This window comes from Streptomyces sp. NPDC021749, assembly GCF_040640655.1.
Taxonomy (GTDB): Bacteria; Actinomycetota; Actinomycetes; order Streptomycetales; family Streptomycetaceae; genus Streptomyces.
Window position 1 is genome coordinate 1 of sequence record NZ_JBFACE010000024.1, and the last position, 113,687, is coordinate 113,687.

General features: G+C 72.3%; 99 protein-coding genes, 1 tRNA gene and 2 pseudogenes (1 of these 102 running past the window's edge). 40 read left to right on the forward strand and 62 right to left on the reverse strand.

Annotated elements, in window-relative coordinates; genetic code table 11:
• Positions 1-586: IS982 family transposase (locus AB0G35_RS22800; RefSeq protein ID WP_360952357.1), on the forward strand; the 586-nt coding region annotated here is incomplete at its 5' end.
• Positions 587-731: 145 nt separating this feature from the next.
• Here the strand turns inward: AB0G35_RS22800 and AB0G35_RS22805 are convergent.
• The 4 genes from AB0G35_RS22805 to AB0G35_RS22820 all read right to left on the reverse strand — a co-directional run bounded on the left by AB0G35_RS22805 (position 732) and on the right by AB0G35_RS22820 (position 4,930).
• A complete protein-coding gene (locus AB0G35_RS22805; protein ID WP_360952360.1) occupies positions 732-1,502 on the reverse strand; it encodes an MIP family channel protein in 771 nt (256 codons plus the stop codon).
• Between the two features lie 117 nt (positions 1,503-1,619).
• Positions 1,620-2,351, reverse strand: coding sequence for an SseB family protein (locus tag AB0G35_RS22810; protein WP_360952363.1), 732 nt, complete (start codon positions 2,349-2,351; stop codon positions 1,620-1,622).
• 144 nt (positions 2,352-2,495) lie between these two features.
• Positions 2,496-3,656 (reverse strand): type VII secretion-associated serine protease mycosin, encoded by a 1,161-nt coding sequence (gene mycP / locus AB0G35_RS22815; RefSeq protein WP_360952366.1) that lies wholly within the window; start codon positions 3,654-3,656, stop codon positions 2,496-2,498.
• The gene (locus tag AB0G35_RS22820) at positions 3,653-4,930 is read right to left on the reverse strand and encodes a hypothetical protein (RefSeq protein ID WP_360952369.1); all 1,278 of its coding nucleotides are present in this window, start codon (positions 4,928-4,930) and stop codon (positions 3,653-3,655) included. The genes mycP and AB0G35_RS22820 overlap by 4 nt, the downstream gene beginning before the upstream one ends.
• 247 nt (positions 4,931-5,177) lie before the next feature.
• On the opposite strand from AB0G35_RS22820, the gene AB0G35_RS22825 reads away from it, so the two are divergent.
• Entirely contained in the window at positions 5,178-6,398 is a 1,221-nt protein-coding gene (locus AB0G35_RS22825; protein WP_360952372.1) for an amino acid deaminase/aldolase, read from the forward strand.
• Positions 6,399-6,427: 29 nt separating this feature from the next.
• On the opposite strand, the gene AB0G35_RS22830 is transcribed toward AB0G35_RS22825, so the two are convergent.
• From AB0G35_RS22830 to AB0G35_RS22845, 4 genes are all read right to left on the reverse strand, one after another.
• A complete protein-coding gene (locus AB0G35_RS22830) occupies positions 6,428-7,696 on the reverse strand; it encodes a haloacid dehalogenase-like hydrolase (RefSeq protein WP_360952375.1) in 1,269 nt (422 codons plus the stop codon).
• Between the two features lie 112 nt (positions 7,697-7,808).
• Positions 7,809-8,609: a 3-oxoacyl-ACP reductase gene (locus tag AB0G35_RS22835; RefSeq protein WP_360952378.1), complete on the reverse strand. Its 801-nt coding sequence runs from the start codon at positions 8,607-8,609 to the stop codon at positions 7,809-7,811.
• Positions 8,606-9,985, reverse strand: coding sequence for an aldehyde dehydrogenase family protein (locus tag AB0G35_RS22840; RefSeq protein ID WP_360952381.1), 1,380 nt, complete (start codon positions 9,983-9,985; stop codon positions 8,606-8,608). Before AB0G35_RS22840 ends, AB0G35_RS22835 begins: the two co-directional genes overlap by 4 nt.
• 11 nt (positions 9,986-9,996) lie before the next feature.
• Positions 9,997-11,364 carry a glutamine synthetase family protein gene (locus tag AB0G35_RS22845; RefSeq protein WP_360952384.1) on the reverse strand — a complete coding sequence of 456 codons (1,368 nt, stop codon included), beginning with the start codon at positions 11,362-11,364 and terminating at the stop codon, positions 9,997-9,999.
• Between the two features lie 73 nt (positions 11,365-11,437).
• Here AB0G35_RS22845 and AB0G35_RS22850 point away from each other — a divergent pair, with 73 nt between their 5' ends.
• From AB0G35_RS22850 to AB0G35_RS22860, 3 genes are all read left to right on the forward strand, one after another.
• Positions 11,438-12,169: an FCD domain-containing protein gene (locus tag AB0G35_RS22850; RefSeq protein ID WP_360952387.1), complete on the forward strand. Its 732-nt coding sequence runs from the start codon at positions 11,438-11,440 to the stop codon at positions 12,167-12,169.
• Positions 12,170-12,457: 288 nt separating this feature from the next.
• On the forward strand, positions 12,458-13,897 hold the full coding sequence (locus AB0G35_RS22855) for an amino acid permease (protein WP_360952656.1): 1,440 nt from the start codon (positions 12,458-12,460) through the stop codon (positions 13,895-13,897).
• Between the two features lie 40 nt (positions 13,898-13,937).
• Positions 13,938-14,636 (forward strand): gamma-glutamyl-gamma-aminobutyrate hydrolase family protein, encoded by a 699-nt coding sequence (locus tag AB0G35_RS22860; protein ID WP_360952390.1) that lies wholly within the window; start codon positions 13,938-13,940, stop codon positions 14,634-14,636.
• A 9-nt stretch (positions 14,637-14,645) separates the two neighbouring features.
• Here the strand turns inward: AB0G35_RS22860 and AB0G35_RS22865 are convergent, their stop codons facing one another.
• Both AB0G35_RS22865 and AB0G35_RS22870 read right to left on the reverse strand, forming a co-directional pair.
• Complete coding sequence (locus AB0G35_RS22865) at positions 14,646-14,999, reverse strand: SH3 domain-containing protein (RefSeq protein WP_360952393.1); 354 nt, start codon at positions 14,997-14,999, stop codon at positions 14,646-14,648.
• Positions 15,000-15,164: 165 nt separating this feature from the next.
• A complete protein-coding gene (locus AB0G35_RS22870) occupies positions 15,165-16,124 on the reverse strand; it encodes a LysR family transcriptional regulator (RefSeq protein WP_360952396.1) in 960 nt (319 codons plus the stop codon).
• 86 nt (positions 16,125-16,210) lie between these two features.
• On the opposite strand from AB0G35_RS22870, the gene AB0G35_RS22875 reads away from it, so the two are divergent.
• Entirely contained in the window at positions 16,211-17,332 is a 1,122-nt protein-coding gene (locus AB0G35_RS22875) for a TDT family transporter (protein ID WP_360952399.1), read from the forward strand.
• 18 nt (positions 17,333-17,350) lie between these two features.
• On the opposite strand, the gene AB0G35_RS22880 is transcribed toward AB0G35_RS22875, so the two are convergent.
• From AB0G35_RS22880 to AB0G35_RS22895, 4 genes are all read right to left on the reverse strand, one after another.
• On the reverse strand, positions 17,351-18,073 hold the full coding sequence (locus tag AB0G35_RS22880) for a helical backbone metal receptor (RefSeq protein WP_360952402.1): 723 nt from the start codon (positions 18,071-18,073) through the stop codon (positions 17,351-17,353).
• 48 nt (positions 18,074-18,121) lie between these two features.
• Positions 18,122-18,550 carry a hypothetical protein gene (locus tag AB0G35_RS22885; RefSeq protein ID WP_360952405.1) on the reverse strand — a complete coding sequence of 143 codons (429 nt, stop codon included), beginning with the start codon at positions 18,548-18,550 and terminating at the stop codon, positions 18,122-18,124.
• Between the two features lie 136 nt (positions 18,551-18,686).
• Positions 18,687-21,284 (reverse strand): ABC transporter permease/substrate binding protein, encoded by a 2,598-nt coding sequence (locus tag AB0G35_RS22890; protein WP_360952408.1) that lies wholly within the window; start codon positions 21,282-21,284, stop codon positions 18,687-18,689.
• The gene (locus tag AB0G35_RS22895; RefSeq protein ID WP_360952411.1) at positions 21,277-22,512 is read right to left on the reverse strand and encodes a glycine betaine/L-proline ABC transporter ATP-binding protein; all 1,236 of its coding nucleotides are present in this window, start codon (positions 22,510-22,512) and stop codon (positions 21,277-21,279) included. Before AB0G35_RS22895 ends, AB0G35_RS22890 begins: the two co-directional genes overlap by 8 nt.
• Before the next feature lie 228 nt (positions 22,513-22,740).
• On the opposite strand from AB0G35_RS22895, the gene AB0G35_RS22900 reads away from it, so the two are divergent.
• Both AB0G35_RS22900 and AB0G35_RS22905 read left to right on the forward strand, forming a co-directional pair.
• Positions 22,741-23,655: a 5'-3' exonuclease gene (locus AB0G35_RS22900; RefSeq protein ID WP_360952659.1), complete on the forward strand. Its 915-nt coding sequence runs from the start codon at positions 22,741-22,743 to the stop codon at positions 23,653-23,655.
• 82 nt (positions 23,656-23,737) lie between these two features.
• Positions 23,738-24,598, forward strand: coding sequence for a siderophore-interacting protein (locus tag AB0G35_RS22905; RefSeq protein WP_360952414.1), 861 nt, complete (start codon positions 23,738-23,740; stop codon positions 24,596-24,598).
• 146 nt (positions 24,599-24,744) lie between these two features.
• Here AB0G35_RS22905 and AB0G35_RS22910 read toward each other — a convergent pair whose 3' ends face one another.
• On the reverse strand, positions 24,745-25,380 hold the full coding sequence (locus AB0G35_RS22910) for a MerR family transcriptional regulator (RefSeq protein WP_360952417.1): 636 nt from the start codon (positions 25,378-25,380) through the stop codon (positions 24,745-24,747).
• Between the two features lie 296 nt (positions 25,381-25,676).
• Here AB0G35_RS22910 and AB0G35_RS22915 point away from each other — a divergent pair, with 296 nt between their 5' ends.
• The 3 genes and pseudogenes from AB0G35_RS22915 to AB0G35_RS22925 form a co-directional block, all read left to right on the forward strand.
• Positions 25,677-26,648, forward strand: coding sequence for a hypothetical protein (locus AB0G35_RS22915; RefSeq protein ID WP_360952420.1), 972 nt, complete (start codon positions 25,677-25,679; stop codon positions 26,646-26,648).
• Entirely contained in the window at positions 26,645-27,112 is a 468-nt protein-coding gene (locus AB0G35_RS22920; RefSeq protein WP_360952423.1) for an ABA4-like family protein, read from the forward strand. Before AB0G35_RS22915 ends, AB0G35_RS22920 begins: the two co-directional genes overlap by 4 nt.
• Positions 27,113-27,157: 45 nt before the next feature.
• A pseudogene (locus AB0G35_RS22925) lies at positions 27,158-27,664 on the forward strand (ADP-ribosylglycohydrolase family protein); the annotation flags it as partial.
• Positions 27,665-27,722: 58 nt separating this feature from the next.
• On the opposite strand, the gene AB0G35_RS22930 reads toward AB0G35_RS22925, so the two are convergent.
• The 11 genes from AB0G35_RS22930 to AB0G35_RS22980 all read right to left on the reverse strand — a co-directional run bounded on the left by AB0G35_RS22930 (position 27,723) and on the right by AB0G35_RS22980 (position 39,203).
• Positions 27,723-30,539: a DEAD/DEAH box helicase gene (locus tag AB0G35_RS22930; RefSeq protein WP_360952426.1), complete on the reverse strand. Its 2,817-nt coding sequence runs from the start codon at positions 30,537-30,539 to the stop codon at positions 27,723-27,725.
• A gap of 155 nt (positions 30,540-30,694) precedes the next feature.
• Positions 30,695-31,657 carry a twin-arginine translocase subunit TatC gene (tatC, locus tag AB0G35_RS22935; RefSeq protein WP_360952429.1) on the reverse strand — a complete coding sequence of 321 codons (963 nt, stop codon included), beginning with the start codon at positions 31,655-31,657 and terminating at the stop codon, positions 30,695-30,697.
• 78 nt (positions 31,658-31,735) lie between these two features.
• Positions 31,736-32,032: a Sec-independent protein translocase subunit TatA gene (tatA, locus tag AB0G35_RS22940; protein ID WP_261952447.1), complete on the reverse strand. Its 297-nt coding sequence runs from the start codon at positions 32,030-32,032 to the stop codon at positions 31,736-31,738.
• 243 nt (positions 32,033-32,275) lie between these two features.
• The gene (locus AB0G35_RS22945; RefSeq protein ID WP_261952446.1) at positions 32,276-32,491 is read right to left on the reverse strand and encodes a hypothetical protein; all 216 of its coding nucleotides are present in this window, start codon (positions 32,489-32,491) and stop codon (positions 32,276-32,278) included.
• A gap of 16 nt (positions 32,492-32,507) precedes the next feature.
• Entirely contained in the window at positions 32,508-32,780 is a 273-nt protein-coding gene (locus tag AB0G35_RS22950; RefSeq protein ID WP_360952434.1) for a hypothetical protein, read from the reverse strand.
• A gap of 70 nt (positions 32,781-32,850) precedes the next feature.
• Positions 32,851-33,801 (reverse strand): WYL domain-containing protein, encoded by a 951-nt coding sequence (locus AB0G35_RS22955; protein ID WP_360952437.1) that lies wholly within the window; start codon positions 33,799-33,801, stop codon positions 32,851-32,853.
• A gap of 21 nt (positions 33,802-33,822) precedes the next feature.
• Positions 33,823-34,815 (reverse strand): WYL domain-containing protein, encoded by a 993-nt coding sequence (locus AB0G35_RS22960; RefSeq protein ID WP_360952440.1) that lies wholly within the window; start codon positions 34,813-34,815, stop codon positions 33,823-33,825.
• Between the two features lie 152 nt (positions 34,816-34,967).
• A complete protein-coding gene (locus tag AB0G35_RS22965) occupies positions 34,968-35,342 on the reverse strand; it encodes an FKBP-type peptidyl-prolyl cis-trans isomerase (protein ID WP_261952443.1) in 375 nt (124 codons plus the stop codon).
• A 69-nt stretch (positions 35,343-35,411) separates the two neighbouring features.
• Positions 35,412-36,437 carry an FKBP-type peptidyl-prolyl cis-trans isomerase gene (locus tag AB0G35_RS22970; protein ID WP_360952443.1) on the reverse strand — a complete coding sequence of 342 codons (1,026 nt, stop codon included), beginning with the start codon at positions 36,435-36,437 and terminating at the stop codon, positions 35,412-35,414.
• Positions 36,438-36,572: 135 nt separating this feature from the next.
• Positions 36,573-37,934 (reverse strand): Pup--protein ligase, encoded by a 1,362-nt coding sequence (pafA, locus tag AB0G35_RS22975; RefSeq protein ID WP_360952446.1) that lies wholly within the window; start codon positions 37,932-37,934, stop codon positions 36,573-36,575.
• A 9-nt stretch (positions 37,935-37,943) separates the two neighbouring features.
• The gene (locus AB0G35_RS22980; protein WP_360952449.1) at positions 37,944-39,203 is read right to left on the reverse strand and encodes an MFS transporter; all 1,260 of its coding nucleotides are present in this window, start codon (positions 39,201-39,203) and stop codon (positions 37,944-37,946) included.
• 124 nt (positions 39,204-39,327) lie between these two features.
• Here AB0G35_RS22980 and AB0G35_RS22985 point away from each other — a divergent pair, with 124 nt between their 5' ends.
• Positions 39,328-40,404 carry a LacI family DNA-binding transcriptional regulator gene (locus AB0G35_RS22985; RefSeq protein ID WP_360952452.1) on the forward strand — a complete coding sequence of 359 codons (1,077 nt, stop codon included), beginning with the start codon at positions 39,328-39,330 and terminating at the stop codon, positions 40,402-40,404.
• Positions 40,405-40,449: 45 nt separating this feature from the next.
• Here the strand turns inward: AB0G35_RS22985 and prcA are convergent, their stop codons facing one another.
• The 5 genes from prcA to arc all read right to left on the reverse strand — a co-directional run bounded on the left by prcA (position 40,450) and on the right by arc (position 46,471).
• Positions 40,450-41,334: a proteasome subunit alpha gene (gene prcA / locus AB0G35_RS22990; protein WP_360952455.1), complete on the reverse strand. Its 885-nt coding sequence runs from the start codon at positions 41,332-41,334 to the stop codon at positions 40,450-40,452.
• Positions 41,335-41,397: 63 nt separating this feature from the next.
• Positions 41,398-42,243: a proteasome subunit beta gene (gene prcB, locus AB0G35_RS22995; RefSeq protein WP_360952457.1), complete on the reverse strand. Its 846-nt coding sequence runs from the start codon at positions 42,241-42,243 to the stop codon at positions 41,398-41,400.
• Positions 42,244-42,510: 267 nt separating this feature from the next.
• Complete coding sequence (locus tag AB0G35_RS23000; protein ID WP_030414306.1) at positions 42,511-42,729, reverse strand: ubiquitin-like protein Pup; 219 nt, start codon at positions 42,727-42,729, stop codon at positions 42,511-42,513.
• 189 nt (positions 42,730-42,918) lie between these two features.
• Entirely contained in the window at positions 42,919-44,430 is a 1,512-nt protein-coding gene (gene dop / locus AB0G35_RS23005) for a depupylase/deamidase Dop (protein WP_360952461.1), read from the reverse strand.
• Positions 44,431-44,704: 274 nt separating this feature from the next.
• Positions 44,705-46,471 (reverse strand): proteasome ATPase, encoded by a 1,767-nt coding sequence (gene arc / locus AB0G35_RS23010; protein WP_360952464.1) that lies wholly within the window; start codon positions 46,469-46,471, stop codon positions 44,705-44,707.
• Positions 46,472-46,720: 249 nt separating this feature from the next.
• Here arc and AB0G35_RS23015 point away from each other — a divergent pair, with 249 nt between their 5' ends.
• Positions 46,721-47,014 (forward strand): ferredoxin, encoded by a 294-nt coding sequence (locus AB0G35_RS23015; RefSeq protein ID WP_360952467.1) that lies wholly within the window; start codon positions 46,721-46,723, stop codon positions 47,012-47,014.
• A gap of 59 nt (positions 47,015-47,073) precedes the next feature.
• Here the strand turns inward: AB0G35_RS23015 and AB0G35_RS23020 are convergent, their stop codons facing one another.
• The 3 genes from AB0G35_RS23020 to AB0G35_RS23030 form a co-directional block, all read right to left on the reverse strand.
• Entirely contained in the window at positions 47,074-47,649 is a 576-nt protein-coding gene (locus tag AB0G35_RS23020; protein WP_360952662.1) for a hypothetical protein, read from the reverse strand.
• A gap of 475 nt (positions 47,650-48,124) precedes the next feature.
• Entirely contained in the window at positions 48,125-49,054 is a 930-nt protein-coding gene (locus AB0G35_RS23025; protein ID WP_360952470.1) for a tRNA (adenine-N1)-methyltransferase, read from the reverse strand.
• Between the two features lie 211 nt (positions 49,055-49,265).
• The gene (locus tag AB0G35_RS23030; RefSeq protein ID WP_360952473.1) at positions 49,266-50,525 is read right to left on the reverse strand and encodes a site-2 protease family protein; all 1,260 of its coding nucleotides are present in this window, start codon (positions 50,523-50,525) and stop codon (positions 49,266-49,268) included.
• Between the two features lie 328 nt (positions 50,526-50,853).
• Here AB0G35_RS23030 and AB0G35_RS23035 point away from each other — a divergent pair, with 328 nt between their 5' ends.
• Both AB0G35_RS23035 and AB0G35_RS23040 read left to right on the forward strand, forming a co-directional pair.
• Positions 50,854-51,630 carry a PD-(D/E)XK nuclease family protein gene (locus tag AB0G35_RS23035; protein WP_360952665.1) on the forward strand — a complete coding sequence of 259 codons (777 nt, stop codon included), beginning with the start codon at positions 50,854-50,856 and terminating at the stop codon, positions 51,628-51,630.
• Positions 51,631-51,806: 176 nt separating this feature from the next.
• Positions 51,807-52,478 (forward strand): response regulator transcription factor, encoded by a 672-nt coding sequence (locus AB0G35_RS23040; RefSeq protein ID WP_018087782.1) that lies wholly within the window; start codon positions 51,807-51,809, stop codon positions 52,476-52,478.
• 239 nt (positions 52,479-52,717) lie between these two features.
• Here the strand turns inward: AB0G35_RS23040 and AB0G35_RS23045 are convergent, their stop codons facing one another.
• The 4 genes from AB0G35_RS23045 to metH form a co-directional block, all read right to left on the reverse strand.
• Positions 52,718-54,316, reverse strand: a complete 1,599-nt coding sequence (locus tag AB0G35_RS23045; RefSeq protein WP_360952476.1) for an ABC transporter substrate-binding protein — start codon at positions 54,314-54,316, stop codon at positions 52,718-52,720.
• Positions 54,317-54,401: 85 nt separating this feature from the next.
• Entirely contained in the window at positions 54,402-56,009 is a 1,608-nt protein-coding gene (locus AB0G35_RS23050) for an ABC transporter substrate-binding protein (protein WP_360952479.1), read from the reverse strand.
• A gap of 373 nt (positions 56,010-56,382) precedes the next feature.
• A complete protein-coding gene (locus tag AB0G35_RS23055) occupies positions 56,383-57,096 on the reverse strand; it encodes an HAD family phosphatase (protein ID WP_360952482.1) in 714 nt (237 codons plus the stop codon).
• A gap of 250 nt (positions 57,097-57,346) precedes the next feature.
• Positions 57,347-60,856, reverse strand: coding sequence for a methionine synthase (metH, locus tag AB0G35_RS23060; protein ID WP_360952485.1), 3,510 nt, complete (start codon positions 60,854-60,856; stop codon positions 57,347-57,349).
• Positions 60,857-61,116: 260 nt separating this feature from the next.
• On the opposite strand from metH, the gene AB0G35_RS23065 reads away from it, so the two are divergent.
• The 5 genes from AB0G35_RS23065 (at position 61,117) to AB0G35_RS23085 (ending at position 66,920) form a co-directional block, all read left to right on the forward strand.
• On the forward strand, positions 61,117-61,881 hold the full coding sequence (locus tag AB0G35_RS23065) for an IclR family transcriptional regulator (protein ID WP_360952488.1): 765 nt from the start codon (positions 61,117-61,119) through the stop codon (positions 61,879-61,881).
• A gap of 225 nt (positions 61,882-62,106) precedes the next feature.
• Positions 62,107-62,895 carry an MIP/aquaporin family protein gene (locus AB0G35_RS23070; RefSeq protein ID WP_360952491.1) on the forward strand — a complete coding sequence of 263 codons (789 nt, stop codon included), beginning with the start codon at positions 62,107-62,109 and terminating at the stop codon, positions 62,893-62,895.
• Positions 62,896-62,941: 46 nt separating this feature from the next.
• A complete protein-coding gene (gene glpK, locus AB0G35_RS23075; protein WP_360952494.1) occupies positions 62,942-64,483 on the forward strand; it encodes a glycerol kinase GlpK in 1,542 nt (513 codons plus the stop codon).
• Between the two features lie 13 nt (positions 64,484-64,496).
• On the forward strand, positions 64,497-66,101 hold the full coding sequence (locus AB0G35_RS23080; protein ID WP_360952497.1) for a glycerol-3-phosphate dehydrogenase/oxidase: 1,605 nt from the start codon (positions 64,497-64,499) through the stop codon (positions 66,099-66,101).
• Positions 66,102-66,248: 147 nt separating this feature from the next.
• The gene (locus AB0G35_RS23085) at positions 66,249-66,920 is read left to right on the forward strand and encodes a FadR/GntR family transcriptional regulator (protein WP_360952500.1); all 672 of its coding nucleotides are present in this window, start codon (positions 66,249-66,251) and stop codon (positions 66,918-66,920) included.
• 518 nt (positions 66,921-67,438) lie between these two features.
• Here the strand turns inward: AB0G35_RS23085 and AB0G35_RS23090 are convergent.
• Positions 67,439-67,753, reverse strand: coding sequence for an SDR family oxidoreductase (locus tag AB0G35_RS23090; RefSeq protein ID WP_360952668.1), 315 nt, complete (start codon positions 67,751-67,753; stop codon positions 67,439-67,441).
• A 109-nt stretch (positions 67,754-67,862) separates the two neighbouring features.
• Positions 67,863-68,185: pseudogene (locus AB0G35_RS23095) on the reverse strand (amidohydrolase family protein); the annotation flags it as partial.
• A 389-nt stretch (positions 68,186-68,574) separates the two neighbouring features.
• Here AB0G35_RS23095 and AB0G35_RS23100 point away from each other — a divergent pair.
• A complete protein-coding gene (locus AB0G35_RS23100; RefSeq protein WP_360952503.1) occupies positions 68,575-69,633 on the forward strand; it encodes a PAC2 family protein in 1,059 nt (352 codons plus the stop codon).
• 94 nt (positions 69,634-69,727) lie between these two features.
• Here AB0G35_RS23100 and AB0G35_RS23105 read toward each other — a convergent pair whose 3' ends face one another.
• The 5 genes from AB0G35_RS23105 to AB0G35_RS23125 form a co-directional block, all read right to left on the reverse strand.
• Positions 69,728-72,784: an NPCBM/NEW2 domain-containing protein gene (locus AB0G35_RS23105; protein ID WP_360952506.1), complete on the reverse strand. Its 3,057-nt coding sequence runs from the start codon at positions 72,782-72,784 to the stop codon at positions 69,728-69,730.
• A 168-nt stretch (positions 72,785-72,952) separates the two neighbouring features.
• Positions 72,953-74,182, reverse strand: coding sequence for a cysteine--1-D-myo-inosityl 2-amino-2-deoxy-alpha-D-glucopyranoside ligase (mshC, locus tag AB0G35_RS23110; protein WP_360952509.1), 1,230 nt, complete (start codon positions 74,180-74,182; stop codon positions 72,953-72,955).
• 132 nt (positions 74,183-74,314) lie between these two features.
• Positions 74,315-75,241, reverse strand: coding sequence for an SCO1664 family protein (locus tag AB0G35_RS23115; RefSeq protein ID WP_360952512.1), 927 nt, complete (start codon positions 75,239-75,241; stop codon positions 74,315-74,317).
• The gene (locus tag AB0G35_RS23120; protein ID WP_078872005.1) at positions 75,205-75,795 is read right to left on the reverse strand and encodes a DUF3090 domain-containing protein; all 591 of its coding nucleotides are present in this window, start codon (positions 75,793-75,795) and stop codon (positions 75,205-75,207) included. The genes AB0G35_RS23115 and AB0G35_RS23120 overlap by 37 nt, the downstream gene beginning before the upstream one ends.
• Positions 75,796-75,893: 98 nt before the next feature.
• On the reverse strand, positions 75,894-76,592 hold the full coding sequence (locus AB0G35_RS23125) for a histidine phosphatase family protein (RefSeq protein ID WP_360952515.1): 699 nt from the start codon (positions 76,590-76,592) through the stop codon (positions 75,894-75,896).
• 59 nt (positions 76,593-76,651) lie between these two features.
• Here AB0G35_RS23125 and corA point away from each other — a divergent pair, with 59 nt between their 5' ends.
• Positions 76,652-77,647, forward strand: coding sequence for a magnesium/cobalt transporter CorA (gene corA, locus AB0G35_RS23130; RefSeq protein WP_360952518.1), 996 nt, complete (start codon positions 76,652-76,654; stop codon positions 77,645-77,647).
• A 22-nt stretch (positions 77,648-77,669) separates the two neighbouring features.
• On the opposite strand, the gene AB0G35_RS23135 is transcribed toward corA, so the two are convergent.
• Together AB0G35_RS23135 and AB0G35_RS23140 are read right to left on the reverse strand one after the other, a co-directional pair.
• The gene (locus AB0G35_RS23135; protein WP_360952521.1) at positions 77,670-78,458 is read right to left on the reverse strand and encodes a ferritin-like domain-containing protein; all 789 of its coding nucleotides are present in this window, start codon (positions 78,456-78,458) and stop codon (positions 77,670-77,672) included.
• A gap of 316 nt (positions 78,459-78,774) precedes the next feature.
• Positions 78,775-79,830, reverse strand: coding sequence for an LLM class F420-dependent oxidoreductase (locus AB0G35_RS23140; RefSeq protein ID WP_360952524.1), 1,056 nt, complete (start codon positions 79,828-79,830; stop codon positions 78,775-78,777).
• A 127-nt stretch (positions 79,831-79,957) separates the two neighbouring features.
• Here AB0G35_RS23140 and AB0G35_RS23145 point away from each other — a divergent pair, with 127 nt between their 5' ends.
• Entirely contained in the window at positions 79,958-80,941 is a 984-nt protein-coding gene (locus AB0G35_RS23145) for an aldo/keto reductase (RefSeq protein WP_360952527.1), read from the forward strand.
• Complete coding sequence (locus AB0G35_RS23150; RefSeq protein WP_360952530.1) at positions 80,938-83,307, forward strand: helix-hairpin-helix domain-containing protein; 2,370 nt, start codon at positions 80,938-80,940, stop codon at positions 83,305-83,307. Before AB0G35_RS23145 ends, AB0G35_RS23150 begins: the two co-directional genes overlap by 4 nt.
• A gap of 72 nt (positions 83,308-83,379) precedes the next feature.
• On the opposite strand, the gene AB0G35_RS23155 is transcribed toward AB0G35_RS23150, so the two are convergent.
• Positions 83,380-84,054, reverse strand: a complete 675-nt coding sequence (locus AB0G35_RS23155; protein ID WP_360952533.1) for a hypothetical protein — start codon at positions 84,052-84,054, stop codon at positions 83,380-83,382.
• A 47-nt stretch (positions 84,055-84,101) separates the two neighbouring features.
• Here AB0G35_RS23155 and AB0G35_RS23160 point away from each other — a divergent pair, with 47 nt between their 5' ends.
• Positions 84,102-84,290, forward strand: a complete 189-nt coding sequence (locus AB0G35_RS23160) for a DUF5703 family protein (RefSeq protein WP_030416245.1) — start codon at positions 84,102-84,104, stop codon at positions 84,288-84,290.
• A gap of 132 nt (positions 84,291-84,422) precedes the next feature.
• Here AB0G35_RS23160 and AB0G35_RS23165 read toward each other — a convergent pair whose 3' ends face one another.
• The 3 genes from AB0G35_RS23165 to AB0G35_RS23175 all read right to left on the reverse strand — a co-directional run bounded on the left by AB0G35_RS23165 (position 84,423) and on the right by AB0G35_RS23175 (position 87,219).
• Entirely contained in the window at positions 84,423-85,298 is an 876-nt protein-coding gene (locus tag AB0G35_RS23165) for a chaplin (RefSeq protein ID WP_360952536.1), read from the reverse strand.
• A 194-nt stretch (positions 85,299-85,492) separates the two neighbouring features.
• Entirely contained in the window at positions 85,493-85,720 is a 228-nt protein-coding gene (locus tag AB0G35_RS23170; RefSeq protein ID WP_360952539.1) for a chaplin, read from the reverse strand.
• Positions 85,721-85,893: 173 nt separating this feature from the next.
• The gene (locus tag AB0G35_RS23175) at positions 85,894-87,219 is read right to left on the reverse strand and encodes a M20/M25/M40 family metallo-hydrolase (protein ID WP_360952542.1); all 1,326 of its coding nucleotides are present in this window, start codon (positions 87,217-87,219) and stop codon (positions 85,894-85,896) included.
• Between the two features lie 231 nt (positions 87,220-87,450).
• Here AB0G35_RS23175 and AB0G35_RS23180 point away from each other — a divergent pair.
• From AB0G35_RS23180 to AB0G35_RS23195, 4 genes are all read left to right on the forward strand, one after another.
• Positions 87,451-87,535, forward strand: a tRNA-Leu gene (locus tag AB0G35_RS23180).
• Positions 87,536-87,690: 155 nt separating this feature from the next.
• Positions 87,691-88,659: a pseudouridine synthase gene (locus AB0G35_RS23185; RefSeq protein WP_360952545.1), complete on the forward strand. Its 969-nt coding sequence runs from the start codon at positions 87,691-87,693 to the stop codon at positions 88,657-88,659.
• An 89-nt stretch (positions 88,660-88,748) separates the two neighbouring features.
• Positions 88,749-89,423 (forward strand): HAD family hydrolase, encoded by a 675-nt coding sequence (locus tag AB0G35_RS23190; protein WP_360952548.1) that lies wholly within the window; start codon positions 88,749-88,751, stop codon positions 89,421-89,423.
• Positions 89,424-89,460: 37 nt separating this feature from the next.
• Positions 89,461-89,916: an NUDIX domain-containing protein gene (locus AB0G35_RS23195; RefSeq protein WP_360952551.1), complete on the forward strand. Its 456-nt coding sequence runs from the start codon at positions 89,461-89,463 to the stop codon at positions 89,914-89,916.
• A 174-nt stretch (positions 89,917-90,090) separates the two neighbouring features.
• On the opposite strand, the gene AB0G35_RS23200 is transcribed toward AB0G35_RS23195, so the two are convergent.
• Together AB0G35_RS23200 and AB0G35_RS23205 are read right to left on the reverse strand one after the other, a co-directional pair.
• Positions 90,091-91,722, reverse strand: a complete 1,632-nt coding sequence (locus tag AB0G35_RS23200) for an ABC-F family ATP-binding cassette domain-containing protein (RefSeq protein WP_360952554.1) — start codon at positions 91,720-91,722, stop codon at positions 90,091-90,093.
• A 309-nt stretch (positions 91,723-92,031) separates the two neighbouring features.
• Positions 92,032-93,486, reverse strand: coding sequence for a cytochrome P450 (locus tag AB0G35_RS23205; protein ID WP_360952557.1), 1,455 nt, complete (start codon positions 93,484-93,486; stop codon positions 92,032-92,034).
• 119 nt (positions 93,487-93,605) lie between these two features.
• Here AB0G35_RS23205 and AB0G35_RS23210 point away from each other — a divergent pair, with 119 nt between their 5' ends.
• From AB0G35_RS23210 to AB0G35_RS23220, 3 genes are all read left to right on the forward strand, one after another.
• Positions 93,606-94,013 (forward strand): (2Fe-2S) ferredoxin domain-containing protein, encoded by a 408-nt coding sequence (locus AB0G35_RS23210; protein ID WP_360952560.1) that lies wholly within the window; start codon positions 93,606-93,608, stop codon positions 94,011-94,013.
• Between the two features lie 223 nt (positions 94,014-94,236).
• Positions 94,237-95,031 (forward strand): response regulator transcription factor, encoded by a 795-nt coding sequence (locus AB0G35_RS23215; RefSeq protein ID WP_360952563.1) that lies wholly within the window; start codon positions 94,237-94,239, stop codon positions 95,029-95,031.
• The gene (locus AB0G35_RS23220) at positions 95,028-96,152 is read left to right on the forward strand and encodes a HAMP domain-containing sensor histidine kinase (protein WP_360952566.1); all 1,125 of its coding nucleotides are present in this window, start codon (positions 95,028-95,030) and stop codon (positions 96,150-96,152) included. The genes AB0G35_RS23215 and AB0G35_RS23220 overlap by 4 nt, the downstream gene beginning before the upstream one ends.
• Positions 96,153-96,178: 26 nt before the next feature.
• On the opposite strand, the gene AB0G35_RS23225 is transcribed toward AB0G35_RS23220, so the two are convergent.
• The 6 genes from AB0G35_RS23225 to AB0G35_RS23250 form a co-directional block, all read right to left on the reverse strand.
• On the reverse strand, positions 96,179-97,486 hold the full coding sequence (locus AB0G35_RS23225; protein WP_360952569.1) for an MFS transporter: 1,308 nt from the start codon (positions 97,484-97,486) through the stop codon (positions 96,179-96,181).
• Positions 97,483-98,136, reverse strand: a complete 654-nt coding sequence (locus tag AB0G35_RS23230) for a helix-turn-helix domain-containing protein (RefSeq protein ID WP_360952572.1) — start codon at positions 98,134-98,136, stop codon at positions 97,483-97,485. The genes AB0G35_RS23225 and AB0G35_RS23230 overlap by 4 nt, the downstream gene beginning before the upstream one ends.
• Before the next feature lie 191 nt (positions 98,137-98,327).
• Positions 98,328-98,978: a cytochrome b/b6 domain-containing protein gene (locus AB0G35_RS23235; protein WP_360952575.1), complete on the reverse strand. Its 651-nt coding sequence runs from the start codon at positions 98,976-98,978 to the stop codon at positions 98,328-98,330.
• Positions 98,962-99,627 (reverse strand): molybdopterin-dependent oxidoreductase, encoded by a 666-nt coding sequence (locus AB0G35_RS23240; protein WP_360952671.1) that lies wholly within the window; start codon positions 99,625-99,627, stop codon positions 98,962-98,964. Before AB0G35_RS23240 ends, AB0G35_RS23235 begins: the two co-directional genes overlap by 17 nt.
• A gap of 150 nt (positions 99,628-99,777) precedes the next feature.
• A complete protein-coding gene (locus tag AB0G35_RS23245) occupies positions 99,778-100,782 on the reverse strand; it encodes a hypothetical protein (RefSeq protein WP_360952578.1) in 1,005 nt (334 codons plus the stop codon).
• Positions 100,783-101,087: 305 nt separating this feature from the next.
• Complete coding sequence (locus tag AB0G35_RS23250; RefSeq protein WP_360952581.1) at positions 101,088-102,743, reverse strand: FAD-binding dehydrogenase; 1,656 nt, start codon at positions 102,741-102,743, stop codon at positions 101,088-101,090.
• A 216-nt stretch (positions 102,744-102,959) separates the two neighbouring features.
• Between AB0G35_RS23250 and AB0G35_RS23255 the strand changes: the two genes are divergently transcribed.
• The 7 genes from AB0G35_RS23255 to AB0G35_RS23285 all read left to right on the forward strand — a co-directional run bounded on the left by AB0G35_RS23255 (position 102,960) and on the right by AB0G35_RS23285 (position 108,957).
• Positions 102,960-103,853, forward strand: coding sequence for a DMT family transporter (locus tag AB0G35_RS23255; RefSeq protein ID WP_360952584.1), 894 nt, complete (start codon positions 102,960-102,962; stop codon positions 103,851-103,853).
• A 175-nt stretch (positions 103,854-104,028) separates the two neighbouring features.
• A complete protein-coding gene (locus tag AB0G35_RS23260) occupies positions 104,029-104,544 on the forward strand; it encodes an NUDIX domain-containing protein (protein WP_360952587.1) in 516 nt (171 codons plus the stop codon).
• A gap of 43 nt (positions 104,545-104,587) precedes the next feature.
• Entirely contained in the window at positions 104,588-104,998 is a 411-nt protein-coding gene (locus tag AB0G35_RS23265) for a DUF202 domain-containing protein (protein WP_360952590.1), read from the forward strand.
• Between the two features lie 3 nt (positions 104,999-105,001).
• Positions 105,002-105,367, forward strand: coding sequence for a DUF202 domain-containing protein (locus AB0G35_RS23270; protein WP_360952593.1), 366 nt, complete (start codon positions 105,002-105,004; stop codon positions 105,365-105,367).
• A gap of 190 nt (positions 105,368-105,557) precedes the next feature.
• Positions 105,558-106,508: an MBL fold metallo-hydrolase gene (locus tag AB0G35_RS23275; protein WP_360952596.1), complete on the forward strand. Its 951-nt coding sequence runs from the start codon at positions 105,558-105,560 to the stop codon at positions 106,506-106,508.
• 177 nt (positions 106,509-106,685) lie between these two features.
• Positions 106,686-107,738: a phosphotransferase family protein gene (locus AB0G35_RS23280; protein WP_360952599.1), complete on the forward strand. Its 1,053-nt coding sequence runs from the start codon at positions 106,686-106,688 to the stop codon at positions 107,736-107,738.
• Between the two features lie 4 nt (positions 107,739-107,742).
• Entirely contained in the window at positions 107,743-108,957 is a 1,215-nt protein-coding gene (locus AB0G35_RS23285) for an acyl-CoA dehydrogenase family protein (RefSeq protein ID WP_360952602.1), read from the forward strand.
• Between the two features lie 328 nt (positions 108,958-109,285).
• On the opposite strand, the gene AB0G35_RS23290 is transcribed toward AB0G35_RS23285, so the two are convergent.
• From AB0G35_RS23290 to AB0G35_RS23300, 3 genes are read right to left on the reverse strand one after another with little or no spacing between them, the layout of a single operon-like run.
• Positions 109,286-109,897, reverse strand: a complete 612-nt coding sequence (locus AB0G35_RS23290) for a TetR/AcrR family transcriptional regulator (protein WP_360952605.1) — start codon at positions 109,895-109,897, stop codon at positions 109,286-109,288.
• Positions 109,898-109,923: 26 nt separating this feature from the next.
• Positions 109,924-111,585: an AMP-binding protein gene (locus tag AB0G35_RS23295; RefSeq protein WP_360952608.1), complete on the reverse strand. Its 1,662-nt coding sequence runs from the start codon at positions 111,583-111,585 to the stop codon at positions 109,924-109,926.
• Positions 111,582-112,355: an SDR family oxidoreductase gene (locus AB0G35_RS23300; protein ID WP_360952611.1), complete on the reverse strand. Its 774-nt coding sequence runs from the start codon at positions 112,353-112,355 to the stop codon at positions 111,582-111,584. Before AB0G35_RS23300 ends, AB0G35_RS23295 begins: the two co-directional genes overlap by 4 nt.
• A 201-nt stretch (positions 112,356-112,556) precedes the next feature.
• On the opposite strand from AB0G35_RS23300, the gene AB0G35_RS23305 reads away from it, so the two are divergent.
• A protein-coding gene (locus tag AB0G35_RS23305; RefSeq protein ID WP_360952614.1) for a DUF1343 domain-containing protein crosses the window boundary here: on the forward strand, positions 112,557-113,687 show its 5' portion. Its footprint extends 141 nt past the window's final position; 1,131 of the gene's 1,272 nt are visible here — the first part of the coding sequence; it begins with the start codon at positions 112,557-112,559; the stop codon falls past the right edge of the window.

Sequence of the window (113,687 nt, forward strand, 5' to 3'; positions counted from 1 at the left end):
CGACGTGTGGCTGGTCGACTCCACCCCGGTCGGCTGCGGCTGCTCGCGGGAGACGACCAAGCGCTCGGACCTGGCAGGCTGGGCCCAGTACGGCTACTGCGCGTCACACTCACGATATTTCTGGGGGCTGCGACTGCACCTGGTGTGCACGCTCGGCGGACTCCCGATCCTGTTCGCACTCACCGGTGCGAAGGCCGACGAGCGCGAGACGCTGCGCGACATGCTCGACACCGCACCCGAGGTCGTAGCCGCCCACCCCGGCCAGACGATCATCGGGGACAAGAACTACTACGGCCGCGAGTTCGAGCGAGATCTTGCGGAGCGTCACCTGGAGTTGCTGCGGCCGGCTCGCAAGGGAGAGGCCGAGCGGGCCGGGGCGCACCTGTTCAAGCCACTGCGGCAGGTCATCGAGTCGATCAACCAGACCTTCAAGGGACAGCTCGACCTGGAACGACATGGCGGCAAGAGCCCGGCAGGGGTGGCGACCCGGGTCTTGTGCCGGATCCTCGCGCTCACGGCTGCGATCTGGCACAACGACAAGACAGGGCAGCCAGTCAAGCGATCACTGACCGCCTATGATCACTGACCGCAACGGCACCCCTTGGACTCATTCATCTAGTCCCCGCGGCCGCGTCCGGCGGCCCCTCTGCACGACCTCGCACGACGACGAGCCCCGGCCGGTGCGGCCGGGGCTCGTCGTGGTGCGGGACGGATGCGCCGCGTCCGCCGGGTCAGACGCGTTCGCCGGGGCCCGCGGTCGGCTCGGGGGGCGAGACCTGATCGGCGACGAGCACCGGCTCCTGCGGCGGGTGGGTGACCTGGTGGACCACCGCGGCGATCGCACCGCCGATCAGGGGAGCGACGATGAAGAGCCACAGCTGGGTGATGGCGGCCCCGCCCGCGAACAGCGCGGGGCCGATGGAACGGGCCGGGTTCACGGAGGTGCCGTCCAGCGGGATGCCGATGAGGTGGACGGTGGCCAGCGCCAGGCCGATCGGCAGGCCGTCGAAGCCGATCACGGCGACCCGGTGGGTGACCGCCAGGAAGACGAAGACGAACAGGAAGGTCATCACCATCTCGAGGACGAAGGCGCCGCCGAGGTTGAGGTGCACCGCCGAACGGTCGCCCCAGCCGTTCGTGCCGAAGGCCGCGTGGGTCTGCAGACCGGGGACCTGTTTGGCGACCAGGAAGAGCAGTGCGGCGCCCACGATGGCGCCGAGGATCTGGGCGACCCAGTACTCGACGGCGGTACGGAGGGTGATGCGGCGGGACAGCAGCATGCCCAGGGTCACCGCGGGGTTGAGGTGGCAGCCCGAGATGGGGCCCAGCGCGTAGGCCAGGGCCAGCATGGTGAAGCCGAAGGCCAGGGCGATGCCGAAGGTGCCGATGTACTCGCCGGCCAGGACCGCCGAGCCGACGGCGAAGAACACCAGGAGCAGGGTGCCGAGGAATTCGGACTCGACCGTGCGGGTCACGACCGAAGAGGTCTCCGTCTTCTCCATCTGGGCCCTCCTCGCGTGGATCTTGAGCTCTCCTCGCATTGTGCGGCCCGGGAGACGAACCCGCCCGTCGGCGATCTCCCGGGCGGCCGTGGCACGGCCGCCCGGGAGAGGCGCCCGTCAGCGCTGGTAGAGCGGTTCGCCGGTGCCCGCCGCACCGGGCGGCAGGAGCGCCAGGTCCAGGCCCCGTACGAGCCGGGCGCGCAAGACCTCGTCGGAGGCCAGCGCCCGGGCCAGCCGCTGGGCGACCTCGGCGGTGGGGGCGTCGGCGGCCAGGCCCAGGGCGAGCGTCCCGTCGGTCTCCCGGGACGGCGCCAGACGGGCGGCGAGGACGGCCGGCTCGGCGGCGAGGAGGGAGCGCAGGGCCTCGGTGACGGCCGGGTCGGCGAGCGGGTCGGCGGTCGTCCGGCCCTCGGCGAGGGCCCGCAGCGCGGGCCCGGTGAGCTGGTAGGTGACCGGGCCCGCCAGGTCGATCACGACGGTGTCGGCCTTCTCGTGGGAGGCGGCCAGCAGCGCCTGCCGGAGCGGCACGGCCACCGGCCGGGCGTCCGGGCGCCAGCGGTGCAGGCTCTCCGTGCCGGTGAACGCGGGGAGGGCACGGCGGCCGTCCGGCGCCTGGAGGGTGGGGACGGCCATATCGCTGGTCTTCTCGCGGCGCAGCCCGTCGGGTCCCGTCTCGACCTCACCGAGGAGGGCGACGACCGGCACGAGGAGGCGGGCGCCGGCCAGGGCGGCCAGCACCCGGGGCTCGGCCGACCGGTCGGCGTCGTAGGCCGCCAGGGCCGCGGCAAGAGCGGGATCGGCGGACCCGTCGTCGTCGGAGAAGGGCGAGTCGGGAATGTTCTTCTGCACGAACCCGAGCCTATCGGGGCGTTCGCCGTACGTTCTCGGCCGGCCCGCCGTGGGGGTTTCCCGCCGTGGCGCCTGCGGCGGGCCGGGATCGTCGGGTGCGGTGACGGGCCTCCGGGGGCGCCGGGGGCCGGGGTGGGACGGGTTTCAACGGCGGGTTCGCCAGAGGAGGGCTCCGCCTACGAGGAGGGCCACACCCGCGGCGCCGGCCGCCCAGGGGAGCCAGTTGGTGGGGGTGTTTTCGGGGGCGTCCTCCGTGGGGCCGGGGCCGAAGTAGCGCCGGCCGTAGGCGGCGGGGGACGGTTTCTGGGGGGCGGGCCGCAGGCCGTCTGCGGCCTTGAGGGCGGCGGCGGGGTCGATCAGGCCGGCGCCGTAGTCGTCGTCGCGGCCGCCCTGTGGGGCGTCCTGGGCGGTCGAGGTGAGCAGGCGGCGGATCTGGTCGGGGCTCAGATGGGGGTGGGCCGAGCGGATCAGGGCGATGGCGCCGGAGGTGAAGGCCGCGGCGGGGCTGGTGCCCCAGCCGGAGAGGTAGCCGTCGTCGTTGCCGGCCATGAGGATGTCCTCGCCGGGGGCGCTGACCGTGGCGTACCAGTGGCGGGTGGAGAAGTGGGCCCGGTCGCCCTGGTGGGTGACGGCGGTGGTGGCGATCACGCCCGGGTAGGCGGCGGGGTAGGAGACGTGGTTGCCCTTCTCGCCGCCGTTGCCCGCGGAGGCGACGACGGGGATGCCCTTGCCGAGGGCGTACTGGATGGCGGCGTCCTCGCGCGGTTCGGGGTGGGCGGACTCGCTGTCGTCGCCCAGGGACATGCTGATGACGTCGGCACCGTGGTCGGCGGCCCAGCGGATGCCGTCGGCGAGCGCGCCGGCCTTCTCCGTGCGGGCGCGCTCGCGCTGCGGGTCGTTGTCCTCCAGGATCACCCGGACGGGGAGGATCTTGGCGGCGGGGGCGATGCCGAGTACGCCGTCCTGGCGGCCGGCGCCGTGGCCGTGCCCGGCGATGACGCTGGCCATGCCGGTGCCGTGCCGGGCCCAGGCCGCGTCGCCCGGGCCGGCGCCGAAGCCGACCAGGTCCTTCTCGGGGAGGACCTGGTCCCGGAGGTCGGGGTGGTTGGCGTCGACGCCGGTGTCCAGGACGGCGACCGTGACGCCCTCGCCCTTGGTGGTGCGCCAGGCCTGCTGGGCGTGGACGGCCTGCAGGCCCCATTCCTGGGCGCGGATGGCGTCGGCCCGGGCGGGTACGACCGGCAGGACGGTGAGCGCGGCGGAGGCCAGGGCGAGGGCGGCCGCGCGCAGCGGGGTCTGCGTCATGGCGTGTCCTCCCGGGGCTGGACGGAGGCGCCGGCGGCCTTGCGGAAGTCGTTCTCGATGCGGTCCGCGAGGTCCTTGGCGTCGTGGCCGAGGCCGGATTCGGCGGGGGCGGTGGTCGCGCCGGGGCGGACCGCGGCCTCGACGGGCTGCGGTTCGGTGACGGCGCGGCCGTCGGCGAAGCCGGAGACGGCGTAGACGATCACCGGGACGTCGGTGAGCACCCGGACGGTCCAACTGGCCCGCTGGGCGCGCCCGAAGCCCTCGGCGGGGGTGCCCTCGGGGGCGTACGGCACCGGCATCAGATCGCTGCGGTCGGCCAGGCTCCGGGTGCTGAAGCGGGTGTTGAGGTCGAGCATGCCGGCCCGGTCGGTCCGGGTGGTCTGGGCGCCGACGGTGATGACGCTGGAGCGGGTGGCGTCGAGGTAGGTGGCGCGGAGCAGGCGGACGCAGCCGGCCCGGGCGAGCGCCTGGGCGAGCTCGGGGTCGTAGGCGCCGGTGCAGTCGCCGTCGGGGGCGACCGCGATCCGGGTCCAGGTCCGGTCGGCGCCGCCGGGGCCGACGCCGAGGCCCTCGACGGAGCGGGGGAAGAGGGTGTCGACCGGGGTGTTGCGCCAGGCGTCGCGGCCCCTGGCGAAGGTGGCCTCGGCGGTGGGCGGGGCGTCCGCGGGGTCGTCGGTGAGCCAGCTGCCGGCCGCGGCGCCGCCCAGCAGGCCGATGCCCAGGACGAGGCAGGCCGCGGCGGCGAGCGCCCGGCCGGCGGGGCGGCGGCCCGCCGGGAACCGGCGGGTGGGCGCCGGGCCGGGCACAACCCCCTGCGGTGCGCCGGGAGTCGGGGGCCAGGGCTGCTGCGGGGGCGCGGTCCGGTCGCCCGGCGGGGTGGCCGTCGGGCGGGCGGTGGCGGGTTCCGGGGTGCCGTTCCACAGGTTCTGGCTGTTGGCCAGGTGGAAGGCTGCGGTGTCGCGGAACGCGGCCGGACGCCCGGCCGGGCGCGGCGGCGTGCCGGCGGGCGGCGCCTGGGGGTGGGGTGGCCGGGGGGCGCCGGCGGCCGGTGGCCGGGCAGGGGGCGGCGGGGTGGCGGGGCGCGGCGGGGCGCCGGGGGCCACCGGGGGCGCCTGCGGAGGGACGGACGGCTCGGCCGGGGACCGGCGGCGCAGGACGGCCGTGTGCGGGTCGTCGTCCGGCCCCGGTGTCGCGGCCGCCGCGGGCTGCCGGGGCGGCCGCGGGGGTATGGGCGGGACGTGCCGGGGATCGACGAATTCTGCGTCGGTGCTCACCCGCGCTCCCCCTTGCGCCGTGGCCCCCGGCCCCCGATCCGCAATCGGGGCAGGGGGGTTGGTATCCGGACAACACGCCGCTGACCTGCTGGTGGCGGTGTCGGGCCACTCTAAGGGCTGGCGCCGCCGGTGCTCCAACCCTCCCCCAAGCCCTCTAGGAGCAGGAGGTGCCCCCGGCCGCCGTCATGTCCGCTCTGTCGGGATCTCACCCCTACCCAGCGGTAAGAGGCTCTGGCAGGCTCGGGCCATGTCCCAGCTGAGAGCCGATGCATATGGCGACAAAGCCTCTTATGACCGGGCCACCGCCCTTCTCGACGCGCCGCTGGCCGTCGTCGACCTGCGGGCGTTCGACGCCAACGCGGCCGATCTGGTGCGCCGCGCGAAGGGCAAGCCGGTCCGGGTGGCGAGCAAGTCGGTGCGCTGCCGTGCCCTGCTGGAGCGGGTGCTGGCGCGGGAGGGCTTCGCCGGGGTCATGAGCTTCACGCTGGCCGAGTCCCTGTGGCTGGCGCGCTCGGGTTTCGCGGACGTCCTGCTCGCGTATCCGTCGGCGGACCGGGCGGGGTTCGCCGAGCTGACCGCCGATCCGAAGCTGGCGGCCGCGGTGACGGTGATGGTCGACGATCCGGCGCAGCTGGAGCTGATCGACGCGGCCCGGCCGGCGGGGCGCGGCGGCGAGGAGGTCCGGGTGTGCCTGGAGCTGGACACCTCGTACCGGCTGCCGGGCGGGAAGGTGCGCTTCGGTGCGCGGCGGTCCCCGCTGCGGGAGCCGTCCCAACTGGCCGCGCTGGCACGGACGGTGGCGCGCCGCCCCGGTTTCCGGCTGGTGGGGGTGATGGCGTACGAGGGGCATGTGGCGGGGGTGGGCGACGACGTCGACGGCAAGCCGGTGTTCTCGCGCACGGTCCGGATGATGCAGGCGGCGGCGCGCAAGGAGCTGGCGCAGCGGCGCTGGGAGGCCGTCCGGGCGGTGCGGGCGGTGGTGCCGCGGCTGGAGTTCGTCAACGGCGGCGGGACCGGCAGCGTGCAGCACACGGCCGCGGAGGCGGCGGTCACGGAGGTCGCGGCGGGTTCGGGGCTGTACGTGCCGCGGCTGTTCGACAACTTCCGTTCGTTCAGCGGGCGTCCGGCGGCGCTGTTCGCCCTGCCCGTGGTGCGCCGGCCGGGGCCCGGTGTGGTGACGGTGCTGGGCGGCGGCTATCCGGCGTCGGGGGTGGCGGGCGCGGACCGGCTGCCGGTGCCGTATCTGCCGGCGGGGCTGCGCTACGACCCCCAGGAGGGGCCGGGTGAGGTGCAGACGCCGCTGCTGGGGGCGGCCGCGGACGGGCTGGCGATCGGCGACAAGGTGTGGTTCCGGCACGCCAAGGCCGGGGAGCTGTGCGAGCGGTTCGACGCGCTGCAACTGATCGACGGGGACCGGGTGGTGGACACGGTGCCGACGTACCGCGGGGAGGGCCGCACCTTCCTGTGACCGGTGCGGCCCTCCCGTACGGCGGTGGCTCAGTACACCGTGTCCTGCTGGTCCGGGATCACCGAGCCGTCGGCACGGTGGATCGGCGCGAGCGTGCCGTCCGGCCGGACGTAGCCGGCGGTCGAGCACGGGTACCCGTCGGCCTTGCGCTTCTTCGGCTCGATGAACATCGGGTTGATCAGCCAGCGGTGGTCGCTGTTGTCGTACGCCCGGCACATCAGCTCGGTCTTGTTGCGGTTGATGGCCAGGTGGCCGGCGGTGGCGTCGTCGACGAACGTCACGTCCGTCTCGGCGTCACCGGCGGCGAACGCGGGGCGGTGCGCGCGGTCCTGCCGCTCCCAGGCCTTGGCGCCCTTGACGTGGAAGATCTCCTGGTTGATCCAGCAGCGCTTGCCGTCCATGTACGTCAGGACCTCGCCGTTGGTGTCCTTGACGTCACCGCAGCCCTGGACGCCGGTGGTGAGCTTGCCGTTGCTGACGATGTTGCGGATGCCGATGATGTGGTCGCGGTCGATGCCGACGCCGGGTGCCCAGGCGCGGACCAGCGGTTCGGCGGAGGCGGAGACGATGTAGACGTCGAAGCCGGCCTTCTTGAGGGTGCCGATGAGGTCACGCTGCTGCTCGTAGTAGCGCACGTATCCGGCCCACTTGTGCGTGCCGACCGTCTGCTCCGTACCGATCGGCGCGGCCAGGTTCTCCTTGCGCGCCTCGGCGGCGTACGAGGTCAGGGCCTGCGGAGTGTGCCCGGCGAACAGCTGGGTGATCCAGACGTACGAGGGGACCGTGCGCCGGTGGTTCCACTCCCCCGCGAACGCCTCCTTGCCGCCGGAGGTCTTCTCGTCGCTGTAGACGTCGAGGATCTCGTCGGTGCAGGCGGTGTTCTCGGAGGTGGGCAGCGGACGGCCGGCGGGCACGGACGTGCCGCAGGCCTTGGTGAGCGCAGCGGCCGCGTCCTCGGTCATCCACTTGTTGGTGGCCTTCCAACTGGCGGGGCGCAGCACCTTGTCGTGCTTGAGCATCCAGGCCAGCGTGGCGTCGGAGATGTCGTTCTTGACGACGGTGTTGTCCCAGTCGAAGGTCGCGACCGGCCGCGCCCCGTCGGAGCCGGCACAACTGCCCTGCTCGTCAATCATTTTCTGCAGCTTGGCACGGTTGTCGCCGTACCAGCCCTTGGAGACGTGCAGGGTGGGGCAGTGGCGGGTGGCGGCACCCGCCGTGGCCGTCTGGGCGACCGCCATGCCGCCTCCCACGACCGCGAGGGCCGCACCGGCTGCCAGCCAGCGACGCTTGTTGACCATGGAACGCACTCCTGTCGAACGAGGGATCGAAGGCGGACGTTAACGCATGGCGGCCGGGTGGTGGGAGACACCAGGCCACCATGACGTTGACGCAGAGGTGAACAACAAGCGTTTACACCGGGGTGACGTACGCACCCGCGATCCCGCCGTCGACCAGGAACTCGGCGGCGTTGACGAACGAGGAGTCGTCGCTGGCGAGGAAGGCGACCGCGGACGCGATCTCCTCGGGCTCGGCGAACCGGCCGACCGGGACGTGCACCAGGCGGCGCGCGGCGCGCTCGGGGTCCTTGGCGAACAGCTCCTTGAGCAGCGGGGTGTTGACCGGCCCGGGGCACAGGGCGTTGACCCGGATGCCCTCGCGGGCGAACTGCACGCCCAGTTCGCGGGACATCGCCAGCACGCCGCCCTTGGAGGCGGTGTAGCTGATCTGGGAGGTGGCCGCGCCCATGACGGCCACGAAGGAGGCGGTGTTGATGATGGAGCCGCCGCGCCCGGTCTCGGCGAACTGGCGCTGCATGTAGGGCAGGGCGTGCTTGCAGCAGAGGTAGACCGAGGTGAGGTTGACCTCCTGGACCCGCTTCCAGGCGTCCAGGCCGGTGGTGAGGATGGAGTCGTCGTCGGGCGGCGAGATGCCGGCGTTGTTGAAGGTGATGTCGACCGAGCCGTAGGTGTCGAAGGCGGTCTTGTAGAGCGCCTCGACCTCGTCGGAGTCGGTCACATCGACCTTGACGAAGAGGCCGCCGACCTCGTCGGCCGCCTTCTTGCCGGCGGTCTCGTCGATGTCGGCGCAGACGACGTTGGCGCCTTCGGAGGCCAGTCGGCGGGCGGTGGCCAGGCCGATGCCGCTGCCGGCACCGGTGATCACGGCGGTACGGCCGACGAGGCGGCGGCACACTGCGGTCTGGTCGGTCACTTGCTCTCCTCGGTGCTGATGAAGATGTTCTTGGTCTCGGTGAAGGCGGTGAGTGCGTCCGGGCCGAGCTCGCGCCCGAGGCCGGACTGCTTGAACCCGCCGAAGGGGGTCCAATAGCGCACGCTGCTGTGGGAGTTGACGGACAGGTTGCCGGCCGCGACGGCCCGCGAGACGCGCAGCGCCCGGCCGACGTCGCGGGTCCACAGGGAGCCGGAGAGGCCGTAGTCGGTGGCGTTGGCGATCCGGACCGCGTCGGCCTCGTCCTCGAAGGGGATGACGACCGCGACCGGGCCGAAGATCTCCTCGACGGCGGTCCGGTCCTCGGGGCGGCCCTCCAGGACGGTGGCGGGGTACCAGAAGCCCTTGCCCGCGGGGGCCTCGCCGCGGATGGCGGCCGGGGCGTCCTCGGGGACGTAGGACCGTACGCGCTCGCGCTGGGCGGCGGAGATCAGCGGGCCCATCTGCGTGGCCGGGTCGGCCGGGTCGCCGACGGTGAACGCCTTGACCGCGGGCTCCAGCAGCGTGAGGAAGCGGTCGTAGACGCCGCGTTGGACGAGGATGCGGCTGCGGGCGCAGCAGTCCTGGCCGGTGTTGTCGAGGAAGGAGCCGGGGGCGGCGGCCGCGGCGGCCTCGATGTCGGCGTCGGCGAAGACGATGTTGGGGCTCTTGCCGCCGAGTTCGAGGGTGAGCCGCTTGGTCTGCGCGGCGCAGCGGGCGGCGATCTGCCGTCCGGTGGCGGTGGAGCCGGTGAAGACGACCTTGGCGACGCCGGGGTGGTCGACGAGTGCGGTGCCGGTGACCGGGCCCTCGCCGGGCAGGACCTGGAAGAGGTCCTCGGGCAGGCCGGCCTCCAGGGCGAGTTCGGCGAGCCGGAGCGCGGTGAGCGGGGTGGTCTCGGCGGGCTTCAGCAGGACCGCGTTGCCGGCCGCGAGGGCGGGGGCGGTGCCCCAGGCGGCGATCGGCATCGGGAAGTTCCAGGGGGCGATCACGGCGACCACGCCGAGCGGTTCCTGGACGGTGATGTTGAGGCCGCCGGCGACCGGGATCTGGGTGCCGGTCAGCCGTTCCACTCCCCCGGCGGCGTAGTGCAGCAGATCGCGGACGTTGCCCGCCTCCCACTGCGCGTTGCCCAGGGGGTGGCCGGCCTCCTTCAGCTCCAGCCCGGCGAGCTCGGGGATGTGGGCGTCGACGACGTCGGCGAAGCGGCGCAGGAGGCGGGCGCGGTCGCCGGGGGCCACCGCGGACCAGGCTTCCTGGGCGGCCGCGGCCCGGCGGACCGCGGCGTCGACCTCTTCGGGTGAGGTGGTGGGGACGGTGGCCACCACTTCCTCGGTGGCTGGGTTGAGGATCTTCAGCTCGTGCGAACCATGGGACACGGCGTGGTTCCTTACATGCGCTCGAAGGAGCGGAAGCGCTCCCAGTCGGTGACGGCGGCGTCGTAGGCGTCCTGCTCGACGCGGGCCATGTGGCGGTAGTGGTCGACGACCTCGTCACCGAACGCCTCCCGGGCGATCGGGCTGCGTTCCCACAGCTCGGCGGCCTCGCGCAGGGTGGTGGGGACGTGCGCGGCGTCGCCGGCGTAGGCGTTGCCGGTGGTGGCGTCGGGGAGTTCCAGCTCGTGTTCGATGCCGTACAGGCCGGCCGCGATCATGGCGGCGACGGCGAGGTAGGGGTTGACGTCGCCGCCGGGGAGGCGGTTCTCCAGGCGGTGGGCGCGGCCGTGGCCGACGACCCGCAGGGCGCAGGTGCGGTTGTCGGGGCCCCAGGCGACGGCGGTGGGCGCGAAGGAGCCGGGGCGGAAGCGTTTGTAGGAGTTGATGTTGGGGGCGTAGAAGAGCGTGAAGTCACGCATCGCGGCGAGCTGCCCGGCGAGGAAGTGCCGCATGGTCTGCGACATGCCGTACGGGCCGCTGTCGTCGGCGAGGACCGGGTGGCCCTGTTCGTCCTGCAGCGACAGGTGGATGTGGCAGGAGTTGCCTTCGCGCTCGTCGTACTTGGCCATGAAGGTGAGCGCCATGCCCTCCTGGGCGGCGATCTCCTTGGCGCCGGTCTTGTAGATCGAGTGCTGGTCGCAGGTGGTGAGCGCCTCGTCGTAGACGAACACGATCTCGTGCTGGCCGAGGTTGCACTCGCCCTTGGCGGACTCCACGGTCATCCCGGCGGCGCCCATCTCGTTGCGGATGCGCCGCAGCACGGGCTCGACCCGGCCGGTGCCGAGGACGGAGTAGTCGCCGTTCCACTGGTTGGCGGGGGTCATCGCGCGGTAGCCGCGGGACCAGGCGTCCTCGTAGGAGTCCTTGAAGAGCATGAACTCCAGCTCGGTGCCGGCGAAGGCGCGCCAGCCCCGTTCGGCGAGCCGGTCGAGCTGGCGGCGCAGGATCTGCCGGGGCGAGGCGGCGACCGGGGAGCCGTCGTGCCAGGCCAGGTCGGCGGTGATCAGGGCGGTGCCGGGGTTCCAGGGGGTGCGGCGCAGGGTGCCGGTGTCGCCGTGCATGGCGAAGTCGCCGTAGCCGCGTTCCCAGGAGGACATCGCGTAGCCGTCGACGGTGTTGAGGTCGACGTCGACGGCGAGGAGGTAGTTGCAGCCCTCCGTGCCGTGTTCGAGGACGGTGTCGAGGAAGTATCGGGCCGCGAACCGCTTGCCCTGGAGCCTGCCTTGCATATCGGTGAAGGCGAGGACGACAGTGTCGATCTCCCCGGCATCGACGAGGGCTCTGAGCTCCTCGACGGAGAGCGGGGGCGTGCGGTCTGCCACGGTATTGCCTCCTGTCACTGCATCCGGAGGTCATAAGGTAGGCACACGAACCATTGATTGGGAAGGGGTGTCGATGGACGGGACGGACGACCGGCTGGCGCCGGTGCTGCGGCCGGTGCGCGCGGGCAACGGCTTCGAGGAGGCGCTGGAACAGATACTCCAGATCGTCCGGCTCGGCCTGGTCCCGCAGGGCGAACGGCTGCCCGCGGAACGGGAGTTGGCCGAGCGGCTGCAGATCAGCCGGGTCACCCTGCGCGAGGTGCTCAAGGTGCTCCAGGACGAGGGCCTGGTGGAGAGCCGGCGCGGCCGCTACGGCGGCACCTTCGTCCGGGTGCGCGCCGAGAACCACGGCGAGGCCGAGCTGCGCCGCCGGATCGAGAAGATCGACGTCGAGGACACCCTGCGGTTCCGTGAGGTGCTGGAGGTGGGCGCGGCCGGGCTGTGCGCGGCGCACGGGCTGACCGACGAGCAGGCCGGGCGGATGCGCGAGGCGCTGGCCGCGACGCAGGACGCCCCGCTCGCCGACTACCGCCGGCGCGACACCCTGTTCCACCTCACCCTCGCCGAGCTGTCCGGCTCGCCGTCGCTGGCCGCGCAGTACGCCGCCGTCCGGGCGACCGTCAACGACCTGCTGGACTGCATCCCGCTGCTGGTGCGCAACCTGGAGCATTCGCAGGCCCAGCACACGGCGCTGGTGGAGGCCGTACTGGAGGGCGACGCGGACGGGGCGCGCGAGGTGATGCGGGAGCACTGCTGCGGGACCGCGGCCCTGCTGCGCGGCTTCCTGACCGCCCCGGCGCCGTGACGGCCGGCGCCCGGGCGGGCACGACGGGCGGCCGTTAACCATTCTTTTACGCAGAGGTCTTGCGCTCAGCCGACCGGAAGACAAAGGTATCGCCCCATACCTTTATTGCGGGGCTGGTAGCGGTTCGCCGAATCGGCCGCACCCGCCGCGGATCATCGAGGCCTCGGAGGCGTGGTGTCCATCAACGAGCACGCAGCGAACCCAGATCAGGACCAACAACCCCCTCAGCTGTCCAGCGACGAACAGCGCCTCCACGAGCTCGGGTACGCCCAGGAACTGGCCCGCTCGATGTCGGCGTTCTCGAACTTCGCCGTTTCGTTCACGATCATCTCGGTCCTCTCCGGCTGCCTGACGCTGTACGGCTTCGGCATGAACACGGGCGGCCCCGCCCTGATCACCTGGGGCTGGCCGCTGGTCGGCCTCATGACGCTGTTCGTGGGGCTGGCGATGGCCGAGGTCTGTTCCAGCTACCCGACGGCGGGCGGCCTGTACTACTGGGCGGCGAAGCTGGCCCCCTCGCACGGCCCGGCGTGGTCCTGGTTCACCGGCTGGTTCAACTTCCTCGGCCAGGTCGCGGTGACCGCGGGGGTCGACTTCGGCGCCGCCTCCTTCACGAACGCGCTGCTGGACCTGCAGTTCGGCTTCGCCGCCACCCCGGCGCACACGATCATGCTGTTCGGCATCGTGCTGCTGGTCCACGGCCTGCTGAACACCTTCGGCGTGAAGCTGGCCTCTTTCCTGAGCAACGTCAGCGTGTGGTGGCACATCCTCGGCGTGCTGGTCATCGTGGGCGCCCTGGTCGTGGTGCCCTCGAAGCACCAGTCCGCCTCCTTCGTCTTCACCCACTTCACCAACAACACCGGCTGGCACTCCGGCCTCTACGTCGGACTGCTGGGACTGCTGCTCGCGCAGTACACCTTCACCGGCTACGACGCCTCGGCGCACATGACCGAGGAGACCCACGACGCGGCCAAGGCCGGCCCCCGCGGCATCGTGATGTCGATCCTGGTCTCCCTGGTCGCCGGCTGGGTGCTGCTGGTCGGCATCACCTTCGCCATCCAGGACTACGACGGCGCGCTGGCCAGCAAGACCGGTGTGCCCCCGGCGCAGATCTTCCTCGACGCGCTGGGCGCCACCGGCGGCAAGCTGCTCCTCGTGGTCGCCATCGGCGCACAGTTCTTCTGCGGCATGTCGTCGGTCACCGCCAACTCGCGCATGATCTACGCCTTCTCGCGGGACGGCGCGCTGCCGGGCTCGCGGCTGTGGCACCGCATCAACAAGCGGACGAAGACCCCGACCAACGCGGTGTGGCTGGCCGCCGGCGGCGCCTTCCTGCTGGGCCTGCCGTACCTGTGGAACGCCACGGCGTACGCGGCCGTCACCTCGATCGCCGTGATCGGCCTGTACATCGCCTACGTCCTGCCGGTCATCCTCCGCCTGCTGCAGGGCGACCGCTTCCAGCGCGGGCCCTGGCACCTCGGCCGCTGGAGCAAGCCCGTCGGCGTCATCGCCGTCGGCTGGACGCTGGTCATCTCCGTCCTCTTCATGCTCCCGACGACCAGCCCGGTCACGGTGGAGACCTTCAACTACACCCCGCTCGCCGTCCTCCTGGTCCTCGGCTTCGCCGGCACCTGGTGGCTGGTGTCGGCCCGCAAGTGGTTCACCGGCCCGAAGGTCCAGGGCACGGCGGAGGAGCTGGCCGCCATCGAGCACGAACTGGAATTCTGACGGCCGAGCCGGAACCCACCCACACCCCAACGGAGGAGTCGTGTCCCAGCCGCTCATCGGCATCAGCACCTACCAGCAGGAGGCCAGCTGGGGGGTGTGGACGCTGCCGGCCGCGCTGGTGCCCGCCGGGTACCCACGGCTGGTGCAGCGGTCGGGCGGGCTGGCCGCACTGCTGCCGCCGGGCGATCCGGCGACCGCGGCGGCGGCGGTGGCCCGGCTGGACGGGCTGGTGATCGCCGGCGGTGCGGACGTGCAGCCGGCGCGCTACGGCGCGGAGCCCGACCCGCGCACCGGGCCGCCCTCGCTCGACCGGGACGCCTGGGAACTGGCCCTGATCGAGGCGGCGTTGGCGGCCGGGGTGCCGCTGCTGGGGATCTGCCGCGGGATGCAGCTGCTGAACGTGGCGCTGGGCGGCACGCTCGTCCAGCACCTCGACGGGCACGCCGGGCCGCCCGGGGTCTTCGACAAGCACGAGATCACGCCGGTGCCCGGCACGCTGCTGGCCCGGGCGCTGCCCGAACCGGTCTCCGTGCCGACCTACCACCACCAGGCCGTGGACCGGCTCGGGCGCGGGCTGCTGGTCTCGGCGCACGCGGCGGACGGCACCGTGGAGGCACTGGAGCTGCCGGACGGGCCGGGCTTCGCGCTGGCGGTGCAGTGGCACCCGGAAGCGGGGGACGACACGCGTGTCATGGACGCCTTGGTGGCGGCGGCACGCGGGACGTCCCCCGAGGAGTGACCGGCCGGGTCAGAGCTCCCGCATCCCGCAGGAGGCGGGGATCCAGCCGGTGTTGCCCCGGAACGTGATCTTGAACCAGTCGTTGCCCGGACGCTTGCAGAGGTTGTAGCTCTGCCCCGTGGCCTTGCCGAGGATGCAGGTGGTCGCACCCTTGGTGAAGAGCCCCACGGCGGTGCTGTTCAGCTTCCGCTCCTTGCGGATCCGCACGTTCTCCTGCGCCTGCGCGTTGACGCACGCGGCCCGCGCGGTGGCGGTGACGGCGGATGCCGTCGCGGGCGTGGCGGCCGTGGCGATCCCGCTGGTCAGTGCGGTGCCGAGGGCAGCCATGGCGATGACGGCAGGGGCCGTCAGCTTCAGCTTCATATGTCCCCCTCAAGATCGATGAAGCGTTCGCACAGATTATCGACGCGGGAAGTCGCCCGCCACCCCGGCCAGGACGCCCCGGGTGGCCGGGCTCAGGGCGCGCGCCGGCGGTGGGTGAAACCTTGCGCTGTTCACCAGGTGCGGGCCGGACCGGCGGCGGCCGGCTCAGGACGCGCCGCGGGTCAGCCCCAGCAGTTGACGGGCCGGGCCGGCGAGCCGCTGCCCGGTGGGCCACACCGCCCGCAGATCACGGCCGAGCCGCAGACCGCGCACCGGGACCTCCACCAGCCGGCGCGCGGTCAGCTCCTCGCCGACCGCCAGTTCGCTGAGCACCGACGGTGCCGCCTCGCTGACCACGGCGGCCTTCAGGGCGGTGGTCGAGGCGAGTTCGAGCAGCGGCTCCGCCAGCCCGCCGTGCCCGGCGAGCGCCGCGTCCAGCACCTGCCGGGTGCCCGAGCCGCGCTCCCGGAGGATCAGCGGGGTCGCGGCCAGCTCGGCGGCGGTCAGTCCGGAGCGCCGCCGGGCCCACGGATGGGACGGGGCGGCGACGACCACCAGCCGGTCGTGCCCGATGACCGCACCGTCCAGCCCCGCCGGGACGTCCAGCCCCTCGACGAACCCCAGATCCGCCTCGCCCGCCAGCAGCCGCTCGGCCACCACCCGGGAGTTCCCGGTCAGCAGGGACACCGCGGTGCCGGGCAGCGCGGCGCGCAGCGCGATCAGCCAGCCGGGCAGCAGGTATTCGGCGATCGTCATGCTCGCCGCGACCCGCAGCCGGGAGTCACGCCGGGCGCGCAGCGCCTGTGCCCCGGCGTCGAAGGCCTCGGCCGCCTCGACGATCCGGCGCGCCCAGTCCGTCACCAGCGCCCCGGCCTCGGTCAGCCGGGAACCGCGCGGCGAGCGCTCGACCAGCGCCACGCCCAACTGCCGCTCCATCGACCGGATCCGGCTGCTGGCCGCGGGCTGGCTGATGCCGCAGGCGCGGGCGGCCCGCCCCAGGCTCCCCAGCCGGGCGACCGCGAGCAGCAGCTCCAGCGCGCCGAGGTCCGGCACCCGGTGCGCCAGCGGGACGGGCGGCACCTCACCCGTCCCGGCCCCGGCACCGACCGCCTTGGCGTCACTCATCAGTCCCCCTGCTCATAACCCCAGCTTATGCCCTCATAGACACGACGTCCCTGGTGGCGGCGGCAGCGACCCCCGACGCTTCTTCCATGGCAACCCTTGCGCACGCACCTTCCCGCCCCGCCGCCCCGCCCCGCCCCTCGGGCCCGCTCCGCCATCTCGGCCCGAACTGGTACGCCGCCGTGATGGGCACCGCGATCGTCGCCACCGCCGGCGCCGCCCTGCCGCTCGCCGCCCCGGGGCTGCGCACCGCCTACCAGCTCGTCTGGGCGTTGTCGGGCCTGCTGCTGGTCACCCTGCTGGCCGCCCGCACCGTCCACTGGCTCCGCCACGCCGACCAGGCCCGCCGGCAGCTGCTGGACCCGGCCGTGGCGCCGTTCTACGGATGCCTGTCGATGGCCCTGCTGGCGGTGGGCGGCGGCACGCTGGCGGTCGGCCGGGACGTCATCGGTGAACCGGCCGCGTTCGCCGCCGACGCCGTGCTGTGGACCCTGGGCACCCTCGTCGGGCTGGTGGGTGCCGCCGCGATCCCGTACCTGATGGTGACCCGCCACCGCATCGAGCCGGGCAGTGCCACCCCGGTCTGGCTGCTGCCGCTGGTCGCGCCGATGGTCTCGGCGGCGCTCGGCCCGGGCCTGCTCCCCCATCTGCCGCCCGGCCAGTGGCAGCAGGCGCTGCTGGTGGCCTGCTACGCGCTGTTCGGGATGTCGCTGCTGGCGACGCTGCTGGTGCTGCCGCTGGTGGTGTCCCGGCTGATCCACCACGGGCCGCTGCCGCTCGCCCTGACCCCCACGCTGTTCCTGGTCCTCGGCCCGCTCGGCCAGTCCACCACCGCGACCGGCAACCTGGCGGACGTGGCGCCGGGTGTCGTCGACGCATCGACCGCCCACGCGATGGGCGCCTTCGCGGTCCTGTACGGGGTCCCGGTGACCGGGTTCGCCCTGCTGTGGCTGGCGCTCGCGACGGCGCTGGTGGTCCGTGCCGTCCGCAACGGCATGCCGTTCGCGATGACCTGGTGGGGCTTCACCTTCCCGCTCGGCACGTGCGTCACCGGGGCGGCGGGCCTGGCCCGGCACACCGGGCTGACCGCCCTCACCTGGCTGGCCGTGGCGCTGTACGTCCTCCTGGTGGCCGCGGTCGCGGTGACCGCCGCCCGCACCGCGAGCGGTCTGGCCCGCGGCCGGCTGCTCGTGCCCCCGCCGGCCCGGTGAGCCGCACCGCCGGACGGCTCAGCGCGCCCCGGCCAGTGCCCCGGCCAGGGCGGCCGGGGCGGTCACCAACGACGGTCCGTACCAGGTGAGATCGCGCCCGCTGACCAGCGCGGCGGGCAGCCCGGGGAACGCCTCGGGTCCGTCGTCGGCGGTGAAGCGGTAGGGCTCGTCGGGCAGGACGACGAGGTCGGCGCCGGCGGCGTGGAGCGCGTCGAGGGCGATCCGCGGATAGCGGTCGGGGTGGCCGGCGTAGACGTTCCGCACGCCGAGGCGGCCCAGGAGGTCGCCGGCGAAGGTGTCCCGGCCCAGCACCATCCACGGCCGTCGCCAGATGGGCACCACCGCGGTCCGCTCCCCCACCGGGCGGGCCAGGTCCCGCCAGGCGGCCTCGGCGGCGTCCAGCCACTCGGGCCGGGCCAGCCCGCAGCCGGCGACCAGCACCCGGTGCAGCTCCCGGAACCCCTGCGGCAGCGTCCGTACCTCGGTGACCAGGACGTCCAGCCCGGCGGCGCGCAGGGCGGCCAGGTCGGCCGGGCGGTTCTCCTCCTCGTTGGCGAGCACCAGGTCGGGCGCCAGTGCGGCGATCCGGGCGGTGTCGGGGTTCTTCGTGCCGCCGATCCGCACCACGTCGAGGTCCGCCGGACGGCTGCACCAGTCGGTCGCCCCGACCAGCAGCCCGGGCGCGCTGACGGCCACGGCTTCGGTGAGGGAGGGCACGAGGGACACCACACGACGGGTCATGCGCCCAGGCTAGGCGGCGACCGGATGGGCGCGCCCCGGGTTCCCCGGCTAACGGCGGACGCTGCGCCGCAGCAGGTACGCCGCGCCGCCCGCGAGCACCAGCAGGGCCAGACCGCCCGCCGCCTGGGTCGCCGTCAGCCCCTCCACCCGCCCGGCCCGTACGGTCACCAGCTCGGTGAACCGTTCGCCGCCCGGCGTGCATTCGATGGTCACCCGGTAGCGTCCCGGGGCCGCGCCGTCGGCGACCCTCGCGTGACCGGTCAGGCCGTCCGCGCCCGGTCGCAGCCGCACCGGCCCGAAGAGCTTCGAGGCGGCCCGGGCGCCGTGCACCGCGCCGCACTCCTGCTCGTCACTGATCCGCACCCGCTGCCCGGCCACCAGCGGGTTCGGGTCGACCTCGGCCGCGGCGGCCGGCGCGACGGCGCCCAGACCGGCGGCGCCGATCAGTGCGGCGGCGGCGATGTGCGCAGGGTTCACGTCCCCAGCGAACCATCCGGCACCGGGGTACGCGACGCATCCGCCGCCGGTCAGGTGAACCGGACACGTCGCGGGCCCCGCCGCCCGGCGACTGCCGGGGAACGGGGCCCGCTGCGGCCTTGCGGAAAAGACCCGCCTACTTCACCGGCGCCATCTTGTCCACAATTCCGGGGTGGTCGCCGATCCACTTCTCGACGCCCTTGTTCTCATTTCCCTTGCCGGCGTCCTGGATGTCCTTCTCCAGGCTGCCGAGTTCCTCGGGGCTCATCTTCCAGTTCTTCAGCCAGCCGTAGAACTCCGGGAATTTCTTCGGGAAGCTCTTGTTGCCCAGCGTCTTGATCTGGTTGTTCGCTCCCCAGGTGCCCTTCGGGTCGGCGAGCTTGGTCAGGTGGTACTTGCTGTACGCCCAGTGCGGCGACCACAGCACGACCGCGATCGGCTCGTGCTGGTGGTAGGCGCGGTCCAGCTCGGCGAGCATGGCGCTGGTACCGGCCGAGGTGACCTCGAAGTCGTCGAGCCCGTACGCCGGTGCCACGGTGTCCTTGAGCCGCTTCATCTCACCCGTGCCGGGCTCGATCCCGATGATCTTGCCCTTGAATTCGTCCTTGTGCTCGCGCAGGTCGTCGAGGGTTTTCGCGCCCTTGACGTACGACGGCACGGCGATTTCCAGGGACGTCTTGTCGTACCAGGGTCCGACGTCGACGAGATCCTTCTTGTACTTGTCCCAGTACTGCTTCTGCGCCACCGGCAGCCAGCCGTCCGTCTCCACGTCGATCTGGCCGGTGGACAGCCCGGTCCACATCGGTCCGATGTCGAGGTTGCGGATGTCCGGCCGGTAGCCGCGCTTCTCCAGGACGTTCTTCCAGAGGTACGTGGTGGCGATGCCCTCGTCCCACGCCGGGTAGCCGATGTGGGGCGCCTTGCCCGCGTCCTTGCCCTTGGCGTAGGTGGCGTGGGCGGACGGCGCGATCTTCTCGACCAGGCCCGGGTTCTTCTTCAGCCAGCTGCGCACGCCGTCCTGCTCGTGGCCCTCGCCGGCGTTCTTGACGTCGTTCTCCAGGCTGGTGAGCTGCTTCTCGTCCAGGTGGAAGTTCTTCATCCACTTGGCGGCCTCGGGCTCGTCCTTGGCGAAGCCCTTGCGGCCCAGCAGGTGCAGGCTGTCACCGGAGCCGAACGATCCCTTGGGGTCCTTCAGCTTGGTGAGCGGGTACTTGTCGTACGCCCAGTGCGGCGACCAGAGCGTGACCGCGATCGGCTTCTTCCGGTGGACCGAGCGGTCCAGCTCGCTGAGCATCGACGCGGTGCTGGACTCCTGCACCTTGTACTCACCGCTGAGGCCGTAGTCCTTGAGGACCTTGTCCTTGAGGATCTTCATCTCGCCGGCGCCGGGCTCGATGCCGGTGATTTTTCCGCCGAACTCGCCGGCCTTGCCCTTGAGGTCGTCCAGGGTCTTGACGCCCTTGACGTACGAGGGCACCGCGATCTCCAGCGACGTCTTGTCGTACCAGGCGCCGAGGTCCTCCAGCTGGCCCTTGTACTTCTTCCAGTACGAGGCGTGGGTGGTCGGCAGCCAGGCGTTGGTCTGCACGTCGATGTCCCCGCGGGCCTGCCCGGCGAACAGCGGACCGGCCTCCAGGGCCTGGACCTTGGGCTTGTAGCCGCGCTCCTCCAGGATCTCCTTCCAGAGGTACGTGGTGGCCTTGCCCTCGTCCCAGTTGACGTAACCGAGGCTGATCGGGCGGCCGTTGCCGCCGCCCTGGCCGGCGTTCTTGCCGAACATGCCCATCCCGCCGGCGATCAGCGCGAGCACGACCACGCCGACCACGGCCACGGGCGTGGCGGGCCGCCACTGCAGAAACCGCAGGCCGCCCAGCGACGCCTGGGCCTTGGCCAGCGCGCGCCGGCCGAGCGGGGAGACCCGCTGGTTCAGGGCGCCGGTCATCCGGTCCAGGTACATGGCGAGGATGACCACCGCGAGGCCGGCCTCGGCGCCCAGCGCCACGTTGACCGAGCTGATCGCGTTGTAGACCGACGCGCCGAGACCGCCGCCGCCGACCATGCCCGCGATGACCACCATGGACAGCGCGAGCATGATGACCTGGTTGATGCCGGCCATGATCGTGGGCAGTGCGAGCGGCAGCTGGACCCGGAAGAGGGTGCGCCGCGGGTGGGTGCCGAACGCCTCGGCGGCCTCGACCAGTTCCTCGTCGACCTGCCGGATGCCCAGCTCCGTCATACGGACCGCGGGCGGCATGGAGAAGACGATGGTGGCGACGATGCCGGGGACGACACCGAGGCCGAAGAAGAGGATGCCGGGGATCAGGTAGACCATCGCCGGCATGGTCTGCATCAGGTCCAGGACCGGGCGGAGCGTGCCGCCGACGGCCCGGCTGCGGGCCGCCCAGATGCCCAGCGGCACCGCGACCACGACGGTGATCAGGCAGGCCACCAGGACCAGCGAGAGCGATTCGACGGTCGGGCCCCACTGTTCGACCGAGTCGATCAGGGCGAACCCGAGGAAGGTCAGCAGGGCGGCCGGCAGTCCGCGCAGCCACCAGGCGAGCACCGCGAAGATGCCGGCCAGCAGCAGCGGTTCGGGCCCGGCGAGGACCGTGTGGATCGCGTCGTAGAGGCCGTTCAGCACCTTCGTGATGAGGGTGAAGAGCCAGTCGAGGTTGTCGCGCAGCCAGTTGACGGCGTCGTTGGCCCAGCTGCCTATCTGGATCCTAGGCACCGGCGGTCACCTTGCCCTCGGCGTCGCCGTCCCCGGGCTCGTCGTCGCCCGTCTCCGCGACGGTCTTCGTCGTCGTCACCGCGGTCCCCGCCGCCGTGGCGGTCTTCACCACCGGCTGGGCGGGGACACCGGGGGCCACCGCCGCCCGCTCCGCGTCCTGTTCGGCGGGCTCGCCGAGCACGGCGAGCAGCCGCTCGGCCGGTACGGCACCGATCACGGCGCCCTTGTCGTCGGTCACCGCGACCGGCACGCTGCTGGCCGAGCAGGGGGTGAACAGCTCCACCAGCGGGGTGTCGACGTCCACGGTGGCGGGCGCCGCGGCGCGGAACTCCGCGGCCGTACCGAGCGTGCCGCCCTCCGGTGTGCTGCCGCCGAGCACCGTGCCGACCTCGGCCATGACCGCACCGGCGGTCAGCACCCGGCTGCGGTCCACGTCCTGGATGAAGGACGCGACGTAGTCGTTGGCGGGGCGCACGAGGATGTCCTCGGCGCTGCCGGTCTGCACGATCCGGCCGTCCCGCATCACCGCGATCTTGTCGCCGAGGCGCATCGCCTCGTTGAGGTCGTGGGTGATGAAGACGATGGTCTTCTTGAGGGTCTTCTGCAGTTCCAGCAGCTGGTCCTGCATGTCACGCCGGATCAGCGGGTCCAGCGCGCTGAACGACTCGTCCATCAGCAGCAGATCGGCGTCGGTGGCCAGCGCCCGGGCCAGGCCCACGCGCTGCTGCATACCGCCGGACAGCTCGTCGGGCCAGGACTTCTCCCAGCCCTTGAGGCCGGTGAGTTCCAGTGCCTCGGTGGCCCGCCGCGCACGCTCGGCGCGCGGCACGCCCTGGACCTCCAGCCCGTAGGCGGCGTTCTCCAGGACGCTGCGGTGCGGGAAGAGCGCGAAGTGCTGGAAGACCATGGAGATCTTCCGGGAGCGGACCGCGCGCAGTTCCCTGTCACTGAGCGAGGTGAGGTCCTGGCCGTCGATCCGCACGGTTCCGGCGGTCGGCTCCAGCAGGCCGTTGAGCATGCGCAGCAGCGTGGACTTGCCGGACCCGGACAGACCCATGACGACGAAGATCTGGCCCTCGTCCACCTCGATCGACGCGTCGATCACGGCGGCGGTGATGCCTTGGTCCCGCAACTCGTCCCGGCTCGCGCCGGCTTCGAGTCGGCGTACCGCGTCCTCGGGTCGTCTGCCGAACACCTTGTACAGGTGCTCGGCTTGCAGCCTGGACACATATACCTCTCTTGTCGCACGAGAAACGACCTGCCACCCCCGCCGGCAGGTCGTGGTGCGGGACGGGATCCGCCCGTTGTTGACCGCTGAAAATGTTGAATCTCCACCGGGTCCGCTCCGGCTGCGCGTCTGCCCGCCTTTATCCGGCGCAAACACATCGGTGTTCCAGATCACATCGCGGCGACGATTGGGGCATACGGCATCATGCGGGGTGTGACTCGACGCCTGATGCTCCTCGACACCGCCTCGTTGTACTTCCGTGCCTATTTCGGGGTACCGGAATCGGTCAGGGCCCCGGACGGCACGCCGGTGAACGCGGTGCGCGGTCTGCTCGACTTCATCGCCCGGCTGGTCCAGGACCACCACCCCGACGACCTGGCCGCCTGCATGGACTTCGACTGGCGGCCCCAGTGGCGGGTCGATCTGATCCCCTCCTACAAGGCGCACCGGGTCGCCGAGGAGGCCCCGGCCGGTTCCGCCGAGCCCGACGAGGAGCAGGTCCCCGACACCCTCTCCCCCCAGGTCCCGGTCATCGAGGAGGTGCTGGACGCGCTCGGCATCGCCCGGATCGGCGCGGCCGGTTACGAGGCCGACGACATCATCGGCACGCTCGCGGCGCGGGCGTCGGGACCGGTGGACATCGTCACCGGCGACCGGGACCTCTACCAGCTCGTCGACGACCGGCGCGGCATCCGCGTCCTGTACCCCGTCAAGGGCGTCGGCACCCTCCAGATCACCGACGAGGCGTGGCTGCGCGAGAAGTACGGCGTGGACGGCCCGGGTTACGCCGATCTGGCGCTGCTGCGCGGCGACCCCAGCGACGGCCTGCCCGGCGTCCCGGGCATCGGCGAGAAGACCGCGGCGAAGTTGCTGGCCACCTACGGCGACCTGGCGGGGATCATGGCCGCCGCGGAGGACCCCGCCTCGAAGGTGACTCCGGCGCAGCGCGCCCGTCTGCTGGAGGCCCGCCCGTACGTCGCGGTCGCCCCGAAGGTGATCAAGGTGGCCACCGACGTTCCCGTCCCGGACGCGGACCTCGCTCTGCCGGCGGAGCCGGCCGACCCCGAGCGCCTGGAGGCGCTGGCCACCCGGTGGGGGCTCGGCGGCGCCCTGCAGCGACTGCTCGTCACGCTCCGCCGGTGAACTACTGTTAGGTTAGGTATACCTAACAAGGCGGGTCCGCTTCCCCGGACCCGCCCCCACCATCGCGTCAGGGGAGATTGCCGTGGCAGAGACACGTCCGTCCCGCAAGAAGCCCGCACTGCACCGCGCCCGGGTGCGGCGCACCGAGCGGCTCACCCCGCACATGGTCCGGGTGGTGCTGGACGGCGAGGGGCTGGCGGAGTTCGCCGCGGGCGAGTACTCCGACCACTACGTCAAGCTGGTCTTCCCGCTCCCCGGCGTGCGCTATCCGGAGCCCTTCGACATGGCGCAGATCCGGGCCGAGTTCCCGCGCGACCGCTGGCCGCGGACCCGTACGTACACCGTCCGCGCCTGGGACCCGGAGAGCCGCGAGCTGACCGTGGACTTCGTGGTGCACGGCGACGAGGGCCTGGCCGGGCCCTGGGCGGCGGCCGCGCGACCGGGCGACGAGATCTTCCTGCTCGGCCCCGGCGGTGCCTACGCCCCGGACCCCGCCGCCGACTGGCACCTCCTGGCCGGCGACGAGAGCGCACTGCCGGCCATCGCGGCGTCCCTGGCACGGATCCCGGCGGGCGCCACGGTGCATGCGTTCATCGAGATCCCCGGGGCCGAGGACCGCCAGGAGCTGACCGCTCCGGCCGGTGCGCAGATCACCTGGCTGCACCGCGGCGAGGCCCCGGTCGGCCGCCAACTGGTCGCCGCGGTACGGGACTTGACATTCCCGTCCGGCCGGGTCCAGGCGTTCGTGCACGGCGAGGCGGGCTTCGTGAAGGAACTGCGCCGGCTGCTCCGCGTCGAGCGCCAGATCCCGCGCGAGGACCTGTCCATCTCCGGCTACTGGCGCTCCGGTCACGACGAGGACGGCTGGCAGGCCTCCAAGCGCGACTGGAACCAGCAGGTCGAGGCGGAGCAGGAGACCACCACCCCCGCACCCGCCTCCTGACCCTACGTCAGCACCCCTCAACCCCTCTCCACCGGCGGGCCCCGCCACCGGCCACCTCCGACTCCCGGACCCGCCGGCCCCCGGGCCCGCTGGCTCCCAGCCCCCCGGTCACCCCTCGGATCCACCCGGCCCCCCGGGTCCACCCCTCAGACCGCCTCCCCGCCCTGGTACCTGCGGGCCGAGGCATCCACATGCGCCAGCCGGCGCAGCGCGCTCAGCACCGCGTCCCCGACCACGGTCCCCACCACCACGCTCTCCACCAGGCGGTCGACCTCCGCGTTCCGCCCCACCCAGGCCAGATCGGCGGCGGCCACCCGCTCACAGGCGTCGGCGTAACCGTCGAGGAGTTCCTCGAAATCGCCGTGGCCGAGGCCCTGGAGGGTGGCCAGCGCGATCGCCAGCGCCTCGACGGACGGGTTCTCCGGGGCGACCCGCCAGCCGCGCCGGCGGATCAGCCCGTCGACCGTGCGCCGCGCCTCCTCGATGCCGTCCGGCGCGGCGGCCTGCGGCGGGGCGATCGCCGCCTGCGCCGCGCCGAGGACCTTGTGCACCGGCTCCTCCGGTGAGTCGACGGCGGCCAGCACGTCCCGCACGGCCGCGACGGAGAGCCCGCCGACGTCCATCAGCCCCCGGATCAGCCGGAGCCGGCGGACGTGACCGTCGTCGTAACGGGCCTGATTGGGGCTGGTCAGCCGGCCCGCGGGCAGCAGCCCCTCGCGGACGTAGTACTTGATGGTCGGCACCGCGACCCCGGTCGCCCGACTCAGTTCCCCGATGCGCATCCGCACCCGCCGCCCTTTCCCGCGCCGGAGCTGCGCCCCGCCGCCCTGTTCCCGGACCCCGCCCGTCCGGCCTTGCCAATTCCGCCCCCATCATAGATAGTCCAGCTATCAGATAGCGGCAAGCGCCACTATCCATTGAGCTGCCGCACAGCACACCTACCTGCACAGCTGCCGGTGTGCACCTGCCTGGTGCACCTGCCTGCCGGTGTGCACCTGTCTGCCTGTATGCACCTGCGCCATATCCCTGGGGGCCCGTATGTCCAGATACCGTTCACTGCTCGCCTTCTCCTTGGGCGATGGCCGCGCTCGTGGTCGTCACCGCGGTCGGCCTGATCGTCGATGACCGGGTCGTGCTCGGGGCCCCGGTCTGGTTCAAGCCGTTCAAGTTCGCGGTGTCGTTCGCCGCCTACGGGCTGACGCTGGCCTGGATGCTCTCCCGGCACCCCTCGCCCGGCCGGCTGGGCGATCGCGCGGCCCATGTGGTCGTGGTCTCCGGGCTGATCGAAATGGCCGTCATCACCGGCCAGGCCCTGCGCGGCCGGCGCAGCCACTTCAACGTCGAAACCCCGCTGGACCGGGGCCTGTTCATCGCCATGGGGCTCACCATCGCGGCCCTGTGGACGGGCACCCTCGTCATCGCGGTGCTGCTCTTCCGGGCCCGGCTCGGCGATCCGGCCACCACCTGGGCGATCCGCCTCGGCGCGCTGATCGCACTGGCCGGACTGCTGCTCGGCGGACTGATGCTGATGCCCACCCCGGAGCAGCAGGCCGACGGGCTGCGCACCGCCGTCGGCGCGCACAGCGTCGGCGTCCCCGACGGCGGTCCGGCCATGCCGGTGACCGGCTGGAACACCACCGGCGGCGATCTGCGCATCCCGCACTTCGTCGGCATGCACGCCCTCCAGGCGCTGCCGCTGTTCCTCTACGGGGTCGAGGCGCTGGCCGGACGCGTCGCCCGGCTGCGGGACGCGCGGATGCGGCTGCAGCTGGTCCTGGTCGCGGCCGCGTTCCTCACCGGGCTGCTGGCCCTGGTGACCTGGCAGGCACTACGCGGCCAGGCCCCGGTCCACCCGGACACGGCAACCCTCACCGCACTCGCCGCCCTCGCAACGGCCACCGCCCTTGCCACGTACGCATCCCTCCGCCGCCCCATACCCCCGGCCCACGACCTTGCCGCAGCCCCGGCCCGCGACGTTGCCGCAGCCCCGGCCCGCGACGTTGCCGCCCCCTCGCCCTCCCCCACGCTCACCACGGAGTCCCCCGCATGACCGACCACAGCACCCTCTTCGACCTGGCCTTCCTCCTCGCCGCGCCCTTCTGGGCGCTGCTGATCCTGGCCCCCGGCCGGCGCTGGACCGACCGCATCGCCGCCTCGCCGCTCCCCATGGTCCCGGTCCTGGTGGTGTACCTCGCCCTGGCCGTGCCGGTGTTCCCGCAGCTCTGGGCGGCCGTCAGCCACCCCGACCTGGCCGGCTTCCAGGACCTGCTCCGCCTCGGCGGCGGGGCCGGCGCGATCTGGGCCCAGGTGATCGCCTGGGACCTCTTCCTCGGCCAGTGGATGTACCGCGAGGCCCGCACCCTGCACCTCCACCCCCTCCTGATGGGCCCCCTGCTCCTCCTGACCGTGCTCCTCTCCCCGATCGGCGTGCTGATCTTCCTCGCGATACGGGCGACGGTACGGCGGAAGAAGGGGGACAGGGTGGAAAGCCGGGCCCCCGCACCGCACTGCTGACGACCCGGGACCGGCGGGCGCGGCATCCCACGGAAGAATGCCGCCATGGACCGGACCGACCGCGCGACAGCGACCGTCCTCGGGTCAGCCGTGGGAGACGCCCTGAGCGCCCCCTTCGAGTTCGGGGAGCCGGGCGCGTACACCGCCCGGTTTCCCGACGGGCGCGGCGAGATGCACGCGGGCGGCGGCTGGGAGTGCGGTGAGGCCACCGACGACACGCAGATGGCGGTGCTCACCGCGCAGTCGCTCCTGGAGTGCGGCGGCCTCGACCTCCCGGACGTCTTCCGCCGCTTCCGGCGCTGGGCGGCCGCCGACCCCAAGGACATCGGGTTGCAGACCGAGGACGTACTCGGCAGCGGCCTGCCCTGGGACCGGGCGTCCGCCGCCCACTTCGCGCACAACTCCCGCGCCGCGGGGAACGGTTCGCTCCTGCGCGCCGCTCCCTCCGCCGTCCACTTCGCCCGTTACGGCCGTACCGCGACGGTGGACGCCGCCCGGCGGCTGGCCGCGCTGACGCACGGGGACCCGGCGACCTGGGAGGGGACCGCTGTCGTCATGCGGTTGACCGTCATGCGGTTGGCCGTCGCGCGGTGGGCCGCCCTACGGTCCGTCAGCCGACCGAGGAGTACGCGACCACCCCGCGCAGCACACCGTCCATGGCCCGGCGGGCGTTCTTCGCCACCGAGCTGCCGGCCGGGGCCGCGGCCGCGATCTGGCCGAGGATGTCGACCAGTTGCTTGCACCAGCGGACGAAGTCGCCGGCGGGCATGTCCGCCTCGCGGAGCACCTCGTCCAGGCCGAAGCCGGCCGCCCAGCGATAGGCGGCCCAGGCGAAGCCGAGGTCCGGTTCACGCTGGCCGACGCCCTCCGTCTGGTTGATCCGGTGGTCCTCCTCCAGGGCGTCCAGCCGGCCCCAGATGTGGACCATCTCGCCCAGCGCGTCGCGTGCCTTGCCGGCCGGCAGCTTGGGGGCCACCGCGTCGTCCGCCTGCCGGGCCTCGTACACCAACGCCGAGGCGCAGGCGGCGAGTTCGGCCGGGCCGAGGTCCTCCCAGACGCCGTCCCGCAGGCACTCGCTGGCCAGCAGGTCCAGCTCGCCGTACAGCCGGGCGAGCCGGCGGCCCTCGTCGGTGACCTCGTCGCCTTCGAGGTAGCCCAGCTCGGTCAGCAGCGCGCAGATCCGGTCGAAGGTACGGGCGATGGTGTTCGTCCGGCCCTCGATGCGGCGCTCCAGCTGGCGGGTGTCCCGCTTGAGGCGGTGGTAGCGCTCCGCCCAGCGCGCGTGGTCCTCGCGCTCGGCGCAGCCGTGGCAGGGATGCGCGCGGATCTCGGTGCGCAGCCGGGAGATCTCGCGGTCGTCGGCCGCCGCGGCACGGGGCTTGCGGTGGCGCGACGGGACGAGGTGCCCGGCCTTCGTCCGCAGTGCGGACGCCAGATCGCGGCGGGACTGCGGGCTGCGGGCGTTGAACGACTTGGGGATCCGCATCCGGTCCAGCGCCGTCACCGGCACCGGGAAGTCGATCGAGCCGAGCCGCTTGACCTGCCGTTCGGCGGTCAGCACCAGCGGCCGCGGGCCGTCCTGCGACTCGAAGCCGCGGTGCCCGTTGGTCCGGCCCGACGGCATCCCGGGGTCGAGGACCAGCGCCAGCCCGGCGTACTTGCCGGTCGGCACATGGATCACATCGCCCGGCTTCAGCTTCTCCAGGGCCGCCGCGGCGGCCACCCGGCGCTGTGCGGCGCCCTGCTTGGCCAGCTCGGTCTCCCGGTCCTTCAGCTCCCGCCGCAGCCGCGAGTACTCCTCGAAGTCGCCGAGGTGGCAGGTCATCGAGGCGCGGTAGCCCTCCAGACCCTCCTCGTTGCGCTGCACCTGCCGGGAGATGCCGACCACCGACTTGTCGGCCTGGAACTGCGCGAACGACATCTCCAGCAGCTCGCGCGAACGGTGCCGGCCGAACTGCGAGACGAGATTGACCGCCATGTTGTACGACGGCTTGAACGACGACCGCAGCGGGTACGTCCGGGTGCCGGCGAGTCCGGCCAGCGCGGCCGGGTTCATCCCGCGCTGCCACAGCACCACCGCATGGCCCTCGATGTCGATGCCCCGGCGCCCGGCCCGGCCGGTCAACTGGGTGTACTCGCCGGGGGTGATGTCGGCGTGCTGCTCGCCGTTCCACTTCACCAGCTTTTCCAACACCACCGAACGGGCGGGCATGTTGATGCCCAGCGCGAGGGTCTCGGTGGCGAAGACGGCCTTCACCAGGCCCTTGACGAACAGTTCCTCGACGACCTCCTTGAAGGTCGGCAGCATGCCGGCGTGGTGCGCCGCGATGCCCCGCTCCAGGCCCTCCAGCCACTCGTAGTAGCCCAGCACATGGAGGTCGTCGTCCAGGATCCCGGCCGTCCGGGCCTCCACTATGCGGCGGACCTGCTCGCGGCCCTCCGCGTCGTTGAGCCGCAGCCCCGAATACAGGCACTGCTGGACGGCGGCCTCACAGCCGGCCCGGCTGAAGATGAACGTGATCGCGGGCAGCAGGCCCTCGTTGTCGAGGCGGTCGATGACCTCGGGCCGGCTCGGCGTCCAGATCCGCGCCCGCTGCCGCCGCTCGCGCTCGCGGTCCGCCTCCCGCATCGTGCGGGCCCGGCGCTTGTCCCGGCCGAAGGTCGGCCGGCTGTTCTCCATCCGCGCGAGTCGTTCGAGGTCGGGATTGACCTCCCGGCGGCCGCCGTTGCCGCCGTCCCGCTCCTCGAAGAGGTCGTATATCCGGCGGCCGGCGAGGACGTGCTGCCACAGCGGGACGGGGCGGTGCTCGGAGACGATCACGGCGGTGTCGCCACGCACGGTGTCCAACCAGTCACCGAACTCCTCGGCGTTGGAGACCGTCGCGGACAGCGAGACCAGCGTCACCGATTCGGGGAGGTGGATGATCACCTCTTCCCAGACGGCGCCGCGGAAGCGGTCGGAGAGGTAGTGCACCTCGTCCATGACCACGTACGCCAGGCCGATCAGCGACTGGGAGCCGGCGTAGAGCATGTTCCGCAGGACCTCGGTGGTCATCACGATCACCGGTGCCTCGGAGTTGACGCTGTTGTCGCCGGTCAGCAGACCGACCTTCGCCGCGCCGTACCGCTTGACCAGGTCCTGGTACTTCTGGTTGGACAGTGCCTTGATCGGCGTGGTGTAGAAGCATTTTCGGCCCTGCTCCAGGGCCAGGTGGACGGCGAATTCGCCGACGATCGTCTTGCCGGATCCGGTGGGGGCGGCGACCAGCACGCCCTGACCGGCCTCCAGAGCCCGGCAGGCATCGACCTGGAACGGGTCCAGCTCGAAGTCGTAGAGCTCCCGGAAACCGGCGAGCGCGGTGGCCTGCTCGGCCGCCCGGAGCTTGGCGGCGGCATAGCGTTCAGCAGGGGACATGTCCTCGGTCATCGTGCTTACGAGCCTACCGGCCACCTCTGACAACGACCCGATCTTTATGGGCGGCCTTTACCGAGCGGGGGCCCGGCGGGGAACGTTCCCGGCATACGAAACGGCCCCGGCTCGCACGAGTCCGGGGCCGTCACGGCATGTGAGGGGTCGTCACCTCACGTCACGTCGTCGTAGCCGCCGCGTCGTGGCCCGGCGCCGTCGCCCGGTTCGCCGCTCGCCTGCTCCGGCAGCATCCGCCCCGAGGACACCGACTCGATCTCCCCGACGTCCGACGGCGTCAGATCCAGCCGGGACGCCTCGTCGTCGCTCAGCCCCGCGTCCGGGTTGCCCAGCCGGCGGCGGCGGTCGTTGAAGAGGCAGATGCCGGCAGCGCCGAAGTACAGCACCACGATCGGGGCGGCCAGCAGGCTCATGGTCAGCGGGTCACCGGTCGGGGTGGCGATGGCCGCGAAGATCGTGATGCCGAGGACCATAAACCGCCACCAGCTCATGATCCGTCGCCCGGTGACCACCCCGCCGAAGTTGAGCAGCACCAGCAGCAGCGGAAGCTCGAAGGCGAGACCGAAGACCACGATCATGCGCGTGACGATGTCGAAGAACTCGTCGGCCGGGAAGAGGTTGGCCCAGTCGTCCGGAGTCAGCCCGACCAGGGCGCCTGCCGTGGTCGGCAGCACCGCGTAGGCGAGGTAGGCACCGGCCAGGAAGAGCGGTACGCCGGCGCCGACGAAGCTCAGCGCGTACTTCTTCTCGTGCTTGTGCAGGCCCGGTGCGAGGAAGGCCCAGAGCTGGTAGAGCCAGATCGGGCTGGCGCCGACGACGCCCACCGTGAGGGACAGCTTGAGCAGGATGGTGAACGGTGCCAGCAGACCGTTGGCGGTGACCTCGGCACACGGATGCGTCCGCGGAGCGGTCACGCTGCCGCGCCCGCAGCCGACCGCGTCGATGACCGGACCCGTGATGAAGTGGGCGATGGCGTCGTACTGCCACATCGCGACGACGGTGACCACACCGATCGCCAGCACCGACTTCAGCAGTCGGTTGCGCAGCTCACGCAGATGCGCCGCGAGGGGCATCCGTCCCTCGGGGTCCTTCTCCTGCTTGCGGGCAGACTTGAGCAACCCACTTCCTCGTCTCGTGCATCAGCCGTTGCCGACCGGTTCGGTACGGCTGGATCGTCCGTCGGGGGGCGGTGCGGGTCAGCCCTGCTTGGTCGTGTGGTTCGGCTCGGCGACCGGGCGCGAGCTGCTCACGTCGCCCGGGGCGGCCTGGATCGTACGGGGCGCCTGCTGCGCGGCGTCGGTGGACGCCTCGGACGAGGTGGCCGCGGCACCGTCCGCCTCGCCGTCCTTCTTCATCGCCTTGGCCTCGCTCTTGAGGATCCGCGCGGACTTGCCGAGCGAGCGCGCCATGTCCGGGAGCTTCTTCGCGCCGAACAGCAGCACGATAACGACGAGGATCAGGATGATCTCGGGGGCCCTCAGGTTGCTGAGCATGTGCGACTACCTTCTCGCCGGGGCGGCGTCTGCTGTGGTGCCTGCCGATGGGGTCGGACTGGCGTCCTGGTGCTCGATCGATCGTAACGTTCGGTGGTGAACGTCCGGCAATCCCCGTGCAACCTCCGGATTGCCACGACCGCCGCGCTCTTCGAACCGCGGGGGAAGCCTACCTCTCCGCCCTGCCGTGCAGCAGGGTGCCGCCGTCCCGGGCGACGTCCGGGCGCCGGCCCCGGCCCCGGGTCAGTCCCGGACCCGGTCCCGGCCGGTCTCGTACATCCGGGAGGCCAGCGGCACCGCCGCCCGTTCCAGGTCCTGGGCGGCCCGCTGGATCCGCTCCGACGCCGTGCCGACCTGGCGGGCCAGCCGGCGCACCTCGATGAAGACACGGACGGCGAGCACGCCCAGTACGGCGATCCCGAGGAAGCCGAGGGCGATGGCGATCATGGGCCAGAGCATGGGGCGAGCCTATCGGTCAGCCCGAGTGCAGCCGCAGCGTGCGCACCCCGCCGCCGGTCAGCAGCTCGACGATCCGCTCGCCGGCCGGCCGGCGCACCGCGCGCCGGCAGTCCGGGCAGGTGAAGGAGTAGAAGGTGGTGCGGCGGCTGCCGCCGATGGCCAGCCGGAAGGCGTCCGAGGCCAGCTCGAAGCGGCCCCGGCAGTCCGGGCAGGCCGCCTTGAACAGCACCGGAGCGCTCGCGTCCGCCGGGACGGCGGATGCCGTCCCGGTCGCCATGGTGGTCGTCATCCCTCGCTGCCTCCTCCTACTGGCCACGGCCCCGTCCCCACGGCGTCCCGCGCGGTGGCCGGGCGGCCGCTCACTCGCCGTACGCCGCGAGCGCCTGCTCCGCGGCGCGCCGGGCACTGTCCGCCAGCGCCTGCGGCGCCACGATCCGGCCGTCCCGGCCCAGCCGCAGCGCCAGCCTCCGCAGCGAGGCGGGGTCGGGGGTGCGCAGGGTGATGCGCAGCCCGCCGTCGGGCAGTTCCTCGGCGCTGTCGTGCGGGTAGTACTCGGCGACCCAGCGGCCGCCCGGCCCGACCTCGACGGACACCTCGGGGTCCTCGGCGGCCGGCTGCACCAGGCCCTCGGACAGGTCGCGCAGCTCGACCGGCGGCGGGTCGGCGGGCGCGTCCAGCAGCTTGATCTCGGCGACCCGGTCGAGCCGGAAGGTGCGCCGGGCCTCCGAGAGCCGGCACCAGGCCTCCATATAGGTGTGCCCGACGGCGAACAGCCGGATCGGGTCCACCTCGCGCTCGGTCAGCTCGTCGCGGGCCGGGGAGTAGTAGCGCAGCCACAGCCGGCGCCGTTCGGCGATCGCCCGGTCGACGTCGGCGAACACCCCGCCCTCGGACTCGAAGGTCACCGAGAGCCGGGAGCTGGCGCCGGCCGCCTCACCGGCCGCCGCCTCCAGCTTGGCGGTGGCCCGCAGCAGCGCCTGCCGGTCACCCTCGCGCAGACCGGGGAGGGTGGCGACCGCGCGGGCCGCGACCAGCAGGGCGGTGGCCTCGTCGGCGGCCAGCCGCAGCGGTTCGGCGACGTCGTCGGGGTTGTGCCACCAGATGCGGTCCCCGTCGGTGTCGATGTCCAGCAGGTCGCCGCCGCGGAAGCTCGTACCGCACATGGGCAGCACGTCGAGGTCGGCGATCAGCTCGTCCTCGGTGATGCCGAAGGCGCGCGCGACGTCGCCGACGCGGGCGCCGGGGCGCTCACGCAGATACGTCACCAGCGACAGCATCCGGCGGGTCTGGTCGATCGCGTTCGTGGCCATGAGTGAAGCTTCCCGTCCCTCTCAGCCCTTGGCCACGGCGCGCAGCCGGTCGATGACGTCGGCGCGCAGTTCCGCGGGTTCCAGTACGACCACGTCGGGTCCGAACTCCACCAGCCAGGCGTCGAGTCCGTGGCCGTTGGGGATCTCCAGCTCGTCCCAGCCGTCGCCCAGGTCCCGGACGGTCAGCGCGCGGGCCCGCAGCGGATAGCCGTGCTCGGCGCGGAGCTTGATCCGGGCGGTGCCGGTGGCGGTCTCCCCGGCCCAGCTCTCGACGGTCTCGCGGACGGTGACGTGGTCGGGCACCGGCGCGGTGAACTTCCCTTGCCGGGAACGGACCTTGCCGGTGATCCGGGAGAGCCGGAAGACGCGTTCGGCCCGGCGCTCGCGGTCCCAGCCGGCGACGTACCAGTGGCCGCGCCAGCACTCCAGGATCCACGGCTCGACCTGGCGCTGCTCGGGGCGGGCGGCGTTGGACTTGCGGTAGTCGAAGACGACCGGGCGGCGGTCGCGGCAGGCCAGCATCAGCGGTTCGAAGGCGGCCTCGTGGGCGGGGATGCGGGGTTCGAGCGCACTGTGCGGCTGCCCGGCGTCGTAGTCCTCGCCGTCCCCGGCCAGCGGCATCCCGGCCGCCCGCAGCTTCTGCAGCGCACCGCTGGCGGCACCGGCCAGCCGGGCCTGCTGCCAGACCTTGGCGGCCAGCCCGAGGGCGGCGGCCTCCTCGGCGTCCAGGGTGATCGGGGGCAGCCGGTTGCTGTCGCGGCGGGCGAGGTAGCCGACCTCGCCGTCGATGCCCTCGACGGTCTCGATGACCAGGCCGAGCTCGCGCAGGTCGTCCTTGTCCCGCTCGAACATCCGGTTGAAGGCCTCGTCGCCGCTCGCGGTGCCGTTCCCGGCCCCGAAGGCCTCGCGGTAGGCCTCGATGGACGAGCGGAGCTCGCGCTTGGTCAGCGGGCGTCGCGTCCCCAACAGGCACAGCGCCAGATTCATCAGCCGCTCGGCCTTGGCAATCGCCATCGACGCCCTTTCTCGTTGTACTCCCGATCGTTGACCGTACCGCTCGGGGTGGTCAAGGCAAAAGCCGAGGCCCACGGCCGAGGGCCCGTGCCACGGGTGGCGCGGGCCCTCGGGTGCGTCGGCGGCCGTCCCGGTCGGGAGCGGCGGCGGGGTCAGACGGAGACCAGGTCGCAGACGAAGATCAGGGTCTCGTTGGGGGCGATCCGGCCGCCCCCGGCGCCGTGCGCGCCGTACGCCAGGTGCGGCGGGATGGTCAGCCGGCGGCGGCCGCCGACCTTCATGCCCTGGACGCCCTGGTCCCAACCGGCGATGACCTGGCCGGCGCCGAGCTGGAACTGCAGCGGCTTGCCGCGGTTCCAGCTGGCGTCGAACTCCTCGCCGGTGCTGAAGGACACGCCGACGTAGTGGACGGAGACGGTGTCCCCGGCCTTGGCGACCGGCCCGTCGCCCTCCGTCAGGTCCACGATCTCGAGCTCGGTGGGAGCCGGGCCCTCAGGAAAGTCGATCTCGGGCTTGTCGATGCTCACTGATGTGCTCCTACTTGCGAATCTTTACGATTACCGAGCCAGTCTGGCAGATCTTGACGTCGCCGCTGGTCAGACGGTGCCGACGATGTCCACCGAGAAGACCAGGGTGTTCTTGGCCAGCTCGTGCTGCGGGCTCGCGCCGTAGCCCAGCTTCGGCGGAATGACGATCTCCACCCGGTCACCGACGTGCTTGCCGACCAGCGCCTTGTCCCAGCCCTGGACGACCTGCCCGGTGCCGATCTGGAACGCCGTCGCGCCCCCGTGGTCCCAGGAGGAGTCGAACTTCTTGCCGTCCTCCCACTTCACACCGGTGTACTGCGCGATCAGCCCGTCTCCGGCCTTCACCTCCGGGCCCTTGCCCTTGATCAGGACCTGCTGCTCCAGGCCCTTGGGCGCCTTCTCCCCCTTCGGGATGGTGATCTTCGCGGCCTTCTCGTCCGCCGCGGTCACCTCCGGCATCCCGCTCTCGGCGTCCGCCTGCTTGCCCTCGGCCTTCGCCTTCTTGTCGACCTTCTTCGCGCCGACCACGTCGACGACCCACACCAGGCCGTCCCCCGGCTTGATCCCGGACTGCGGGTTCAGGCCCGCGCCGATCAGCGCCTTGGCGGTGCCCTCGACCTCGAACCGGCTGCCGACCTTCTGCCCGGCGACCGCCGACATCACCTTCGGCGGCAGCATCTGCTGCGTCATCTGGTCGGTGACCTCGCTGACGACCTGGGTGCGCGGCGCGCCCTTCTTGGCGCCGGGCTGCGGCGCCCAGCTGCTGCCGAGGTTCTGGCCCTTCATCGTCTGCGCGGCGAAGTCGAGGCGGACCAGGTCACCCTTCTTGACGGTCGCGCCCTTCCCCTGGACGAGGGTCTTGGTGACGGCCGTGTCGGACGGCTTGGCGCCCTTGGGCACCGTGATCTTGGGCTGCGCCCCCGGCTTGCCCGTGACCTTCACGACGGCTTCGCCCGACGAGCCCTTGCCGTCGTCGGACCCGCAGGCGGCGGTGATCAGCAGGAGGGGCACGGTCAGCGCAGCGGCGGCGGCGCGGCGGGCGTGCTGGGGAAAGGAGCGGGGGTGCGGGGTCCGTGCCCCGGAGAGATTCAGCATCAGTCCAACTCGGGCTCGTGGGGTGGTGGGCAATGCCCGCCACTCTACGACCTGTTCCCGTGGCCCCTTCCCGGCACAACACGGCAATGTGCCGGGAGCCCTCGGCTCCCGGCACATCTCCGCATTCCCCGCGGGTCACATCCCGGCGATCAGCTTCTCCACCCGGTCGTCCACCGAACGGAACGGGTCCTTGCACAGGACCGTGCGCTGCGCCTGGTCATTGAGCTTGAGGTGCACCCAGTCGACGGTGAAATCCCGGCGCTGTTCCTGCGCGCGGCGGATGAAGTCACCGCGCAGCCGGGCCCGAGTCGTCTGCGGCGGCACCGACTTGCCCTCGAAGATCTTCAAGTCGTTGCAGATCCGCGCCGCTTGCCCCTTCCGCTCCAGGAGGTAGTAAAGCCCTCGGCGGCGGTGAATGTCGTGATACGCGAGGTCTATCTGCGCCACTCGTGGGTGGGACATCGTGATGTTGTTCTTCGTGCGGTACCGCTCGATCAGCTGATGCTTCATCACCCAGTCGATCTCGGTCGCGATACGGTCCAGCTCCTGGTCCCGGATCGCCTCCAGGGCGCGTCCCCACAGTTCCAGAACGCGTTCCACGAGGCCGGTGCGGATTCCGCGGCGGTCGCAGAAATCCACCGCCTTTTCGTAGTACTCCTGCTGGACCTCCAGCGCCGAGGCCTCCCGGCCGCTGGCCAGCCGGACCTTGCGCTGACCGGTGGTGTCGTGGCTGACCTCGCGGATCGCCCGGATCGGGTTCTCCAGCGTCAGATCGCGCATGACCGTGCCCGCCTCGATCATCCGCAGCACGAGGTCCGTGGCGCCCACCTTGAGCATCATCGTGGTCTCGGACATGTTCGAGTCGCCGACGATGACGTGCAGCCGGCGGTAGCGCTCGGCGTCGGCATGCGGTTCGTCACGGGTGTTGATGATCGGGCGGGAGCGGGTGGTCGCCGAGGAGACGCCCTCCCAGATGTGCTCCGCGCGCTGGCTGACGCAGTAGACGGCGCCCCGCGGCGTCTGCAGGACCTTGCCCGCGCCGCACAGCAGCTGGCGGGTGACCAGGAACGGAATGAGGATGTCCGCGAGCCGGGAGAACTCGCCGTGGCGGGCGACGAGGTAATTCTCGTGGCACCCGTAGGAGTTTCCCGCCGAATCGGTGTTGTTCTTGAACAGATAGACGTCGCCCGCGATTCCCTCCTCATGCAGGCGGCGCTCGGCGTCGACGAGCAGGCCTTCGAGAATGCGCTCACCGGCCTTGTCGTGGGTGACCAGCTCGGTCACGTTGTCGCACTCGGGAGTTGCGTATTCCGGGTGCGAGCCCACGTCCAAGTACAGGCGGGCGCCGTTCCGCAGGAAGACATTGCTGCTGCGGCCCCATGACACGACACGGCGGAAGAGGTACCGCGCCACTTCGTCAGGCGACAGTCGGCGCTGTCCCCTGAACGTGCACGTGACGCCGTACTCGTTCTCCAGCCCGAAAATGCGGCGGTCCATGACTGAACATTACGCCTGACGGCCTGCTCTGAAACCGGGTTCGACGGCCCCGTTTCGATCATTTTCCGCCGGGGCCGCACCCGCCGTACGCCGCCCGGGCTCCCCGAGAAATCGCTTCGTCGACAAAAGGACGAGCAGTGCGGCGAGCCCGCCCGCCCCCGCCACCGCGAAGCCGGCCTGCGCACCGCCGCCCTCCACGGCCGGGCCCGCCACCGACATGCCCACCGCCGACCCCACCCCGAAGGTCGTCACCAGCCACGAAAACGCCTCGGTGACCGTGCCCTTGGGCGCATGCCGGTCCACCACCACGAACGCACAGGCCAGCGCCGGCGCCAGGAACACCCCGGCGACGCCGGTCAGTGCCGTCATCCCGGCCACGCCGGGGACCAGCACCAGCGGCAGATACCCCAGCGCGAGCAGGCCGATCAGCAGCCGAAGCCGGTTCTCCGGGCGCCCCGGCCACTCCCGCGCACCGTAGACCAGCCCGCCGGCCAGCGCCCCGGCACCCAGCGCGGAGAGCAGCCAGCTGGAGACCGCCCCGCCGCCGTGCTCGTCCGCGTACGCCACCGCCGCGACCGCGATCGACCCCAGTGCCAGGCCCACGAAGAAGAACGCCCCGATCAGCACCAGCATCCCGGCCGACCGCAGGGCTCCCAGCCAGTGCGCCTCACGGGGCGCGCTGCGCCACTGCCGGGACGGCGGCGAGACGACGACCGAGAGCGCCCCGAGCACCCCCACCGCGTTGATCACCAGCAGCGCGGCCCCCGCCGACCACGCCGACACGCACAGCGTCACCAGCAACGGACCCACCGCGAACATGACTTCCTGCGCCACCGCGTCCAGCGCGTAGGCGGCGTGCACCCGGTCCGGGCGCTTGAGCACTCCCGGCCACAGCGCCCGCAGGCCGCCCTCCAGGGGCGGGGTGAAGAAACCGGCGATCACCATGGCCGCGCAGGCGAGCCAGGGCACGTCCAGGCCGACGGCCGCCAGCAGCGCCATGCCGAGGGCGGAGAGCACCGAGGCGGGCAGCATCACCCGCGGCTGCCCGTAGAGGTCCACGGCCCGGCCGAGCAGCGGCTGGCCGATCGCGTTGCAGACGCCGTAGACCGCCGAGAGCGCGCCGGCCAGGGCGTAGCTGCCGCCCTCGGACCGCACGAAGAGCACCACCGCCAGCGCGGCGGTGGCGTTCGGCAGCCGGCCGACCAGCGTCCCGGCCAGCAGCCGGGCCGCATGCCGGGTCCTGAGCAGTTCCGCATAGCCCGCGGCCATCCCCGCCCCTTCCTGTCCGGTCCGGCCGGACGGCCGTGTTACGTATAACGTCCACCGTTATACGTACCATGGCGGCAACCCGCGGTCCACCCCGCAGCGGCCCGAGCGAGGAGCGAAACACCCCGTGACCAGCCACGAGGCCACGACACCCGGGCGGCGCCCGGGCGCCGCCCGCACCACCAGCCGCGATGTGGCCCGGGCCGCCGGCGTCTCCCAGGCCGCCGTCTCGCTCGTCCTCGGTGACAAATGGCGCGGCCGGGTCTCCCCCGGGAAGGCCGAGGCGGTCCGCGCGGCCGCCCGGGAGCTGGGCTACCGCCCCAACCTCGCCGCCCGCAGCCTGCGCATGGGCCGCACCCGTACCGTCCTCCTCGTCGTCCCCGCCCTCACCACCGAGTTCTTCGCCCGGGTCTACACCGGAGCCGCCCGGATCGCCGCCGACCACGGCTTCGGCGTCGTCCTCTACCCCTCCCCCGAGGGCATCGGCCCGGCCCGCGACCCCTTCGACTCGGCCGCGGCCACGCTGGACGGAGTGATCGCCTCCTCCATGGCCGCCGAGGCGCTCACTGCCCTGCGCGCCGCCGACCTGCCCCTGGTCATGCTCGACAGCGACCCCGACGACGACCGCGCGACCGCCACCGTCAATCTCGACATCGCCTCCGGCGCACGGCAGTTGACGGGCCATCTGACCGCGCTCGGGCACCGCCGTATCACGCACCTCGCCGCCGACGTCCGCTCCTGGACCTTCGAGGTACGCGCCCGCGCCGTCAGCGAGGCCCTCGCCGCCGTCCCCGGGACGCTGCTGCGCCGGCAGCCCGCCGCCCTCGGCGTCGACGCCGGTCTGCGGGCCGCACACGCCGCGCTGACCGGCCCCGGCCCCCGCCCCACCGCCCTGCTCTGCGACGACGACATCATCGCCGCCGGCGCCTGCAAGGCCGTCCGCCGCCTCGGCCTGCGCGTCCCCGAGGACGTCTCGGTGACCGGCTTCGACGACCTCGCCCTCGCGGTCGCCGTGGAGCCCGAGCTGACCACCGTACGGCTGCCCGCGGAGGAGTTCGGCGAGGCCGGGATGCGCGCCCTGATGGCCGTGCTCGACGGCCGCCCCGCGCAGGAGCCCACCCTGCCGGTCGACCTGGTCACCCGCGGCTCCACCGCCCCGCCGCCGGCCGGCCCCGGCAACGCGGCGCGCCCCGGCGGGCAGTGACCCACCGGGGCGCGCACACCGGGCAGCGGGGCCCGGGAACCGTCCTTACAGCAGCGGTTCGCCGTCCGGACCGTCCTTGCCCTTGACGTCCTTGACGTCCTTGTTCTTGACGTCCTTGTCCTTGGCGTCGCCGCCCTTGGCGCCCTTGCCGCCGGCGCCCTCCGATGCGGCCCCGGACTCCCCGGCACCGGCATCCGCGTCCGCCGCCGGCTCCTCGGCGCCCGCCGGACCGCTCTCCTCCAGGAGGCGGGCCAACTGGCGGCCCAGGATCCGCTTGAACTTGCGCTGCTGCGGTCGCGTACGGTCCAGCGTCGCCACTTCGAGCTGCTCCGCGGTCAGCCGGCGCTCGCCGCCGTTGTTGTCCCGCGACAGGGACTCCACGGCCAGCTTCAGCGCCTCGGACAGCGTCATGCCGTCACGGTGCCGCTGGTCCAGATAGCTGCTGATCTGGTCCGCATTGCCACCGACCGCCACCGAGCCGTGCTCGTCGACGATCGAGCCGTCGTGCGGCAGCCGGTAGATCTGGTCGTCCTCGGGGGCGCTGCCCACCTCGGCGACGATCAGTTCCACCTCGTACGGCTTCTCGGCGGCGCTGGAGAAAATCGTGCCGAGGGTCTGGGCGTAGACATTGGCCAGGCCGCGTGCGGTCACGTCCTCGCGGTCGTAGGTGTAACCCCGCAGATCGGCATAGCGCACACCGCCGATCCGCAGATTCTCGAACTCGTTGTATTTCCCGACCGCCGCAAAGGCGATCCGGTCATAGATCTCGCTGACCTTGTGCAGGGCGCGGGAGGGATTCTCGGCGACGAAAACCACGCCGTCGGTGTACTGCAGCACCACGACGCTGCGGCCGCGCGCGATGCCCTTGCGGGCGTATTCGGCGCGGTCGGCCATGGCCTGCTGGGGTGAGACATAGAACGGCGTCGACACCGGCTATCCGTCCCTTCCTGTCAAAAGCTCTCTCAGTGGCGGCATTGCGGAACGTCCGTCCCGTCAGAGCAGCGCGGCCCGCGGGCCGTCGGGCTGTTCGAGGCGGTGCTCGTGAATGGCGCGGACGATCTCCGCGACCTCCTCGCCGGACAGCCTCCGGAAGCCCTCCTCGGTGATCACCGTGACGATCGGGTAGATCCGCCGCGCCATGTCGGGCCCGCCGGTCGCCGAGTCGTCGTCCGCCGCGTCGTACAGCGCCTGGACGACCGCGGTGGCGGCCTGACTCTCCGTGAAGTCCTCCTGGAAGAGCTTCTTCAGCGCGCTGCGGGCGAAGACCGAGCCGGAGCCGGTCGCGGCGAAGCCCTGCTCCTCCGAGCGGCCGCCGGTGACGTCGTACGAGAAGATCCGGCCCTTCTCGCGGTCGAGGTCGTAACCGGCGAAGAGCGGCACCACGGCCAGCCCCTGCATCGCCATGCCGAGATTGCTGCGGATCATGGTCGACAGGCGGTTCGCCTTGCCCTCCAGGGAGAGTTGGGCGCCTTCGACCTTCTCGAAGTGCTCCAGCTCCAGCTGGAAGAGCTTGACCATTTCGACGGCGAGACCGGCGGTGCCGGCAATACCGACCGCGCTGTACTCGTCGGCCGGGAAGACCTTCTCGATGTCACGCTGCGCAATGACATTGCCCATCGTCGCCCGCCGGTCGCCGGCCAGCACCACGCCCCCGGGGAACGTCGCGGCCACGATCGTCGTGCCGTGCGGCGCCTCGATGGCCCCCTGCACCGGCGGCAAGGGGCGGTTGCCCGGCAGCAGACCGGGTGCGTGCGCACCGAGGAAGTCCATGAACGACGAGGATCCAGGCGTCAGGAAGGCAGCTGGTAGACGCCCGGTGCTTTGAATGTTGGCTTCCACACGTTTCCTTCCGGATATGCGATGGCCCTGCGGAGTACGCCCGGGTCATCCTCAACTTGCCGAGTGCCGAGTTGCAGTTGAAGCACGGTACGCCCCGGACCTTACCCGGCCCGTGGGCGTGATCCACATGCTGATCGGCCTGCGCGGACCGGGACCGGGGCGAAGCCTGCGCGCGGTCCGGCCCGGCCGCACCGCGCGCAGCGCTTCACACTGTGTTCGTCCGTCGCTCGCCCACCCTGCCACCTTTCATTCGAAGGCTAAGGTGGTCTACTCTCCGCCCTTTTGCACGAAGGACCGCACGAAGTCCTCGGCATTCTCTTCCAGAACGTCGTCGATCTCGTCCAGGACGGAGTCCACGTCGTCGCTCAGCTTCTCCTGCCGTTCCTTGAGGTCCTCGGAGACCTGCGCGTCCTGCGCCTGCTCCTCGACCTCCTCGGTGGAACGGGTGGCCTTGGCCTGTCCGCCGCCGCTGTCCTTGGTCGCCATATCCCTCACCCCGCTCGGTTTGCCCCGCTCGATGTGACCTTCAAGATCCGACCCTACAAGCAGGGTCCGACATCGGCCCTGCTGTTGCTGCAACGCCCGGGAGTCACCTCGATGATTCCCGTACCGCGACGATTTCAGCCGTGAATCGGCGAGCGATCGCCGCGGATTCTGTCGTGCACCTGTCGCACCTCAGCGGCCGGACAGCGTCCTCACCAGCTCCTCCGCGGTCCGGCAGCGGTCGAGCAGCTCCTTGACGTGCTTACGGGTACCGCGCAGCGGCTCCAGGGTGGGGACCCGCTGCAGGGAGTCGCGGCCGGGCAGGTCGAAGATGACCGAGTCCCACGAGGCGGCCGCGACGTCGTCGGCGTACTGGTCCAGGCAGCGGCCCCGGAAATAGGCCCTGGTGTCCTCCGGAGGCTTCTGCTGGGCCCTCTGCACCTCGGGGTCGTCCAGCAGCCGCTTCATCTTGCCGCGGGCCGCCAGACGGTTGTACAGGCCCTTCTCGGGCCGTACGTCGGCGTACTGCAGGTCGATGAGGTGCAGCCGGGCGGCGTCCCAGTCCAGGCCGTCGCGGCGGCGGTAGCCCTCCATGAGCTCCCGCTTGGCCACCCAGTCCAGCTCGCCCGAGAGGCTCATCGGGTCGTTCTCCAGGCGGCCCAGCACGTCCTCCCACCTGGTCAGGACGTCCTTGGTCTGCTCGTCCGCATCCGCTCCGTAACGGTCCTCCACGTATTTGCGGGCCAGCTCGAAGTACTCCATCTGGAGCTGGACGGCGGTGAGCGTGCGGCCGCTGCGGAGCGTGATCAGGCGCTGCAGTGTGGGGTCGTGCGAGACCTGGTGGAGGGTGCGGACGGGCTGTTCGACGGCCAGGTCGACGGCGATGAACCCGTCCTCGATCATGGACAGGACCAGGGCGGTGGTGCCCAGCTTGAGGTACGTCGAGATCTCGGAGAGGTTCGCGTCGCCGATGATCACGTGCAGCCGGCGGTATTTCTCGGCATCGGCGTGCGGCTCGTCGCGGGTGTTGATGATGGGCCGCTTGAGGGTCGTCTCCAGGCCCACCTCCACCTCGAAGTAGTCGGCGCGCTGGCTGAGCTGGAAGCCGTGCTCGTGGCCGTCCTGGCCGATACCGACCCGTCCGGCGCCGGTGACGACCTGGCGGGAGACGAAGAACGGGGTCAGGTGGCGCACGATGTCCGAGAACGGGGTCTCCCGTTTCATCAGGTAGTTCTCGTGCGTGCCGTAGGAGGCGCCCTTGTTGTCGGTGTTGTTCTTGTAGAGGTGGATGGGCTGGGCGCCGGGTACCTGGGCGGCCCGCTCGGCGGCCTCGGCCATGATCCGTTCGCCGGCCTTGTCCCACAGGACGGCGTCGCGGGGGTTGGTGACCTCGGGGGCACTGTATTCGGGGTGTGCGTGGTCGACGTACAGCCTGGCGCCGTTCGTGAGGATGACATTGGCCAGGCCGATGTCCTCGTCCGTGAGCTGGCTGGAGTCGGCGTTCTCACGTGCGAGGTCGAAGCCGCGGGCGTCCCGCAGCGGGTTCTCCTCCTCGAAATCCCAGCGGGCACGGCGTGCCCGGTGCATCGCGGCCGCGTAGGCGTTGACGACCTGGGATGAGGTGAGCATGGCATTGGCGTTCGGGTGGCCGGGGACGGAGATCCCGTACTCCGTCTCGATTCCCATTACTCGCCGTACGGTCATGCGGCCCTCCTTGCCCGGCGGCGCCCCCGGTCGGGGTCGGCGCTCAAGTACCGCTGCGCTTCCGTTCCGCGTGCGTGCCCCACGCCCGCACAGCGTGACGCAGCGGTACCGAAGAGCCTAGAACGCCTTTGCGGCGCTGGGGAGATCATTACAGTCATTGCTCCAGTCCGGTTTTCCCTGTTCCATCGCTCTGAAATGGGGCGGCTGCGGCTTCCCCGGAAATGCGTCCGGCTGCGGACGCCCCGTGCAGGACATCCGCAGCCGGAGAGCGGTGTTACAGGTATTGGCCGGTATTCGCCACCGTGTCGATGGAGCGACCGGTGTCGGCGCCTTGTTTTCCGGTGACCAGAGTGCGGATGTATACGATCCGCTCGCCCTTCTTTCCGGAGATCCGGGCCCAGTCGTCCGGATTCGTGGTGTTGGGCAGGTCCTCGTTCTCCTTGAACTCGTCCACGCAAGCCTGGAGGAGGTGGGAGACCCGCAGACCCTTCTGATTGTGTTCGAGGAAGGCCTTGATGGCCATCTTCTTTGCGCGTCCTACGATGTTTTCGATCATCGCACCGGAGTTGAAGTCCTTGAAGTAGAGGACTTCCTTGTCACCATTGGCGTAGGTGACCTCCAGGAAGCGGTTTTCCTCGGATTCCGCGTACATCTGCTCGACGACCGACTGGATCATCCCGCTGACCGCCGCCTTGCGCGAGTCGCCGTGCTCGGCGAGGTCGTCGGAGTGCAGCGGGAGGTTTTCTGTGAGGTACTTCGAGAAGATGTCCTTGGCGGCCTCCGCGTCCGGGCGCTCGATCTTGATTTTCACGTCGAGACGGCCGGGCCGCAGAATCGCCGGGTCGATCATGTCCTCGCGATTGGAGGCACCGATCACGATCACGTTCTCCAGGCCCTCGACGCCGTCGATCTCCGAGAGCAGCTGCGGAACGATGGTGTTCTCCACGTCCGAGCTGACGCCGGAGCCGCGGGTGCGGAAGAGCGAGTCCATCTCGTCGAAGAAGACGATGACGGGCGTGCCCTCGCTCGCCTTTTCCCGGGCGCGCTGGAAGACCAGCCGGATGTGCCGCTCCGTCTCACCGACGTATTTGTTGAGCAGCTCGGGGCCCTTGATGTTGAGGAAGAAGCTCTTCCCCGCGGGCTGCCCGGTCACCTCGGCGACCTTCTTGGCAAGGGAGTTGGCGACCGCCTTGGCGATGAGCGTCTTGCCGCAGCCGGGCGGGCCGTAGAGCAACACGCCCTTGGGCGGGCGGAGTTCGTGCTCCTTGAAGAGGTCGGGGTAGAGGTACGGAAGCTCGACCGCGTCCCGGATCTGCTCGATCTGGCCGCCCAGACCGCCGATCTTGGTGTAGTCGATGTCCGGGACCTCTTCGAGGACGAGTTCCTCGACCTCGCTCTTCGGGATGACTTCGTAGACGTAGCCGGAGCGCGGTTCGAGAAGCAGGGCGTCGCCGGGGCGGATGGTGGTGTCCAGCAGCGGCTCGGCGAGCCTCACCACCCGTTCCTCGTCGGTGTGCCCGATGACCAGGGCGCGCACGCCGTCCTCAAGGATTTCCTTGAGGGTGACGATGTCGCCGGCGCTCTCGAACTCCATGGCCTCGACCACATTGAGCGCTTCGTTGAGCATGACCTCCTGGCCGCGCCTGAGGTCCTCGGTCTCCACGCTCGGGCTGACATTGACCCGGAGTTTTCTGCCTCCGGTGAAAATGTCGACCGTGCCGTCCTCGTTCGCCTGCAGGAAGACACCGAAGCCGGCCGGCGGCTGTGCGAGCCGGTCGACCTCTTCCTTGAGGGCGACGATCTGGTCACGGGCCTCGCGGAGCGTATTGGCGAGACGCTCGTTCTGCGCCGAGACGCCGGCCAGGTTGGTCTGCAGCTCGACGATCCGCTCTTCGAGAATCCTCGTGTGACGCGGAGAGTCGGCGAGCTTGCGTCGCAGGACGGCGATCTCCTGCTCGAGATAGGCAACCTGGCCGGCGGGATCTTCAGACCCCCGCCCCGGCCGGATGCCGCGGTTGATGTCGTCGTCGTGGGCTGCCACGGTCCTCACCTCCTCCAAGGAGCTGGACGCTTCCTGACCCTACCTGGGCCGGTGCAGGTTGAAACCCCTAGATCGAAAAGACTGTCGGGGTGTGTCCGATCTTCACCCTTGCGCACGTCCTCCCGCCAAGGGAATACCCACCCATCAACATCGGAAAGCGAGCGGTTGTATCGTCGAGTCGGTCAACACCCGTCAGGGCTGGCGCCACTTAGACAAAAACGGTTCACGTACGCAGGAACGGCAGGCGAGATGACCGCGCAGGACGAAGCCCCAGAGCTGGAAGTCTGGATCGACCAGGATCTCTGCACCGGGGACGGCATCTGTGCGCAGTACGCGCCGGAGGTCTTCGAGCTGGACATCGACGGTCTGGCCTACGTGAAGAGCGCCGATGACGAGCTGCTCCAGGAGAAGGGCGCCACAACGCCCGTCCCGCTGAAGCTGCTCGCCGACGTCCGGGACTCGGCGAAGGAGTGCCCCGGGGACTGCATCCACGTGCGCCGGGTCAGCGACCGCGTCGAGGTCTACGGCCCGGACGCCGAGTAACCGACGCTGGGTGAACCGGAGGGAGCGGAAAGCTCCCTCCGCATACCTGCTGTAGCGGCTCAGACACCGGTGGTGCTCGTCGCGGCGGGCAGATCGCTCTGGATGAACTTCCCGTCCCGCCATTGCCATTTGACGCTCTTGTGCACGTCGGGGCAGCAGCGCGGCACGTTCAGGTCGGAGTAGCCCAGCAGCGCCGCCGAGATCACGCCGTCCTTCACCGCCAGGGACCGGATGCTGAGCTGCTGGGCGGGGGCGACGAGGGTCGCCACGATGCGCGGGGCGTCCTGCGGGTCGGTGGGGTGGGCGAGGACGTAGACGCCGCTGGGCGGGGTGCCGGTGTCGCTGTGGCAGCGGACCACGGCGACCGTCTCGGTCGTGCCGTCGGCGTCGAGGTCACCGGACGCCTTCTTGACCACCTCGGGGCGGTTGGGGCCGCAGGTGACCGGGAACGTGACCTTGCCGGGATCGGGGGCGGCGGAGGAGTGCCGGCCGGCGTTGGTGCCGTGCGAGGTGGTGGCCGTGGCGTCGGGGGGCTGGACGAAGGACGCGGCCGCGAGGACCGCCGAGAGGGCGGTGGCGGTGGCGAGCCAGTGCATGGGGCGCGGCTGGGTGTGCAAGAGGTCCTGGCCTGCCATGGGCTGCACGCGGGGTAACTCCTGTGAAGTGCTGTGCCGGTGGGAGGGCCCACATCGTTCCACAGGACAGGGCGGCAAGGAACCAGCTGGACCGGAGTTTTCCGGGTTTCCCGTAGGGGTTCCGTCGGGGTTCTGCAGGGGTTCCGCAGGAGTTGCCGGAGGGGGAATCCCTGAGGGGTCGCGCGGGCCCCTGCCCGGTGAACGGAGGGGGCGGGTGCGGAGGGGCAGTCGGCGGCCGGTGCGGGCCGTGGGCCGCGGGCGTGGTCGGTTGCCTGGGAGGGCGGTCGGCGAGAGGCGCACGGGGTGGCCGTGGCGGTGGGGAGGGAGCGGGACTCATCGGCCATTCCGGGTGGGAACGGCCGGGCGCCGCCGGCGGGTTCTGGTGGGGAACTCGGCGGCGGCGCCCAGGGGTTCGGTGGCCGTTTGCGGGCGGCCGGTGACGGTGTGTGGACGTGCTCGGCGGTGCCGGCGGCGGTCAGTCGCGGTCGGCCGCGTTCTGGTCCTTGCCCGCTGCCTTCTCGCGGCCGCCCGGTCCCGTGTAGTCCTCGCCGTACGCGCCCTTGGCAGGGCGGCGGCGGCGGAGCGGGGGCTCGACACCGTCGGCCAGGCGGCGGGCGGTGAGCAAGAAGCCGGTGTGGCCGATCATGCGGTGGTCGGGGCGGACGGCGAGGCCCTCGACGTGCCAGGTGCGGACCATGGTTTCCCAGGCCGACGGCTCGTTGAAGGTGCCGTGCTCGCGGATCGCCTCGACGGTGCGGGCCAGCTGCGTGGTGGTCGCCACGTAGGCGCAGAGGATGCCGCCGGGCACCAGGGCCTTGGACACGGCCTCCAGGCACTCCCAAGGGGCGAGCATGTCCAGGATGACGCGGTCGACGTCGGTGTCGGAGAGGTTGTCCTGGAGGTCACCGACGGTGAGCGTCCACGCCGGGTGCGGGCCGCCGAAGTAGCGCTCGACGTTCTGCGTGGCGATCTCGGCGAAGTCGGCGCGGCGCTCGTAGGAGTGCAGCATGCCGTCGTCGCCGATGGCGCGCAGCAGGAAGCTGCTGAGCGAGCCGGAGCCCACACCCGCCTCGACGACGCGGGCGCCGGGGAAGATGTCGGCCATCGCCAGGATCTGCCCCGCGTCCTTGGGGTAGACCACGGCGGCGCCGCGGGGCATGGACAGGACGTAGTCGGGGAGCAGCGGGCGCAGCGCGAGGTAGGCGACGTTCCCGGTGGTACGGACAACGCTGCCCTCGGGAGCACCGATCAGCTCGTCGTGGGGGAAGGCTCCCTTGTGGGTGTGGAAGCTCTTTCCCGCTTCGAGCGTGAAGGTGTAGTGGCGTCCCTTGGGGTCGGTGAGCTGGACCTGGTCCCCGACCTTGAAGGGCCCGCGACGGCGGGCGGCACCGGTCGGTTCGGACATGTGACCAGCCTACCGGGCCGTGGGGGCGCCGCCGACCACGGGCAAGTGAGGCGTCCGCCCGCAGCGGGCGGGCGTGCTGCGCCCTGGTGGGGCCGGGTCTGGCTTGGACCCGCTCCTTGTTGGGCCGGCTCCTGGTTGGACCGGCTCCTGGTTGGACCGGGTCCTGCTCGGGCCGGCTCCTGGCTGGACCGGGTCCCAGTCGGGGCGGGTCCTAGTTGGGGCGCGCCATCGCCGAGACGAAGGCGCGTTCGACGTCGGCGGTGGAGAGGACGCCGTAGATCTCACCGGTCCGCTCGACGACGAGGTATTCGGTGGCGGGGGTGGCGCGGAGGTATTCCAGCAGGTCCTCGCCGGCGAGCTCGGCGGAGACCCGCATACCGTCCTTGAGTTCCTGGGCGAGGGTGCCGACGGGGACCCAGGGGCGGCGGTGGTCGGGGACGCCGACGATGGCGGCCTCGCGGACGAGGGCGGTGGGCCGGCCCTGGGGGTCGACGACGACCAGGGCGCGGGCTCCCGCGTCGTTGGCGCGGCGCAGGGCCTCGGAGAGCGGGGTGGCGGTCTCGACGGGCACCGCGCGCCGGGTCAGGGTGCGGGCGGTGAGCTCGGGGAGGCGTGCGCGCAGCCGGGCCATGCGCAGGCTGTTGCCGGCGCCGGTCCAGATGATGGCGGCGAGGATCGCGGCGAGCAGGGCGTCGGTGAGGGAGTCGGCGTCGCCGATCTCGGGGCGGGCGTTGCCGAGGGCGCCGGTGTGGGTGAGCAGCGGCAGGCCGATGAGGACGGTGACGGCCAGGGCGCGGCCGACCCAGGCGGCGGCGATGGTGCCGCTCATCGGCTTGCCGGTGATCTTCCAGACGACGGCGCGGAGCATCCGGCCGCCGTCCAGGGGGAGGCCGGGCAGCAGGTTGAAGATCGCGACGATGAGGTTGGAGATCATCAGGCCGGCGAGCAGGACGCCGGGGACCGTGCCCGGTTCGACCAGCTGCATCCCGGCGTAGAAGACGGCCGCGAGGAGGAGGGAGAGCAGCGGGCCGACGAAGGCGAGGACGAATTCCCGGCCGGGGCTCTCGCTCTCCTTCTCGATCTCCGAGACGCCGCCGAAGAACTGGAGCTGGATGCGGCGTACGGGGAGCTTGAAGCGGAGCGCGGCGACGGTGTGGGCCAGCTCGTGAACGAGGACCGAGGCGTAGAAGGCGACGGCGAAGAAGAGCGAGACGAGGTAGCGGGCGGCGCCGAGCTCGGGCAGCACGCGTTCCAGTTGTCCGCCGAAGACCCAGGTGATCAGGGCGGCGACCAGGAACCAGCTGGGGGCCACGTAGACGGGTACGCCGAAGGGACGGCCCATCAGGAGGCCGCCGCCGCTGCCCTTCCCGCCCGGTGGGGGCGCCTTGGGGCCCTCGGTGTCCTTGGGCGGCTCGGGCGGCTGGGGCCGCACGGACTCCTCGGGGTCCTGCGGCTTCCCGCTCTCGTCCACGGCGTCCCCTCATCGAATACGGCATTCGCCCCTGCCCGGCCTGATATCCCGATCATGCAGGGCGCAGGGGTCCGGCGTCGATGGTATGCGGAGTGGCGGGCGCCGGTCCGTTGCGGGGCGCGTCCGGCGCAGGCGCAGGGCCGTCCGCGCTTGTCAGTGGCGGGCCGTAGGGTTTTGTGCCATGGGATGGAGCACGGAGCAGGACGGGACGGGCACGCAGGGTGTGCGGGACGCCGGGGAGGTGTCCGGGGTCGGGGCCGCCGGGGAGCGGGACGGGGAGCCGGCCCGGCCGCCGGTGGCGCTGTCGCCGTCGCGGGCGAGCGATTTCATGCAGTGCCCGTTGCTCTACCGCTTCCGGGTGATCGACCGGCTGCCGGAGAAGCCGAGCCCGGCGGCGACCCGGGGGACGGTGGTCCATGCGGTGCTGGAGCGGCTCTTCGACGCCCCGGCGGCGGCGCGTACGGCGGCGGGGGCGCGCGCCATGGTGCCGGGCGAGTGGGAGCGGCTGCTGGCCAAGCGGCCGGAGCTGGCGGAGCTGTTCGCGGACGACCCGGGGGGCGAACGGCTGGCGGCCTGGCTGGCGGAGGCCGAGGCACTGGTGGAGCGGTGGTTCTCGCTGGAGGATCCGCAGCGGCTGGAGCCGGCCGACCGTGAGCTGTACGTCGAGACGGAGCTGGAATCGGGGCTGCGGCTGCGGGGCTTCATCGACCGGGTGGACGTCGCGCCGACGGGCGAGGTGCGGATCGTCGACTACAAGACCGGGAAGGCGCCGCGGCCGGAGTTCGCCGAGGGCGCGCTGTTCCAGATGAAGTTCTACGCGCTGGTGGTGTGGCGGCTGCGGGGTGTGGTGCCGCGGCGGCTGCAGCTGGTCTATCTGGGCAGCGGCGATGTGCTGACGTACGACCCGGGTGAGGCCGATCTGCGGGCGGTGGAGCGGAAGTTGCTGGCGCTGTGGGAGGCGATCCGGCTGGCGACGGAGACCGGCGACTGGCGGCCGCGGCCGACGAAACTGTGCGGCTGGTGCGACCACCGGGCGCACTGCCCGGAGTTCGGCGGCACTCCCCCGGTGTATCCGCTGGCGGTGCGGGCGGCCGACGGGCCGTAGGCCAGGGGTCCGGGGATTGCCCCGTAAAGCACGGTCGCCGGCAGTGCGGCCGACCGACGAGCCGTAGGCCCGGGTCCGAGGTCGGTCTGGGAAGCGCGGTTGCTGCTCGTGTGCCCGGCGGACCGGCGGTGGGGTGCCGCAGGGCAGAATGGAGCCGATCTAACGAAGGAGAGCTCGTGGCCATCCGCGTCCTGCTGGTCGACGACCAGCCCCTGCTGCGTACGGGATTCCGGATGATTCTGGAGGCGGAGCAGGACCTGGCCGTCGTCGGTGAGGCCGGTGACGGTCTGCAGGCGCTGGAGCAGGTGCGCGCGCTGCAGCCCGATGTGGTGCTGATGGACATCCGGATGCCCCGGATGGACGGGGTCGAGGCGACCCGGCAGATCACCGGTCCGGCGAAGGACGGGCCGGCGAAGGTGCTGGTGCTGACGACCTTCGATCTGGACGAGTACGTCGTCGAGGCGCTGCGGGCGGGGGCCAGCGGGTTCCTGCTGAAGGACGCGCCGGCGAACGAGCTGGTGCAGGCGATCCGGGTGGTGGCGGCGGGCGAGGCGATGCTGGCGCCGAGCATCACCCGCCGGCTGCTGGACAAGTACGCCGGGCATCTGCCGTCGGGTGAGGAGCCGGTGCCGGACACCCTGCACACCCTCACGGAGCGGGAGGTGGAGGTGCTCAAGCTGGTGGCCCGTGGGTTGTCGAACGCGGAGATCGCGGCGGACCTGTTCGTCAGTGAGACGACGGTCAAGACGCATGTGGGCCATGTGCTGACGAAGCTGGGGCTGCGCGACCGGGTGCAGGCGGCGGTGTACGCGTACGAGAGCGGTCTGGTGCGCCCGGGGGCGCAGTAGCCGGGCGGGAAGCGCAGGAGCCGCACGGGGAGCGCAGGAGCCGCACGGGGAGCGCAGGAGCCGGGCCGGGAGGCGCAGGAGCCGCGCGGCGGCGGCTCGTCGCGGCTTCAAGAGGGTCGTACGGCTCAGAAGGGCCGTCACGGCGCTCGTGGGGCCGGGTACGGCGGCGGGGCCGGTCCGGGGAGGAAATCCTCCCGGACCGGCCCCGCTGTCGTGCAGTGGGCCCTTCAGGGCGTCCGTCAGGCGTCGGCCGCCTTGCTGATCTCCCAGAACCGGAAGACGGTCGAGGAGTCCAGGGTCCATTCCAGGCCGGTGACGCCGTTCCGGGCCACCGCGTACTGCTTGCCCTGCCAGATCGGGATGATCGGCACGTCGCGGGCGACGATGTCCTGCAGCTCGCGGAAGGCGGCCTTGGTGGCGGCACGATTCTGCTCGTCGGCCGTCTTGGGCAGCAGCCGGCCGGTGATGGCGGGCGAGTTGTAGTGGTTGGACAGCACGCTGTCCTTGCCGAAGAACGGCTGGGTGAAGTTGTCCGGGTCCGGGTAGTCGGGGATCCAGCCCTTGACGTAGACGCCGAACCGGCCGTCGGCGACGCCCTTTTCGTACTCGTCGGTGGGGACGGAGCGCACCTTGGCGTCGAACAGGCCGCTCGCGTTGAGCTGTTGGGCGATCTCCTGGAACGCCGGGACGGTGCCGGGGCCGAACCGGTCGGGGGTGGCCCACAGGGTCAGCGGCACCTTGCCGGACAGGCCGGAGGCGCGCAGTGCGGCCTTGGCCTTGTCGGGCTGCGGGCGGTCGCCGTAGGTGTTGAAGAACGAGGTGCTGTGGCCGGTGATGCCGGCCGGGACAACCGAGTAGAGCGGTTCGGCGGTGCGCTGGTAGACGTCCCGGACGAGGGTCGAGCGGTCCAGGAGGTAGGCGATCGCCTTGCGGACGCCGGCCTGCTTGGCGACCGGGTCCTTCATGTTGAAGACCATGTACATGGCCTCGGCGCTGCCGCCCTGTATGACCTGGGTGCCGTGCTGCTGGTTCAGCGAGGCGTTGTCCAGGTGGGCGATGTCCTTCATGGCCAGACCGCGGTAGGCGAGGTCGACGTCGCCGCTCTCGACGGCCTTCTTGAGCTTGCCCGGCTCGTTGAAGTACTTCACGGTCATGCCGGAGTTCTTGACCTTGGCGGGGCCCTTGTAGGAGTCGTTGACCGCGAAGACGGCCTTGTCGTGGCCGTATTCCTTGAGGGTGTAGACGCCGGAGCCGGTGGCCTTCCCGTCGGTGCGCAGCCGGTCGGCCGGGTAGGCGGTGTGGTCGACGATGGAACCGGCACCGGAGGCGATCTTCATGGGGAAGGTCGCGTCGGGCGTCTTGAGGTGGAAGACCACGGTCTTGGCGTCCGGCGTCTCGACCTTGTCGAGGGCCGCGAACATCACGGCGGGGCCGTTCTTGTCCTTGATGCGCTTGGTGCGGTCGAAGGAGAACTTGACGTCCTTCGAGGTCAGCCGGTCACCGTTGCTGAAGTGGAGGCCGTCCTTCAGGGTGCAGCGGTAGACCTTGCTGTCCGCGTCGGTGAAGCCGCAGCGCTCGGCGGCCTCCGGCTCGGGGGTGGTGCCGCCCTTGGGGAAGCTCAGCAGGGACTGGAAGACGTTGTTGAACAGCAGCCAGGAACCCGGGTCGTAGCCGGCTGCCGGGTCGGTGGCGACGACCTTGTCCGTCATTCCCATCACGACCGGCTCGCCGTGGCCGGCCGCCGCGGAGTCGTCGGTGCCGCACCCGGCGACCGCGAGGAGGGCTGTGGCCAGCCCCGCTCGGATCGGGGCGGCCAGCCGCGGGTCACGCTTCCTCACTAAAGGTCCTCACGTTCTGGGTGGTGCCTGTCGGGCCGCGGCGGGACACCGCGGCGGTGGGGCGCATCCGGGCGGATGCGCGGGGTCAGTCGGCGACGCCTCGGCCGAGCTCCCAGATCTGGAGGCCCGAGGCGGAGTTGAGGGCCCAGCCGATGCCGGTGATGTCGTCGCGGGCGGCGACGTACTGCTTGCCCTGCCACAGCGGGAGCAGCGGTACGTCGTCGGCGATGATGTCCTGGGCCTGCTTGAAGTCGGCGCCCGCGGCGTTGCGGTCGGTCTCCTGGCGGCTGGCCGGGATCAGCTGGGACTCGATCTTGGGGTTGCGGTAGGGGCTGCCGAGGAAGTTCCGCTTGCCGATGAACGGTGCGATGTAGTTGTCGGCGTCCGGAATGTCGGCGAACCAACCCATGTGGTAGACGGTGTACTTACCGCCCAGGGCGTTGGTGCGGTACTGCTGCCAGCTGTCGACGCCCTTGACGGAGACGTCGAAGAGCTTGGAGTCGTTGAGCTGCTTCTGCAGCGCCCGGACTTCCTTGCCGGAGCTGGGACCGTAGTGGTTCGTGGTGTAGGTGAGGGTGAACTTCACCGGGGTGGCGATGTTCGCCTGCTGCAGGGTCTTCCGGGCGGCGGCGACACCGGGGTTCCCGTACTTGGTGAAGAACGAGTTGATGTGGCCGGTGAGGCCGGTGGGCACCATCGAGTAGAGCGGGTCGCTGGTGTAGGAGTAGACGTTGCGCACCAGCTCGGAGCGGTTGACCAGCTGTGCCATCGCCTGGCGTACGGCCTTGTTGGAGACGACCGGGGCCTTGGTGTTGAAGGTCAGGTAGCGGATCTCCTGGCCCGGCATCTCCTGGAGGGCGATGTGCTGGTCGCGGGCGTTCTCCAGACCGCGGATCTGGTCGGACGCGAGCCCGCGGTTCATCACGTCGACGTCACCCTTGCGCAGGGCCTTCTCGGTGGCGTCGGAGCTGGTGAAGAACCGCATCTCCACCTTGTCGTTCTTCACGCTCATCCCGCCCTTGTAGTCGGGGTTCTTGGTGAAGACGGCCTTGTCGATGTGGTTGTTGCTGCGCTCGGTCTTGAGGGTGTACGGGCCGGAGCCGACCACGTTGAAGCCGTTGTAGAGGCGGCTCTTGGGGTACACCTGGCTGTCGACGATGGCCGCGGCGGGGGTGGCGAGCTTCTGCGAGAACGTGGCGTCCGGCTTGGTGAGGTGGAAGACCACGGTCCTGGCGTCCGGCGCCTCGACGGTGTCGATGTCGTCGAGCAGCGCCACCGGGCCGTTGCTGTTGTTGATGGTCCGCATGCGGTCGATGGAGAACTTGACGTCCTCGGACGTCAGGGCATGACCGTTCGAAAACTTCAGGCCACTGCGCAGGGTGCAGCGGTACTGCTCGTTCTGGGTGTCGCGGAACCCGCAGGACTCGGCCGCGTCGGGCACCGGTGTGGTGCCGGACCGGGGCAGCCGCATCAGCGTCTGCAGGGTGCTGCGCAGCACGTTCCACGCGTCGACGTCGTAGGCCTGCGCCGGGTCGAGCGGGGCCGGCGCGGCCTTCGTCGCCTCGATCTGTGCGGGGACGCCCACCACGATGGGATCGCCGTCATCGCCCGCGCCGTCCGTGCCGCCACAGGCTGCGAGGACGGGGGCAAGGAGACCGGCCAGCGCCGGCAGCACCAGGGTCTTGCGATTCATCGTCGGCAGGTTCCTTATCAGCGCAGAGGTGTTGCTCGCGTCGACATTAGTAGGAACGGCCAGCCGCGCCGGGACACAAAGGAGTTGAGGGGATAAGGCTTCCGGATAACGTCGGCGGGATGATCGATATCCGGACGGCGGAACGATCGGCGCGTTGCTCCACCAATCCGGACACTTACCCCCGTAGAAACCTCCGAACGGGGCCCGCGGAACACCTGTCAGGCCCGCTGTCGATGCCCCGGCACGTGAGAAACGTCACGCATTCACGGCTCTGCGGCGATGTATCAATTCAGTCAGGATCTCCCGCTCCTTTCGTCACGGAAAATGAGGGGGTCGCTCCGCTGAGTTCTTCCGGGCATTTGGCGGGACACGCTCAGTGCACGGCGCCGCGGCTTTCGGTGATGAGCGACCGGAGAAATACGAGATCGACTTCTTCCAGCGAACGGACGACGCTGCGGCCCGGGGCGGACGGGATCGGCGTCACCGAGGGGACCGCGACGACCGGGCAGCCGGCCGCCTCCCCCGCCCGCACCCCGGTCAGGGTGTCCTCGATGACCACGCAGCGCGCCGGGTCCACGCCGAGCCGCGCGGCGGCCGTGATGTACGGGTCCGGGTGCGGCTTGGTGCGGGGCAGGTCGTCGCCCGCCAGGGTCAGCCGGAAGTGTTCCGGCCCGAGGGACTCCAGCATCCGGTCGATGACGGTGCGGTGCGAGGCGGAGACCAGCGCGGCGGGCACCTCGTGGGCGGCCAGTTCGGCCAGCAGCCGGTGGGCGCCCGGCATCAGCGGCACGCCACGGGTGATCAGGTCCAGGAAGGCGGCGTTCAGGAGCACGCTGAGCTCGGTCAGGCCGATGTCGGCGCCGGTGGCCTGAATCAGATACCCGGCGCTGCGGGTCATCGGCCCGCCGACGACCACCTCGCGGTGGGCGTCGTCGAGGACGTGGCCGAGCTCGGCGAACACCTGCGCCTCCGCCTCCCACCAGAACCCCTCGGTGTCGACGAGGGTGCCGTCGAGGTCCAGGAAGACGGCCTGGAGGGTCGCGGCGCCGCCCGTCCGGGTGCCGACTGCGGGGATGCTGCTGGTCATCCATCCACCTCCGTTACGCGTCCCGGAAGGGACGAAAAGGCCGGTCGCCGTCCCCGGCTGGGGAATACGACCGGCCACTACCGGATCGATAAGTGTACGACGACGTGCGCCGGAATGCGTGGCGGCGGCGGGACGACAGCGGGCCGGGGCCGCCCGGAAGTACTCCGGACGGCCCCGGCCCGCTCACAGCGCGTCACACCGGGCGGGGTCCGCCGATACCGGTGTCACCGCGTCACCGGGGTCACCGGCGTCACCTGGCGTTGAAGTACTTCGCCTCCGGGTGGTGGATGACGATGGCGTCCGTGGACTGCTCCGGGTGCAGCTGGAACTCCTCGGAGAGCTGGACCCCGATCCGCTCCGGCTGCAACAGGTCGGCGATCTTGGCGCGGTCCTCCAGGTCGGGGCAGGCCCCGTAGCCCAGCGAGAAGCGGGCGCCGCGGTACTTGAGCGCGAACATGTCCTCGATGTCGCTCGGGTCCTCGCCGCCGAAGCCCAGCTCGGCGCGGACCCGGGCGTGCCAGTACTCGGCCAGCGCCTCGGCCAACTGCACGGACAGTCCGTGCAGTTCGAGGTAGTCGCGGTAGGAGTTGGCCTCGAAGAGCTCGGCGGTGGCGGCGCCGATCTTCGAGCCGACGGTGACGACCTGGAGGCCGACGACGTCGGTCTCGCCGGACTCCTCCGGGCGGAAGTAGTCCGCCAGGCACAGCCGGCGGCCGCGGCGCTGGCGCGGGAAGGTGAAGCGGGTGCGCTCGGTGCCGTCCTCGTGCAGCAGGATCAGATCCTCGCCCTTGGACACGCACGGGAAGTAGCCGTGCACGACCGCCGCTTCGAGGAGGTTCTCGGTCTGCAGCTTGTCGAGCCAGCCGCGCAGGCGGGGGCGGCCCTCGGTCTCCACCAGCTCCTCGTACGTCGGGCCCTCACCGGTGCGGGCCTGCTTCAGGCCCCACTGGCCCTTGAAGAGGGCGCCCTCGTCCAGCCAGGACGCGTAGTCGGCGAGCTGGATGCCCTTGACGACGCGGGTGCCCCAGAACGGCGGGGCGGGCACGGGGTTGTCGGTGGCAACGTCGGAACGCACCGCGCCCTCGGGCTCCTCCACCTCCAGGACGGCCGTGTCGCGCTGGGGGACCCGGCGCTGCTTGAGCTCGGGGAGGGTCGCGCCGGGCACTCCGCGCTTGACGGCGATCAGGGCGTCCATCAGCCGCAGGCCCTCGAACGCGTCGCGGGCGTAGCGGACCTCGCCCTCGTAGATCTCGTGCAGGTCCTGCTCGACGTAGGCGCGGGTCAGGGCGGCGCCGCCGAGGATGACGGGGTAGTCGGCCGCCATCTTGCGCTGGTTGAGCTCCTCCAGGTTCTCCTTCATGATCACCGTGGACTTGACCAGGAGGCCGGACATGCCGATGACGTCGGCCTTGTGCTCCTCGGCGGCCTCCAGGATCGCCGAGACCGGCTGCTTGATGCCGAGGTTGACGACGTTGTAGCCGTTGTTGGACAGGATGATGTCGACGAGGTTCTTGCCGATGTCGTGGACGTCGCCGCGGACGGTGGCCAGGACGATGGTGCCCTTGCCCTCGTCGTCGGACTTCTCCATGTGCGGCTCCAGATAGGCCACCGCGCTCTTCATCACCTCGGCGGACTGCAGCACGAACGGCAGCTGCATCTGGCCGGAGCCGAAGAGCTCACCGACGACCTTCATGCCCTCCAGCAGGGTGTCGTTGACGATGTCCAGGGCGGGGCGGTCCCGCAGGGCGGTGTCGAGGTCGGCCTCCAGGCCGTTCTTCTCACCGTCGATGATGCGCCGCTTGAGGCGCTCCTCCAGCGGCAGCGCGGCCAGCTCCTCGGCCTTGCCGGCCTTCAGCGACTTCGCCGTGGCGCCCTCGAAGAGCGCCATCAGCTTCTGCAGCGGGTCGTAGCCCTCGCCGCGCCGGTCGTGAATGAGGTCGAGGGCCGTCTGCACCTCTTCCTCGCTGAACCGGGCGATGGGCAGGATCTTCGACGCGTGGACGATCGCCGAGTCCAGGCCCGCCTTGACGCACTCGTCCAGGAAGACGGAGTTCAGCAGAATGCGGGCGGCCGGATTGAGACCGAAGGAGATGTTCGACAGGCCCAGCGTGGTCTGCACCTCCGGGTGGCGCTTCTTCAGCTCGCGGATCGCCTCGATCGTCGCGACGCCATCCTTGCGGGACTCCTCCTGACCGGTGCAGATGGTGAACGTCAGGCAGTCGATGAGGATGTCGCTCTCACGGATGCCCCAGTTGCCGGTCAGATCGGCGATCAGCCGCTCGGCGATCTCCACCTTCTTCTCGGCGGTACGGGCCTGGCCCTCCTCGTCGATGGTCAGCGCGATCAGCGCCGCGCCGTGCTCGGCGGCGAGCGCGGTGACCTTCGCGAACCGCGACTCGGGACCGTCACCGTCCTCGTAGTTGACGGAGTTGATCACCGCGCGGCCGCCCAGCTTCTCCAACCCGGCCTCGATGACCGCGATCTCGGTGGAGTCCAGGACGATCGGCAGGGTCGAGGCGGTGGCGAAGCGGCCGGCCAGCTCCTGCATGTCGGCCACACCGTCCCGCCCGACATAGTCGACGCACAGGTCGAGCATGTGGGCGCCCTCGCGGATCTGGTCGCGGGCCATCTCCACACAGTCGTCCCAGCGGCCCTCCAGCATCGCCTCACGGAACTTCTTCGAACCGTTGGCGTTGGTCCGCTCCCCGATCGCCAGGTACGAGGTGTCCTGGCGGAACGGCACGCTCTGGTAGAGCGAGGCGGCACCCGGCTCCGGGCGCGGCCGGCGCTCGGGCGGCGTGAGGCCGCGGACCCGCTCCACGACCTGCCGCAGATGCTCGGGGGTGGTACCGCAGCAGCCGCCGACCAGCGACAGGCCGTACTCGGCGACGAACGTCTCCTGGGCGTCGGCCAGCTCCCCGGCGGTGAGCGGGTAGTGCGCGCCGTCCTTGCCCAGGACCGGCAGACCCGCGTTGGGCATGCACGACAGCGGAACGCGCGAGTGCCGGGCCAGATAGCGCAGGTGCTCGCTCATCTCGGCCGGGCCGGTGGCGCAGTTCAGACCGATCATGTCGATGCCGAGCGGCTCCAGCGCGGTCAGCGCGGCACCGATCTCGGAGCCCAGCAGCATGGTGCCGGTGGTCTCGACCGTGACCGAGCAGATCACCGGCAGGTCGGTACCCGTGGCCTGCAGCGCACGGCGGGCACCCAGGACGGCCGCCTTGGTCTGCAGCAGGTCCTGGGTGGTCTCCACGAGCAGCGCGTCCGCGCCACCCGCGATCAGGCCCTCGGCGTTCTGCTGGTAGGCGTCCCGGAGGGTGACGTAGGGGGCGTGGCCGAGGGTGGGCAGCTTGGTGCCGGGGCCGATGGAGCCGAGGACGTAGCGCTGCTGGCCCGTCGAGGCGGTGAACTCGTCGGCGACCTCGCGGGCGATCCGGGCGCCGGCCTCGGACAGCTCGTGGACCCGCTCGGGGATGTCGTACTCGGAAAGGGCGGCGTGGTTTGCGCCGAACGTGTTGGTCTCGACGCAGTCGACGCCGACCGCGAAGTACTCCGCGTGCACCGAGCGGACGATGTCGGGCCGGGTGAGGTTGAGGATCTCGTTGCAGCCCTCCAGCTGCTGGAAGTCCTCCATGGTCGGGTCCTGGGCCTGCAGCATGGTGCCCATCGCCCCGTCGGCGACCACCACCCGCGAGGCCAGGGCCTCACGCAGCGATTCGATGCGGGCAGTAGGGGTGGACGATGGCGTGTTCGAGGCCATGGAGATGCTCCCGTGGTTGCGACGGCTGTCGGCTTTGCACCCCCCTTCAGGGGGCGCACCCGGCCAGCGTAGCTGCCGGTCCGGTACACGTGTTCCCCGTTCCACGGCGTGGACAGCACCGCGCCACCCCCGCTGGTGGGCCGTTCGTGATCATTGGCAAACTCCGGTGCACCCGCCCAGTAGTCCCGGTTCCGTGCTCTCAGTCGGCATGGACCGATATCGTTCAGCATTGTCGAACTGCTCACTTCGGAGGTTGCCCGATGGCACGCACCATCCAGTCGCTGGAGCGCGCCGCCGCGATGCTGCGGCTGCTCGCGGGAGGGGAGCGGCGGCTGGGCCTCTCCGACATCTCCTCGTCGCTCGGACTGGCCAAGGGCACCGCGCACGGGATCCTGCGCACGCTCCAGCAGGAGGGCTTCGTCGAGCAGGACGCGGTCTCGGGCCGCTACCAGCTGGGCGCCGAGCTGCTGCGGCTGGGCAACAGCTACCTGGACGTGCACGAGCTGCGCGCCCGCGCCCTGGTGTGGACCGACGACCTGGCCCGTTCCAGCGGCGAGGCGGTCTACCTGGGCGTCCTGCACCAGCAGGGGGTGCTGGTGGTGCACCACGTCTTCCGGCCGGACGACAGCCGGCAGGTGCTGGAGGTGGGGGCGATGCACCCGCTGCACAGCACAGCGCTGGGCAAGGTGCTGTGCGCGTACGACCCGGTGGCGCACAGCGAGGTCGTGGAGGCGGACCGGGAGGCGTTCACGCCGCGCACGGTGACCGGTCTCGGGGACTTCGAGGGGCTGCTGGACCTGATCCGGGCGCGGGGCTGGGCCGCGGACGTGGAGGAGACCTGGGACGGGGTGGCGTCGGTGTCCGCGCCGATCCACGACCGGCGGCGGATGCCGGTGGGCGCGGTGGGGATCACGGGCGCGGTGGAGCGGGTCTGCCGGGACGGCGAACTGCGGCCGGAAATCGTCGCTGCCGTTCGGGATTGTGCACGCGCGGTGTCCCGCGATCTTGGCGCAGGGCGATTCTGACCCTTTTGCACCTTAAGTTCACCTAAGTTTTTGGCCAAGGACCCCTTGACGGGGTCCTCACGCTGAACAAAACTGCCGTTCGTCGGTCGGCATTGTCGAACACCACACGGCAATATTCGCTATGGTGGGCACTGCCGGGGCCGACCACCGCCCTCTCGGAGGGCGCGAACCACCGGAGGGACCCGGGGTTCGCCTTCCCCTGGACGAAGGACAAAGGAGTCGCCGGTGTCCAGCTCCGACATCTTCCTCAGCGAAACCATCGGTACCGCTGTACTGCTTCTGATGGGCGGCGGCGTCTGCGCCGCCGTCACGTTCAAGCGCTCCAAGGCGCACAACGCCGGTTGGGTGGCCATCACCTTCGGGTGGGGCTTCGCCGTCCTCACGGGTGCCTACATCGCCGCGAAGTCCGGCGCGCACCTCAACCCGGCGGTCACGATCGGCCTCGCCATCAAGGGCGGCATCGCGTGGAACCAGGTGCCGGTGTACCTGGCCGGCGAGATGCTCGGCGCCATGATCGGCGCCGTACTGGTCTGGGTCGTGTACTACGGACAGTTCCGTGCGCATCTGACCGATCCCGAGGTGCTGGCGGACCACACGAGCGAGGAGGGCATGGTCGACCAGGCCGCCGCTCCGAAGGCCGGCCCGGTCCTGGGCATCTTCTCGACGGGCCCGGAGATCCGCAACGTCGTGCAGAACCTCGCCACCGAGATCATCGCCACCACCGTCCTCGTGCTGTCGATCCTCACGCTCGGTCTGAGCGACAACGGCAAGGGCGTCGGCGTCATCGGCACCCTGCTGGTCGCGCTGGTCGTCGTCGGCATCGGTCTGTCGCTCGGTGGCCCGACCGGATACGCCATCAACCCGGTCCGCGACCTCGGTCCGCGCATCGTGCACGCGCTGCTGCCGCTGCCGAACAAGGGCGGTTCAGACTGGGGTTACGCCTGGATCCCGGTCGTCGGCCCGCTGATCGGCGGCGCCCTCGCCGGGGGCATCTACCAGGTGGCGTTCGCCTGATCCGCCCGACCGCCCCGCCGCCCGCACAGACTTCTTGGAGCACACCATGAGCGACACCCACAGCACCTCCTCCCACGGCCACGGCCCGTTCATTGCCGCGATCGACCAGGGGACGACCTCCAGCCGCTGCATCGTCTTCGACAAGGACGGCCGGATCGTCTCGGTCGACCAGAAGGAGCACGAGCAGATCTTCCCGAAGCCGGGCTGGGTCGAGCACGACGCCGCCGAGATCTGGACCAACGTCCAGCAGGTCGTCGACGGCGCCGTGCAGAAGGCCGGCATCACCGCCGACGACGTCCGCGCCATCGGCATCACCAACCAGCGCGAGACCACCGTCCTCTGGGACAAGAACACCGGTGAGCCGGTCCACAACGCCATCGTCTGGCAGGACACCCGCACCGACGCGCTCTGCAAGGAACTCGGCCGCAACGTCGGCCAGGACCGCTTCCGCCGCGAGACCGGTCTGCCGCTGGCCTCCTACTTCGCCGGCCCGAAGATCCGCTGGCTGCTCGACAACGTCGAGGGCCTGCGCGAGCGCGCCGAGCGCGGCGAGATCCTCTTCGGCACGATGGACTCCTGGGTCATCTGGAACCTCACCGGCGGCGTCAACGGCGGCCACCACGTCACCGACGTCACCAACGCGTCCCGCACCATGCTGATGAACCTGCACAGCCTGGAGTGGGACGACAAGATCCTGGCATCGATGGACATCCCGGCGGCCGTGCTGCCGGAGATCAAGTCGTCCGCCGAGGTCTACGGCCACACCGCCGGCGGTGTGCTGGCCGGCGTCCCGGTCGCCTCGGCACTCGGCGACCAGCAGGCCGCGCTCTTCGGCCAGACCTGCTTCGCCCAGGGCGAGGCCAAGTCCACCTACGGCACCGGCACCTTCATGCTGATGAACACCGGCCACGAGCCGGTCAACTCCTACAACGGGCTGCTGACCACCGTCGGCTACCGGATCGGCGACCAGCAGCCGGTCTACGCCCTGGAGGGTTCGATCGCCGTCACCGGTTCGCTCGTCCAGTGGATGCGCGACCAGATGGGCCTGATCAACAGCGCGGCCGAGATCGAGACCCTGGCCAGCACGGTCGAGGACAACGGCGGCGCGTACTTCGTCCCGGCCTTCTCCGGCCTGTTCGCCCCCTACTGGCGCTCCGACGCGCGCGGTGTCATCGCGGGCCTGACCCGTTACGTCACCAAGGCGCACATCGCCCGCGCCGTACTTGAGGCCACCGCCTGGCAGACCCGCGAGATCACCGACGCCATGACCAAGGACTCCGGCGTCGACCTGACCGCGCTCAAGGTCGACGGCGGCATGACCTCCAACAACCTGCTGATGCAGACCATCTCGGACTTCCTGGACGCCCCCGTGGTGCGCCCGATGGTCGCCGAGACCACCTGCCTCGGCGCTGCCTACGCGGCCGGACTGGCCGTCGGCTTCTGGTCCAGCACCGACGAGCTGCGCGCCAACTGGCGCCGGGCCGCCGAATGGACCCCCCGCATGGACGCGGCCACCCGTGACCGCGAGTACAAGAACTGGCTCAAGGCCGTGGAGCGGACCATGGGCTGGCTCGACGACGAGAGCTGACGAGGAGCACAACATGAGCACCCTGCAGAGCGTCCCGGCCCTCGGGACGCACCCGGCCAACGGTTCGAACCCGAGCCGCGCCGAGACTCGGGAGCAGCTTTCCAAGGCGACCTACGACCTCCTGGTGATCGGTGGCGGCATCCTGGGCATCTCCACCGCCTGGCACGCCGCACAGGCCGGACTGCGGGTGGCCCTGGTGGACGCCGGTGACTTCGCCGGCGCCACCTCCTCCGCCTCCTCCAAGCTGCTGCACGGCGGTCTGCGCTACCTGCAGACCGGCGCGGTCAAGCTGGTGGCGGAGAACCACTTCGAGCGGCGTGCGGTGTCCCGCGAGGTCGCACCGCACCTCTCCAACCCCCTCACCTTCTACCTGCCGGTCTACAAGGGCGGCCCGCACGGCGCGGCCAAGCTCGGCGCGGGCGTCTTCGCCTACTCCGCGCTGTCCGCGTTCGGCGACGGCGTCGGCCACGTGATATCCCCGGCCAAGGCGCAGCGCGACGTGCCGGAGCTGCGCACGGAGAACCTCAAGGCCGTGGCCGTGTACGGCGACGACCAGATGAACGACTCCCGGATGGCGCTGATGACCGTCCGCGCGGCGGTCGCGGCCGGCGCCACGGTCCTCAACCACGCCGAGGTCACCGGTCTGCGCTTCACCCAGGGCCGGGTCACCGGCGCCGAGCTCAAGGACCGTACGGACGGCCGGGAGTTCGGGGTCAACGCGCGCCTGGTGCTCAACGCCACCGGCCCCTGGGTGGACCACCTGCGCAAGATGGAGGACCCGAACGCGGCCCCGTCCATCCGGCTGTCGAAGGGCGCCCACCTGGTCCTCAAGCGCACCTCCCCCTGGAAGGCGGCGCTGGCCACCCCGATCGACAAGTACCGCATCACCTTCGCCCTCCCGTGGGAGGACATGCTGCTGCTGGGCACCACGGACGAGGAGTACGAGGGCGACCCGGCGGACGTCGCGGTCAACGAGAAGGACGTCACCCAGATCCTGGACGAGGCCGCCTTCTCCATCCGCGACCAGCAGCTGTCCCGCGACCTGATCACGTACTCCTTCGCGGGTCTGCGGGTGCTGCCGGGCGGCCCCGGTGACACCTCCAAGGCCAAGCGCGAGACGGTCGTCACCGAAGGCAGCGGCGGCATGCTGTCGGTGGCCGGCGGCAAGTGGACGACCTTCCGGCACATCGGCCGGACGGTGATGAACAAGCTCGCCGCGCTGCCCGGCCGGCCGCTGGCCGACGACATGGAGCCGATCGCGCAGCTGCCGAAGAAGCTCCCGCTGCCCGGTATCGCCAACCCGAACGCGGTCGCCCACCGGCTGCTCGTCGACGGCGGCACCCCCGGGCCCCGGATGGCCCCGGAGACCGCGCGCCACCTCGCCACCCACTACGGTTCGCTGTCCTTCGACATCGTCCGGCTGGCGAACGAGAACCCGGCACTGGCCGAGCGGATCCACCCGGACGCCCCGGAGATCTGGGCGCAGGTCGCCTACGCCCGGGACAACGAGTGGGCCGAGACCGTCGACGACGTGCTGCGCCGCCGTACGACCCTGACCATCCGCGGGCTGGACACCGAGGACGTCCGGGCCAAGGTCAAGGACATGCTGGAGGGCTGACGCCGCCTCAGCACCTCAGCACCCCAGCACGTGCTGAACCCCGAAGGGGCGGCCCGGGCCGCCCCTTCGTCGTACCGCGGTACGGGGCGCTCGCGGACGGCTCGCCGGGCCATAATGGCTCAGACATCGGATGTCTGGGAGGTCGGCATGGCGGTCACCGACGAGGCCATCGAGAAGATCAAGGGAATGATCGTCTCCGGCGCGCTGCGGCCGGGCGACCGGCTGCCGAAGGAGAGCGAGCTGGCGGCCGAGCTCGGGCTGTCCCGCAACTCGCTGCGCGAGGCGGTGCGGGCGCTCTCCCTCATCCGCATCCTGGACGTCCGCCAGGGCGACGGCACCTACGTCACCAGCCTCGATCCGCAGGTGCTGCTGGAGGCGATGAGCTTCGTGGTGGACTTCCACCGCGACGACACGGTGCTGGAGTTCCTCGCCGTCCGCCGGATCCTGGAGCCGGCCGCCACGGCGATGGCGGCCGGCCGGATCGGCCGGGACGAACTCGACGCCCTGGAGGCCCACTTGGACGCCCTGGGCCCGAGCCCGTCGGTGGAGGACCTGGTCGCCTCGGACCTGGAGTTCCACCGCGGGATCGTCGCGGCGTCCGGCAACTCCGTGCTCTGCTCGCTGCTGGACGGGCTGTCCGGGCCGACCACCCGGGCCAGGATCTGGCGCGGCCTGACCCAGAAGGACGCAGTGGCCCGCACCCTCACGGAGCACCGGGCGATCCTCGGCGCACTGCGCGACCGGGACGCGGAGGCGGCGCGGGCCTGGGCGACGGTGCACATCGCCAGCGTGGAACAGTGGTTGCGCACTTCGCTGTGACGCGCCGCGGCCCGGAGGCCGGAGCCGGGAGGCCGTAGGCCGTAGGCCGTAGGCCGTAGGCCGGAGCCGTGAGGCCGGAGCCGTGAGGCCGGAGCCGTGAGGCCGGAGCCGTGAGGCCGGAGTCCGGAACCCTGAGGCGGCTCGAACAGATCCCGTAGGGGACACGAGGGCCCCCTGCGAGGCCTCAACCGACGGGTGGGTGCAGGGTATTCCCGGGGCGGGCGCGGGGGCTGCCGAGCGGGCGCCAGAGGTTCCGGGCGGGCCCAGGCCAGGAAGTTCCGTACAGGCCCAGGAAGTTCCGGTTCCAGGCGGGTCCAGGCCAGGAAGTTCCGAACAGCCCCAGGAAGTTCCGGTTCCAGGCGGGCCAAGGAGGTCCCCTCGGCGGACCGCCGCCCGTCCGCGGATCGCCCGCCTCGTCTGCGGGTCACCCCCCCCCTTTGCGGATCGCCCGCCCTCCTCTGCGGGTCGCCCCCCGTCTGCGGATCGCCCGCCCCCCTCTGCGGGTCGCCCCTCCCGGATCAGACCGCGAAGCCGCCGTCCACCGCGATCGAGGCGCCCGTGATGTAGCGCCCGCCCTCGCCGAGATGCGCGGCTGCGGCCTGCGCCGCGAGGAAGGGCCCGCGGACGTTGGTACGCAGCACCCGGTCCACGTCCTCCAGGGAAATGCCCTCGAACGGCCCGAGGACGCCGACCCCGGCGTTGTTCACCAGGATGTCCAGCCGCCCGGAGCGCTCCACGGCGCCGGCCACCGAGGCCCACACCTGCTCGGCGTCGGCCGCGTCGGCCCGGACCGCCCAGCCCTGCCCGCCGCCCTGGTCGATCTCCTTGACCACCTGGTCGGCGCGGACGCCGGCGAAGCTGGCGGAACCGGACGCCGACGCGGCGCCCCGGCGCGGGGCCCGTCCCGTACGGACCCCGCACCCCGTTCCGTACGGCCCCCGCAAAGCCGGCGGCGGAAGTGCAGACCGGCCGGTCGGAGCCGCACATCACCCGGTCCGGGCCGTAGGCGTCCAGCACGTGCCGGACGTAGCGGAGGATCTGCGGCGACGTAGCGGAGGATCTGCGGCGGCCGCCAGGCGTCCCGGTCGCCTCGGTGACCAGCCCGGAAGCCGGTCGGCCTCGGTGACCGGCCCGGAGAGCCGGTCGGCCGCGGCGACCAGCCCGGAGAGTTTGCAGCTGGCGTTCGGCGGGGCGGCGAGCGCGCCGACCGCGTCGGCCCAGGGCTGCCACTCCCCCGTCGCCACCGCGGGTTTGGCCGCATGGTCGTCGTGGACCTCGAACTCGGCGACGGTGCCGGTCACTGCCATGCGCACGCCCCTGGGGGTAGCGGAGGAACATCGTTCCTGTCAGCAGACCTAACATCGGACCTTTCCGGGCCATCCGATGTATAGACCCGGGGCTAGGCGCCCTCCCACCCCCGTACCGAAAGTCTCCCGGAAGTCGCACGGAAGTCGCACGGAAGTTGAGGAGGGAAAGACAACAAGGACCTCCCACCGGGCGCCTGTCCTCGGTCACAGATCGGATGACTCGGGACGCGTTCGTGCACAGGGGCTGCGGACCGGGCCCACACAAGCCGTAGGCTTGGTGACGCACGCAATGGAACTGCTGCCGGCCGCCGTCCCGGACGGCCGGTCCGGCCGGAAGGAGGCGCTGGGTGATCGAGCTGGAGGGGGTGCCCGAGCTGATCGACCCGGTCATGGTGGCCGCGTTCGAAGGCTGGAACGACGCCGGCGACGCCGCCTCCGCCGCGGTCGCCCATCTGGACCGGGAGTGGAAGGGCGAGGTCTTCGCCGCGCTGGACGCCGAGGACTACTACGACTTCCAGGTGAACCGTCCCACCGTCTTCCTCGACGGCGGGGTGCGCAAGATCACCTGGCCCACCACCCGGCTCTCCGTCGTCCGCGTCAGCGATGCGAACGGCAAGGGGCGGGCGCGCGATCTGGTCCTGGTCCGCGGCATCGAGCCGAGCATGCGCTGGCGCTCGTTCTGCAACGAAATCCTCGGCTTCGCCCATGAGTTGGGCGTGGAGATGCTGGTGGTGCTGGGCTCGCTGCTCGGCGACACCCCGCACACCCGCCCGGTCCCGGTCAGCGGGGTCACCTCGGACGCGGATCTGGCCCGCCGGCTGGACCTGGAGGAGTCCCGCTACGAGGGCCCGACCGGCATCGTGGGGATCCTCCAGGAGGCGTGCACCCACGCGGGCGTGCCGGCGGTCAGCCTGTGGGCGGCGGTGCCGCACTACGTCTCCCAGCCGCCCAACCCGAAGGCCAGCCTGGCGCTGCTCAACCGCCTGGAGGACCTCCTCGACATCAGCATCCCGCTGGGCGAGCTGAGCGAGGACGCACGCGCCTGGCAGCTGGGCGTCGACCAGCTGGCGGCGGAGGACAGCGAGGTCGCCGAGTACGTGCAGTCGCTGGAGGAGGCGCGGGACACCGCCGATCTGCCGGAGGCGTCCGGCGAGGCGATCGCCCGCGAGTTCGAGCGCTATCTGCGCCGCCGTGACCCGCAGGCCGGTCCCGGTGTGGCCACCGAGGGCGGGCTCGCGGAGGGCCGCGACAGCTCCTACCTCCGCGACACGACCAGCGGCCGCACCCGGCCGCCCCGCCCGGCGTCCAAGGAGCCGCGCGAGCCCGGCACCGGGCCGAAGGACACCGGCCCGTCCGACGCGTCCCGGCGGCCCGACGAGGACGGCCCGGAGGAGAGCGGGGACTGAGCCCGGGCGCACCCGGATCCACCCGCACCGGGGCGCCGGTCCGGCTCGACGGCCGGTCCGGCGCCCCGGTGTCATGTCCGGTGTCCGGGAGCGGTCATCGGGCGCAGTGGAAGCGCGCCCCCGCCCAGTCGCCGTGGTCACCGGACTTCTTGCCGTCGGTGTCGGTCACCTTCAGCCGTACGTGCCGGGCGCCGCCGAGCGGTACGTCCACCGCCACCGGCGCCGACTTCCCGGTCAGCTTCGGCGAGGTCCACAGCACCTTGCCGTCCGCCTCCACGGAGAAGGCGACCTCCCCGTAGTCGGCGATCTCGTCGTCGATCCCGGCGTCCGCGGTGAACGACGTGCAGCGGCCCCCGGTGAAGAACTCCAGGTCCGCGTTGGCGTGCGCACCGATGCCCTTGGCGTACGCCTTCCCCGCGAGGGTGAGCGGACGGCCGTCCGCCGGGCCCGACTCGCCGTTGCTGCGGTCCCGTTCGGCCGGGCCGTAGCCGTTGGCGGCGGTCAGCCATTCCATGTCGCTCGCCCAGGTGTCGGCGGTCGGCGCGGGCGGCACGGCCCGTACCTCGAAGCGGTGCACGGTGGTGCGGAGTACCCCGGCGGCCCGGTAACGGACGGTCGCGGTGACGGTCACCGGGTCGGCGCTGCTCGCGTCCTTGGGTGCGGTCACGGTCAGCGCGTCCCGGGCGGTGCCGCCGGCCGCGAGCCGGCCGTGGTGCACCGGGGCGGAGACCCGCCAGCCCTCGGGCGCGGACAGCGCCACCGAGACGTCCGTGGCGTCCCGGGTCCCGGCCGTCACCGCGGTCCGTAGGGTCGTCGGCGCGCCCTTGGTGACCTCCTGGCCGCCGGGGGTGGTGACCGTGACGCCCGCGCCCGGCGTCCGGCCGCCGACCGCGCTGGCGCCCTTGAGCGTCAGGCCGAAGGCCCGGTCGGTGGGGCGGGAGGCGGTCTTGACGTGGACGACTCCGCCGCGGTCGGCCGGGTCGTAGTACCAGCCCTGGCCGGCCGTTTCGAGGGCGCGTGCGGACGGCAGCCGCTTCAGCGGGCGGCCGGCCAGCTCCACCCCGCGCGGTGCGTCCCCGGTGTGCACGGTGAACGCGTACGGCCGGCTGGTCTGCTTGCCGTGGAAGGAGCCCTTCGAGGCCCCGACGCCGATCCGTACGTCACCCGCGCCAGAGCGCGGCGCCGCGACGTCCACCCGCTGGGTGGCGCCGGCTCCCGTCCGGTGGGCGCGGGTCACCCCGTCGTCCTCGTAGAGCGTGAACGACGAGCGGCCCTGCGGGTAGACGTCCCAGGCGAGCGGTGAACCGGCGCTCCGGTCCTGGTACGACCTGATGCCCGGCCACATCGGCACGGCGGCACCGGCCTTGACGAACAGCGGCAGGGTGTCCAGCGGCGCGCTGTAGCCGTCGACGGTCACCGGTCCCCGGTAGGTGCGTCCGGACCAGTAGTCGATCCAGGTGCCTTTGGGCAGGTAGATGCCGTTGCGGGTGCCGGTGTCCTGGTAGACGGGGGCGACCAGGAAATCCTCGCCGGAGAGGAATTCGTACTTCGCGGCGTCCGTGGCGGCCTTCGGGTCGTCGGGGTATTCCAGCGACAGCGGACGCACCGGGCCGACACCGGTCCGGGTTGCCTCGGCCGCGTAGGAATACATGTACGGCAGCAGCGATTCCTTCAGCTTCAGGTATTTCCGGTTGATGGCCGTGTACGGATCCCCGTAGCGGAAGGGCTGTTTGTCGCTGGCGGCCCAGCCGTCCATCGTCATGACCGCGGGGAGGAAGGCTTTCCACTGCAGATCGCGCACGTACGTCTTGGGACTGCCGCCGAAAATTCCGTCCACGTCGCCGGTGGTGTAGGCGAGCCCGGACATCGTCGCGCCGGCGTAGGTCGGTATCTGCCAGCGGATGTACTCCCAGCTGCCGCTCTGGTCGCCGGACCACTGGACGCCGCACCGCTGCGCGCCGGCCCAGCTTTCCGGGGCCCAGGTGAATCCCCGTGCGTCGCTGTTGTCCTCGATTCCCTTGTAGGCGTCCTTGCAGCCGTCCAGGGCGAATTTGTAGCCGTCGCCGACCCAGGCGACATCGAGCTTGGCGATCCGCTGACCGGCCTTGACCTGGTCGGCGAGTTTGGCGATGCCGTCCTCGGTCCACAGCCCGAGTTTCATCTTCCGGTCGCCGAGCCCCTGGGAGGTCTGGGGGAGGTTTTCGTATCCGCAGCCGTAGCCGTCGTTCACCAGCATCCAGCCGTTGGGCATGTCGTGCTGCAGATATCCGTCGGCGACCTTCAGGGAATCCAGGGTGTGCCGCTCGCCGCGGTTGGCATTGTGCAGATAGCAGTCCGAGTCGCCGATCTCCAGGCCGTACACCGGCGGCAGGAAGGGCTTTCCGGTCAGTGCGGTGTACTGGCCGATGACGTCCTTGGTGCTCGGCCCGGCGAAGTAGTAGGCGTCGAAGCGCCGTTCCTTCGCCGTGGTCGTCACCGGGTCGCCGAAGACATAGGTGTTGGGGGCGTAGGTGTTGCGGAAGACGCCGTATCCCGCGGTGGAGAGGTAGAAGGGAACGGAATTGGGGTGGCCGCCGTCGTCCCAGTTGTAGTCGACGCCCACTTCCACGGTGTGGCCGCGGTGGGAGGTGTTGCCGCGGCCGTTCTGCATGCCGGCCCCGTAGAACTGCTCGGTGGCGCCGCGGGTGAGGGTCTGGGTGGTGGTCTTGTCGTCCCAGCCGATCCCCTTGGCCTCGGACCAGACCAGCGAGCCGTCGGCCCGGCGCAGCTCGAAGCGCAGCGGTGACTTGTACGCCGTCAACGTGACCTGGTCCGTGCGGAGTTCGTAGGCGTCGCCGGTGTCGCGCCAGTGGGTGGCCGGCGGGGCGCCCTGGGGCAGCACGATGTCCTTGCCGGTGGGGTCGGAGAAGGTGCCGTCCGGGGCGAGTTCGAGGCGGAAGGTACGGTCCGTCACGAAACTGACGCGGGCCTCGGCCCGGCCCGCGTGCAGGTGGTAGACGGGCCCGTCGGCCTCGAAGCCGGTGACGTCCCCGACGGTGTGGGCGGGCGCGGTGGCGGCGGCCGGTGCGCTGCCGGCCGGGCCGGCGAGCGCGACCACGAGCCCGAGCAGCGCGGCAACGACCGCCGCCCGCAGTCCTGTTGGTTTCCTCATGCCGGACAGCTCTAGCCCGCCGACGGGGCGGCCCACCATGGATTCTTGCGCCGGGTTGCTGGATTTCCGGTCGCGCGGCACGGGGCGGCTACGGGGGCGGGCACGGAAAAGGGGCGCCCGTACCGGCCGGCACGGGCGCCCCTGGGGACGGGGGTCAGGCGGTGGCCGTCAGAGGGCCACGCCCAGGAGCGCGTCGACGGCGCGGGAGACGAGGCCCGGAGCGCCCTCGTCGGTGCCGCCCTCGGCCTGCTGGGTGGCGGCCCAGCGGTCCACGGCGGCCAGCGCGGCCGGGGCGTCCAGGTCGTCGGCGAGCGCGGTGCGGATCTCCTCCAGGAGGGCCTCGGCGGGCGGGCCGTCGGGGCGGGAGACCGCGGCGCGCCAGCACGCCAGCCGCTCGACGGCCTCGTCGAGCACCGCGTCGGTCCACTCCCAGTCGGCGCGGTAGTGGTGCGCGAGCAGCGCCAGGCGGATCGCCGCCGGGTCGGTGCCGTCGCGCCGCACCGTGGAGACGAAGACGAGGTTGCCCTTGGACTTGGACATCTTCTCGCCGTTCAGCGCCACCATCCCGGCGTGCACGTACGCCTTGGCGAACGGGTGCTCGCCGGTGAGTGCCTGGGCGTGCGAGGCGCCCATCTCGTGGTGCGGGAAGGCGAGGTCGGAGCCGCCGCCCTGGACGTCGAAGCCCATACCGAGGTGGTCCAGGGCTATCGCGACGCACTCGATGTGCCAGCCGGGCCGGCCACGGCCCAGCGAAGCGCCGTCCCAACTCGGCTCGCCGTCGCGGGCGGCCATCCACAGCATCGGGTCGAGCGGGTTCTTCTTGCCCTCGCGCTCGGGGTCGCCGCCGCGCTCGGCGGACAGCAGCCGCATCGCCTCGGCGTCCAGTCCGGAGACCTCGCCGAAGTGCGGGTCGGAGGCGACGGAGAAGTAGATGTCACCGTCCAGTTCGTAGGCGGCGCCGGCGTCGCGCAGCCGTTCCACGAGCGGGACGATGCCGGGTATCGCCTCGACGGCGCCTATGTAGTGCTGCGGCGGCAGCATCCGCAGCGCCGTCATGTCCTCGCGGAACAGGGCGGTCTCGCGCTCGGCGAGCGCGGTCCAGTCGTCGCCGGTGGCCTGGGCCCGCTGCAGCAGCGGATCGTCGACGTCGGTGACGTTCTGCACGTAGTGCACCTGGCGCTTCGTGTCGAGCCACACGCGCTGAACCAGGTCGAACGCGTTGTAGGTCGCCGCGTGCCCCATGTGGGTGGCGTCGTACGGCGTGATGCCGCAGACGTAGATACGGGCGACGGGACCGGGGGCGAGGGTCACCCGTCCGCCGGTCGCGGTGTCGTGGATCCTCAGGTCGCGGCCCTGACCGGGCAGGGCGGGGACCTCAGAAGCGGGCCATGCATGCATGCCTTGAGCGTAACCGGATGCATGTTCCGCATACGAACCGGACCGGGGTCTTGGCCGGAAAGGCGGTCTTGTGATCCGCGGCCGGACGTGCATATGCCTACCGGCGGCCCGGGGAGGGGCCCCGGGCGGGGCTCAGACCGGCGGCCAGGGGATGGCGGGCCACTCCCCGCCCGGCTCGGGGTGCCGGCCGCGCTCCAGCAGCCCGGCCACCCGCGCCCGCAGCGCGTCGATCTCGGCGGCCGTGAGGAGTTCGGCCAGTCGGGCGGCGAGCGGCGCGGAGTCCGCCAGCGCCGCCCCGAGCCGCCGCAGCGCCTCCAGGGCCTCCTCGGTCAGCGGCTCGCCCGCCCAGCCCCACAGCAGGGTGCGCAGCTTGTCCTCGGTGTGGAAGGTCACGCCGTGGTCGATGGCGAAGAACGCGCCACCGGCGCCGGGCAGCAGATGGCCGCCCTTGCGGTCACCGTTGTTGATCACCGCGTCGAGGACCGCGAGCCGCCGCAGCCGCGGATGGTCGGCGTGCACCAGCAGCGCGGTGCGGTCCTCGCCGAGGTCCGCGAAGCCCACGGCCTTCCAGCCGGGCCCGGGCTCGGCGTCCTCCACCAGCGCCAGCAGCTCGGGCACCTCGTCGCTGCTCTCCGGCGGGTCGATCCACTCCTGGACCATGCCGGTGCCGTAGGGGCCGTCGCGCAGCACGGTCGGCGGGACGAGGTCCCAGCCGCAGGCCCGGGAGACCTCGTACGCGGCGACCTCGCGCTGGGCGAGCGTGCCGTCGGGGAAGTCCCACAGCGGGCGCTCGCCGGCGACGGGCTTGTAGACGCACGAGGCGGTGCGGCCGCCGTGGGTGACCGTGCAGTAGAGCACGGCGTTGGACGCCTCCCGGATACGGCCGCGCACGGTCAGCTCGCCCTCGGCGAGAAAGGCGTCCGACAGCCCTCCGGCGGGCCCCGCCGCGGCTGGCGGCGGGTCCTGCGGACCGGTGGGGCCGGGCAGTTGCCCGGCCGGTTCGACGGCGGGCTCCACGGCGCTCAGGCGCCCCGCCGGTATCCGTTCTGGCGCGGACATACGTGTCCCTCCGGGTCGAGCGGCAGGCTGCACAGCGGGCACGGCGGGCGGCCGGCGTTGACGACCTCCAGGGCCCGCTTGGCGAACGCCCTGGCCATCGTCCCGGTCAGGCGCACCCGCAGCATCGGCGGGCCGTTCTCGTCGTCCTGGAGCAGCCGCTCCTCGGCATCGGCGAGGTCCTCCTCGCTGTCCGCGTCGAGCTCGACCAGCGCCTGGGCCTCGACGATCATCCGCTCGTCCTCGCCGTCCCAGGCCAGCGCCATCGTGCCGACCCGGAACTCCTCCTCGACGGGCATCTCCAGCGGGGCGGTGTCGGTGAGCTCGGCGGGCGAGACGGCGGGAACCGGAGCGTTGCCGCCGCTGCGCCGGACGACCTCGTCCAGCAGCTCGTCGATCCGCTCGGCGAGCGCCGCGACCTGGGTCTTCTCCAGGGCGACGCTGGTGGTCCGGCCGGCCGCGGTGGCCTGGAGGTAGAAGCTACGGCGGCCAGGCAGCCCGACCGTACCGGCGACGAAGCGATCCGGTACGTCGTAGAAGAACACCTGACGGGACAACGTCCTGCTCCGATTGCTCGACTGCGGGGTCGCTGCGGGTCCTCGGGACCGCAGTGGCGGCGGGCAGCGCCGTCGCACCACCCTACTGCGCCGACTGATCACCCTGCGCCCGCACCACCGCCGATGGCCGCGTCCCGGTCCGCCGCCGGGCTGCCGCCGTCCTCCCGGGGCACCAGCGAGGCGAGGTCGCCGGTGTCCCCGAGGCGTACGAGGTAGGGGCGCAGCCGGGTGTAGCGGATCACGGTGAGGGAGCAGGGCTCGACCGAGATCCGCTGGAAGAGGTCGAGGTGCATGCCCAGCGCGTCGGCGACCAGGGACTTGATGATGTCGCCGTGCGAGCACATGGCGTAGGTGGCCTCGGCGCCGTGCGTCTGCTCGACGCGGGCGTTCCAGTCGCGGACCGCGTCGACCGCGCGGGCCTGCATGGCCCGCATCGACTCGCCCCCGGGGAAGGCGGCCGAGGACGGATGCTGCTGGACGGCCTCCATCAGCGGCTCGTCGGTCAGCTCGGCCAGCTTGCGGCCCGACCAGTGGCCGTAGTCGCACTCGCTGATCCGGTCCTCGATGTGCAGGGTGAGCCCGGGCCGGGCCGCCAGCAGGGGCGCCATGGTCTCCCGGCAGCGCTGCAGGGGGCTGGAGACGAGGGCGGCGAGCGGCACCGGGGCCAGCCGCGCGGGGAGCGCGGCGGACTGGGCCGCGCCGTACTCGTCGAGGGCGACACCGGGCGCCCGTCCGGCGAGCACTCCGGCGGTGTTGGCGGTGGAGCGGCCGTGCCGTACGAGGATCAGCGTGGGCATGCCCGCCACCCTACGTTCCGGGTACGGCGTCCTGGCAGGGGTGCCGGGGACGCGCGAGAATGCCAGGTGTGATCGTGGACTGCGCCATCTACCGGGAGGGCCGCCGCACGGACTGCGCGGCCGACTTCTCCGGTGCCCTGAAGGCGGCGCGGGCGGAGGGCCGCTCTTTCCTGTGGCTGGGGATGTACGAGCCGACGCGGGAGGAGTTCGACCGGGTCACCAGCGAGTTCGCGCTGCACCCGCTGGCCGTCGAGGACGCGCTCAAGGCGCACCAGCGGCCCAAGCTGGAGGTCTACGACGACTCGTTGTTCGTGGTGCTGAAGCCGGTCACGTACGACGACCGGGCCGACACGGTGACCGCGTCGGAGCTGATGGTCTTCGTGGGGGACTCGTTCGTGGTGACCGTCCGGCACGGGGAGGCCAGCCCGCTGGCCGCGGTGCGGCGCCGGCTGGAGGAGCATCCGGAGATCCTGCGGCACGGACCGGGCGCGGTGCTCTACGCGGTCAGCGACGCGGTGGTCGACCACTACATCGAGGTGGCCGCCGAACTCGCCCTGGACATGGAGGAGTTGGAGGCGGAGGTGTTCGCTCCGGTCCGTGGCCGGGACACCCGGAACACCGCCGCGCAGATCTACGCGTTCAAGCGCGAGGTGATGGAGTTCCGGCGGGCGACCGGCCCGCTGGCGGAGCCGATGGCCCGGTTGCAGAACCCCGGGGTGCCGTTCGTGCACGATCATGCCCGGCCGTTCTTCCGTGACGTCGGCGACCACCTCACCCGCGCGAACGAGTCGGTGGACGGCCTGGACCGGCTGCTTTCGGACATTCTCTCCGCCCATCTGGCGCAGATGGGCGTCCGGCAGAACGACGATATGCGCAAGATCTCGGCCTGGGCGGCCATGGCGGCCATCCCCACCCTGATCGCCGGGATCTACGGCATGAATTTCGCGGACATGCCGGAGCTGAAGTGGCAGTGGGGATATCCGGCGGTGCTCGTGATGATGGTCCTCATCGAGGTGTCGCTCTACCGGCTGTTCAAACGCCGCGGCTGGCTCTGAGGGAGCCGCGGCGAAGGCGCCCTTACGCGAACTCCGGCGCGGAGGTGGCCGGGCCGCCCAGCGCGTTCCGCCGCTCGGGCATCCGGAGGCTGACCATCCGCCGCCAGCCGCCCAGCCGCTCATAGCCGTACACCGCCGCGATCCCGGCGGTGAGCGCCGCGGACTTGGCCCTCGGCCACCCCAGAATGCGGCCCATGTAGTCCATCACGGCCAGGCTGACGTCCCGGTAGACGACGATCTCGGCGCGGGCGCACTCGTGGAGGAGCCGCTGGATGGTCCGCCCGTGGCCGGCCCGGGCGAGGCGGAGCAGTTCCTCGTGGCAGTAGGCGAGGTGGTTGGTCTCGTCGTTCGAGATCATCCGGATCGCCCGGCCCAGCTCGGGGTGGTCGCCGAAGTGCTTGGTGAGCGTCTCCATCTGGTCGGCGGCGCGCTGTTCGGTGACCCGGCTGTGGGCGAGGTAGGTGAGGATGTCGAGCTCGGTGAGCGGCTCGTCGCGGCGCAGTCTGTCGTGCGCCAGGCCGATGCCCCGCCGTTCCAGGAGCATGGTGTAGTCGGTCGCCTCGGGGACGTCGGTGGGGGTGAGTCCGCGCTTGCGCAGCAGGGCCCGGAAGATCCGGCCGTGCTTGTCCTCGTCGGCGCCGTGCCGGGCGATCTTGGGTGCCAGATCGCGCAGCGACCCGGGCAGCAGGGCGGCGATCCGCCCGTTCTCCCAGCCGCCCTGGGCCTCGCCGCTGGCCGCTATGGAACAGAAGAGACGGTAGGCCTCGTCGTCGTCGACGATCTCCTGGAACAGGCTCCGGGCCGAGAGCATCTGCGTCACCTCCGAACGGACACACCCTCGACCAGTCAAAGCGGGCATTCCGGGCGCGGCAACCGGGCGGGGCGCCCCGTTCGCCCGTTCGGACGAGGCGCGGCCGGGTGGCGGGGCGTAACCCGCCCGCCCGTACCGCCGTTGTGCAGCGCGACGGCCGTGGCGGGGAAGATCCCCCGAGCCCCCACCACGGCCGCAGGCTCTCGGAAAGGCCCGAGGTCCAGGCGCCCCGGCGCCGGGCCCTTCGCCGGTCGCTACCGGGCGTTTCACCGGGCGCCTCTCGCTGAGCGCCGCCGGTCCGTTCGCCCGGCGGCGCTCATGCCAGCCCAGCGCGCTCCAGGGCCTCCGTACCTGCCCGCAGCGAGGCCAGCCGCTCCTCCAGGCCGAAGCCCGCCGGGGCCAGCGTCAGCGTGGTCACCCCGGCCTCCGCATAGGCCCGCATCCGGTCGGCGATCCGCTCCACGGAACCGAGCAGCGTGGTCTGGTCGATCAGCTTCTCGGGGATCGCCGCGGCGGCGCCCTCCTTGTCACCGGACAGGTACTTGTCCTGGATCTCGGCGGCCTCCTTCTCGTAGCCCATCCGCCGGGCCGCCTGGTTGTAGAAGTTCTGCTTGCGGCTGCCCATGCCGCCGACGTAGAGGGCGGTGTACGGGCGGAACATGTCGGCCAGCGCGCTGACGTCCTTGTCGGCGCCCACGGCCAGCGGCAGCGTCGGGCAGATGTCGAAGCCGTCCAGGCTCTTGCCGGCCTTCTCCCGGCCGGCCCGGAGGTGGGCGACCGCGGTCTCCTCCAGGTTCTCGGCGGCGGGGAAGATCAGCAGCGCGCCGTCGGCGATCTCGCCGGTCTGCGTCAGGTTCTTGGGCCCGATCGCGGCGATGTAGAGCGGGATGTGCGGGCGCTCGGGGTGGACGGTGAGCTTCAGCGGCTTGCCCGGGCCGCCGGGCAGCGGCAGCGTCCAGTGCTCGCCCTCGTAGGACAGCCGCTCGCGGCTCATCGCCTTGCGGACGATCTCGACGTACTCGCGGGTGCGGGCCAGCGGCTTGTCGAACTTGACGCCGTACCAGCCCTCGGAGACCTGCGGGCCGGAGACGCCGAGGCCGAGCCGGAACCGGCCGCCGGAGAGCGAGTCCAGGGTGGCGGCGGTCATCGCGGTCATGGCGGGCGTCCGCGCCGGGATCTGGAAGATGGCCGAGCCGATGTCGATCCGCTCGGTCTGGGCGGCGACCCAGGAGAGCACGGTGGCGGCGTCGGAGCCGTACGCCTCGGCGGCCCAGCAGACGGAGTAGCCGAGGCGGTCGGCCTCCTGCGCCACCGCGAGATTGTCGGAGTCCATCCCGGCGCCCCAGTAGCCGAGGTTGATGCCAAGCCGCATACCGCTCCCCTTACCCATCGGTAACGTCGCTGTTGCGGGGACTGTAGCGCGCACCCCGGCCGGGCGTCACCGACGGGTCGTCCACCGGTCCCCTGTTCCCGGCGCCCGGCGCGTACTCTCAGGGCCCATGGAGCAAAGGCACCTCGGCCGAACGGGCCTTCGCGTGTCCCGGCTCGGGCTCGGCACCCTGAACTGGGCCCGCGACACGGGCGAGCAGGAAGCCGCCGACCAGCTCAAGACCTTCTGGGAGGCCGGCGGCACGCTCGTCGACACCGCCGACATCTACGCCGACGGCGGTGCCGAGTACCTCCTCGGCCGGCTGATGGAGGGGCTGGTTCCGCGCGAGGACCTGGTGATCGCGACGAAGGCCGGCAGCGTGCTGGAGGCGGACCGCCGGGTGGACTGCTCCCGGCGCCATCTCCTCGCCGCCCTGGACGCCTCCCTGGGACGGCTGGGCACCGAGTACGTCGACCTCTGGCAGCTCCATGCCTTCGACCCGCACACGCCGTTGGAGGAGACCCTCCAGGCCCTGGACCTCGCGGTCACCAGCGGCCGGGCGCGCTATGTGGGCCTGTCGAACTTCTCCGGCTGGCAGCTCGCCAAGGCCGCCACCTGGCAGCTCGCGGCGCCCGGGGTGCGCAACCGCCTGGCGAGCACCCAGATGGAGTACTCCCTCCTGCAACGCGGCATCGAGCGGGAGGTGCTGCCCGCGGCGCTCGACCTCGGGATGGGGGTCCTGCCGTCCTCGCCGCTCGGCAGGGGCGTGCTGACCGGGAAGTACCGCCATGCCACCCCGGCCGACTCGCGCGGGGCCTCGGAGCATCTGGCGGCGTTCGTCGCGCCGTATCTCGACGAGACGGCGGGCCGGGTCGTCGAGGCCGTCACGACCGCCGCCGACGGACTGGCCGTCACCCCGCTCCAGGTCGCCCTCGCGTGGCTCCGGGACCGGCCGGGAGTGACCGCGCCGATCCTCGGCGCCCGCACGGCACAACAGCTCAGAGCGGCATTGTCAGTGGAGGCCCTTAGTCTTCCTGACGAGATCCGCCGGGCGCTGGACGATGTGTCGGCTCCGGTGCACCACTACCCCGATCACGACTGGAGCACGCTGTGAGCACCGACCGCGCCGCCGGCGACACCCCTCCCGGGCAGGAGGCCGCACCCGGGACCGCGGAGGCGCCCACGTCCGAGGGCGCGCCGGCGGCGGACCAGGGCACGACGGTGAGCGGGGCCCCGGGGGCGGCGCCCACGGCCGGCAAGGCCACCGCGGCGGCGCTGGCGGCGGCCGTCCGGGCCGTGGAGAGCGGCGAGCGCTCGGCCGCGTCGTTCTTCAACGACGCCCCGCGCCCCGCCAGGCCGGCCGCACCCGCCGAGCCGGCGCAGGCTCCCAGCGGCCCCGCGCCCCGGGGCGGACCGGCGGGCCCGCCCCGGGAGCCGGCCCCCGCGCACCGCGCGGCCGCACCGGCCGGACCGCCCGCCCCGCCCGTAGGCGCCCCGGACGCTGCCCCACCCGCCGCACCTCTCCCGGCTCCCGCACCCGGTCTCGACGGCGTACGGCAGGTGCTCCGGGCGGGCGGTGCCCCGGAGGCACTCGCGGAGCGGACCGCCGAGGTGCTCGGGGAACGGGCCGCGGAGGTCCTGCGCGAGGATCCCTGGCAGCTGCTCGCCGTGCCGGGCGTGCGGCCCGAGCAGGCCGACGGCTTCGCGCGGGCGCTGCTCGGCGCCGCCGCCGGGCCGGGCGACGAGCGCCGCGGCCAGGCGCTGGTCGGCTGGCTGCTGGAGCAGGCCGCGGTCGCGGGGCATTCCGCGCTGGAGGCCGGCGCACTGCGGAGCGCGCTCGCACAGCGCCAGGTGCCCGACCCCGACGAGGCCCTGCAGACCGCCATCGCCGAGGGCGCCGTCCTGGTCTTCCAGGACGCGATCGAGGAGCCGGGCCGGGCCCGGCCCGCGGCGGACGAGGACGAGGAGGAGCGGCCGGTCCGGATCCTGCTGGGGCTGGACCGCTGGGCGATGGCCGAGGAGAGCGTCGCCGACGGCCTGGCGCGGCTGCTCAACACCTTCGAGCCGGTCCCGGACACCAGCGCTCCGGAGGCCGCGTCCGAGGCGTCGGACGCCGACTCCGGCGCTCCGGACGCCGACTCCGGGGCCCCCGCCGCGGACGCCGACTCCCCGGCCCCGGCCGGCGACTCCGACGAGGAGGGCCGGGAAGCAGCCGGTGGCCCGGGGACGGCCCGTCCCTCCGCCGCCGCCTGGGAGGCCGCGGCCGCCGCCGCGCCGTCGCCGTCGGCCGCGGAGCTGATCCGTGCCGCCGCGCACAGCGGCCTGGTGGCGCACACGGGCGCCGAGGCGGCCCGTGCCGAGCCCGCCGCGCTGCTCGCCGCGGCCCGCGCGCTCGGCCTGCGGGCGTTCGGCGCCGCCCACACCGAGAACGGCCGCCGCCGGCTGGCCGCGGACCTCGCCGCGTTCGCCGCGGCGGGGGGCCCGACGACCGGTTCGGCGGAGCCCGGCACGGCGGCGGTGACGGTCGCCGGACTGCTGTCCGGGCAGGAGGGCCCCGGCCGGGACGCGGACGGCGCCCTCGCGCTCGATCTGCTGGTGGTGCTGGACGCCCCGCAGCTCGACCTGGAGACCGCGGCCCTGCTCGTCGAGTCGTTGACCGACGGGACCCGGCTGGTGCTCAGCGGGGACCCCGGCGTCCTGTGGTCCGCCGGCCCCGGCCGCCTCTTCGCCGATGTCCTCGCGGCCCGTTTCTGCCCCCAGGTCGCCTCCCGCACCCCGGACTTCGGCCCGGTCGGCGAGCTGGTCTCCGGCATCGGCATCGGTGAGCTGAGCCAGGTCGAGGCGCCCGGCAAGGAGGTGGTGATCGTCCCGGCGCGGGACGCCGGCGAGGCGGTGCACCGCACGGTCCAGCTGGTCGCCGACTCCGTGCCCCGGGCGCTGGGCGTCCCGGCGGAGGAGACCCAGGTCATCACGGTCGGCCACGGCGGCGCGGCCGGCACCCGGGCGCTGAACGCCGCGCTCAAGGAGCGCCTCAACCCCGGCCCCGGCCGGTTCGGCGGCTTCGACCCGGGCGACCGCGTGGCCTATGCCCCGGCCCCCGGCCGTACCCTGCCCGGCACGGTCACCGGCGCCGATGCCGCGGGGCTGCATCTGGACTGCGCGGGGACCGCGGTCGTGGTGCCGCGCGAGCGGGTCGGCGGCGCGGTCCGGCACGGCTGGGCGCTCACCGCCCATCAGGCGGCCGGGATGCGCTGGCCGGCTGCGGTGGTCGTGGTGCCCGGGGACGCCGCCGGCGGACTGACCCGCGCCTGGGTCTACACGGCCTTCAGCCGCGGTGAGCGGCATCTGTCGGTCGTCCAGGGCGCCGAGCAGGCGCTGGCCCGGGCGGTCGCCGAGGTGCCCGTCAAGGAGCGGACCACCCGGCTGCGGACGCTGCTCGGACAGCAGAGCGTCCCGTCCACCGAGGACGCACCGGCCTGAAGGCAAGGAGACGCCTCGGCCTGACGCGGGAAGCGGAGGCGGCCGCCCGGAGCGGGGCGGCCGCCTCCGCCGTCACCTCTCGCGGTCGAGCGGCTCCAGCATGTCGTCGTCACCCAGTTCCTCGTCGAAGACGGCGCTGACGTCGAAGCGGCACACCACCCGCTGCGGGTCCGCCTGGTCGAACGGCGCGGAGAGCCACTCCCCCGGCTCGGCCGGTTCGTCGGCGGCCGCCACCCACAGCGTGGAGTCGCCCTCCTCCAAGCCGAACTCCTTGTGCCGGGAGGCGATCTCATCCGGTTCGAACTCCCCGAAGAGCACTCCCAGCGCCGCATGGACGCTGGTGCCGACCACGGCGGCGGCGTCGGCGGAGGGCCCCGCCGCCTCGTCGGCGGCGTCCGGATCGAGATCCGCGATGCGCTGCGCCTGGTGCAGCAGCCGCTGCGGTTCGGCGACGGTGTAGTCGCGCCGGATCAGCACGCTGAGCGCACTGGGCTCCTCCGGGCCCGCGTACGCGGGCAGCGCGTCGCTCCCGGGGATCTCGAAGGGGGTGACCTCGTCGTAGGTGTCGTAGAGCAGCTCGTCATAGACCTCGGCCGCGGCGGCGAGCTCGTCGAACGCGGCGTAAACAGCCGGGTCGTCCTGCCCCGAGCGGCGTTCGACCGCGTCGAGGTGACGGTCCAGCGCGGCTTTGACCGCCTCGGCGGCGGCACGTACCTCGGCAGCGGAAGGCTGCGCAGCATCAGACATAGTGCAGACGCTATCCGTACCGGGGCCGGTCCCGCACAATAGATGCGATGCCGGAATACGAATTCTGCGATGTGTACGTGCCACGGGGCGTTTCCCGGAAGGCCACCACACGCCTGCTGACCGACCATGCCGAGTACGGACACTGGGAGTTGGACCGTCTGCGGTTGAATCCGGACGGCAGCCGCAAGGTGCGGCTGCGCCGCCGGATCATCCGACAGCTCCGCGCCACGTGGTGACCGCCACCGGCACGTGACAGCAGAGCGGGCCCCGCCTCGGCAGGGCCCGCTCAGTGGTGCGCTCATGTGCGTTCAGCTACCGCTCGTCACGGAGCGCTGATCGCCGCATGATCGCCGCGTAACCGCCGCCGTTCACCGGCGGGCGGTACGCGCCTTGCGGTACAGCACCGCGCCCCCGAGCAGCATCCCGGCGGCGGCCGGAACCGCGTAACCGGCCGCGCCGGCGCCGGTCTCCGCGAGCTGCGGTGCGGCAGGACGCTGAGCCGGCACGACCGTGGGGGTGTGCCCGCCGCCCTGCTGCGGGGTCGCCGGGTGCTGCGGCTTGCCCGGGTGGTGCGGCTTGCCCGGGTGGTGCGGCTTGCCCGGGTGCTGCGGCTTGCCCGGGTGCTGCGGCTTGCCCGGGTGGTCACCGGTACCGGGGTGGTGCGGCTTACCGGGGTGGTGGGGCTTGCCCGGGTGGTGCGGGTGACCCGGGTGGTGCGGGTTGCCCGGCTGCTCGGGCTGGCCCGGCTGCGGACGGTCCGGAAGCGACGCGTCGTTGGCGCAGTCGTTGCCGAAGACCGGGTTCAGCAGACCGCCGGCAGTGACGCTGTTGCCGCAGGCGTTGACCGGAACGTCGACCGGCGCCTGGACGTTGTTGCCGGATCCCACACCGGGCGAGTTCGCGGTACCGCCCGCGGCGCCGGCGCCGTGGTGGCCGCCCCCGCCCGGGTGCCCGCCCTGGTGGTGGCCCCCTTGGTGATGGCCGCCCACGTGGTGCCCGCCGCCGTCGTTGGCGCAGCGGTTGCCGAACGCGGGGTTCAGCAGCCCGACGACGTTGACGGTGTTGCCACAGGCGTTCACCGGGACGTGCAGCGGTACTTGGACATTGTTGCCGGATCCCACGCCTGGCGAGTTCGCCGCGCCGCCGGCGGCCCCCGCATCCGCGTGTGCGTAGCCTGCGACCGCGGCGAGTACACCGCCGGCCGCCGCCATGGTGATCAGGCCCTTTCGTGCGACCTGTCTCATAAATTTGTTCCCCTGCCTAGTGCCTTACAGGAATTGCGTGCGCGCGGTGATCCCCCGGGGAGACCGGGGGATCTACCGCCCGCCCACCGAAATACCCAGAGGCCCCGGAATGCGTGCCACGCATTACGGAGCCGACCCGGATCAGACCCTTACGGGTGCAGGTACAACGTCAAACGGCGTCAGAAAGTCACTTGTCAGACGCAGTAGTTGCCGAAGACCGGGTTCAGCAGACCGACCACGGAGACCGTGTTGCCGCAGGCGTTCACGGGAACGTGCACCGGCGCCTGGACGACATTGCCGGACGCGATGCCCGGCGAGTGCACGGCAGCGCCCTGGGCGCCCGCGTCGGCAGCGGCCACGCCCGCACTGGCGAGCACCAGGCCCCCGGTGGTCGCCGCAGCAGCGACGATCTTCTTCAGCATTGTTCCTCCTCGTAGGCAATGCGGTCCCAGCCGCGGACCGCACACCCTGCAACGAGGAAAAGGACGTTGAAGCTACGAACACATCAAATCGTTCACTCTTTCCGGCGACACCGGCGCGAACGGCAGGAAATCCGCGCCGATTTCCGCTTGGGCGGCCTCACTTCCGTTGGTTTTCAGCTCTGTTCGATGAACCGGTCGAGCACCCGCACCCCGAACTTCAGTCCGTCCACCGGAACCCGCTCGTCCACGCCGTGGAACATTCCGGCGAAGTCCAGTTCCGGCGGCAGCTTCAGCGGGGCAAAGCCGAACCCCCGGATTCCCAGGTCGTCGAACGACTTGGCGTCCGTACCGGCGGAGAGCATGTACGGCACCGCGCGCGCGATCGGGTCCTCGGCCTGCAGCGCCGACTGCATCGCCTCGACCAGCGCCCCGTCGAAGGTGGTCTCCAGCGCCTTGTCCGCGTGCACGTCCTCGCGCTTGACCCGCGGGCCGAGGATCCGGTCCAGGTCGGCCAGGAACTCCTCCTCGTGGCCCGGCAGGAAGCGCCCGTCGATGTGCGCGGTGGCCTGTCCCGGGATCACGTTGACCTTGTATCCGGCGCCCAGCTGGGTGGGATTGGCGGTGTTCCGGAGCGAGGCGCCGATCAGCTTGGCGATGCCGCCGAGCTTCGCCAGCGTGCCGTCCATGTCCTCCGGGTCGAGCTCGGTGCCCAGTGCGTCGCCGAGCTCGTCCAGGAAGACCCGCAGCGTCTTGGTGACCCGTACCGGGAACTCGTGCCGCCCCAACCGGCCGACCGCCTCGGACAGTTCGGTGATCGCATTGTCCTTGTGGATCATCGAGCCGTGGCCGGCCGAACCGTCCACGGTGAGCTTCATCCAGTGCATGCCCTTCTGGGCCGTCTCGATCAGGTACAGCCGCAGCTGCTCGTTGACCGTGAAGGAGAAGCCGCCGACCTCGCTGATCGCCTCGGTCACCCCCTCGAAGAGCTCCGGATGGTGGTCGACGAGGTACCGCGCGCCGTAGGTGCCGCCCGCCTCCTCGTCCGCGAGGAACGCCAGCACGATGTCCCGCGGCGGCTTCCGGCCGGTGCGCAGCCGGTCCCGGACGACGGCCAGCGTCATCGCGTCCATGTCCTTCATGTCGACCGCGCCGCGCCCCCAGACGCACCCGTCCGCGATCTCCCCGGAGAACGGGTGGTGGGTCCAGTCGGCGGCGTTGGCCGGCACGACGTCGGTGTGCCCGTGGATGAGCAGCGCGGGCCGGGAGCGGTCCTCACCCTCGATGCGGGCGACGGTCGACGCGCGCCCCTTGTGCGACTCGAAGATCCGCGGCTCCAGGCCGACCTCGGCGAGCTTCTCCGCGACGTACTCGGCGGCGGCCCGCTCGCCCGGGCCCGAGTGGTCGCCGTAGTTGCTGGTGTCGATCCTGATCAGGTCCCGGCACAGGTCGACGACCTCGTCCTCACCGGTCACCGTACGGCCCGGCTGTGACTCGATCACGCTGCCTCCTCTTGGTTCGCGGCCGCGTCGCGCGCCCCGAGGCGCCCGGCCCGCGGCGGGGGTCCACCGCCATCCTCCACCCGGGCCGCGCTCCGCCCAAGGCCGCAATACTCCCGACATCCGCTGGTCACGGGCCCGCCCCCGGCTCCCTGTACGGGTGATCGACCACCCCCGAACGTTTGCTATTGTTTTCCACGTCGGAACGGCCCAGGCCGCACCGGCAGACACCTGGTCCGGGTGGCGGAATGGCAGACGCGCTAGCTTGAGGTGCTAGTGCCCTTTATCGGGCGTGGGGGTTCAAGTCCCCCCTCGGACACTCTTCAATATCGACGCCCGCTCGGCTCCGGCCGAGCGGGCCTCGCTGTTTTCCGACCTTCATCACTCCGACCTCCATCACTTCGACCTTCACCACTTCGACGTTGATCGTTTTCGATGTCGCTCACCTCGCCGTTCCGCCTGCCCGGAGATCCCGTGAGACGCCGCTCCCCCGTGCCGCCCGCCCCGTTGCCGCAGCGTGACGGGATCGATCCGGTGCGGGTACGGCTGCCGGCCGATCCCGACGGGGCGTGGGGCACGGTCGGGGAGCACCTCGTGGCGCGGTTCGGTGGGGCGATCGGGGCCGGGCGGGTGGTGGAGATGCTGGACGCCGGCCGGTTCGTGGGGATCGAGGGGGCGCTGACCGGGGGCGAGCCCTACCGGGCGGGGCGGTACGTGTGGTTCCACCGGGACTTCGCGCCGGAGGTGCGGGTGCCGTTCGAGGTGCGGGTCGTGCACCGGGACGAGCGGATCGTGATCGCCGACAAACCGCACTTCCTGGCCACCACGCCGCGCGGACAGCACATCACCGAGACCGCGCTGGCCCGGCTGCGGCGCGAGCTCGGGCTGCCGGCGCTGCAGCCCGCGCACCGGCTGGACCGGCTGACGGCGGGGCTGGTGCTGTTCGTCGTACGGCCCGAGGACCGCGGGGCGTACCAGGGGCTGTTCGGCGGGCGCCGGGTGCGCAAGGAGTACGAGGCGGTGGCGCGGTACGACGAGGGCGTGGCGCTGCCGGTGACCGTGCGCAGCCGGATCGTCAAGGAGCGCGGGGTGCCTGCGGCGCGGGAGGTGCCCGGGGCGGCGAACGCGGAGAGCCGGATCGAGCTGGTCGAGTGGCGGGGCGGGCTCGGGCGCTACCGGCTGCTGCCGGCGACCGGGCGGACGCATCAGCTGCGGGTGCACATGAACGGTCTGGGGCTGCCGATCCTCCATGATCCGCTGTATCCGGGGCCCGGTGACGCGGCGGGGGCGGCGGAGGCCGGCGGTGCGGCCGCCGAGGACTTCGGGGCGCCGTTGCAGCTGCTGGCGAAGGCGCTGGAGTTCACGGACCCGGTGGACGGGCGGGAGCGGCGGTTCGAGAGCGGGCTGCGGCTGGCGGCGTGGCCGGGGCCGGCGGCCGGCTGACGTCCGCCGCGGAATTTGCGGTGCGGACGGGCGCCCGGCGTCCGTAGGGTGCGGGGGTTGGTGCACTGGGGTGAAGGGCTGGCCGGCGAATGCTGATCTTTGACGCGGACGACACGTTGTGGGAGAACAACGTGATCTTCGAGCGGGTCATCGACGAGTTCCTGGAGTGGATGGTGCGCCCGGGGCTCGACCGGAAGGCGGTGCGGGCGGTGCTCGACGGGATCGAGGCCGCGAACGCACCGACCCTCGGGTACGGCAGCAAGGTCTTCCTGCACAGCCTGGGCGAGTGCGTGGCACGGCTGCGCGGACGGGCCGCGACGGCCGAGGAGTCGGCGCGGATCGCCGGGTGGGCGGCCGCCTTCACCGGGGACCGGGTGGAGCTGATTCCCGGAGTCGCGGAGACGCTGGCGGAGCTGGCGCGGCGGCACGAGCTGCTCCTGCTGACCAAGGGCGACGCCGAGGAGCAGGAGCGGAAGGTGGCGGCCTCGGGGCTGACCGGGCACTTCCGCGGGGTGCACATCGTGGCGGAGAAGGACGTGGCCACGTACGAGCGGCTGAAGCGCGCCTACGACCTGGTGCCGGACAAGACCTGGATGATCGGCAACTCCCCCAAGTCCGACATCCTGCCGGCGCGTTCGGCCGGCCTGAACGCGGTGTTCATCCCGAACGACCACACCTGGGTGCTGGAGCACGACGAGCTCGACCCGGGCGATACGAAGGTGCTGCGGCTGTCGGCGTTCAACGAGCTGCTGCGGCACTTCTGAGGGCGGACGGCACCGGCGGGGGTCGAGGAGGGACGACGTGAGGGAAGGAGACGGTGCGGTGCGACGGCCGGTGGTGTCGTGCGTGTTCGTGTGCCACGACGGTGCGGGGCGGGTGCTGCTGGCGCGGCGGAGCGCCGGGGCCCGGGACGAGCCGGGGACGTGGGACTGCGGCGCCGGGGCGCTGGAGTTCGGCGAGACCTTCGAGACCGCGGTGGCGCGGGAGGTCCACGAGGAGTACGGCACCCGGCCGCTCGGCATCGAGCAGCTCGGGGTGCGCAATGTGCTGCGCGGTGATCCGGTGGACTCGCACTGGGTCGCGGTGGTCTTCGCGGTGCGGGTGGCGCCGGACGAGGTGGCGATCGGTGAGCCGCACAAGTTCGATGCGCTGAGGTGGTGCCCGCCGGATGCCCTGCCCGCACCGCTGCATTCGCAGTGCGGGGAGAGCCTGGCGTTGTTCGTGCGGTCCGCCTCGTCACGGGAGTTGGCCGGCTAGCGGCTGGTCGGCGACGGCCGCCACCGGGCGCTCGGCGGCTTCCAGGAGCTGTTCGTCGGCGCGCAGGTCGGCGTCCGCGGAGCCGGCGTGGAGCGGGAGCCGGGTCCGCCGGTCGGGGGCGGCGGCAACGGATGTACCCGAGAGGACCGGCCGCCGCCCACCGCCGCCGCGGCCCTACAGCGGTGCGGTATCGGTGAGTTCGCCGTCCTCCAGGGCGAGCCAGCGGGTGATGCCCAGTTCCCGGAGGAACGTCAGGTCGTGGCTGACGACCACGAGCGCGCCCTCGTAGGACTCCAGGGCGGTGACCAGCCGGCGGACCGAGGCCATGTCGAGGTTGTTGGTCGGCTCGTCGAGCAGCAGCAGCTGCGGGGCGGGTTCGGCCAGCATCAGCGCGGCGAGCGAGGCGCGGAAGCGTTCTCCGCCGGAGAGCGTGCCGGCCTGCTGGTCGGCCCGGGCGCCCTTGAAGAGGAAGCGCGCGAGCCGGGCCCGGATGCGGTTGTTGGTGGCGTCCGGGGCGAAGCGGGCGACGTTCTCGACGATGGTCAGGTCGTTGTCCAGGACCTCCAGTCGCTGGGGGAGGAAGCGGTGCGGGACGTGGACCTCGGCGGTGCCGGACTCCGGTGGGATCTGGCCGGCGAGGGTGCGCAGGAGGGTGGTCTTGCCGGAGCCGTTGCGGCCGGTGAGGGCGATGCGTTCGGGACCGTGCACGTCCAGGTCGGCGCGGGCGCCGTAGCGGGTCCGCACCTCGCGCAGGGTGAGCACGCCGCGGCCCGGCGGGACGGCGGTGTGCGGCAGGTCGATGCGGATCTCGTCGTCGTCCCGGACCGCTTCGACGGCCTCGTCGAGGCGTTCCCGGGCTTCCTTGAGGCGTTCGGTGTGCAGGATGCGGTGTTTTCCGGCGGAGACCTGGGCCTCCCTCTTGCGTTCGTTCATGACGATCTTGGGTTCGCGCTTGTTGGCGCTCATCTTGTTGCCGTAGCGGACCCGGCGGGCCAACTTGACGTGGGCGTCGCTCAGTTCGCGTTTTTGGCGCTGGACGTCGGCCTCGGCGACCCGGACCATCCGTTCGGCCGCCTCCTGCTCGGCGGCCAGGGCGCGTTCGTAGTCGGTGAAGTTGCCGCCGTACCAGTGGACCTCACCGCCGCGGAGATCGGCGATCCGGTCGACCAGGCCGAGGAGTTCCCGGTCGTGGCTGACCACGAGGAGCACGCCGGACCAGCCGCCCACCGCGGTGTACAGGCGCTCGCGGGCGGCCCGGTCGAGGTTGTTGGTGGGCTCGTCGAGCAGCAGGACGTCCGGCCGGCGCAGCAGCAGGGCGGCCAGCCGGAGCAGGACGGATTCCCCGCCGGAGATCTCGCCGATGGTGCGGTCGAGGTCGATGCCGGTCAGGCCGAGCTGGTCGAGGGTGGCGCGGGCCCGCTCCTCGACGTCCCAGTCGTCGCCGATGGCGGTGAAGTGCTCCTCGCTCGGGTCGCCGTTCTCGATGGCGTGCAGGGCGGCGCGGGTGGCGGCGATGCCGAGTGCCTGGTCGACGCGGAGCGCGGTGTCGAGGGGGGCGTGCTGCGGGAGGTAGCCGAGCTCGCCGGCGGTCCGGACGCTGCCGGCGGTCGGGGTCAGCTCGCCCGCGAGGAGCTTCAACAGCGTTGACTTTCCTGACCCGTTGAGGCCGATCAGGCCGGTGCGGCCGGGGCCGACGGCGAGCTGGAAGTCCTCGAAGACGGCGCTGCCGTCGGGCCAGCTGAAGGCGAGGCCGGAGCAGACGAGGGACGCGGCGGAGGCGGCGCGGGATGCGGGGGTCTGGGACATACGGGTCTCCTGGGTGCGCGGAAGGTGTGCGGGGAACTGCGCGGGAGACACCGCGGGGGGACGCCGGAGGGCCGGGTGCGCCGGGGTACGCCGGTCGGCACGCCGAGGTCACGGACGGCGCCACGCGGTACGTCGGAACGTATGCGTGAGCGCGGTGTCTCAAGGACCTCAGACGAGCAACGGCCTTCTCCAATCGGCGGCAATGGGGCCGAGGAAGACGGTACGGGGGACGCCACGGAAAGGCAAACGCATTTTTCGTTGCGTTTGCCGGGGAGGGTGCTTCGCGCCTGCGTCCCCGGCCCCCCTGCCCTACTCCCCCGCCCCCACGCGCGGGCGCAGCCGTACCCGGGCGGGGCCGGTGGGCTGCAGGGTGATGCCGGCGGCGACCGGCACCTCCTCGTCCACGGCGTCGAGTTCGTACGCGCGCAGGAGGGTCGCCAGCGCGAGCACCGACTCCAGCATGGAGAAGTGCTGCCCGATGCAGGCGCGCGGGCCGCCGCCGAACGGGAACCAGGAGTACCGGTGCCGGTCCGCCTCCCGCTCGGGTGCGAACCGGCCGGGATCGAAGCGTTCCGGGTCCGGCCACAGCGCCGGGTCGCGGTGGGTGACCCAGGGCGCGACCACCACGTCCGCACCGGCCGGGATGCGGAAGCCGCAGATCTCGGTGGCTTCCACGGCCCGCCGGCTGACGACCGGTGCCGCCGGGTACAGCCGCATGGATTCCTTGAGCGCCTGCGTCAGGCACGGCAGCCGGTCCAGGTCGGCGGCGGCGGGGGTGCGGTCCGCCAGGACGCGGTCGATCTCCGCGCGGACCCGGGCCTGTTCCTCCGGATGCCGGGCGAGCAGGTGCAGGGTGAAGGCCAGCGAGGTCGCGGTGGTCTCGTGCCCGGCCAGCAGGAAGATCAGCACCTGTTCGCGCACCTCGGTGGCGTCCAGCGAACCGTCCTCGGCGTTGCCGGCCGCGGCGAGGAGCGAGAGCAGATCGTCGCCCCCGGCGGCGTCCGGTCCGTCCGCCGCTCCGGTCGCCGCGCGGCGCTCGGCGATGATCCGGTCGCACAGCGCGTCGAGTTCGTCGACGGCGGCCCGCGCCCGCAGATTGCCCGGGGTCGGCCACTGCCGCGGGATCTTCACCGGCACGTAGGCGCGCTGGACGACGTAGGCGTTGATGACCGGGGCGCAGCGGTGGATGGCGGCCACCGCCTCCTCCGCGTCCAGGCCGAACAGGATCCGGGCGACGGTGCGCAGCGCGAGCCGGTTCATCTCGGGGACCAGGTCGACGGTGGCGTCCCGTGCGGTCCGCCAGCGGTCGACGACGGTGGCGGCCTCGCCGGTCACGGCCGAGGCGTACCCGTCCACCCGGCGCTTGGTGAACAGCGGCTGCACCAGCCGGCGTTGCCGGAGGTAGTCGGCGTCCTGGCTGGTGAGCAGGCCGTTGCCGAACGCCTGCCGGACCTCCTCGTACAGCGGGTGGTCCTTGCGGAAGTTGGCGGCCTGCGAGGCGAGTATCTGCTGGACGCCCTCGGGCGCGAAGACGGCGTGGAACACGCTGCGCAGACCGGGCGGCCCGGCCTCCAGGCGGACCACGTCGCCGTGTCGGCGCTGCGCCTTCAGGAACGTGCTGAGGGAGTCCCGCCGCAGGTCGAGCATCGAGCCGAGGAGGGGGAGGCCGGCCGGGCCGGGGATGTCGTCCGTGGCAGTGCGGACGGGCCGGGAGCCGGCTGGGGAGTTGACCTGGGGGTCGGGCTGGGAGTCGGTGAGGGGCATGGTCGGATGTCTATCCCGGTTACGGGCGTTCCTACCCCCGGCCGGGGACCGGCCGGAATGTGGCGGGAAGCCGCGGGGGCCCGGGGTGGTGCCGGGCGGGGCCGCGTACCATGGGCCGGATGATCAACAAGCGTGCCGGCCGCCCGGCCACCGCGGGCGCGGCGCCCTGCCGGGTCACCGTCTGCCGCGGCTGCTGCTGCGGCGATGCGGCCAAGATCCCGGGCGTGGACCACGCCGGTCAGATACCCCGGCTGCGGGCTGCGCTGGACGGTGCGGCGCCGGTGCGTGCCTCGGAGTGCCTGGACGTCTGCGACCAGGCGAACGTCGTGGTGGTGCAGCCCTCGCCGGCCGGCCGGGCGGCGGGTGGCCGTCCGGTGTGGCTGGGGCTGGTCAACGACGACGACGCGCTGGCCGACATCGCCGCCTGGATCCGGGCCGGCGGACCCGGTCTCGCCGAGCCGCCGGGCATCCTGGACCTCTACACGATCACGGTGTCGCGGCGGGTACGGGAGGGACTGGCGGACTGAGCGCACCGGCGCACTTCCCCCGGCGCACCCGCCCTCCTGCCGGATACCGGCTCTTCCCCCCGGCGTACCGGCCCTCCTGCCGGATACCGGCTCTCCCCCCGGCGTCGGCCCGCCCTCCTGCCGGTTACCGGAGTCTTACGAACACGGGCCGGGTCGCGCGCCGCGCCGCGCGGTGGTGTTGGCTTGGGGCATGAGGTCCCTCCCGGGAAGGGCCGGCTGACCCGTGCAGCACGGTCCGCCGCCCGCCGCTCCCCCGCCCGCCCCCGCGCCCGGGCCGCCCCGGCGCGTCCTGGTCGTCGAGGACGATCCGACCGTCGCCGAGGTCGTCACCGGCTATCTCTCCCGGGCCGGATACGCCACCGAGCACGCCGCCGACGGGTTCGCCGCGCTGGACCGGGCCGCGGTCTTCCGGCCGCATCTGGTCGTCCTGGACCTGATGCTGCCCGGCCTCGACGGCCTGGAGGTGTGCCGCCGGCTGCGCCGCGCCGACGACGGGCCCGCGGTCCCGGTGGTGATGCTGACCGCGCGCGGCGAGGAGGCGGACCGCATCCTCGGGCTGGAGCTGGGCGCGGACGACTACGTGACCAAGCCGTTCAGCCCGCGCGAACTGGTGCTGCGGATCGGCTCGGTGCTGCGCCGCGCGGAGTCCCCGCCGCCGTCCGCGGCGCCCGCACCCGTACTCCGGGCCGGGGACCTGACCGCCGACCCCGAGGGCCGCCGGGCCGACCGCGCCGGACGCGAACTCGCCCTCACCGCCCGCGAGTTCGATCTGCTGGTGTTCCTGATGCGGCACCCGGGGCGGGTGTTCTCCCGGGAGGAGCTGCTGCGCCGGGTGTGGGGGTGGGAGTTCGGCGATCTGTCGACGGTGACCGTCCATGTGCGGCGGCTGCGCGAGAAGATCGAGTCGGATCCGGCGGCGCCCCGGCTGGTGACGACGGTCTGGGGCGCGGGCTACCGCTTCGATCCGGCGCAGGGCTCCCCCGGGCCGGGAGAGGCGGACGAGAGGTTTCTGCCATGACGGACTTCCTGCTCATCGTGGGGCTGGCGGCGCTCGCCGCGGCACTGGTGGGGCTGCTCGCCGCGCCCGCGGTACGGGCGCTGCGGCGCCGTTCGGTGGCGCTGTCGCTGTTCGCGGTGGCGGCGCTGGCCGTGGCCGCGATGGCGGCGGGCACGGTGGCGGTCGCCCAGGCGATGCTGCTGTCCGGGCACGACCTGGGGGTGGTGATGGCCGTGGTGGCGGTGTCGGGGGTGGTGTCGCTGGCGGCCGCGCTGCTCTTCGGGCGGCGGATCGCGGCGGGCAGCCGGGAGCTGGCGCGGTCGGCGCGTACGGTGGGCAGCGAGGGCGGATTCGTCGCGCCGGACGAGCCGCCGACGGCCGAACTGGCGGCGCTGTCCCGGGCCTTGGAGGAGACCAGCGCGCGACTGGCCGAGGCCCGCGAGCGCGAGCGGGCCCTGGACGGCTCCCGGCGCGAGCTGATCGCGGGGATCTCGCACGATCTGCGGACCCCGCTCGCCGGGCTGCGGGCGATGGCCGAGGCGCTGGAGGACGGCGTCGCCGAGGACCCCGCGCGCTACCACGCGCGGATCCGGATTGAGGTGGAACGGCTGGCCGCCATGGTCGACGACCTCTTCGAACTGTCCCGGATCCAGGCCGGGGCGCTGGCCCTGACCCTGTCGCGGGTGTCGGTGTACGACCTGGTGGACGACGCGCTGACCGGGGCCCGGCCGCTGGCACGGGCGGGCGGGGTGCGGCTGGTGGACGGCGGGGTGGCCCCGCTGCCGGTGCGGGTGGACGCCCAGCAGATCACCCGTGTGCTGGGCAATCTGCTGGTCAACGCGATCCGGGCGACCCCGGCCGAGGGGACCGTCGCGGTCAGCACCCGGCAGGAGGCGGACCGGGTGGTCCTGGCCGTCGAGGACGGCTGTGGCGGCATCCCGCCGGAGGACCTGGCCCGGGTCTTCGACACCGGCTGGCGCGGTGGCAGCGCCCGTACCCCGCGCGCGGACGGCCAGGCCGGCGCGGGACTGGGCCTGGCGATCGTCCGGGGCATCGTGGAGGCCCACGGCGGCCGGGCAACGGTACGGAACACCGGCGCGGGCTGCCGGTTCGAGGTGGCGCTGCCGGGGGCGGGGGCGTAGGGCCCGGCGGGCACCGCCCCGCCGGCTCAGGTGCGGGCGGCCGCCCGGTCCCGTTCCTCCGGTCCGGGACCGGCGGCGTGGTGCGCGTCGTCCGTCCGGCGCTCCGGGAGGTCCCGGACGGTGCGGACCGGTGAGAGGACCAGGGTCAGGGCGGCGAGCGGCACCCCGGCGGTCGTGATCCACAGGGCGGTGCGGACCCCGAGGGCGGAGCCGAGCGCACCGCCGAGCAGGGCACCCAGGGGCAGCGTCCCGTAGTTGAGGAAGGCGCTGCTGGCCACCAGCCGGCCGAGCAGGTACGGCGGGCAGTACCGCTGCTGGAAGCCCACCTTGAGGATGTTGCCGCCCACCACCCCCGCACTGACCCCGAAGCTGCCCGCGACGTAGAGCAGCGTGCCGGCTCCCTGCGTGGTCAGCGGGATGAGCAACGCGGCGCTGGGCAGGCCGAGTTCGTACAGCAGCATGGCGCGGGCGGTGCCGAGCCCGGCGGCGGCGCGGCGCACCAGGAACGCGCCCGCGATGCCGCCCGTACTGGCCAGCGCGAGCAGTCCGCCGACGGCTCCGGAGGGCAGGCCGACCTCGCGTACCAGGAAGACGGCGACCAGAGACTGGTAGGCCATCAGCGCGAGGTTGGAGAGGGCACCGAAGAGCGTCAGCGTACGGAACCACACATCGCCGGCGACCAGCCGCACGCCCTCGGCGATCTCGGCAGGCAGGGAGCGCGCCGCGCGGCCGTCGTTGCGTTCCGCCGGGCGGGGTTCGCCGTGCCGGATGCCGAGCAGGCACAGCAGCGAGACGAGGAACGTTCCGGCGTTGGCCAGCAGGCCGTTGACCGCGCCCGCCAGTTGGGCCAGCAGGCCGGCGGTGCCCTGCCCGACGATCTGCGCGGCGGAGGCGCTGCCGTGCAGCTTGGCGTTGCCCTCGGCCTGGTCGGCGGGGTCGAGGAGGGTGGGGAGGTAGGCGCTGTACGCGGTCTGGAAGACCACCGCGGCGCCGCCGGTCAGCAGGGCCACCGCGAGCAGCGCTCCCAGCCCGAGCCTGCCGTACCGGGCGAGGACGGGGACGGCGGCGAAGAGCGTCAGGGACAGTGCGGCGGAGGCGAGCATCAGGGGGCGGCGGCGGACCCGGTCCACCCATACGCCGACCGGGAGGCCGATCAGCAGCCAGGGCAGCCAGCCGGCGGCGGCGAGCAGTCCGACCGCGAAGGTGGAGGCGTGCAGGGTGGACACCGCGACGAGCGGCATGGCCACGTTGGTGACCGCGGCCCCGAATTTCCCGGCCGTCTCGCCGCACCACAGCAGCCGGAAGTCGCGGTGCCGGCGGAGCAGGCCGCTCACCGGTCGCCGCCCCCGTCGGCGGCCCCGCTCTCCTTCCGGGGGAAGGACTGCAGTTGGACGAGGACCGGCCGGACCGGTTCGCCGTCCGCCGCGGACGGCTTCCGGTTCGCGTCCAGCGCCGCCGCCCGGTGCCGCTCGACGACCTCGGCCAACTCGGCGTTGAGCGACGCGAGTTGCTCGGCGGTCATCCGCAGGTCCTGCCAGCGGGAGAGGGTGCCGGCGTTGTGCCACTCGGGCTCCCAGTCCTCGGTGAGGTAGCTGGTGACCTGGTGGAAGTCCCGCTGGACGAACTCGTGGAGGTAGACCGACAAGGCGCCGCGGGTGGCCGGATCGTCGCGGAATTCGGTGGTGTCGAGGCGGTGGGAGACCCGGGCCGCCCGCCACCAGCGTTCGCGCTTGGTGCCCCGGCCGGTTTCCTCCTCGATGAAACCGTGGTCGGCGAGGTGGCGCAGGTGCCAGCTGACGGTGCCGGTGTTCTCGCCGAGCCGCCGGGCCACCCCGGTCGCGGTGTCCGGGCCGTCGAGGGTCAGCAGGTCCAGGATGCGCATCCGCAGGGGGTGCGCCAGGCCGCGCAGGCTGCGGGCGTCCATCCGGCGCTCGGGAAGGGCACCGGACGGCTGCGCAGGCGGTATTGAGGGATCGTCAGGCATGGGGCGAGCATAGTGTTGCAGAGGGTTCTCTGCATAGGGTTCTCTGCAAACAATCCTCTGCAGACGGTTCGCCGCAGGACAGTTGGCCGCAGACGGTTCGCCGCAGGACAGTCGGCCGCAGGCGGTTCGCCGCAGACAGTTGGCCGCCGACGGTTTCGCGGCGTCTGGGGGTACGCCCCCGCAAGGACTGCCTACGGACCCCCGTCCTTCCCGTCCTCCGGCGTCCACAACGGGTGTTCACGCCGCGCCCATGCCGTGTCGACCGACCCGGTGCGCAGCCCCACCCTCGACTCGGGGTCCCGGTACGCCATCCAGATGTGGCCGCCGATCACGATGAGCAGGCTGAGGGCGAGCCAGTCGTGGACGAAGGTGGCGCCGGTGCGCCAGACCAGGGGTGCCAGGTGTGTGAACCACATCAGCAGGCCGGTGCCGGTCATCACCAGCACCGCGCCGGCGAGCCAGGCGGCGTACAGCTTCTGGCCGGCGTTGAACTTGCCGGCCGGGCGGGCTCCCCGGCGGCGCAGTACGGCCCGCAGCCAGCGCCATTCGTGCGGGCCGAAGCGGTTGAGGCGGGTGAGGTCGGCGCGCAGCGCACGGGAGGCCAGGCCGAGCAGCAGCGGGACCGGCAGCAGGATGCCGGACCACTCGTGGAGGGTGACCATCAGGGCGCGGCGGCCGACGAGTTGGGCGAGGAAGGGGAGGTAGAGGCAGGCCGCAGTGGCCACGCAGACGGCCATGAGGCCGGCGGTGGCGCGGTGCACCCGGTGTTCGGCGCGGGTGAAGCGCGGGACGCGGGGGCGGTCCGCGGAGGAACCGGCGCCGCTGTCAGGTCGTGGGGACATCGTCCCGTCCGTTCGACCGGCCGACCCAGGCGTCGACGTCATATCCGAGCTGCTCCCAGTATCCGGGCTGGACGTGGTCGGTGACGGTGATCCCGGAGAGCCACTTCGCCGACTTGTAGAAGTACATGGGCGCGACGTAGAGGCGCACCGGCCCGCCGTGGTCGTGGCCGAGCGGCCGGTCCTGCATCCGCAGGGCGATCAGCACGTCGTGGCGGCGGGCCTGTTCGAGGGTGAGGGATTCGCTGTAGGCGCCGTCGAAGCAGGTGAAGCGGACGGCCTTGGCCTCGGGGCGGACCCCGGCGGCGTCGAGGAGGGTGGCCAGCCGCACCCCCTCGAACGGGGTGCGGGGCACCCGCCAGCCGGTTACGCACTGCACGTCGCGGACCAGCCGGGTCTGCGGCAGGGCGCGCAGGTCGGCGAGACGGTAGCTGGCGCGGTGGCGCACCAGGCCGTCGATGGTGAGGCGGTAGCCGTTCTCGTCCTTGTGCGGGACGGAACCGGTCACCGAGTAGTAGCGGAAGCCGCCGCCGGCGGGCAGCAGACCGGACAGGCCGGTGGGGTCGTTCTGCGCGGCGGCGCCGAGGGTTTCGTCGTAGGCGCGCTGGAGGTAGGGGGCCGCGGCGACGCCGGCGGCGCCGGCCGCGAGCATTCCGAGCACCACCCGGCGGCCGACGGGCGTGCCGTGCCGGTCCCCGTCGTGGTCGGCCGGGCGGGCCGGATTCGCGTCCTTGGTCACTCCTCGATTCGAACACCGCGCGGGCGCCGGGGCCAGTGTCCGGGCCCCGGCGTCAGACTTTCGTCATCTGCCGGCCGGCCGGGCCGGGGCGGCTCCCCCGGCCGTGCGGCCGAGGGCGGTGTCGCGGGCGGCCCGGAAGGCGCGGACGGGGTCGCGGCCCCCGTACCCCCAGGGGGCGCGGGTCCGGTACCGGCCGATCCGCGCGAAGAGGGCGGCGGCCTCGGCCATCCGTCCCTCGTGGAAGGTGGCGTGGGCCAGGAAGTTGAGGTCGACCTTGCCGCGGGGGTGGTCCTCGCCCTCCCATTCCAGCCACCAGTCGAAGGCGGCCTGCCGGAGCCGGTGCGCGTGCCGGGTGGTCCAGTGGCCGGAGTACGCCGGGTCGGGCGGCTCCAGCCCGGCGGCGACCCGTACGCGGTAGCGCTCGGCGTGTGCGACGACGGGGAGCAGGGCGAGCGGGGAGTCCGCGGGGGCCCGGGCCGCGGCCCGGGCGGCGAAGTCATGGGCCGGGTGCCGCGGGTCGTCGGCGGCGTGCGGCTGCTGTTCGGCCAGGCAGGCGACCATCAGGTGGTGGGCGTGGTGGTGCTCGGGGTGCCGGGCCCGGATCTGCCGGAAGGCGTGGTCGCGGGCGTCCGCGGTGCCGGTGCGGCGGGCCAGGATCAGGGCGCCGAGCCAGGGCGTGGGGTCGTCGGGCAGCAGCCGGGCGGCGGCCGCGCAGGCCGCGGCGGCGGCATCGGTGCCGGTCTCGCCGCGCAGCGCCCGCCGGACGGTGGCGACGGCGAGGAGGGTGGCCGCATCGCCGCTGTCCGGTTCGGCGAGCTGCCAGTCACCGGCCCAGGCGGCACTGCCCGGGCAGCCGGCCAGCACCGTTAATCGGTGGCCCCGGCGGTCCCAGTCGGTGCCGGTCTCGGCGAGCAGGGTGCGCACCCGGGCCCACTGGCCGAGCGCGAGCGCGTCGGCGGCGACGGCCAGCTCGGCGTCGTCCAGGGCGGGGCCGGTGGCCGGGCCGGCTGCGCGGCCGGCGGGGCCGAGGGCCGCGGGGGTCAGGGGCGGCGAGGGGGAAATCGACATCACGGGTCAGCGGGCTCCATGGCGCGCCGCGCCGGTCGTGCGCCGCACCTGTCGTCCTTGGTGGGCGGGGCCGGGTTTGCGCGCACCTGTGCAGAGGGTGACGGTCTGGTCCGCACCAGTCATCACGCACAGCAAAGCGCTACGTAGAGCTCCCCGTCAAGGCGGAAAGAGGAATGGCTGGATCCGCCAACGCCTCCGGGGGCACGCCGCGCGGGCCGCACCCATGGCCTTCCGGACCGCCGCCCCGTCCGGCCACAGCCCGGGGCGCCGCCCGCCAGGCCACCGCCCGTCCGGGCCGCCGCCCGTCAGGCCACCGCCCGGGCCGCCGCCCGGCCCGCCGTACGGCCGGAGAAGAGGCAGCCGCCGAGGAAGGTGCCCTCCAGCGAACGGTAGCCGTGCACCCCGCCACCCCCAAAACCGGCCGCCTCGCCCGCCGCGTAGACGCCGGGCAGGGGCGTCCCGCCGTCGGTCAGCACCCGCGAGGAGAGGTCGGTCTCCAGCCCGCCGAGCGTCTTGCGGGTGAGGATGCTCAGCCGGACGGCGATCAGCGGGCCGGCCTTGGGGTCGAGCAGCCGGTGCGGGGCCGCGGTGCGGATCAGCCGGTCGCCGAGGTACTTGCGGGCCCCGCGCATCGCCGTCACCTGGAGGTCCTTGGTGAAGGAGTTGGTGATCTCCCGGTCCCGGGCCACGATCTCGCCGCGCAGCGCGGCCTCGTCGATCAGCGGCTCCTTGGTGAGCGCGTTCATCCGCCGTACCAGGTCGGGCAGCGAGCGCTCGACGATGAAGTCCGCGCCCCGGTCCATGAATGCCTGCACCGGAGCGGGCGCGCCGCCCCTGGCCCGGCCCAGCACGTCCCGGATGCTCTTGCCGGTCAGATCCGGGTTCTGCTCGGAGCCGGAGAGCGTGAACTCCTTCTCGATGATCTTCCGGGTGAGCACGAACCAGGTGTGGTCGTGCCCGGTGCGCATGATGTGTTCGAGGGTGCCCAGGGTGTCGAAGCCCGGGAACAGCGGCACCGGCAGCCGCCGGCCGCGGGCGTCCAGCCACAGCGGCGAGGGGCCGGAGAGGATCCGGATGCCGTGCAGCGGCCAGATCGGGTTCCAGTTGTCGATGCCCTCGGTGTAGTGCCACATCCGGTCGCGGTTGACGATCCGTCCGCCGGCCGCCTCGGTGATGCCCAGCATCTTGCCGTCGACGTGCGCGGGCACGCCGGACAGCATCCGCGCCGGCGGGGTGCCCAGGCGCTCGGGCCAGTTGGCGCGCACCAGCTCGTGGTTGCCGCCGATGCCGCCGGAGGTGACGACCACGGCCTGCGCCCGCAGCTCGAAGGCGCCGGTCACCTCGCGGCTGCTGGGCCTGCCGCGCGGGACGTCCGAGGGCGCCAGGACCTCGCCGCCGACCGTGTCCACGGCGCCGGCGCTGCGGGTGAGGGAGGTGACCCGGTGCCGGAAGCGGAGGTCCACCAGGCCGCGCGCGGCCCCGGCCCGCACCCGGCGCTCGAACGGCGCGACCAGGCCGGGGCCGGTGCCCCAGGTGACGTGGAAGCGGGGGACGGAGTTGCCGTGCCCGGTCGCGTCGTAGCCGCCGCGCTCGGCCCAGCCCACGACGGGGAAGAACCGCACGCCCTGCCGGTGCAGCCAGGACCGCTTCTCGCCGGCCGCGAAGTCGACGTAGGCCTCGGCCCATTTGCGGGGCCAGTGGTCCTCCGGACGGTCGAATCCGGCCGTGCCGAGCCAGTCCTGCCACGCCAGGGCGTGGCTGTCGCGGATCCGCATCCGGCGCTGTTCGGGCGAGTCGACGAGGAAGAGGCCGCCGAAGGACCAGTGCGCCTGCCCACCGAGGGACTGCTCGGGCTCCTGGTCGAGCAGGATCACCGTGCGCCCGGCGTCCACCAGTTCCGCGGTGGCCGCCAGGCCCGCCAGCCCCGCTCCGATCACGATCACATCAGCGTCGTACGCCATCAGTAGCCTCTCCTCGCCGGGGCGCGGGCGTTCCGGCCGCCCCCGCGCCGCCCGGGTGGAACGATCCTCAGTGCACCCGACTGCCGCGTCAACCGTCCGTTACCGCGCAGTAGAGGAAGGCGCGCGGGAGAATGGGAGTGACCAGCGCCACCCCTCACCCGCCGCCGGATGGCTATCCTCAGGCGCATCCCCCGCCCCGCGCGATAGAGGTGCGACGTGACGGTGATACTGCTCGCCCTCGGAGCGGCCTGCTGTCTGGGACTCGGCTTCGTACTCCAGCAAGCCGCCGCACAGCACGCTCCGATGAAGGACTACCTCTCCCTGCGTCTGCTGTTCGACCTCGTCCGGATGCCGCTGTGGGTGGCCGGCATCGGCCTGATGGTGGTCGGCATGGCACTGGGCGCGGTCGCGCTGGGGATGGGCGACATCACTCTGGTGGAGCCCTTGCTCGCGACCAATCTGCTGTTCGCGATGGCGCTGTCGAGACGGCTGACCAAACAGCGGCTGGGCCGCACCGGCTGGGCCGGGCTGTGGCTGCTGGCCGGCGGGGTCACCGCGTTCATCGTGGCCGGCCGGCCGCGGGGCGGTCAGCGCAGCACCGATCACCTCTGGCAGTGGCTGATCATGGGCATCGTGCTGGGCACCGCCCTGGTGCTGGCGGCGGTGGCCAAACGGGAGCGGACGCACGTGAGCCTGGAGGCCGCGCTGCTGGGCGTGGCGGCCGGCTTGATATACGGCCTGCAGGACGCGCTGACGCGGATCAGCGGCGAGCACTTCGGCCAGGGCGGCTGGTCGGCCCTGCTCACCAGATGGCAGCCCTACGCCATCGTGGTGCTCGGTGTCCTGGCCCTGGTGATGGTGCAGAGCGCCTTCGAATCGGCACCGCTGAGACTGTCCCTGCCCGCGCTGACCGCGGCCCAGCCGCTGGCCGGGATCCTGTGCGGGGTCGGTTTCCTCGGCGACCAGCTACGGGTCACCGCCGGCGCACTGGCCTGGGAGGCCGCCGGTATCGCGGCCGTGGTCGCGGGCATCGTCCTGATCGGCACCCACCCGGCGATGCCACCGGGCGCGGGCCGCCCTTCGGACGTCCGCGAAATGCAGCCGCACTGATCCTTCGCCCGCGTACCGGGAGGGGACGGACCGGAGGACGAAGTCTGGAGGGCTGTCACCGCGCCCGACACACCACGCCCGCCGCCAGGCGCCACGGCGAGACACCCCGCGGCGGGAAAGACCAGTACGTGGGAGGCAACGCAAAGCGCAGCGGACGGGTGGGGACAATGACCCCATGAACGCTGACGAGGTGCTCGACATCGTCGACGAGAACGACCAGGTCGTGGGGCAGGCCCCGCGCGGCGAGAGCTATGCGCGGCGGATGCGTACGCGTGCCGCCTTCGTGCTGGTCCGGGACGCCGAGGACCGGATCTTCGTGCACCGCCGCACCCCGGAGAAGCTGGTGTTCCCCGCGCACTACGACATGTTCGTGGGCGGTGTGGTGGGGGCCGGTGAGAGCTACGACCAGGCGGCGCTGCGCGAGGCCGAGGAGGAGCTGGGCGTGCGGGGGCTGCCGCAGCCGGAGCCGCTGTTCAAGTTCCTCTACGAAACGGCCGAGCACACGTGGTGGTCGGCGGTGTACCAGGTGCGCTGCACGCTGCCGGTCACCCCGCAGGAGGCGGAGATCGACTGGTACGCGTTCCTGACCGATGAGGAGCTGATCGCCCGGCTGGACGTATGGCCGTGGACGCCGGACGGGATGGCCGCGTACCGGCAGCTGCTCGCCCGGCGGGAGCGGGGGGAGTGCTGATGCGGGCCGGCTGCGGGACACCCCGGACGGGCGGGCGTCGGCGATGAGCCGCGGCGGTGGGCTGCGGGCGGCCGGCGAGGCGGTACGGCTCTGGTTCGTGCCCGCGCGCGTCCGGGAAGAGGGGTCGACCCCCGACTACCGGTTCTCGCTGGCCAACGAGCGGACGTTCCTGGCCTGGTTGCGGACCGGGCTGGCGCTGATCGGCGGCGGGTTCGCGGTGGACCAGTTCCTGCCCCGGCTGCACGGCACGCTGCGGGTGAGCTTCACCGTCGTCCTGCTGGTAGCCGGCGGACTGTGCGCGCTGCGGGCGGTCAACCACTGGGTGCGCTGCGAGCGGGCGATGCGGCGCGGCGAGGACCTGCCGGTGTCCCGCTTCCCCAGTGCGCTGGCGCTGGCCGTCGGGCTGCTCGCGGCGGCGGTGGTCGTGCTGGTGCTGCTGGGCCGGACGAACTAGGCGATGGCACGGGCGGAGCCGGGGGCGGGCGGCGCCGGGGCGGGGCCGCGGCCGGCGTCGGACCGGGATCCGGGGCTGCAGCCGGAGCGGACCCGGCTGGCCTGGCGGCGGACCACCCTGTCCGCCACGGTCGTGGCACTGCTGGCCGGCCGGCAGCTGCTGAGGAACGCGGAGCACGGGGCGGCGGTGGCGGCGGTGGCGGCGCTGACCGGCCTGTGGTGGCTCGGCTTCGTCGTCGTCGCGCACCGCAGGATGCGGGCCATGGCCACCGGCCGCCCGCCGGGGCTGCCGCCGCGGTCCGCGTTGCTGCTGGTCGGCTGCACGCTCGCGCTGGCGCTGTGCGGTGCGGCGATCCTGCTGCAGGGGTGAGCCGCTGCTGCGGCAGGGGCCGTTCCTGTACCGGGGTGATCTGCGGGGCCGGGGCCCGTGGGCCCGGCCGTCGGTTTCCCGTCGGGGCGGGCGGCGGGGGTACCGTGGCCCGACCCGCGGCGGCGGAGCGTACCCGAACTCCCCGTGCGGGGTGGGGCACTGACGTCGCATCGGAGCAGGAGGCGCAGCCATGACGGAAGCGGCGGAACGGACCACGGCGGCCGGGCGGAGCGGACCGGAGGAGCCGTATCTGACCGAGGTCGCGGGCGGGGTGCACGCCTTCGTCCAGCCGGACGGTGGCTGGTGCCTGAACAACGCGGGCTTCCTCACCGACGGCGGCACCACCCTCGTCGTGGACACCGCCGCCACCGAGCGCCGGGCCCGGCTGCTGCGGCGGCGGATCGCGGAGAGCGGCGCCCCGGCGCCCCGGTTCGTGGTCAACACCCACCACCACGGCGACCACACCTACGGCAACGGGGTCTTCGCGCCCGAGGCGACCGTCATCGGGCACGCCGCCTGCCGCCGGGAGCTGCTGGCCGCCGGGCACCAACTGCACGCCGTCTGGCCGGAGGTGGAGTACGGCGACATCCGGCTCACCCCGCCGACCGTCACCTACACCGACGAGCTCACCCTCCGCCTCGGGAGCACCGAGGTACGGCTGATCCACCCGGGGGTGGCCCATACGCCCGGGGACACCGTGGTCTGGCTGCCCCGGCAGCGCATCGTCTTCGCCGGGGACCTGGTCTTCCACGGCGGCACCCCGTTCCTGTTCATGGGCTCGCTCACCGGCTCGCTCACGGCGGTCGAGCTGCTGCGCTCGCTGGACGCGGTCACCGTCGTCCCCGGCCACGGCCCGGTCGCCGGGCCCGAGGTGTACGACGTCATCGAGCGCTATCTGCGGTTCGTCGGTGAGCTGGCGCAGGAGGGCCGGGCGGCCGGCCGTACCCCGCTTCAGGTGGCACAGCGGGCGGAGCTCGGCCCGTTCGCGGAGCTGGCGGAGTCGGAGCGGCTGGTGGCCAATCTGCACCGGGCGTACGCGGAGCTGGCGGGCGGGGCGCCGGGGGCCCCGCTCGATCCGCTGGTCGGGTTCGGCGACATGGCGGTGATGAACGGCGGCGTGCCGGTGGCCTGTCACGCCTGAGGCGGCGGCCGGGGGTGGCCGGAATCCTCCCGTGCGGCGGTGCGTGACGGACGCCCCACGTACCGCCACTGGACGCCATACCGACTAGTCGGCATGATCGTGCCACGACCGATCGACCGTCGGACCGTCCACTCCCCACGGAACCGTCGGACCGTCCACTCCCCACGGAGGAGCACGATGAGCAAGGGCACCCCTCCCCCCACGGCCCCGGACCGGGAGGATCCCCCCGGCCTCGACCTGGCGCGGCTGCGCGCGCACCTGGACCGGGAGCGGCCCGGGCTGGCCGGCGGCCCGCTGCGGGCGGAGCTGATCGAGGGCGGGCGGTCCAACCTCACCTACCGGGTCACCGACGGCACCGCCCGGTGGGTCGTCCGACGGCCGCCGCTCGGCCACGTCCTGGCCACCGCGCACGACATGCGGCGCGAGCACCGGGTGATCAGCGCCCTGCACCCCACGCCGGTGCCGGTGCCCGAGACGCTGCTGCTGTGCGAGGACGAGTCGGTGATCGGCGCCCCGTTCTACGTGATGGAGCTGGTCGAGGGCACGCCGTACCGCACCGCCGCCCAGCTGGCGCCGCTCGGCCCGGAGCGCACCCGCGCCGTGGTGCTGTCCCTGGTGGACACGCTGGTGGAGCTGCACGCCGTGGACCCGGAGGCGGTGGGGCTGGGCGACTTCGGCCGTCCGGAGGGCTTCCTGGAGCGCCAGCTGCGGCGCTGGGGCAAGCAGCTGGCCGCCTCGAAGAACCGTGAACTGGCCGGGATCGACGAGCTGCACGAGGCGCTCGGCCGGGCACTGCCCGCCTCGCCCGCGCCGGCCGTCGTGCACGGCGACTACCGGCTGGACAACGTCCTGGTCGGCGCCGACGACACGATCAAGGCCGTGCTGGACTGGGAGATGTCCACCCTCGGTGACCCGCTGACCGACCTCGGTCTGCTGGCGATGTACAGCTCGGACCTGGGCCTGCCCGAGTCCCCGGTCAGTACGACCAGCGGCGCCCTGGGCCACCCCTCCCCCGCCGCGCTGATCGAGCGTTACGCGGCCCGCTCGGGCCGGGACACCTCGGCCATCGCCTGGTACACCGCGTTCGCCTGGTTCAAGCTCGCGGTGATCCTCGAAGGCATCCACTACCGCTTCACGCTCGGCCAGACCGTCGGCGCCGGTTTCGACCGGATCGGCGAGCTCGTGCCCGTCTTCATCGACCGCGGACTGACCACCCTCAAGGAAGGCTGAGCCCATGGACTTCGCATTCGACGCCCGGACCGAGGAGCTGCGCGCGCGGCTGCTGACGTTCATGGACGAGCACGTCCTCCCCGCCGAGCGGACCGCCCACGAGCAGCGGGCCGGCCTCGCCTCGCCGTGGGACACCCCGGCGGTCGTCGAGGAACTGAAGGCGGAGGCCCGCCGGCAGGGGTTGTGGAACCTGTTCCTGCCGGACGAGGAGTACGGCGCCGGGCTGACCAATCTCCAGTACGCGCCGCTGGCCGAGATCACCGGCCGCAGCCCGCAGCTGGCGCCGACCGCGCTGAACTGCGCGGCGCCGGACACCGGCAACATGGAGGTGCTGGCGCAGTTCGGCAACGAGGCGCAGAAGAAGCAGTGGCTGGAGCCGCTGCTGGCCGGCGAGATCCGGTCGGCGTTCGCGATGACCGAACCGGACGTGGCCTCGTCGGACGCCACCAACATCACCACGCACATCGAGCGGGACGGCGACGACTACGTCATCAACGGCCGCAAGTGGTACATCTCCGGCGCGATGAACCCGCTGTGCCAGATCTTCATCGTGATGGGCAAGACCGACCCGGACGGACCGGACCTGCGCCGCCAGCAGTCGATGGTCCTGGTGCCGCGCGACACCCCCGGCCTGGAGGTGAAGCGCGCCATGCAGGTCTACGGGTACGAGGACCACTACCACGGCGGCCATGCCGAGGTGGTGTTCCACGACGTACGGGTGCCGGTGGGCAATCTGATCGGCGAGGAGGGCGGCGGCTTCGGCATCGCCCAGGCCCGGCTCGGCCCCGGCCGGATCCACCACTGCATGCGGCTGATCGGCATGGCCGAGCGCGCCATCGAGCTGATGTGTCAGCGGGCGGTGACCCGTACGGCGTTCGGCAAGCCGCTGGCCCGGCAGGGCGTCGTCCAGGAGTGGATCGCCGACGCCCGGGTGGCGGTGGAGCAGCTGCGGCTGCTGGTGCTGAAGACCGCGTGGCTGATGGACACCGTCGGCAACAAGGGCGCCCACACCGAGATCCAGGCCATCAAGATCGCCACACCGCGCACGGTCGTCGACATCCTCGACAAGGCGGTCCAGTTGCACGGCGCGGGCGGCGTGAGCCAGGACTTCCCACTCGCCGAACTGTGGGCCGCGGCCCGCACCCTGCGCCTGGCGGACGGCCCGGACGAGGTCCACCAACGGTCCCTGGCGCGGCGGGAGTTGAAGCGGTACCAGTAGGCGGCGGACCGGCCGCGGTGGACGCGAGCCGGGGCCGTACCGTGGGGGCGGCCCCGGCTCGGGGGGTGCGCTGCAGGCTGGTGGGGGTGTGCTGCAGGCTGGCTGGTGGGGGCGGCTGCAGGCCGGCAGGGGGTGGCCCCAGGCCGGTAGGGGGCGGCCAGGCCTCCGGGACCCGTAAGGGGGCGTCGAACGGATCCCGTAGGGGACGGAAGGGCCCCCTGCGGGGCCACAACGGGGTGGGAGGGTGGAGGTATTCCCCGTCCCCGGCCCCGGGTTCCGGTTCCGGTTCCGGGGACGATCCCGGTCCCGGTCCCGGTCCCGGCCCCGGTTACGGTCGCAGCGCCCGCAGCAGGAGGTCGGCCAGGTGGTCGGCGACCTGTTGCGGGCTGAGGGGGCCGTTTTCGCGGTACCAGGTGCCGAGGTGGTGCACGGAGCCGAAGTGGTAGTCGACGACGAGGTCGGCGGGGACGTCGGCGGCGAACACGCCGGAGCGCTGGCCCTCCTCGATCAGGGCGCGGAACCGTTCGTGGTAGCGCCGCCGTTCGGCGCGTACCTGCTTGTCCTTCTCCGGGCTGAGGTGGTGCATCGACCGGAAGAAGATCTTGGTGTCGTCGAGGTTCTCGATGGTGGTGACGACGACGTCGGCGGCGGCGTCCCGCAGCCGCTGCTCGACCGGGGCGTCGGCGCCGGCGAAGTGGTCGAGGCGTTCCTGCTGGAGCCGCAGGACCCGGCCGTAGACCTCGTGCAGCAGGTCGTCCTTGGAGCCGAAGTAGTGGTAGAGGGCGCCCTTGGTGACGCCCGCCGCGTCCACGATCTCCTGGACGGAGGTGCGGTCGTAGCCCTGTTCCGCGAAGAGCCTGGTGGCGGTGGCCAGCAGCCGCCGGGCCACCGGCTTCGTGCTGCCGTTGCCGTTGCCGTTGCCGTCCTTCGTGCCGGCCATCGCCCTCACCTGTCCTTCGTCGTACGTCATGCGCGGTGGCGCAGCTCCCGTCGGAGGATCTTGCCACTCGTGGTCTTCGGGAGCTCGGTCAGGATCTCCACCTCACGGGGATATTTGTACGCGGCGAGCCGTTCCCTGCAGTACGCGGCCAGCTCGGCGGGCGGCACCTCGGCCCCCGGGCGCAGGCTCACGTACGCCTTGACCGACTCGCCGCGGTAGGCGTCGGGCACCCCGACCACCGCCGCCTCGCGCACCGCGGGGTGGCCGTAGAGGACGTCCTCGACCTCGCGCGGCCACACCTTGAAGCCGGAGGCGTTGATCATGTCCTTCTTGCGGTCGACGACGTAGAGCCAGCCGTCGGGGTCCATGAAGCCGATGTCGCCGGTGCGCAGTTCGCCGTCCGGGAGGGCCTCGGCGGTGGCGTCCGGGCGGCGCCAGTAGCCGGGGACGACCTGCGGCCCGCGGACCGCGATCTCGCCCGGTTCGCCGAACGGCAGGTCCGCGCCGTTGTCGTCGATGATCCGCACGACGGTGTCCGGGCCGGGCAGGCCGACCGCGAGGGTCCCGGAGACCTTGTCCACCGGCGCCTGACGGCCGGGCGGGACGCTGGCGCACGGCGCGGTGCACTCGGTCAGTCCGTAGCCGTTGTGGAGGTACGGGCCGAAGGCGGTGCGGAACTTCTCGACGAGGGCGGGCGGCAGCGGCGCGCCGCCGGACGACATGATCGCGAAGGACGCGAAGTGGTCGCGGGTGACGTCCGGGTGGGCCATCAGCGCCATGTAGGCGGTGGAGGGGCCGACCGTGTAGGCGGGGCGGTGCTCCAGGAAGGCGTCCAGGACGACACCGGCCTCGAAGCGGTAGGCGAGCACGAGGGTGCCGGCGTTGGCGAAGCAGGTGGCCAGTTCGCAGACCATGCCGGTGATGTGGAAGAGCGGGGCGAGCGCGAAGTACGTGGTGCCCTCGGGCAGTTGGTGGCCGGTGCGCTGGCGTTCGGCGTTGTAGGTGAGGTTGCCGTGGGTGTTGGTGGCGCCCTTGGGGGTGCCGCTGGTGCCGGAGGTGTAGCTGATCAGCGCGATGTCGTCGGCGGCCGGCCCGGGAACGGCCGGCGGCGCGGCCTGTCCGGTGGCGGTGCGGGCGACGGTCAGCAGGTCGTCGGCTCCCTCCTGCGGCCCGAGCGGCTCCCCGCGCAGCACCCGGGCGTCGTCGCGGGTCTGCAGCTCGCGCTCGGAGGTGGTCAGCGCGAGGCGGACGGAGGGCGCGTCCGCGGCGGTGGCGCGCAGGAAGCCGTCCCAGGTGCGGTCGGCGCAGATCACGGCGGTGACCTCGGCGTCGTCCAGGACGTGCCGCAGTTCGGCGGACTTGTACATGGGGTTGACCGGCACCACGACCCCGCCGGCCTTCCAGACGCCGAGCAGGGCGAGGACGAACTGCGGGGTGTTCTGCAGCATGATCGCGGCCCGGTCGCCGGGCCGGAATCCGCGGGTGGCGAGGTGGGCGGCGATGCCGTCGGAGAGCGCGTCGGTCTCGGCGTAGGACAGCCGGCCGTCGAAGTAGGCGAGCGCGGTGCGGTCCGGGGCCTTGTGGGCGGCGGCGCGGAAGGCGTGCAGGACCGAGGGCGGCGGCTGGACCGGGGCGCGCTGGGCGTCGCTGAGCAGGGCCAGCCAGGGCTTGTCGTGGTACGTGGTCACCGGGTGCCCCCTTCGCGCTGCTCCAGCTTCTGCTGGAGGTGGTTCATCGCGGTCAGCCAGCGGTCGGGGTCGGTGGCCCGGGCGGTGTAGTAGTCCGCGACCTCCGGGTGCGGCAGGACCAGGAAGCGGCCCTGCTCGATCGCGTCGCACAGCGCGTCGGCGACGGCCGCGGGCTCGACTGCGGTGGGCGTGAGCACCAGGTCCCCGGCCGCGCCGGTGGCGGCCAGCATGTCGGTGCGTACGCCCTGCGGACAGATGGCGTGCACCTCGATCCCGCGGTGCCGGTAGGTGAGCGAGAGCCATTCGGCGAAGGCGTAGGCGCCGTGCTTGGTCACGCTGTACGGGGCGGCGGCGACCATGGTGAGCAGTCCGGCCGCGGAGACGGTGGAGACGAAGCGGCCGCCGCCGCGCGCCAGCCATTCCGGTACCAGCTCGCGGGCCGCCCGGACGTGTGCCATGACGTTGACGTCCCAGGCCAGCGCCCAGTCGTCCTCGGGCGCGTCGGGGCCGCCGCCGGTGCCGACGCCGGCGTTGGCGCAGAAGACGTCGATGGTGCCGCCGAGCGCCTCGCGGGCGGCCGGGACGATGCCGGACGCGTCCCCGGCGACGGCGACCGCCCCGATCTCCGCGGCGGTCTGCTCGGCCTTGGCCTCGTCCAGGTCGTTGACCACGACCCGGGCGCCCTCGGCGGCGAACCGGCGGGCCAGCGCCGCGCCGATCCCCCCGCCCGCCCCGGTCACGACGACGGCCTTGTCCCGTACGGCTTCCACTGCGGTGTCTCCCTCGGTCGCGCGGATCGACTCACAGGCAGACTAACCAGTCGGTATGTGGCAGCGGAAGAGTCGGTTTCCGGTCGGCACGTCCCGGTCGGCCCGTCCCGGTCGGCCCGTCCCGTTCCCGGACGCCGCCGGGCGCGTTAGCGTGCGCAGCGCACGTACCGGTGTGGCTTTCCCGATCACGGAGGTGTGCGGATGGCTCTGTCGAGGCGCGTTCTGCTCGGACGTCTGGCGGCGACCGGCGCGACCGGTGCGGCCCTGGCCGCGGCCGCGGCGCCCGCGCGGGCGGCGGCCGGCGGACGGCGGGTGCGGACCGGTTTCGCGCGGCTGGCCGCGGACGGCTACCGCCTCCTGGCGGGCGAAAGGGTCGGCGTCATCACCAACCCCACCGGCGTCACGACCGAGCTGCGGCACATCGTGGACGTGATGCACGCCGACCCGCGGGTCCGGCTGACCGCGGTCTTCGGGCCCGAGCACGGCTTCCGGGGCACCGCGCAGGCGGGCGGGTCCGAGGGCCGCTACGACGACCCGGCCACCGGGCTGCCGGTCTACGACACGTACGCCAAGAGCGGCCGGGAGCTCGCGGACATCTTCACCGCCTCCGGTGTCGACACCGTCGTCTTCGACATCCAGGACGTCGGCGCCCGCTTCTACACCTACATCTGGACGCTCTACGACTGCATGGTGGCGGCCGTGCTCGCCGGCAAGCGCTTCGTGGTCCTGGACCGGCCCAATCCGGTCACCGGCCGCTCCGCCTCCGGCCCGGTGCTGGACAAGGCCTACGCCTCGTTCGTGGGCCGGGAGCCGATCGCGCAGGCGCACGGCCTGACGGTGGCCGAACTCGCCCTGCTCTTCAACGGCGAGTTCGTGCCGCAGGCGGCGGGCCGTCCGGTGGAGCTCGCGACCGTGCGGATGAGCGGCTGGCACCGCGGCGACTTCTACGACGCGACGGGCCTGCCGTGGGTCCCGCCGAGCCCCAACATGCCCACGCCGGACACCGCGCTGGTCTACGCGGGCACCTGCCTCTTCGAGGGCACCAACCTCTCCGAGGGGCGCGGCACCACCCGCCCCTTCGAACTGCTCGGCGCCGACGGCATCGACCGCCGCTGGGCCGCGGCCGCCACCGGACTCGGCCTGCCCGGCGTGCACTTCAGGGAGGCGTACTTCGCGCCCACCTTCTCGAAGTTCCAGGGGAAGACCATCGGCGGGGTGCAGCTGCACGTCCACGACCGCGCCGCCTTCGACCCGGTGCGCACCGGCATCGGCCTGCTGGTCACCGCGAAACGGGTCTGGGCCGGCTTCGCCTGGCGGCCGGATCACGGCATC

Bases quoted from the DNA above. Each gene is read 5' to 3' on its own strand.
- tatA (WP_261952447.1), bottom strand. From the start codon at position 32,032: ATGCTCAGCAACCTGAGGGCCCCCGAGATCATCCTGATCCTCGTCGTT.
- AB0G35_RS23190 (WP_360952548.1), top strand. From the start codon at position 88,749: ATGCTGATCTTTGACGCGGACGACACGTTGTGGGAGAACAACGTGATC.
- AB0G35_RS22830 (WP_360952375.1), bottom strand. From the start codon at position 7,696: ATGGTCAACAAGCGTCGCTGGCTGGCAGCCGGTGCGGCCCTCGCGGTC.
- AB0G35_RS23035 (WP_360952665.1), top strand. From the start codon at position 50,854: ATGCAGTGCCCGTTGCTCTACCGCTTCCGGGTGATCGACCGGCTGCCG.
- AB0G35_RS23025 (WP_360952470.1), bottom strand. From the start codon at position 49,054: ATGTCCGAACCGACCGGTGCCGCCCGCCGTCGCGGGCCCTTCAAGGTC.
- AB0G35_RS22875 (WP_360952399.1), top strand. From the start codon at position 16,211: ATGGCAACCCTTGCGCACGCACCTTCCCGCCCCGCCGCCCCGCCCCGC.
- AB0G35_RS23240 (WP_360952671.1), bottom strand. From the start codon at position 99,627: ATGCTCGCGGCCGGCGCCGCCGGCGTCGCCGCGGCCCCCTACCTCCAG.
- AB0G35_RS23260 (WP_360952587.1), top strand. From the start codon at position 104,029: ATGAACGCTGACGAGGTGCTCGACATCGTCGACGAGAACGACCAGGTC.
- AB0G35_RS23270 (WP_360952593.1), top strand. From the start codon at position 105,002: ATGGCACGGGCGGAGCCGGGGGCGGGCGGCGCCGGGGCGGGGCCGCGG.
- AB0G35_RS23245 (WP_360952578.1), bottom strand. From the start codon at position 100,782: ATGTCGATTTCCCCCTCGCCGCCCCTGACCCCCGCGGCCCTCGGCCCC.
- AB0G35_RS23235 (WP_360952575.1), bottom strand. From the start codon at position 98,978: ATGTCCCCACGACCTGACAGCGGCGCCGGTTCCTCCGCGGACCGCCCC.
- AB0G35_RS22870 (WP_360952396.1), bottom strand. From the start codon at position 16,124: ATGAGTGACGCCAAGGCGGTCGGTGCCGGGGCCGGGACGGGTGAGGTG.
- AB0G35_RS23200 (WP_360952554.1), bottom strand. From the start codon at position 91,722: ATGTCCCAGACCCCCGCATCCCGCGCCGCCTCCGCCGCGTCCCTCGTC.
- glpK (WP_360952494.1), top strand. From the start codon at position 62,942: ATGAGCGACACCCACAGCACCTCCTCCCACGGCCACGGCCCGTTCATT.
- metH (WP_360952485.1), bottom strand. From the start codon at position 60,856: ATGGCCTCGAACACGCCATCGTCCACCCCTACTGCCCGCATCGAATCG.
- AB0G35_RS23285 (WP_360952602.1), top strand. From the start codon at position 107,743: ATGGACTTCGCATTCGACGCCCGGACCGAGGAGCTGCGCGCGCGGCTG.
- AB0G35_RS23140 (WP_360952524.1), bottom strand. From the start codon at position 79,830: ATGCGGCTTGGCATCAACCTCGGCTACTGGGGCGCCGGGATGGACTCC.
- AB0G35_RS23220 (WP_360952566.1), top strand. From the start codon at position 95,028: ATGACGGACTTCCTGCTCATCGTGGGGCTGGCGGCGCTCGCCGCGGCA.
- mycP (WP_360952366.1), bottom strand. From the start codon at position 3,656: ATGACGCAGACCCCGCTGCGCGCGGCCGCCCTCGCCCTGGCCTCCGCC.
- AB0G35_RS22805 (WP_360952360.1), bottom strand. From the start codon at position 1,502: ATGGAGAAGACGGAGACCTCTTCGGTCGTGACCCGCACGGTCGAGTCC.
- AB0G35_RS23135 (WP_360952521.1), bottom strand. From the start codon at position 78,458: ATGCTCTCGGCCCGGAGCCTGTTCCAGGAGATCGTCGACGACGACGAG.
- AB0G35_RS23065 (WP_360952488.1), top strand. From the start codon at position 61,117: ATGGCACGCACCATCCAGTCGCTGGAGCGCGCCGCCGCGATGCTGCGG.
- AB0G35_RS23160 (WP_030416245.1), top strand. From the start codon at position 84,102: ATGCCGGAATACGAATTCTGCGATGTGTACGTGCCACGGGGCGTTTCC.
- AB0G35_RS23250 (WP_360952581.1), bottom strand. From the start codon at position 102,743: ATGGCGTACGACGCTGATGTGATCGTGATCGGAGCGGGGCTGGCGGGC.
- AB0G35_RS22950 (WP_360952434.1), bottom strand. From the start codon at position 32,780: ATGACGACCACCATGGCGACCGGGACGGCATCCGCCGTCCCGGCGGAC.
- AB0G35_RS23275 (WP_360952596.1), top strand. From the start codon at position 105,558: ATGACGGAAGCGGCGGAACGGACCACGGCGGCCGGGCGGAGCGGACCG.
- AB0G35_RS22980 (WP_360952449.1), bottom strand. From the start codon at position 39,203: ATGGCCGCGGGCTATGCGGAACTGCTCAGGACCCGGCATGCGGCCCGG.
- AB0G35_RS23050 (WP_360952479.1), bottom strand. From the start codon at position 56,009: ATGAATCGCAAGACCCTGGTGCTGCCGGCGCTGGCCGGTCTCCTTGCC.
- AB0G35_RS23115 (WP_360952512.1), bottom strand. From the start codon at position 75,241: ATGTCCGCGCCAGAACGGATACCGGCGGGGCGCCTGAGCGCCGTGGAG.
- AB0G35_RS23085 (WP_360952500.1), top strand. From the start codon at position 66,249: ATGGCGGTCACCGACGAGGCCATCGAGAAGATCAAGGGAATGATCGTC.
- AB0G35_RS22970 (WP_360952443.1), bottom strand. From the start codon at position 36,437: ATGCTGAATCTCTCCGGGGCACGGACCCCGCACCCCCGCTCCTTTCCC.
- AB0G35_RS23080 (WP_360952497.1), top strand. From the start codon at position 64,497: ATGAGCACCCTGCAGAGCGTCCCGGCCCTCGGGACGCACCCGGCCAAC.
- AB0G35_RS22945 (WP_261952446.1), bottom strand. From the start codon at position 32,491: ATGCTCTGGCCCATGATCGCCATCGCCCTCGGCTTCCTCGGGATCGCC.
- AB0G35_RS23020 (WP_360952662.1), bottom strand. From the start codon at position 47,649: ATGGCAGGCCAGGACCTCTTGCACACCCAGCCGCGCCCCATGCACTGG.
- mshC (WP_360952509.1), bottom strand. From the start codon at position 74,182: ATGCATGCATGGCCCGCTTCTGAGGTCCCCGCCCTGCCCGGTCAGGGC.
- AB0G35_RS23165 (WP_360952536.1), bottom strand. From the start codon at position 85,298: ATGAGACAGGTCGCACGAAAGGGCCTGATCACCATGGCGGCGGCCGGC.
- AB0G35_RS23015 (WP_360952467.1), top strand. From the start codon at position 46,721: ATGACCGCGCAGGACGAAGCCCCAGAGCTGGAAGTCTGGATCGACCAG.
- corA (WP_360952518.1), top strand. From the start codon at position 76,652: ATGCCAGGTGTGATCGTGGACTGCGCCATCTACCGGGAGGGCCGCCGC.
- AB0G35_RS23210 (WP_360952560.1), top strand. From the start codon at position 93,606: ATGATCAACAAGCGTGCCGGCCGCCCGGCCACCGCGGGCGCGGCGCCC.
- pafA (WP_360952446.1), bottom strand. From the start codon at position 37,934: ATGGACCGCCGCATTTTCGGGCTGGAGAACGAGTACGGCGTCACGTGC.
- AB0G35_RS22910 (WP_360952417.1), bottom strand. From the start codon at position 25,380: ATGCGCATCGGGGAACTGAGTCGGGCGACCGGGGTCGCGGTGCCGACC.
- AB0G35_RS22955 (WP_360952437.1), bottom strand. From the start codon at position 33,801: ATGGCCACGAACGCGATCGACCAGACCCGCCGGATGCTGTCGCTGGTG.
- AB0G35_RS23145 (WP_360952527.1), top strand. From the start codon at position 79,958: ATGGAGCAAAGGCACCTCGGCCGAACGGGCCTTCGCGTGTCCCGGCTC.
- AB0G35_RS22855 (WP_360952656.1), top strand. From the start codon at position 12,458: ATGTCGGCGTTCTCGAACTTCGCCGTTTCGTTCACGATCATCTCGGTC.
- AB0G35_RS22960 (WP_360952440.1), bottom strand. From the start codon at position 34,815: ATGGCGATTGCCAAGGCCGAGCGGCTGATGAATCTGGCGCTGTGCCTG.
- AB0G35_RS23280 (WP_360952599.1), top strand. From the start codon at position 106,686: ATGAGCAAGGGCACCCCTCCCCCCACGGCCCCGGACCGGGAGGATCCC.
- AB0G35_RS22880 (WP_360952402.1), bottom strand. From the start codon at position 18,073: ATGACCCGTCGTGTGGTGTCCCTCGTGCCCTCCCTCACCGAAGCCGTG.
- AB0G35_RS22825 (WP_360952372.1), top strand. From the start codon at position 5,178: ATGTCCCAGCTGAGAGCCGATGCATATGGCGACAAAGCCTCTTATGAC.
- AB0G35_RS23105 (WP_360952506.1), bottom strand. From the start codon at position 72,784: ATGAGGAAACCAACAGGACTGCGGGCGGCGGTCGTTGCCGCGCTGCTC.
- AB0G35_RS23290 (WP_360952605.1), bottom strand. From the start codon at position 109,897: ATGGCCGGCACGAAGGACGGCAACGGCAACGGCAACGGCAGCACGAAG.
- AB0G35_RS23125 (WP_360952515.1), bottom strand. From the start codon at position 76,592: ATGCCCACGCTGATCCTCGTACGGCACGGCCGCTCCACCGCCAACACC.
- AB0G35_RS23155 (WP_360952533.1), bottom strand. From the start codon at position 84,054: ATGTCTGATGCTGCGCAGCCTTCCGCTGCCGAGGTACGTGCCGCCGCC.
- AB0G35_RS22930 (WP_360952426.1), bottom strand. From the start codon at position 30,539: ATGACCGAGGACATGTCCCCTGCTGAACGCTATGCCGCCGCCAAGCTC.
- AB0G35_RS23000 (WP_030414306.1), bottom strand. From the start codon at position 42,729: ATGGCGACCAAGGACAGCGGCGGCGGACAGGCCAAGGCCACCCGTTCC.
- dop (WP_360952461.1), bottom strand. From the start codon at position 44,430: ATGACCGTACGGCGAGTAATGGGAATCGAGACGGAGTACGGGATCTCC.
- AB0G35_RS23230 (WP_360952572.1), bottom strand. From the start codon at position 98,136: ATGCCTGACGATCCCTCAATACCGCCTGCGCAGCCGTCCGGTGCCCTT.
- AB0G35_RS23170 (WP_360952539.1), bottom strand. From the start codon at position 85,720: ATGCTGAAGAAGATCGTCGCTGCTGCGGCGACCACCGGGGGCCTGGTG.
- AB0G35_RS22865 (WP_360952393.1), bottom strand. From the start codon at position 14,999: ATGAAGCTGAAGCTGACGGCCCCTGCCGTCATCGCCATGGCTGCCCTC.
- AB0G35_RS23205 (WP_360952557.1), bottom strand. From the start codon at position 93,486: ATGCCCCTCACCGACTCCCAGCCCGACCCCCAGGTCAACTCCCCAGCC.
- AB0G35_RS22900 (WP_360952659.1), top strand. From the start codon at position 22,741: ATGCTCCTCGACACCGCCTCGTTGTACTTCCGTGCCTATTTCGGGGTA.
- AB0G35_RS22920 (WP_360952423.1), top strand. From the start codon at position 26,645: ATGACCGACCACAGCACCCTCTTCGACCTGGCCTTCCTCCTCGCCGCG.
- AB0G35_RS22850 (WP_360952387.1), top strand. From the start codon at position 11,438: ATGGACGGGACGGACGACCGGCTGGCGCCGGTGCTGCGGCCGGTGCGC.
- AB0G35_RS23055 (WP_360952482.1), bottom strand. From the start codon at position 57,096: ATGACCAGCAGCATCCCCGCAGTCGGCACCCGGACGGGCGGCGCCGCG.
- AB0G35_RS22915 (WP_360952420.1), top strand. From the start codon at position 25,677: ATGGCCGCGCTCGTGGTCGTCACCGCGGTCGGCCTGATCGTCGATGAC.
- AB0G35_RS23265 (WP_360952590.1), top strand. From the start codon at position 104,588: ATGAGCCGCGGCGGTGGGCTGCGGGCGGCCGGCGAGGCGGTACGGCTC.